This is a genomic window from Meiothermus sp. (assembly GCF_037443965.1).
Classification (GTDB): domain Bacteria; phylum Deinococcota; class Deinococci; order Deinococcales; family Thermaceae; genus Meiothermus.
The window spans coordinates 1-115,343 of sequence record NZ_JBBINI010000007.1 but is presented as its reverse complement, the minus strand read 5'-3'; the positions used below and the strand labels follow the sequence as shown (position 1 = coordinate 115,343).

The 115,343-nt window shown below is 61.3% G+C and carries 93 protein-coding genes, 2 tRNA genes and 1 pseudogene (1 of these 96 running past the window's edge); 33 read left to right on the top strand and 63 right to left on the bottom strand.

The window, feature by feature from the left end; genetic code table 11:
* The 5 genes from WKI89_RS05995 to WKI89_RS05975 form a co-directional block, all read right to left on the bottom strand.
* Positions 1-638 carry the 5' end (the start) of a hypothetical protein gene (locus WKI89_RS05995; RefSeq protein WP_337868264.1) on the bottom strand. The gene continues 709 nt to the left of window position 1, outside the view, so the window shows 638 of its 1,347 coding nt (coding positions 1-638); its start codon is at positions 636-638; its stop codon lies off the left edge, out of view.
* 25 nt (positions 639-663) lie between these two features.
* Positions 664-1,434: an ATP-binding cassette domain-containing protein gene (locus WKI89_RS05990; RefSeq protein ID WP_337868263.1), complete on the bottom strand. Its 771-nt coding sequence runs from the start codon at positions 1,432-1,434 to the stop codon at positions 664-666.
* Positions 1,435-1,436: 2 nt separating this feature from the next.
* Entirely contained in the window at positions 1,437-2,657 is a 1,221-nt protein-coding gene (locus WKI89_RS05985) for a sugar ABC transporter permease (RefSeq protein WP_337868262.1), read from the bottom strand.
* 111 nt (positions 2,658-2,768) lie between these two features.
* Positions 2,769-3,806, bottom strand: a complete 1,038-nt coding sequence (gene xylF / locus WKI89_RS05980) for a D-xylose ABC transporter substrate-binding protein (protein WP_337868261.1) — start codon at positions 3,804-3,806, stop codon at positions 2,769-2,771.
* Positions 3,807-3,904: 98 nt separating this feature from the next.
* Positions 3,905-5,494 carry a CRTAC1 family protein gene (locus WKI89_RS05975; RefSeq protein ID WP_337868260.1) on the bottom strand — a complete coding sequence of 530 codons (1,590 nt, stop codon included), beginning with the start codon at positions 5,492-5,494 and terminating at the stop codon, positions 3,905-3,907.
* Between the two features lie 108 nt (positions 5,495-5,602).
* On the opposite strand from WKI89_RS05975, the gene WKI89_RS05970 reads away from it, so the two are divergent.
* The 5 genes and pseudogenes from WKI89_RS05970 (at position 5,603) to WKI89_RS05950 (ending at position 9,641) form a co-directional block, all read left to right on the top strand.
* The gene (locus tag WKI89_RS05970; protein WP_337868259.1) at positions 5,603-6,814 is read left to right on the top strand and encodes a vanadium-dependent haloperoxidase; all 1,212 of its coding nucleotides are present in this window, start codon (positions 5,603-5,605) and stop codon (positions 6,812-6,814) included.
* 24 nt (positions 6,815-6,838) lie between these two features.
* Positions 6,839-7,879: an oxidoreductase gene (locus tag WKI89_RS05965; protein ID WP_337868258.1), complete on the top strand. Its 1,041-nt coding sequence runs from the start codon at positions 6,839-6,841 to the stop codon at positions 7,877-7,879.
* A pseudogene (locus WKI89_RS05960) lies at positions 7,876-8,163 on the top strand (heme-binding protein); the annotation flags it as partial. The gene WKI89_RS05965 and the pseudogene WKI89_RS05960, both read left to right, overlap by 4 nt.
* Before the next feature lie 71 nt (positions 8,164-8,234).
* On the top strand, positions 8,235-8,366 hold the full coding sequence (locus WKI89_RS05955; RefSeq protein ID WP_245392519.1) for a heme-binding protein: 132 nt from the start codon (positions 8,235-8,237) through the stop codon (positions 8,364-8,366).
* Positions 8,367-8,417: 51 nt separating this feature from the next.
* Positions 8,418-9,641: an aminotransferase class V-fold PLP-dependent enzyme gene (locus WKI89_RS05950; protein WP_337868257.1), complete on the top strand. Its 1,224-nt coding sequence runs from the start codon at positions 8,418-8,420 to the stop codon at positions 9,639-9,641.
* A gap of 28 nt (positions 9,642-9,669) precedes the next feature.
* On the opposite strand, the gene WKI89_RS05945 is transcribed toward WKI89_RS05950, so the two are convergent.
* A tRNA-Ser gene (locus tag WKI89_RS05945) sits at positions 9,670-9,760 on the bottom strand.
* A gap of 83 nt (positions 9,761-9,843) precedes the next feature.
* Between WKI89_RS05945 and WKI89_RS05940 the strand changes: the two genes are divergently transcribed.
* Positions 9,844-10,509, top strand: coding sequence for a PIG-L family deacetylase (locus WKI89_RS05940; protein ID WP_337868256.1), 666 nt, complete (start codon positions 9,844-9,846; stop codon positions 10,507-10,509).
* Here WKI89_RS05940 and WKI89_RS05935 read toward each other — a convergent pair.
* The 5 genes from WKI89_RS05935 to WKI89_RS05915 form a co-directional block, all read right to left on the bottom strand.
* Positions 10,412-11,770: a chloride channel protein gene (locus WKI89_RS05935; protein ID WP_337868255.1), complete on the bottom strand. Its 1,359-nt coding sequence runs from the start codon at positions 11,768-11,770 to the stop codon at positions 10,412-10,414. The two genes, WKI89_RS05940 and WKI89_RS05935, sit on opposite strands and share 98 nt — an antisense overlap.
* On the bottom strand, positions 11,770-12,819 hold the full coding sequence (locus WKI89_RS05930; protein WP_337868270.1) for an amidohydrolase family protein: 1,050 nt from the start codon (positions 12,817-12,819) through the stop codon (positions 11,770-11,772). Before WKI89_RS05930 ends, WKI89_RS05935 begins: the two co-directional genes overlap by 1 nt.
* 118 nt (positions 12,820-12,937) lie before the next feature.
* Positions 12,938-13,738, bottom strand: coding sequence for a GNAT family N-acetyltransferase (locus WKI89_RS05925; protein WP_337868254.1), 801 nt, complete (start codon positions 13,736-13,738; stop codon positions 12,938-12,940).
* Between the two features lie 11 nt (positions 13,739-13,749).
* Positions 13,750-14,862: an o-succinylbenzoate synthase gene (gene menC, locus WKI89_RS05920; protein ID WP_337868253.1), complete on the bottom strand. Its 1,113-nt coding sequence runs from the start codon at positions 14,860-14,862 to the stop codon at positions 13,750-13,752.
* Between the two features lie 99 nt (positions 14,863-14,961).
* On the bottom strand, positions 14,962-15,192 hold the full coding sequence (locus WKI89_RS05915) for a hypothetical protein (RefSeq protein WP_337868252.1): 231 nt from the start codon (positions 15,190-15,192) through the stop codon (positions 14,962-14,964).
* Positions 15,193-15,391: 199 nt separating this feature from the next.
* Here WKI89_RS05915 and WKI89_RS05910 point away from each other — a divergent pair, with 199 nt between their 5' ends.
* Positions 15,392-15,943, top strand: coding sequence for a Uma2 family endonuclease (locus tag WKI89_RS05910; RefSeq protein WP_337868251.1), 552 nt, complete (start codon positions 15,392-15,394; stop codon positions 15,941-15,943).
* 1 nt (position 15,944) lies between these two features.
* Here WKI89_RS05910 and serS read toward each other — a convergent pair whose 3' ends face one another.
* Together serS and gatC are read right to left on the bottom strand one after the other, a co-directional pair.
* Complete coding sequence (gene serS / locus WKI89_RS05905) at positions 15,945-17,216, bottom strand: serine--tRNA ligase (protein WP_337868250.1); 1,272 nt, start codon at positions 17,214-17,216, stop codon at positions 15,945-15,947.
* A 220-nt stretch (positions 17,217-17,436) separates the two neighbouring features.
* A complete protein-coding gene (gatC, locus tag WKI89_RS05900) occupies positions 17,437-17,724 on the bottom strand; it encodes an Asp-tRNA(Asn)/Glu-tRNA(Gln) amidotransferase subunit GatC (protein WP_337868249.1) in 288 nt (95 codons plus the stop codon).
* 39 nt (positions 17,725-17,763) lie between these two features.
* Here gatC and WKI89_RS05895 point away from each other — a divergent pair, with 39 nt between their 5' ends.
* Entirely contained in the window at positions 17,764-19,188 is a 1,425-nt protein-coding gene (locus tag WKI89_RS05895) for a pyridoxal-dependent decarboxylase (protein ID WP_337868248.1), read from the top strand.
* Positions 19,178-19,855: a tRNA (5-methylaminomethyl-2-thiouridine)(34)-methyltransferase MnmD gene (gene mnmD / locus WKI89_RS05890; protein ID WP_337868247.1), complete on the top strand. Its 678-nt coding sequence runs from the start codon at positions 19,178-19,180 to the stop codon at positions 19,853-19,855. Before WKI89_RS05895 ends, mnmD begins: the two co-directional genes overlap by 11 nt.
* A gap of 414 nt (positions 19,856-20,269) precedes the next feature.
* On the opposite strand, the gene WKI89_RS05885 is transcribed toward mnmD, so the two are convergent.
* Both WKI89_RS05885 and WKI89_RS05880 read right to left on the bottom strand, forming a co-directional pair.
* The gene (locus WKI89_RS05885; RefSeq protein ID WP_337868246.1) at positions 20,270-20,719 is read right to left on the bottom strand and encodes a hypothetical protein; all 450 of its coding nucleotides are present in this window, start codon (positions 20,717-20,719) and stop codon (positions 20,270-20,272) included.
* A 279-nt stretch (positions 20,720-20,998) separates the two neighbouring features.
* A complete protein-coding gene (locus WKI89_RS05880; protein ID WP_337868245.1) occupies positions 20,999-22,000 on the bottom strand; it encodes an aspartate-semialdehyde dehydrogenase in 1,002 nt (333 codons plus the stop codon).
* A gap of 460 nt (positions 22,001-22,460) precedes the next feature.
* On the opposite strand from WKI89_RS05880, the gene WKI89_RS05875 reads away from it, so the two are divergent.
* From WKI89_RS05875 to WKI89_RS05855, 5 genes are all read left to right on the top strand, one after another.
* Positions 22,461-25,583 (top strand): AAA family ATPase, encoded by a 3,123-nt coding sequence (locus WKI89_RS05875; RefSeq protein WP_337868244.1) that lies wholly within the window; start codon positions 22,461-22,463, stop codon positions 25,581-25,583.
* A 262-nt stretch (positions 25,584-25,845) separates the two neighbouring features.
* Entirely contained in the window at positions 25,846-27,648 is a 1,803-nt protein-coding gene (gene dnaG / locus WKI89_RS05870) for a DNA primase (RefSeq protein ID WP_337868243.1), read from the top strand.
* A gap of 213 nt (positions 27,649-27,861) precedes the next feature.
* Positions 27,862-29,319 carry a hypothetical protein gene (locus WKI89_RS05865; RefSeq protein ID WP_337868242.1) on the top strand — a complete coding sequence of 486 codons (1,458 nt, stop codon included), beginning with the start codon at positions 27,862-27,864 and terminating at the stop codon, positions 29,317-29,319.
* 96 nt (positions 29,320-29,415) lie between these two features.
* Complete coding sequence (locus tag WKI89_RS05860; RefSeq protein ID WP_337868241.1) at positions 29,416-31,080, top strand: Ig-like domain-containing protein; 1,665 nt, start codon at positions 29,416-29,418, stop codon at positions 31,078-31,080.
* 15 nt (positions 31,081-31,095) lie between these two features.
* Positions 31,096-33,540 carry a S8 family serine peptidase gene (locus WKI89_RS05855; protein ID WP_337868240.1) on the top strand — a complete coding sequence of 815 codons (2,445 nt, stop codon included), beginning with the start codon at positions 31,096-31,098 and terminating at the stop codon, positions 33,538-33,540.
* A gap of 32 nt (positions 33,541-33,572) precedes the next feature.
* Here WKI89_RS05855 and WKI89_RS05850 read toward each other — a convergent pair whose 3' ends face one another.
* The 12 genes from WKI89_RS05850 to nifJ all read right to left on the bottom strand — a co-directional run bounded on the left by WKI89_RS05850 (position 33,573) and on the right by nifJ (position 47,528).
* Positions 33,573-34,331 (bottom strand): 3-hydroxybutyrate dehydrogenase, encoded by a 759-nt coding sequence (locus WKI89_RS05850; RefSeq protein ID WP_337868239.1) that lies wholly within the window; start codon positions 34,329-34,331, stop codon positions 33,573-33,575.
* Positions 34,332-34,356: 25 nt separating this feature from the next.
* On the bottom strand, positions 34,357-35,061 hold the full coding sequence (locus WKI89_RS05845; protein WP_337868238.1) for an ABC transporter ATP-binding protein: 705 nt from the start codon (positions 35,059-35,061) through the stop codon (positions 34,357-34,359).
* A gap of 58 nt (positions 35,062-35,119) precedes the next feature.
* A complete protein-coding gene (locus WKI89_RS05840) occupies positions 35,120-35,836 on the bottom strand; it encodes an ABC transporter ATP-binding protein (protein WP_337868237.1) in 717 nt (238 codons plus the stop codon).
* A complete protein-coding gene (locus tag WKI89_RS05835; protein WP_337868236.1) occupies positions 35,829-36,740 on the bottom strand; it encodes a branched-chain amino acid ABC transporter permease in 912 nt (303 codons plus the stop codon). The genes WKI89_RS05840 and WKI89_RS05835 overlap by 8 nt, the downstream gene beginning before the upstream one ends.
* Positions 36,737-37,594, bottom strand: a complete 858-nt coding sequence (locus WKI89_RS05830) for a branched-chain amino acid ABC transporter permease (protein ID WP_337868235.1) — start codon at positions 37,592-37,594, stop codon at positions 36,737-36,739. The genes WKI89_RS05835 and WKI89_RS05830 overlap by 4 nt, the downstream gene beginning before the upstream one ends.
* 167 nt (positions 37,595-37,761) lie before the next feature.
* Entirely contained in the window at positions 37,762-38,925 is a 1,164-nt protein-coding gene (locus WKI89_RS05825) for an ABC transporter substrate-binding protein (protein WP_337868234.1), read from the bottom strand.
* A gap of 94 nt (positions 38,926-39,019) precedes the next feature.
* On the bottom strand, positions 39,020-39,424 hold the full coding sequence (locus WKI89_RS05820) for a MaoC family dehydratase (RefSeq protein ID WP_337868233.1): 405 nt from the start codon (positions 39,422-39,424) through the stop codon (positions 39,020-39,022).
* Positions 39,421-40,233 carry an alpha/beta hydrolase gene (locus WKI89_RS05815; RefSeq protein WP_337868232.1) on the bottom strand — a complete coding sequence of 271 codons (813 nt, stop codon included), beginning with the start codon at positions 40,231-40,233 and terminating at the stop codon, positions 39,421-39,423. The genes WKI89_RS05820 and WKI89_RS05815 overlap by 4 nt, the downstream gene beginning before the upstream one ends.
* Complete coding sequence (locus WKI89_RS05810; RefSeq protein ID WP_337868231.1) at positions 40,226-41,698, bottom strand: AMP-binding protein; 1,473 nt, start codon at positions 41,696-41,698, stop codon at positions 40,226-40,228. The genes WKI89_RS05815 and WKI89_RS05810 overlap by 8 nt, the downstream gene beginning before the upstream one ends.
* A complete protein-coding gene (locus WKI89_RS05805; RefSeq protein WP_337868230.1) occupies positions 41,689-42,711 on the bottom strand; it encodes a 3-oxoacyl-ACP synthase in 1,023 nt (340 codons plus the stop codon). Before WKI89_RS05805 ends, WKI89_RS05810 begins: the two co-directional genes overlap by 10 nt.
* A 198-nt stretch (positions 42,712-42,909) precedes the next feature.
* The gene (locus WKI89_RS05800) at positions 42,910-43,935 is read right to left on the bottom strand and encodes a dihydroorotate dehydrogenase-like protein (RefSeq protein ID WP_337868229.1); all 1,026 of its coding nucleotides are present in this window, start codon (positions 43,933-43,935) and stop codon (positions 42,910-42,912) included.
* Positions 43,932-47,528, bottom strand: a complete 3,597-nt coding sequence (gene nifJ / locus WKI89_RS05795; protein WP_337868228.1) for a pyruvate:ferredoxin (flavodoxin) oxidoreductase — start codon at positions 47,526-47,528, stop codon at positions 43,932-43,934. The genes WKI89_RS05800 and nifJ overlap by 4 nt, the downstream gene beginning before the upstream one ends.
* Before the next feature lie 132 nt (positions 47,529-47,660).
* Here nifJ and WKI89_RS05790 point away from each other — a divergent pair, with 132 nt between their 5' ends.
* On the top strand, positions 47,661-50,273 hold the full coding sequence (locus tag WKI89_RS05790; protein WP_337868227.1) for a hypothetical protein: 2,613 nt from the start codon (positions 47,661-47,663) through the stop codon (positions 50,271-50,273).
* Here the strand turns inward: WKI89_RS05790 and WKI89_RS05785 are convergent.
* From WKI89_RS05785 to WKI89_RS05765, 5 genes are all read right to left on the bottom strand, one after another.
* Positions 50,262-51,401, bottom strand: a complete 1,140-nt coding sequence (locus WKI89_RS05785; RefSeq protein WP_337868226.1) for a DUF1343 domain-containing protein — start codon at positions 51,399-51,401, stop codon at positions 50,262-50,264. The genes WKI89_RS05790 and WKI89_RS05785 overlap by 12 nt on opposite strands.
* Before the next feature lie 408 nt (positions 51,402-51,809).
* Entirely contained in the window at positions 51,810-53,579 is a 1,770-nt protein-coding gene (locus WKI89_RS05780) for an ABC transporter substrate-binding protein (protein WP_337868225.1), read from the bottom strand.
* A 12-nt stretch (positions 53,580-53,591) separates the two neighbouring features.
* Positions 53,592-54,674, bottom strand: coding sequence for an ABC transporter permease (locus tag WKI89_RS05775; protein WP_337868224.1), 1,083 nt, complete (start codon positions 54,672-54,674; stop codon positions 53,592-53,594).
* A gap of 4 nt (positions 54,675-54,678) precedes the next feature.
* Complete coding sequence (locus tag WKI89_RS05770) at positions 54,679-55,647, bottom strand: ABC transporter permease (RefSeq protein WP_337868223.1); 969 nt, start codon at positions 55,645-55,647, stop codon at positions 54,679-54,681.
* A 75-nt stretch (positions 55,648-55,722) separates the two neighbouring features.
* Positions 55,723-57,459: an ABC transporter substrate-binding protein gene (locus tag WKI89_RS05765; protein ID WP_337868222.1), complete on the bottom strand. Its 1,737-nt coding sequence runs from the start codon at positions 57,457-57,459 to the stop codon at positions 55,723-55,725.
* Positions 57,460-57,558: 99 nt separating this feature from the next.
* Between WKI89_RS05765 and WKI89_RS05760 the strand changes: the two genes are divergently transcribed.
* Positions 57,559-58,281 (top strand): GntR family transcriptional regulator, encoded by a 723-nt coding sequence (locus tag WKI89_RS05760; protein WP_337868221.1) that lies wholly within the window; start codon positions 57,559-57,561, stop codon positions 58,279-58,281.
* Positions 58,282-58,296: 15 nt separating this feature from the next.
* On the opposite strand, the gene WKI89_RS05755 is transcribed toward WKI89_RS05760, so the two are convergent.
* The 10 genes from WKI89_RS05755 to WKI89_RS05710 all read right to left on the bottom strand — a co-directional run bounded on the left by WKI89_RS05755 (position 58,297) and on the right by WKI89_RS05710 (position 72,062).
* Positions 58,297-59,142, bottom strand: coding sequence for an ABC transporter permease (locus WKI89_RS05755; protein WP_337868220.1), 846 nt, complete (start codon positions 59,140-59,142; stop codon positions 58,297-58,299).
* Positions 59,139-60,092 (bottom strand): ABC transporter permease, encoded by a 954-nt coding sequence (locus WKI89_RS05750; RefSeq protein ID WP_337868219.1) that lies wholly within the window; start codon positions 60,090-60,092, stop codon positions 59,139-59,141. The genes WKI89_RS05755 and WKI89_RS05750 overlap by 4 nt, the downstream gene beginning before the upstream one ends.
* A gap of 298 nt (positions 60,093-60,390) precedes the next feature.
* The gene (locus tag WKI89_RS05745; protein ID WP_337868218.1) at positions 60,391-61,899 is read right to left on the bottom strand and encodes an ABC transporter substrate-binding protein; all 1,509 of its coding nucleotides are present in this window, start codon (positions 61,897-61,899) and stop codon (positions 60,391-60,393) included.
* A gap of 102 nt (positions 61,900-62,001) precedes the next feature.
* Positions 62,002-62,604, bottom strand: coding sequence for a 3'-5' exonuclease (locus WKI89_RS05740; protein WP_337868217.1), 603 nt, complete (start codon positions 62,602-62,604; stop codon positions 62,002-62,004).
* Between the two features lie 10 nt (positions 62,605-62,614).
* Positions 62,615-64,420, bottom strand: a complete 1,806-nt coding sequence (locus WKI89_RS05735) for a putative nucleotidyltransferase substrate binding domain-containing protein (protein ID WP_337868216.1) — start codon at positions 64,418-64,420, stop codon at positions 62,615-62,617.
* A 4-nt stretch (positions 64,421-64,424) separates the two neighbouring features.
* Positions 64,425-64,865 (bottom strand): hypothetical protein, encoded by a 441-nt coding sequence (locus WKI89_RS05730; RefSeq protein ID WP_337868215.1) that lies wholly within the window; start codon positions 64,863-64,865, stop codon positions 64,425-64,427.
* Positions 64,866-64,931: 66 nt separating this feature from the next.
* The gene (locus tag WKI89_RS05725; protein WP_337868214.1) at positions 64,932-66,659 is read right to left on the bottom strand and encodes a sodium:solute symporter family protein; all 1,728 of its coding nucleotides are present in this window, start codon (positions 66,657-66,659) and stop codon (positions 64,932-64,934) included.
* 11 nt (positions 66,660-66,670) lie between these two features.
* Positions 66,671-66,925 carry a DUF4212 domain-containing protein gene (locus WKI89_RS05720; protein ID WP_337868213.1) on the bottom strand — a complete coding sequence of 85 codons (255 nt, stop codon included), beginning with the start codon at positions 66,923-66,925 and terminating at the stop codon, positions 66,671-66,673.
* 440 nt (positions 66,926-67,365) lie between these two features.
* Entirely contained in the window at positions 67,366-69,249 is a 1,884-nt protein-coding gene (locus tag WKI89_RS05715; protein ID WP_337868212.1) for an acetate--CoA ligase, read from the bottom strand.
* A gap of 170 nt (positions 69,250-69,419) precedes the next feature.
* The gene (locus WKI89_RS05710; protein WP_337868211.1) at positions 69,420-72,062 is read right to left on the bottom strand and encodes an AMP-binding protein; all 2,643 of its coding nucleotides are present in this window, start codon (positions 72,060-72,062) and stop codon (positions 69,420-69,422) included.
* A 321-nt stretch (positions 72,063-72,383) separates the two neighbouring features.
* On the opposite strand from WKI89_RS05710, the gene acs reads away from it, so the two are divergent.
* Positions 72,384-74,330 (top strand): acetate--CoA ligase, encoded by a 1,947-nt coding sequence (gene acs, locus WKI89_RS05705; protein ID WP_337868210.1) that lies wholly within the window; start codon positions 72,384-72,386, stop codon positions 74,328-74,330.
* 385 nt (positions 74,331-74,715) lie between these two features.
* On the opposite strand, the gene prfB is transcribed toward acs, so the two are convergent.
* Together prfB and murA are read right to left on the bottom strand one after the other, a co-directional pair.
* Positions 74,716-75,814 (bottom strand): peptide chain release factor 2 gene (gene prfB, locus WKI89_RS05700; protein WP_337868209.1). Its coding sequence is split into 2 segments (ribosomal slippage): positions 74,716-75,762 and positions 75,764-75,814, totalling 1,098 coding nucleotides; the frame shifts between segments, so codons are not numbered across the junction.
* A 133-nt stretch (positions 75,815-75,947) separates the two neighbouring features.
* The gene (gene murA, locus WKI89_RS05695; RefSeq protein WP_337868208.1) at positions 75,948-77,243 is read right to left on the bottom strand and encodes a UDP-N-acetylglucosamine 1-carboxyvinyltransferase; all 1,296 of its coding nucleotides are present in this window, start codon (positions 77,241-77,243) and stop codon (positions 75,948-75,950) included.
* Between the two features lie 178 nt (positions 77,244-77,421).
* On the opposite strand from murA, the gene WKI89_RS05690 reads away from it, so the two are divergent.
* The gene (locus WKI89_RS05690) at positions 77,422-77,643 is read left to right on the top strand and encodes a transcriptional regulator (RefSeq protein WP_337868207.1); all 222 of its coding nucleotides are present in this window, start codon (positions 77,422-77,424) and stop codon (positions 77,641-77,643) included.
* A 47-nt stretch (positions 77,644-77,690) separates the two neighbouring features.
* Here the strand turns inward: WKI89_RS05690 and rsmF are convergent, their stop codons facing one another.
* The gene (gene rsmF / locus WKI89_RS05685; protein WP_337868206.1) at positions 77,691-79,064 is read right to left on the bottom strand and encodes a 16S rRNA (cytosine(1407)-C(5))-methyltransferase RsmF; all 1,374 of its coding nucleotides are present in this window, start codon (positions 79,062-79,064) and stop codon (positions 77,691-77,693) included.
* A 20-nt stretch (positions 79,065-79,084) separates the two neighbouring features.
* Between rsmF and acpS the strand changes: the two genes are divergently transcribed.
* Positions 79,085-79,456, top strand: a complete 372-nt coding sequence (gene acpS / locus WKI89_RS05680; protein ID WP_337868205.1) for a holo-ACP synthase — start codon at positions 79,085-79,087, stop codon at positions 79,454-79,456.
* On the top strand, positions 79,453-80,295 hold the full coding sequence (locus WKI89_RS05675) for an SDR family oxidoreductase (RefSeq protein ID WP_337868204.1): 843 nt from the start codon (positions 79,453-79,455) through the stop codon (positions 80,293-80,295). The genes acpS and WKI89_RS05675 overlap by 4 nt, the downstream gene beginning before the upstream one ends.
* Positions 80,296-80,365: 70 nt before the next feature.
* Here the strand turns inward: WKI89_RS05675 and WKI89_RS05670 are convergent, their stop codons facing one another.
* The 6 genes from WKI89_RS05670 to WKI89_RS05645 form a co-directional block, all read right to left on the bottom strand.
* The gene (locus WKI89_RS05670; RefSeq protein WP_337868203.1) at positions 80,366-81,109 is read right to left on the bottom strand and encodes an alpha/beta hydrolase; all 744 of its coding nucleotides are present in this window, start codon (positions 81,107-81,109) and stop codon (positions 80,366-80,368) included.
* Positions 81,110-81,264: 155 nt separating this feature from the next.
* Entirely contained in the window at positions 81,265-84,621 is a 3,357-nt protein-coding gene (locus WKI89_RS05665) for an efflux RND transporter permease subunit (RefSeq protein WP_337868202.1), read from the bottom strand.
* An 82-nt stretch (positions 84,622-84,703) separates the two neighbouring features.
* Complete coding sequence (locus WKI89_RS05660; RefSeq protein ID WP_337868201.1) at positions 84,704-85,942, bottom strand: HlyD family efflux transporter periplasmic adaptor subunit; 1,239 nt, start codon at positions 85,940-85,942, stop codon at positions 84,704-84,706.
* Positions 85,942-86,922: a TolC family protein gene (locus WKI89_RS05655; RefSeq protein ID WP_337868200.1), complete on the bottom strand. Its 981-nt coding sequence runs from the start codon at positions 86,920-86,922 to the stop codon at positions 85,942-85,944. Before WKI89_RS05655 ends, WKI89_RS05660 begins: the two co-directional genes overlap by 1 nt.
* Positions 86,919-88,256 carry a TolC family protein gene (locus tag WKI89_RS05650; RefSeq protein WP_337868199.1) on the bottom strand — a complete coding sequence of 446 codons (1,338 nt, stop codon included), beginning with the start codon at positions 88,254-88,256 and terminating at the stop codon, positions 86,919-86,921. Before WKI89_RS05650 ends, WKI89_RS05655 begins: the two co-directional genes overlap by 4 nt.
* Positions 88,249-88,725 carry a MarR family transcriptional regulator gene (locus WKI89_RS05645; RefSeq protein ID WP_337868198.1) on the bottom strand — a complete coding sequence of 159 codons (477 nt, stop codon included), beginning with the start codon at positions 88,723-88,725 and terminating at the stop codon, positions 88,249-88,251. Before WKI89_RS05645 ends, WKI89_RS05650 begins: the two co-directional genes overlap by 8 nt.
* 135 nt (positions 88,726-88,860) lie before the next feature.
* Between WKI89_RS05645 and WKI89_RS05640 the strand changes: the two genes are divergently transcribed.
* The 3 genes from WKI89_RS05640 (at position 88,861) to lysS (ending at position 91,661) form a co-directional block, all read left to right on the top strand.
* Positions 88,861-89,226: a hypothetical protein gene (locus WKI89_RS05640; RefSeq protein WP_337868197.1), complete on the top strand. Its 366-nt coding sequence runs from the start codon at positions 88,861-88,863 to the stop codon at positions 89,224-89,226.
* Positions 89,227-89,429: 203 nt separating this feature from the next.
* Positions 89,430-89,903 (top strand): GreA/GreB family elongation factor, encoded by a 474-nt coding sequence (locus WKI89_RS05635; RefSeq protein ID WP_337868196.1) that lies wholly within the window; start codon positions 89,430-89,432, stop codon positions 89,901-89,903.
* Between the two features lie 252 nt (positions 89,904-90,155).
* On the top strand, positions 90,156-91,661 hold the full coding sequence (gene lysS / locus WKI89_RS05630) for a lysine--tRNA ligase (protein ID WP_337868195.1): 1,506 nt from the start codon (positions 90,156-90,158) through the stop codon (positions 91,659-91,661).
* Positions 91,662-91,973: 312 nt separating this feature from the next.
* Here the strand turns inward: lysS and hypF are convergent, their stop codons facing one another.
* From hypF to hypA, 3 genes are all read right to left on the bottom strand, one after another.
* On the bottom strand, positions 91,974-94,259 hold the full coding sequence (gene hypF, locus WKI89_RS05625; RefSeq protein WP_337868194.1) for a carbamoyltransferase HypF: 2,286 nt from the start codon (positions 94,257-94,259) through the stop codon (positions 91,974-91,976).
* A gap of 210 nt (positions 94,260-94,469) precedes the next feature.
* Positions 94,470-95,192, bottom strand: a complete 723-nt coding sequence (gene hypB, locus WKI89_RS05620) for a hydrogenase nickel incorporation protein HypB (RefSeq protein ID WP_337868193.1) — start codon at positions 95,190-95,192, stop codon at positions 94,470-94,472.
* 10 nt (positions 95,193-95,202) lie between these two features.
* Positions 95,203-95,550, bottom strand: a complete 348-nt coding sequence (gene hypA, locus WKI89_RS05615; RefSeq protein WP_337868192.1) for a hydrogenase maturation nickel metallochaperone HypA — start codon at positions 95,548-95,550, stop codon at positions 95,203-95,205.
* Between the two features lie 524 nt (positions 95,551-96,074).
* On the opposite strand from hypA, the gene WKI89_RS05610 reads away from it, so the two are divergent.
* A tRNA-Leu gene (locus tag WKI89_RS05610) sits at positions 96,075-96,160 on the top strand.
* Between the two features lie 9 nt (positions 96,161-96,169).
* Here WKI89_RS05610 and WKI89_RS05605 read toward each other — a convergent pair.
* The gene (locus WKI89_RS05605; protein WP_337868191.1) at positions 96,170-97,399 is read right to left on the bottom strand and encodes an aminopeptidase; all 1,230 of its coding nucleotides are present in this window, start codon (positions 97,397-97,399) and stop codon (positions 96,170-96,172) included.
* A 250-nt stretch (positions 97,400-97,649) separates the two neighbouring features.
* On the opposite strand from WKI89_RS05605, the gene trpB reads away from it, so the two are divergent.
* The 4 genes from trpB to WKI89_RS05585 are packed head-to-tail and all read left to right on the top strand — an operon-like array spanning position 97,650 to position 101,352.
* Positions 97,650-98,870: a tryptophan synthase subunit beta gene (trpB, locus tag WKI89_RS05600; protein WP_337868190.1), complete on the top strand. Its 1,221-nt coding sequence runs from the start codon at positions 97,650-97,652 to the stop codon at positions 98,868-98,870.
* On the top strand, positions 98,867-99,658 hold the full coding sequence (trpA, locus tag WKI89_RS05595; RefSeq protein WP_337868189.1) for a tryptophan synthase subunit alpha: 792 nt from the start codon (positions 98,867-98,869) through the stop codon (positions 99,656-99,658). The genes trpB and trpA overlap by 4 nt, the downstream gene beginning before the upstream one ends.
* A gap of 10 nt (positions 99,659-99,668) precedes the next feature.
* Entirely contained in the window at positions 99,669-100,529 is an 861-nt protein-coding gene (locus WKI89_RS05590) for a site-specific DNA-methyltransferase (protein WP_337868188.1), read from the top strand.
* Positions 100,498-101,352 carry an MBL fold metallo-hydrolase gene (locus tag WKI89_RS05585; RefSeq protein ID WP_337868187.1) on the top strand — a complete coding sequence of 285 codons (855 nt, stop codon included), beginning with the start codon at positions 100,498-100,500 and terminating at the stop codon, positions 101,350-101,352. The genes WKI89_RS05590 and WKI89_RS05585 overlap by 32 nt, the downstream gene beginning before the upstream one ends.
* A 217-nt stretch (positions 101,353-101,569) precedes the next feature.
* Here WKI89_RS05585 and paaZ read toward each other — a convergent pair whose 3' ends face one another.
* The 7 genes from paaZ to WKI89_RS05550 all read right to left on the bottom strand — a co-directional run bounded on the left by paaZ (position 101,570) and on the right by WKI89_RS05550 (position 108,820).
* A complete protein-coding gene (paaZ, locus tag WKI89_RS05580; RefSeq protein ID WP_337868186.1) occupies positions 101,570-103,624 on the bottom strand; it encodes a phenylacetic acid degradation bifunctional protein PaaZ in 2,055 nt (684 codons plus the stop codon).
* A gap of 84 nt (positions 103,625-103,708) precedes the next feature.
* Positions 103,709-104,707 (bottom strand): alpha-ketoacid dehydrogenase subunit beta, encoded by a 999-nt coding sequence (locus WKI89_RS05575; protein ID WP_337868185.1) that lies wholly within the window; start codon positions 104,705-104,707, stop codon positions 103,709-103,711.
* Positions 104,704-105,738, bottom strand: a complete 1,035-nt coding sequence (gene pdhA / locus WKI89_RS05570; protein ID WP_337868184.1) for a pyruvate dehydrogenase (acetyl-transferring) E1 component subunit alpha — start codon at positions 105,736-105,738, stop codon at positions 104,704-104,706. The genes WKI89_RS05575 and pdhA overlap by 4 nt, the downstream gene beginning before the upstream one ends.
* Positions 105,739-105,882: 144 nt before the next feature.
* Entirely contained in the window at positions 105,883-107,010 is a 1,128-nt protein-coding gene (locus tag WKI89_RS05565; protein WP_337868269.1) for an aminotransferase class I/II-fold pyridoxal phosphate-dependent enzyme, read from the bottom strand.
* A 33-nt stretch (positions 107,011-107,043) separates the two neighbouring features.
* Positions 107,044-107,358 (bottom strand): MliC family protein, encoded by a 315-nt coding sequence (locus WKI89_RS05560; protein WP_337868183.1) that lies wholly within the window; start codon positions 107,356-107,358, stop codon positions 107,044-107,046.
* Positions 107,359-107,370: 12 nt separating this feature from the next.
* Positions 107,371-108,117: a triose-phosphate isomerase gene (tpiA, locus tag WKI89_RS05555; RefSeq protein ID WP_337868182.1), complete on the bottom strand. Its 747-nt coding sequence runs from the start codon at positions 108,115-108,117 to the stop codon at positions 107,371-107,373.
* A gap of 187 nt (positions 108,118-108,304) precedes the next feature.
* A complete protein-coding gene (locus tag WKI89_RS05550; protein ID WP_337868181.1) occupies positions 108,305-108,820 on the bottom strand; it encodes a hypothetical protein in 516 nt (171 codons plus the stop codon).
* Positions 108,821-109,051: 231 nt separating this feature from the next.
* Here WKI89_RS05550 and WKI89_RS05545 point away from each other — a divergent pair, with 231 nt between their 5' ends.
* From WKI89_RS05545 to WKI89_RS05525, 5 genes are all read left to right on the top strand, one after another.
* Positions 109,052-109,744, top strand: a complete 693-nt coding sequence (locus WKI89_RS05545) for a DUF4405 domain-containing protein (RefSeq protein ID WP_337868180.1) — start codon at positions 109,052-109,054, stop codon at positions 109,742-109,744.
* A 338-nt stretch (positions 109,745-110,082) separates the two neighbouring features.
* Entirely contained in the window at positions 110,083-110,799 is a 717-nt protein-coding gene (locus WKI89_RS05540) for a hypothetical protein (protein WP_337868179.1), read from the top strand.
* A 180-nt stretch (positions 110,800-110,979) separates the two neighbouring features.
* Positions 110,980-111,666, top strand: coding sequence for a response regulator transcription factor (locus tag WKI89_RS05535; protein ID WP_337868178.1), 687 nt, complete (start codon positions 110,980-110,982; stop codon positions 111,664-111,666).
* Positions 111,667-111,703: 37 nt separating this feature from the next.
* Positions 111,704-112,822, top strand: coding sequence for an ATP-binding protein (locus tag WKI89_RS05530; RefSeq protein ID WP_337868177.1), 1,119 nt, complete (start codon positions 111,704-111,706; stop codon positions 112,820-112,822).
* A gap of 166 nt (positions 112,823-112,988) precedes the next feature.
* Positions 112,989-114,650: an acyl-CoA carboxylase subunit beta gene (locus WKI89_RS05525; protein ID WP_337868176.1), complete on the top strand. Its 1,662-nt coding sequence runs from the start codon at positions 112,989-112,991 to the stop codon at positions 114,648-114,650.
* Between the two features lie 6 nt (positions 114,651-114,656).
* Here WKI89_RS05525 and WKI89_RS05520 read toward each other — a convergent pair whose 3' ends face one another.
* Positions 114,657-114,956: a muconolactone Delta-isomerase family protein gene (locus WKI89_RS05520; protein ID WP_337868175.1), complete on the bottom strand. Its 300-nt coding sequence runs from the start codon at positions 114,954-114,956 to the stop codon at positions 114,657-114,659.
* Between the last annotated feature and the right edge of the window lie 387 nt (positions 114,957-115,343).

The window sequence follows — 115,343 nt, the reverse complement described above, 5'->3', positions numbered from 1 at the left end:
TCATAGAGGCCAAAAACCCAGTGCTTGATACCCTCGCTGGTGAGGGTGGCGGCATACTCGGCCAGCCGGATTTGCTCGGGCTCGAGGCGAACCCGCAGACCGCTTGCCGGGTGCATCAAGAGGTCGGCGGCGTTCTGGGGCGTCTGGGCGGTTACCTCCTGGACGGCCTCGACAATCCAGTGCGGCACGTCCAGGGCCTGCAGGGGCTTCCAGCCGATCAGGCCCACCCGCAGGCCCCGGCCCAGCCCGGCCTTGCGCAGCAGGCCCACCAGGTCGGTGCTGAGGCTCCGATCCTGGCCGGGCAGGCTGAACTCCTGGTAGAGCTCGAGGCGGGCCTTAATCTTGCAGGCGGCGCGGGCCAGGCCAAAACACTCGTTGCCCACCAGCAGGGTGGGGGTCTGTCCGCCCACCTGCACCCAGAGGGCCTCCTCGAAACGCGGGGTAAAGTCGGTGAGCCAGCCGAGGTTGGCGGCGTGTTCCCGGTCGGCGTAAATCACCAGGGCGTCGTAGCCCGATTGCTGCCGCCGGGCCTCGAGGTTCTGGTAGCGCTCGGCAAAGACTCGAGGCGGTATTTCCGGAACCCCATTGGGAACCTCGATGGCACGCAGCTTATGCGGTGCAAACGACACCCTGGGCATGGGCTCACCTCCGCGGTCGGGTTTCTCAGGCGTGCGAGACGGGCTGGTCGGCGGGCCGGGCGTTTTTGGGCATCACCCCGCCAATAATCATGCCCAGCACGTCGTCGTGGCTCACATCCTGGGTGTAGACCGTGCCCACCACCCGCCCGTTTTTCATCACCGTGAGGCGGTCGGCCAGGTCGAAGACGTCGTGCAGGTCGTGGCTAATCAAGAAGATGCCCACACCCTCGGCCTTGAGGGCTTTGATCAGCTCACCCACCTTGGCGGTTTCCTCCGGCCCCAGGGCGGCGGTGGGCTCGTCCATAATCAGGCAGCGGGCCTTGAAGTAGATGGCCCGGCCAATGGCCACGGTCTGGCGCTGGCCCCCGGACATCTGGGCTACCGGCAGCCGCAAGGAAGGAATCTTGACCTTGAGCCGATCCAGGGTCTTGCGGGCCTCGAGCTCCATGAAGTCTTCGTCCAGCACCACGCCCCGTACTTTTTCGCGCCCCAGAAAAACATTGGCCACGGCGTCGAGGTTGTCGGCCAGGGCCAGGGTCTGGTAGATGGTCTCGATGCCCAGGGCCTGGGCGTCCTGGGGGGTGCGGATGGTGACCTCCTGCCCGTTCACGAAAATCTGCCCTGCGTCGGCCTGGTAGGCCCCGGAGAGCACCTTAATCAGGGTGGACTTGCCCGCCCCGTTGTGGCCCAGCAGGCCCACCACCTCGCCGGGGTATAGGTTGACCGACACGTTGTCCAGCGCCTGGTTGCCGCCAAAGCGCAGGCTGATGTTGCGCATTTCAACAAGGGGGGTCATGCTTACCTCCGGTTCCTCAGGTAGACCGTGTTCCAGATGACCGCGGCCAGCAGCACCAGACCCAGCACCACGTTCTGCCACTCGGTCGGGAGGCCCATCAGCACCATCCCGCTGCGCAGGGAGGACATCAGCAGAGCCCCCAAAGCCGCCCCCACGATGGTGCCGCTGCCACCGGAGAGGGCGGTGCCACCGATGACCGCTGCGGCGATCACGTCGAGCTCGAGCAGGTTGCCCATGCTGTTGGTCACAAAGTTGAGCCGGGCCGCCTGCACCGCGCCGGCCAGGGCCGCCAGCATGCCCATCAGAGCAAAAACCGCCACCAGCATGCGCTTGACGTTGATGCCGGCCAGCAGGGCGGCCTCGGGGTTGCCCCCAATGGCAAACACGTAGCGGCCAAAGCGGGTGTTGAGGGCCACCCAGTTGAGCACAAACAGCACCACCAGGGTAATCAACACCGGTACCGGCATGCCTCGAGGGATGTTGGTGCCGGGGTAGGGGAAGGCGTTCATGACCAGCACGAAGGCCAGCACCAAGGCCAGCAGGGTGCCGGTGACCAGCCCCTCGGCCCAGACCGGGCGTACCGGCAGGCCGTTTTTGAGGCGGCGGCTGCGGTTGGAGAGGGCCTGATAGATGATGAGGGCCATCACCACCAGGCCCACCACCCAGGTCCAGAACTCGCCGATGGAGCCGTTGAGCCCCCCACCCAGCACCTTGAAGTTGTCATCCAGCGGCCCGATGGTGCGCCCGCTGGCCACGATGAAGGTGGCGTTGCGAAAGATGAGCAATCCAGCCAGGGTGACCACGAAGGCCGGCACCCCCCAGTAGGCCACCCAGTAGCCCTGAAAGGCCCCAATCAGCGCGCCCAGCACCAGCCCGGCCAGCAGCGCCAGGAGCCAGTGGCCGCCCCAGCCCAACGGTGGAACGGTCTGGATGAGGGCCATGATCATCCCGGTAAAGCCCAGAATCGAGCCCACCGAAAGATCGATCTGGCGGGTCACGATCACCATCACCATACCCCCCACCATGATGCCCACCACCGCGGTCTGCACCGAGAGGTTCCAGAGGTTTTGCGGACTCAAAAACTGGCCCGGCTGCTGCATGGTGAGAAGCTGGAAGACCGTCCAGACCACCGCCAACACAATCAGCATGGTCAGGATGCGGCCATCCACCCCCAGGCTTTGCACCAGGCTTGTGCGGGCCCTCGCTGCGCTTTGCATCTGCATCAAAAGTCCTCCGCTCTTTTTTTGTTGAACCCGATTATACCGTGCGATTCGCGGTTTGTTTGGCTTATAAAAAGGGTGGGCAACACGCCCACCCTTAGCAGATAGCTCATCCTACCGGCAGGCCGCCGGGGCGTTGGCCCCGCTCACCCCCTGGCAGAGGGCCTGCTTGGTGATCCAGCCGGCCCGCAGCACCACATCCAGGTTCTGGCGGGTGATCGGGATGGGCTTGAGCAGCAGGGCGTTCATGCGGACTTTGTTGGGCCCGTCGGCAAAGATGGTGCGGCCCGGCAGCTTGTCCATGGGTGTGCCACGGGCCAGCAGCACCGCAGCCTCGGCAGCGCGGCGGCCCAGCTCGCGGGCATCCTTCCAGACGCTGACGGTTTGCAGCCCCCGCGCCACCCGGTTGAGGGCGGCCTGGTCACCGTCCTGGCCTGAGACCGGCACCTTACCGGCCAGACCCACCGCAGCCAGCGCGGCCACCACACCCCCGGCGGTGCCGTCGTTGGAGGCCACCACCGCGTCCACTTTGTTGCCGTTGGCGGTGAGGATCTGCTCCATGTTGCGCTGGGCTACCTCGGGCTTCCAGCCTTCGGTGTACTGTTTGCCCACCACCTTGATGTCGCCCCGCTTGATGGCAGCATCGAGTACCTCGAGCTGCCCCTTATGCAGGAAGTCGGCGTTGGGGTCGGTGTTGGCCCCCAGGATGAAGGCGTAGTTACCTTTGGGCCGGGCCTTGAAAACTTCGCGGGCCTGCATACGGCCTACTTCCACGTTGTCGAAGGTGATGTAATAGGCGTAGTCGTTTTCGATGAGGCGGTCGTAGGCCACCACCGGAATGCCCGCGGCCTTGGCCTTGTCAATGGCGGGCAGGATGGCGTCTTTGTCCCAGGCCAGGATGATCAGGGCCTTGGCCCCGCGGGCGATGAGGGCATCAATGTCGTTGAGCTGCTTCTCGGATGAGCTTTGGGCGTCGGCGCTGATGTAGGTCGCGCCCATGCGGCCTAGCTGGTCGCGGATGGCCCGCTCGTCAATCTTCCAGCGCTCTTCCTGGAAGTTGGCCCAGCTAACCCCCACAATAATCTGCTGGGCAAAAGCCGGCACGGCCAGTGCAAACCACAACAACACCATCACTTTGGTGAATGGCTTCATGTTCCCTCCTCCTAAAATGAGCCGATGCGACCAATGGAGTACGGAATGGTCTTGGTTTTTTCGACTCGGAAAAAAAGTACCACCGAGTAAGAGGCATGTCAATAACTGCTGCCCGGTGTGTAGCTGCGGAGTTCCTGGTTTCGGGTCAGCACCACAAACTGGTTGCTGGGGGCCTCGAGCCAGTCCCCCTGCTGGCCGTCGGGCCAGCGCACCCGCAGGCGCACCCGCTCGGCCTGGCCCAGCCCAAAGTGCACGAAGCCCAGGCTGCCGCTCAGATGGCCGCCGCCCACCGTCAGCTCGCGCCGCAGGATGCGGCCGGGTAGCTCGACCTCGAGCCAGGCCCCCACGGCATCGGGGTTGGGGCCTGGCTGCTGCAACTTGACCTGTAGCCAGTTGCCCAGGGGTTGGCCGTTGGCCCCTCCCAGGTTGCGCCAGACCTGGGCCTGGTCGAGCCGGTTGACCACCACGATGTCCAGCCGGCCATCGGCGTTCAAGTCCACCACCTGGGCCCCCCGGCCCCGCAAAAAGCTGGCCACCCCGGCTTTGTCCCCCACCTCAACAAAGGTGCCGTCCGGCCTGCCCAGCATCAGGTTGTTGGGGTCGCGGGCTGCGGCCTCGCGCATATAGCCCACGTTGCCCTTGCTGACAAACAGATCAATTAGGCCGTCGTTGTTGACGTCCTCGAACTGGGCGTGCCAGGCGGTGGACATGTGCACGTCCCCACCGGTATAGGGGCGGTGGGCGGTGGCGTTGCGGCGGAAGGCGATGTCCACGTAGCTGGGCTTGTCGGGCGACTCGAGCATCTGCAGCTTGTTGTCGCCCATGCTGGTCAGGTAGTAGACCGGGTAGCCCGAGCCGGTGAGGTCGTAGCTGGCGATGCCCATGCCCCAGATTTGCAGCCGTTTCCAGCCCTCGGCCTCGGTATAGAGCCGCGGGGGCTGGCCGGGGCTCAGTTGCCAGAGCTGCTCCTGGCCTTTGCCCTGGTAGTACTCGCGGTCGTTGGAGACCCGCAGGGCCGGGATGCCGGAGCGGTTCCAGTCGGAAAACAACATGGACAGCGCGCAGTAGCTGGGCTCGAGCGGCCAGGGGGGTGTGAAACCCCCTCCCCCTGGGGCAGGCCGGTACAGCGCGTTGCCCCGGCAGGTGCCCCAGGGAAAGGTGGTGTTGCGCTTGACGTAAGCGCCGGTGGCCAGGGTGGGCCAGGTCTGGCCCTGCTCCCAGGTGGCCGAAAAAGCGGTCGTCCAAGTGTTCCCCCCCTGGAAGCCCCACCGGCGGTTGGCGTTTTCAAAGCGGCAGTTGCCCAGCCCGCGCAGCAAAACGTCCTCGCCGTCGCGCAGCAGGGTCAGGTCGGTGAGGCCGTCGCTATCCATGTCGAGGGGATAAGCCCCCATGACCCCCTCGAGCTCCACCCCCCCAGCCTGCTCCCGGAAGCGCAGCGGCCCCCCCACGGGGCTTTGGTTCAGATAGAGCTTGGCTCGCTGGGTGCCGCCGGCCAGCACCAGTTCGGGCAGGCCATCGCTGTTGCAGTCGAAGGCGGCCAACCCGCCCCCCACCACGTAGTCGCCCTCGAAGCGGCTTTGCAGGCCAGCGCTCCAGGTCTCCTCAACAAAAATGGGCGTTACCTGGGCCAGCGCCCACGGGCCCAGCCAGATACCCAGCAAAGCCCAAACCCAATAGATCCAGGGCATGAATTGCAGTATAGGGTGCTTTTGCTGAAAAGAAACCAGACCGCTTTGCAGTCCGAAGGGATTGGGCTTGCCTCGATAAATTGATGCACACAGCGATAGACTGGGATTGTGCGTGTATTGATGTTGTTGCTTGTGCTGCTGGGCTGTTGGGGCCTGGGTCAGTCCAGAACCTGGATTGCCACCCCGACCCCGGCCCTGCGTGGGCTGCTGGAGCAGCTTAAACCGGTGGAGGGCTCGCTGGAGCGTTCACTGAGCTGGGAGACTTTGAGCGAGTTTGAGCGCCTCGAGCTTCTGGGCATCCAGACCCAGATGTTCTCCCCCCTGCGCACGGCCCGGGCGCTGGCCTTGCTGACCTTAGCCCTCCACGATGCGCTTCATCTAACCCAGGGTCGGCCGGTCGAGGCCAACGTGCTGGCCGCTTATGCCGCCCAGGAGGTGATGCTCTACCTGCACCCCACTTTTCCCAACCTCAAGGATGCTGTGCGCCAGACCGCCCAGGCCATCTACCGCCAGGCCCAGATTCAGGGCTGGCCGGAGCCCAACCTCCGGTTGAGCCAGGCCCTGGGCCGCCAGGTAGGGTTGCAGGTGGTGGCCTGGGGCCGCCAGGATGGGGCCGCCCGCCAGATTATCCCCACCTACCCGGCCCCGGCCCCTGGGGTCTGGGTGCTGCCCCTGGGCCGGCCTGCGGTGGAGCCAGGCTGGGGTGCGGTGCGGCCCATCGGGGTGGCTCTCGAGGCCCTGGCCAAAGCCCCGCCGCCCCCGGCCTGGGACTCGCCCACGTTCGCCCGCGAGCGGGCTTTGTTCTGGACCGAGCAGGCCAAATTAGACGAGGCTGGGCGGCAGATTGCCGATAAGTGGGCCGGCGACCCCGGCACCGTGACCCCGGCGGGCCTCTGGCAGGAGGCAGCCCTGGAGATCCTGCGCCAGCGCCGGCTCGAGGCCACCCGGGCTGTGGGGATTCTGGCCGTGCTCAACATCGCCATGCACAACGCCAATATCGCCTGCTGGCGCGATAAGTTCACCCACTACGTGGCCCGGCCTGAGCAGTGGGTACGGAGCTTCGACCGGCGCTGGCAGCCTTACCTGCGCACCCCCAAGCACCCTTCCTACCCCTCGGGCCACTCGGCCATCAGCGGGGCGGCGGCGACAGTACTGACGCACTTCTTCCCCGAGGAAGCCCAGACCTGGGAGGCCCTGGCCAAGGAAGCCTCGTACTCGAGGGTCGTCGCCGGGATTCACTGGTTTGTGGATGGTAGCGGCGGGCTCGAGCAGGGCCGTCAGGTCGCCCGTCAGGTACTGGAAGCGCTGCAAAAACCCTAGACTATTGGCATTCCAGGAGGTTTTGTGACCCTACCCATTCACGTTGCACTGATCGGCTATGGCATGGCCGGAAAAGTCTTTCACGCCCCTGTTATTCAGGCGGTGCCGGGCCTGCGTCTGGTCACCATCCAGAGCAGCCAGCCCCAGAAGGTGCATTCAGACTGGCCCGAGGTCTGGGTGAGCACCACCTTCGAGGAGGTAATCGAGAGCCCCCAGATTGACCTGGTGGTGATCGCCACCCCCAACAATACCCATTACCAGCTGGCCCGGCGGGCCCTGGAAGCCGGCAAGCACGTGGTGGTGGACAAACCCTTCACGCTTTTTGCCCACGAAGCCCGGGCGCTGCAGGCGCTGGCCCAGGCCCAGGGGCGGGTGCTCGCGGTCTTCCAGAACCGGCGCTGGGATGGCGACTTCATGACCCTGCAAAAAATTGTGGAGGCCGGCACCCTGGGGGAGGTGGTCTACTTTGAGTCGCACTTCGACCGCTACCGCCCGGTGGTGCAGAACCGCTGGCGCGAGCAGCCCGGCCCCGGCAGCGGTCTGTGGTACGACCTAGGCCCCCACCTGGCCGACCAGGCCCTGCTGCTGTTTGGCTGGCCCCAGGCCCTCTACGCCGATATCGGGATGCAGCGCTATGGGGCCCAAGCCGACGACTACTTTCACGTGCTGCTGCGCTACCCCCGGCTCCGGGTGGTGCTGCACGCCAGCACCCTGGTGCCGGGGGGCAGCCCGCGTTTTGTGGTGCATGGCACCCAGGCCAGCCTGGTGCACTACGGCCTGGACACCCAGGAAAAGGCCCTAAGGACGGGCTTACGCCCAGGTGAGCCAGCCTGGAAGCTGGACGCTTGCGAAGCCTGGCTGCGCCGGCCCGAGCAGGCCCCCGAGCCCGTGCTGGTGGAGCCGGGCGACTACCGGCGCTTTTACGAAGGGGTGCGGGATGCCATCCAGGGCAAGGGGCCCAACCCGGTGCCGCCCGAGCAGGCGGTGTGGCTGATGGAGCTGCTCGAGGCCGCCCAGCAGAGCGCGCTCGAGCGCCGCGAGATTGCTTTAGGGGGTGAGACATGAACACCGAACAAGACCTAAGGGTGATTGCCGAACAGGAAGCCCGCCTGCGCTTTGAGCGCTTCGATGCCGCCGTGGCCTGGGAGTTAGGCGCCCGGCTCAAAGAGGCTGCCGAGGGCTTACACAGCGCCATTGCCATGGACATCAGCCTCTTTGGGCAGCCGCTCTTCTTCTATGCCATGCCCGGTGCCACCCCCGACAACGCCGACTGGATCCGCCGCAAGCGCAACGTGGTGCAGCGCTTTCACCGCAGCTCTTATTCGGTGGGCCTGGTGCTCAAGCAAAAGGAGAGCAGCCTGGAGGCGCGGGGCCTGAACCCCCAGGACTACGCAGCCCACGGGGGGGTTTCCCCATCTTCGTGCAGGGCGTGGGGTGCATTGGGGCCATCACGGTCTCGGGGCTGCCCCAGCGCGAAGACCACGAGCTGGTGGTGGAGGTGCTGGCGGGCTACCTGGGCCTGCCTTACGAGGAGCTGGCCCTGGATCCCTGATAGGATCGCGCCGCCTTGCCTTGCGGAACGGGAAAGGACGATCAGCCCGAGATGGATTCAACACAAAACACCCAAGCGCTCGAGCCGGGCGCCAATCAAACCCCCTTTGGCTGGGCCATGCGCGCCCACTGGCTCCTCGACCCCGCCATCATCTACCTGAACCACGGGACGGTTGGCGCTACCCCAAAGCAGGTGCTGGCCGTACAACAAGCGCTCCGCGAGGAGCTGGAACGCCAGCCAGCCCGCTTTTTGCTGCGGGAGCTTTCGGCCCTCTCAGGCCCCTCCGAGCGCGCCCGGCCCCGGCTGCGGGAGGCGGCCCAGGCGGTGGCCCGGTTTATGGGGGCCGAAGGGCGGGATCTGGTTTTTGTGGACAACGCCACCACCGGGATTAATGCGGTGCTGGGCTCGCTCGAGCTGCAACCAGGCGACGAAATTCTGATCACCAACCTGGCCTACGGCGCGGTGCGCAACGCCGCAGCCTTTGTGGCCGAACACTGGGGGGCCCGCCTGGTCACCCTCGAGCTGCCCTTTCCGGTGTTCAATCCGGCGGATTACCTGAACCGGCTGGCCCTAGCCCTCACCCCCCGCACCCGGCTGGCCATCCTCGACCACATCACTTCCGAGACCGCGCTGGTGCTGCCCCTGGCCGAGATGGCGGCCTGCTGCCGGGCGGCGGGGGTGCCGGTGCTGGTGGATGGGGCCCACGCCCCGGGGGCCATCCCCCTGGACATTCCCAGCCTGGGGGTGGACTACTACACCGGCAACCTGCACAAGTGGGCCCTGGCCCCCAAAGGTTGCGGTTTTTTGTGGGCGGCCCCTGAGCGGCAGCAAAGCCTGCACCCGCCGGTGATCTCCTGGGGCCTGGGGCAGGGCTTTGTGCAGGAGTTTGACTGGGTGGGTACCAAAGACCCCACCCCCTTTCTGGCCGCTCCGGCAGCGCTGGAGCTTATGCAGGCCTGGGGCCTGGACGCCATGCAGGCCTACAACCACCACCTGGCCTGGCAGGCCGCAGTTTGGCTGACCGCGCGGTGGGGCTTTGAGCTGCCTGCCCCCGAGGCCATGCTGGGCTGTATGGCGACCCTGCCCCTGCCGGCCTCGCTGGGCCGCACCCGCGAAGACGCCGTGCGTCTGCAGTATGCCTTGTTGTACGAACACCGCATCGAAGCCCCCATCCTCTGCCTGGGCGGGCGTTTGTGGGTGCGCATCTCGGCCCAGGTCTATAACACCCTGGAGGATGTGGAGGCCCTGGCCCAGGCCATTGAGGCCTGGAAATAAAAAAACCGCCCGTCGTCGGGCGGCTTGCTGGCGGAGTGGGAGGGATTCGAACCCTCGATACAGGAAACCCGTATACACGCTCTCCAGGCGTGCCCCTTCAACCACTCGGGCACCACTCCAGCTTTGGCCTGCTCATGCAGGCAAGGTTGAGTGTACTAAGGCGGCCTGAGGAGCGTCAAGCTGTTAGCGTATACTTTTGAACGTGCGCTTACTGGCAGTCTTTCCTCATCCCGACGACGAGATAGGGGTTTCCGGCACGCTGGCAAAGCACGTTTTGCGGGGCGACGCGGCCAAGATTCTCTGGCTTACCAGGGGCGAGCTGGCCAGCCAGTTTGGCCAGACGTCCCCGGACGAGGTGGCCCGCATCCGCGAAGAGCACGGGCACACCGTGGCCCAGATGATCGGTGCGGAGGCGCAGTTCCTGGACTTTGCCGACTCGAGCCTCACCGGCGGGCGCGACGAAGCCCTGGCCATCGCCCGGGTGGTGGCGGCCTGGAAACCGAATGTGGTGATCACCTGGAACCCCCAGGATGTACACCCCGATCACCGGGCGGCCTACTGGGCCACCCTCTCGGCGCTCAAGTTCTGCCGGATTCCCAAGCTGGTAGGGGAGCCCCACCGCCAGCCGGTGCGGCTTTTGCACTACTACCGCAGCGATATTCCCCGCCCGGCGGTGCTGGTGGATGTGGGCGAGGAGGGGCAGGCGGTGGCCGAGAAGGTCTTCAGCTTCTACCGCGATTTTTACAAGTGGGAGTATAGCCTCGAGGCCTTCAGGGCGAATCGCTCGAGGCTGGGGGGCGAGGCTGGAGTGAAGTTTGCGGAGCGGTTTCAAGCCGAGGCTCCTCTGGCCCATTCTTTTCTGGGCTGATCTCCCCAACCTCGAAGCTGCCGCGCGGGCTGGTGAAGGTGTAGGCCGCAAAAGCCCCAATCAGGGTGAGGGGCAGCAGGCTATACCCGCCAATTTCGCCTGCTAGCACCACGGCCGCAAAGGGAGCACGGGCGATACCGGCCAGCAACGAGGCCATGCCCACCAGGGCCGCGCTCTGGGGCGAGGGGGCGATGGAAGGCCACACCCCATCCAAAAGCTGGGCCAGAATCAGTCCGCTCAGGCCGCCCAGGGCTAGGGCCGGGGTGAGCTGCCCGCCGTAGGCCCGCACCCCGCCGCCCAAAATCAGCAAGGCCAACTGCACCAGGAACAGGGTTCCCAGGAACGGCAGGGTCAGGATGGGGGAGGTGCCGAGCTGTACCCACGAGAGCCCGCTGCCCACTGCCTCCGGGAGCAGCAACAGCACCAGGGCCAGCACCAGACCAAACAGGGCGTGGCGAACCCCAAAAGCCAGCCGACGTAAAAAACGCCGCAAAAGCCGCTCGGCCTCGAGCCAGAGCGTACCCACCCCGGCGCACACCAGCCCGATGGCCAGGCCGAAGAAGAGCTGCGGCCATTCCAGCGGCCCTGGAGGGAGCTCGAGCAAGGGCCCGTACCCGTGGAAAAGGCCGTAAACGGTAAAACCAGCCAGGGCTCCAATCAAAGCGGGGGCCAGCGCACCGACCTCGAGGGCCAGCCCCCGGTAGACGATCTCGCTGGCTAAAAGCGCACCGGCCATGGGTGCGTGAAAGGCCGAGGCAAAGCCGGCGGCCATCCCGGCGAATGGCAGAAACCGGCTCGACTCCCCCAGGGGGATGCGCCGCCCCAGGGCGCTTCCCACCCACAGGCCCAGGGCGGCCATGGGCCCCTCGCGGCCCAGCGGAGAACCCGCCCCAAGCTGCACCAGGGAGCCGATGATGCCCCGAAAATACTCGCTGGCCCGCACCGGCTGGCCCGCGCGGTATGCGGCCAGGAGCCAGCCCAGCCCCCGGCCTGAGCCCAGGTAGCTCGAGGCCGCGAACAAAAGCGGCAACAGCAGGACCAGCCACCAGTAGCTAGGCCCACGAAAAACCTGGGACAACCCCCCCTCGCCGGGTAGGCCGGGCGGCAGGTAGCCCAGGGTTTCGCCCAGCAGATAGCGCTCAATTAGCCGTAGGATCAAAACAAAACCGGCTGCAAAGACGCCGGTCAGGGCCCCGACGAATGCGCTGTACAGGATGAGCGAGCCTATCTGCATAGAGTATTGGGCTGCTACCAGGCCCACTACCAGGATTGTACTTGGGAAACCGGCGTTCCGCGCGTGATGCGGGGCACCTCGAGCCCCAGCACCCGGTAGCCGTTGCGGGTGGCTGCCCGCACCAGCACCCTGGGGTCTACCTGGTTCCACAGGAAAAGGGCCTCGTTGCGCACGTCCAAATCGGGGCTGCTGCCGCGCGAGTCGGTGCCCAGGGCGGGCTCGAGCCGGTGCTTCAGGTACAGTTCCCAGGGCATCTGGCCGCACGCCAGCCCCTGGTTGCTGCGCGGACAGGCGACGATGCGGGTGCCCGACTGGGCCAGCATCTGCACCTCTTCCTCATCCACCTGCACGCCATGCACAATCGTCAGGTGCGGCCCCAGCACCCCCAGTTCGGCCAGATAGCGCACAGGGGTCAGGCCGGGAACGTCCTTATAGGCAGGAAACCCATACTGCAACAGGATTTCCTGTAGCGCCCCACCGCCCTGCGTCATCAAAACCGTTTCCTCGGGGCTTTCGGCCACGTGCATTTGCATGGGAAAGCCCTCGAGCTTGGCAATCTCGACCAGCTTCTTGAGCAGGCCAGCGCTCACGTTGTAGGGCGTGTGGGGTGAGATGCCCACCCGGATCAGGCTGTTTCGCTCGCGCCAGCTCGACAACTGCACAGCTATTTTGCGCGCCACCGAATCGGCCTGATCAGGGTTGCGGTTGATCACCTCCAGATACACCACCCCCGGTAGAGGGCTGTGCGCTACCAGCCACTCCACCATCTCCGGCCTGTAGGCGATATCCCCAAAGCCGCCCACCCCCAGCGCTTGTAACTCACGCAGGCCCTGTGCAACCGCCTCCATGTTGCGCTTGAGGCCATGCTCAATTACGTGCTTGATAAACTCGGGGTAGGCTCCGCGAAAATAAGGAGCGGTGGACAGATCCAGGTGGGTGTGGGCGTTGACCACCGGGGGCGTGAGGGCCTTGCCTTTGTGTACAAGCGGCGCACCTGGGTGGCTTTGTCGCAGTTCGGACAAGGGGCCTACGGCGGTCACCTGGCCGCCCACCACCAGCAGGCCCCCCTCGAGCATGGGGGTGCCAAAACCCACATACACCACATCAGCTGTCCAGATTTCCGGTTCAAGGGTCAGGGTTGCCTCCCAGTAACGCACCCGGCGGGCTGCTGCGGGGTCTTTCCGTCGCGTTGGGTCATTGGCCCTCCACCCGCTCCAGCACATAGCGGTTGGGGCTGCGCACAAAGTCTACGGCGCGGTAGCCCTGGGCAAAGTAATGCCCGAAAACTTCACGGCTGTGCATCCGCCAGGCCTGGGCCAGCGTGGGGTCGGTTTGCAGAATCTGGCCCCAGTCTTCGGGGATCTGCACCAGGATTCTTGGGTCGCGCAGGCCCAGGTAGGCCTCCACGGGCACCTGCTGCTCGAGGCGGTTGGCGAGTGGAAGGCCCGCTACCTCCGGGGTGGGGGCAGGGGCATAGATCCGCTGAAACACCCTGGGGGCGCGCAACTCCCACACCGCATAGGCCCGGTCGGAGGGGGCCCCGGCGTTGATGCCGCCCATGGGGCCGTAGCAGTTGAGGATGTAGCGATTGAAGGTGGCCCCCAGTTTGCGCAGGTTGAAATGGGCGTTGAGGCCCCGCAGCGGGTCGAAGGTCCAGACCACCCGCTCGTAGCCTTTGCTGAGGGCCCAGTCGCGCTGATACCGCTTTAGCAGCAGCCCAATCTGGCTGCCCTGCAATTCCGGCAAAACCCCGGCCATGTGCGAGTGGTGGTCGGTGGGGCGGTCGGTGGGAAAGCCGAAGATAAAGCCCACCAGCCGCTCGGAGGCGCTGGGCTCCTGGAGATAGGCCCCCGCCAGCAAGGCCCCCTCGTGCACCAGGGCCATCAGGGTGCCGCTGCGGACTGTGTCGTTGGGGTCGTTCCAGATGGCCTGCTCGAGCCGGGGAATTTGCATGATTTCCTCGGGTTCGTGCAGCTCACGGATCACAACGTTCATACGGCGCAAACTTAACTGCTCTTACCAATGTAAGCCGACTTCTCGGTGAGGCTTTGCAGCAGGTCGCGCTTGAGGGTCACGCCCAGACCGGGCCCCTGCGGTACGGGCATCAGGCCGCCGGTGGCCTCGAGCGGCTGCTCGATAATGTCCTCCTGCCAGTAGCGGCTGGCGCTGCTGGTGTCGCCGGGCTTGATAAACATGGGCAGGGTGGCTACGTGAATGTTGGCGGCCCGGCCAATGCCGGCCTCCAGCATCCCGCCCATCCAGACCGGCAGGCCGTAGCTCTGGGTGATGTCGTGAATTTTGCGGCTGGCCAGAATGCCCCCCACCCGCCCCGGCTTGAGGTTGATCACCCGCCCGGCCCCAATCTCCAGGGCTTTGCGGGCGTCCTCGGGCGAGGTGATGGACTCGTCCAGGCAGATGGAGGTGGAGATGGCCGCCTGCAGCTTGGCGTGGTCGAGGATATCGTCGAAGGCCAGGGGCTGTTCGATGTAGTCGAGCCGGGCAGCGTCCAGGGCCTTGAAGGTGGCGATGTCGTTGAGGCTGTAGGCCGAGTTGGCGTCCACGGTGAGGTTGGCCTCGGGGTAGGCCTCGCGCACCGCCAGGGCCAGCTTGACGTCCCAACCGGGCTTAATCTTGAGCTTGATGCGTCTGTAGCCATCGGCCAGCCCCTTGCCCACCTTCTCGAGGGTGGCCTCGAGGCTGGGCTCGATGCCCAGGCTGATCCCCACCGGAATCTCGGTGCGCACCCCACCCAGCACCTTCCAGAGGGGCTGCCCCAGGCTTTTGCACCACAGATCCCAGAAGGCCATCTCGAGGGCGGCCTTGGTCATCTTGTTGCCCCTGAAGCCGGCAATCTCGCCCCAGAGCTGCTCGGGGTTGGCGAAGTCTTTACCCAGCACCTTGGGGATCAAAAGCTCCTCCAAAAGCGCCCAGGCCCCCGGGATGGTCTCCTCCCGGTAGTGGGGGGTGTACTCCATCACGGTCTCGGCGTAGCCCTCGAGGCCTTCCCCATACAGTGTCAGAACGACAATGTGGCGCTGGGTCTGCTCCCCAAAGGAGGTCTCGAAGCGAAACTTGAGCGGCAAGGAGATATGGCGGAGCTCGGCGGCTTCAATTTTCATGCCCGTATGCTAACGCCCTAGAAGTCAAAAGCCCAGTGCGTCCCCAATCTATCAAAGAAGGTATTCACAAATGGTGTATCGTGAAAAATAGTACATAGATCACATCTTCCATGCCTCGAGCACAAACACTGGGCTCTCGGGGGTCAGGGGTTCTTTGTGAAAGCTGCCAAACAACCGGTAATCGAACCCAAAAGCCCGTAGCCAGCGCTCGAGCTCGTAGCGGGTGTAGTAGCGCTGGGTCAGGGTGTGGCGCTCGCGGCGAAGGGTGCCGCGGGGCGATACGGTATCCACCAGGTAATGGGTCATACGCATTTCGGCAGTATCGTTCACTTCGGCAAGCCTAAACGATACTACCGAAATGCTTTTCTACTCCCTTCGGTCGGCTTGAATCCTTCACCTCTGACTCCGTCCAACGGTGAAGGATTCAAGCGGAAATGGTATCAGTCCATAGGCGGGTATTGTACCGGCCACACAACGTTTGCCGGCGAACCCGAATCTGGAGAATATGGGTTTGCGCTAAACTAAGCTCATGATCAAACCCGGTGCCCAGCTCATGAGCATTGAGGAGTATTTTCGCACCGAACCGGGGCGTGAAGTTCGGCACGAGTACGTACACGGACATATTTATGCGATGGCTGGGGGCAGCAGTACCCACAACCGTATATGTGCCAACGTGGTGCACCTTTTGGTGGGACTTAACCTAGCCCATAACAAGTGCCGTGTTTACCCCAGCGACATGAAATTGCGCATCAGGGACGAAAAGGTCTACTACCCCGACGCAATGGTGGTGTGTCAGGGCCAGCTTCCCAACGAGTTTTACGAAACCGAACCGTGCTTGCTGGTGGAGGTGCTATCTCCCAGCACCAAAGATATTGACCAACGTGAAAAGGCCGATGTATACCGCAGCTTGCCCAGCCTACAAACCTACCTGATTGTGGATTCCGTGTCGCGCAGTGTCCGCCGCTACTGGCGCGAAGGTGAGGAATGGAGGGTGATGGACTACGTTCAGGACGGGGTAATTCCGTTGCCCTGTTTGCAAGGGGAGGTGAGCCTCGAGCAGATCTACCGGGGCATCTTGTAGCTCAGGGGGTCGGCCCCAGCCGCTCTTTGCCGAAATAGGGCTGTACTGCCTTGGGTACGTTGACCGTGCCATCTTCGTTCTGGTGGTTCTCCAGCAGCATCACCAGGATGCGGGGGGTGGCCAGGGCAGTGTTGTTGAGGGTGTAGGCATAGCGCACCTTGCCATCGGCGTCGCGGTAGCGCAGGTTGGCCCGGCGGGCCTGCCAGTCGAGCAAGGCCGAGCAGGAGTGGGTCTCGCGGTAGCGGTTTTCGCTGGGAACCCAGGTTTCCAGGTCTACCTGGCGGTATTTGCCCAGACCCATATCGCCGGTGGAGACTTCCAAGACCCGGTAGGGCAGCTCGAGCGCCTGCAAAATGCTCTCGGAGATGCTCAGCATGGTGTCGAACCACTTATTCGACTCCTCCAGGCTGGCCGTGCACAGCACGTACTGCTCAACCTTGTTGAACTGGTGTACGCGCATCAGGCCGCGCACATCCTTACCTGCCGAGCCGGCCTCGCTGCGGAAGCAGGGGGATAGGGCGCAGTAGGTTTTGGGGAGTTCGTCTTCGGACAGGATCTCCCCGGCGTGCAGGTAGTTGAGCAGCACCTCGGCAGTACCGGCCAGAAAGGCGTCCTCGCCGTCCACTGAGTACACCTGGTCGCGGGCGGTGGGAAACTGGCCGTGGCCAAAAAGCACCTCTTCTTTGGTAAGGCTGGGGACGCTCAGGGGCGCGAAACCCGCCCGCACCATCTGGTCGAGGGCGAAGCGCAGCAGGGCTTGCTCGTAGATCATCAGGTCGCCCCGCAGGATGTACGAGCGCGAACCCGAGACCTTGGCGGCGCGCTCGAGGTCGGCCCAGCCGTTTTTCTCCATCAGGGTTACATGGTCCAAGGGCTCAAAAAGGAAGATGCGGGGGTTGCCGTGGACTCGAGTCTCCACATTGAACGAGTCGTCGGGCCCCACCGGCGCACCCTCCCAGGGGATGGTGGGGGTGAGGTACAGCAGGTTCTTGAGCTGGCCCTCCAACTCCCGCAACTGTGGCTCGAGCTGGGCCAACTGCTGGCCAATCTCCTTGCCCTTTTCGATCAGGGCGGCGCGTTCTTCGGGCCGGGCCTTGCTAACGGCCTTGGCGTTGGCGTTGCGTTCGGCCTGTAGCTGCTCGGTTTTTCGCCGGAGTTCGGAAACCTGAGCGTCCAGGGCGAGCAAAGCGTCGAGGTCGAGTGTCCCCCCCTTCTGCTCGAGGGCCCTGCGGACGATTTCGGGGTTTTCGCGGATGAATTTGATGTCGAGCATAACGATATCCAGGAGCGAGGGTTGGGGGTCAGAAATTAGCGCCTGACCCTATACCCTCGAGTGTTATACCAACTCTGCGCGTGAATGGCGCATAAAGTGCCCCTCACTTGCCGCGCCAGATAGGTTCCGGCTTGGCCGGAATCGCGTAAGCGACTATGCCTCTGGCGCGTCCGAGGTTCTCTTTCCCGATCTTTTGGGTCCTTCATAAACAGGTTTGTAATTACTCTATGACCCTTGGTACTTTGAACTGGCCGTCTTCCTGCTCGATGGCCACCGATAAGGCTTCTTGCTGGCTCAGCGAGGGGCGGGTTTCGTCGGGCCGTAGGCGGTTGGTGATCTCTACCGGGCGGGCCATCTCGCTCAGCCCTTCGGTGTCGAGGTCGCCCAACTTCTCGAAGAACGCCACCACCGAGCGCAACTCGCCCTCGAGCTTGGCCTCTTCCTCCGGGGTGAGGGCCAGCCGCGAAAGCTTGCCAAGGTTTTTGATTAGTTCTGGAGTAATCTCCATAGACTTCATTCTAACCCTGGCATGGGTTAGTCTACCGGCATGTCGCCGGAAGAGTTCAAGCGTTTGGGCTATCAACTAATAGACTTTATCGCCGAGTACCGCGCCGGAATCGAATCTATGCCGGTAATGTCGCAGGTTCAGCCGGGAGACATCAAATCGCTGTTTCCGCCAAACCCGCCGCAACAGGGGAGGGGGTTCTCTGGCCTGCAAGACGACCTTCGGGCTTTGTTGCCGGGCCTGACCCACTGGCAAAGCCCCAACTTTTTTGCTTGGTTTCCCTCCAATGCCCCCCTGTCCTCGGTTCTGGCCGATATCGTAGCGACCGGCCTCGGCCAGACCGGCATCACCTGGCAGGCCAGCCCAGCCCTGACCGAAGTGGAAGAGGTCATGAACGACTGGCTGCGCCAGATGTTTGGCTTGCCCGAAACATTCAAGGGTGTGATTCAGGATACCGCTTCAACCGGCACTTTTGTGGCGCTTCTGACCGCCCGGGAGTGGGCTACCCAACAGTGCCAGGACCGAGGGGGGCTCCAGGCCGAGGCACAGCCGCTCACGGTTTATGTTTCCGATCAGGCCCATAGCTCGGTTCCCAAGGCTGCGCTGCTGGCCGGGTTTGGACGCGACAACCTGCGCCTGATTGAAACCGACGATGCCCATGCCATGCGCCTGGATAGGCTAGCGGCTGCTATAGAGCATGACCTTGCCCAGGGGCGTAAGCCCTGCGCGGTGGTGGCTGCTATCGGAACTACCGGCACCACCGCCATTGACCCCCTGCGCGGCATCGTGGAGCTGTGCCAGCAGCATGGCATCTGGCTGCATGTGGATGCAGCCATGGCCGGTTCGGCCATGATTTTGCCGGAGTGCCGCTGGATGTGGGAGGGGGTGGAGTATGCCGACTCCATCGCCATCAACCCGCACAAGTGGCTGGGGGTGGCCTTTGACTGTTCGCTTTACTACGTGCGTGAGCCGCAACACCTGATCCGAGCCATGTCTACCAATCCCTCCTACTTGCACTCCGCTGCCGATGGCCAGGTCAAAAACTACAAAGACTGGGGCATCCCACTGGGGCGGCGCTTCCGGGCTCTCAAGATTTGGTTTACCCTGCTCGACCAGGGTGTGGAGGGTTTGCAGGCCCGGTTGCGGCGGGACCTTGCCAATGCGAAGTGGCTCGAGGCCCAGGTCAAGCAAATGCCCGGCTGGGAATTGCTCGCACCGGTACCCCTCCAGACCGTTTGTGTGCGCTACAATCCGGGCGGCCTGAGCCCCGAGCAACTGGACCGGCATACCCTGGACTGGGTGGCTCGAGTCAACCGCACAGGCCGGGCCTTCGTGACGCCTGCCATGCTCAAGGGGCGCTGGATGATACGGGTCTCGATTGGAGCCGAAACGACCGAGCACAGCCATGTTGAAGCCCTGTGGACCCTGATGCAGCAAGAAGCGCAGAAGGTTGAAGTTGACCGATAAAACTTCCAATTTTGAGCCGCTGGTGACTGAAGACGGCTCCCTCACGCTGGTGCATCCGGTTTTTGGGGAGGCTTATAGCTCCAAGTATGGGGCCTGGATGCAGGCCAACGAACTCTATTTGAAGCTCACCCAGACCCACCGGCACCCTTCGCCCAGGGTGCTGGAAATCGGCTTTGGGCTGGGCTTTAATTTTCGGGCTACGCTGGAAAACTGTCTTAGCCGCGGGGTGGCTTTCGAATATTTGAGCTACGAGGCATTTCCGGTTGATCGGAAAACGTTGGCGTTGTTGAGGACGCCCATCTCACCACCTGCACAGGCGATTTGGAAGGCGCTCCTAGCACGCTGGCCGGCCCAGGCGGTGCCGTCGGTGGTTTTGGCTGGGGAATGGGGACGCCTGGAAATCCGCTTTGAGGACGTAACCCACGCCGAGTATCCCCTGGCCTGGGCGAGTGCCATCTACCTCGACCCTTTCAGTCCGGAAGTAAACCCAGCGCCCTGGGGGCTTGATAATTTACGGAGGCTATACGCTTCTGCACGGCAAGGCGCTTACCTAGCCACCTATTCGGTGGCAGGGCAGTTCCGTCGCGCTTTGGGCGAAGCTGGTTTTGCGGTGCAAAAGGTACCCGGCATCGGCAAGAAACACTGGTCGCAGGCGCAGCGACTTTGATACCGGTTCCGCTTGAACCCTGCACCTTTGGATGTAATCAAAGTTGAGCGGTTCAAGCTGACCGAAGGGAGTAGGAATGCATATGAAGCGTCAGTTCGGAAATAGAAAAGCAGAATAAACCTGTGAGGAACGGCAGACTCACGCTAAGGCGTAGTGGAGGTACTGGCTGTCCTTCGGCCAGCTAGGAGGGGTGGGTTCCGAGGTTGTTCATGCGTTCTGTGATTGCATGGACTGGTGCAGAACAAACCCCACCCTACCCACCCCTAGGCGGTAGGGGTGGACTTTACGATGCCGCCCGGCTGATTGACGGGTTTTTAACCTTCGGCTCAGCTTTTTCAGCTTGTTGGATAACTTCGAACTGACGTTATGAAGGAAAAGAGGGGTGGCTCTTGGCCAGCCCTCTTCTTCCATGTCCTAAAAACCGATATTCACTCCAAATGCCCCGCCCAGACCAAAGGTGCTGGGCCCTGAGAAGAATAACATCGGGTGTACCTCAACAAAGAAACCGATGAGCGGCAGGCCCACGTTGAGATACGTTCCGATCACTCCCCTGGCACCCAAACCCCCGGCGGTGGAACCCTGGCTGAGCAGCGAAACCGTGGTACCCGTCGCGTAAAACAGACCCGCTCCAGCATACAGGTCGGTGAGGGGTACGCTAAAGAGCACATCGGCGCCCCCACCCAGCGAGGCCGGGCCACCAGTGAAGAAGTTTGCCCCGGCATAGACCCGTCCATCCAACAGCAAAGGCACCAGGGGCAGGCGAACCCCAGCATTAATCCCAAAAGGGCTTCCGGCGGTTACCTGTACGCTCTGGGCAAAAGCAGGGGCTAGGAGTAAAACCAACAGAACCAGCAGTCTACGCATGTCCAAACCTCCGCGCTGAGTATACGGGTCATTTCTGGCAAGTTGCTGTGATGAATGGCCACCACCGTTGATATCTCAGCATAATTCGCTCCAGCACTCCCAACGACCACAGACTACTTTGGGGTTGGTATATGCGTTTTTCCCGAAACACTTCCGGCGATAGCCAAAGGGCAGACCATATCGCCCACGGCGAATCCAAAATCTGGTGCTTGCCAGGTGCGCTGGGGTCTGGCGGGATGGACGAGCTGGGATTTAACGTCTACGAGTTTGGTGCGCGAGTTACGAGCGGGCCACGGGTTTCTGTAAAAGCTCTGCAATCTGTACTGCGTTCAGGGCTGCCCCCTTGAGCAACTGATCGCCAGCCACAAAAAAGTCCAGGCCGTTGTCAAACACCAGGTTTTTGCGGATTCGACCGACTTCCACATTAAATTTGCCGGTAGCGGTAAGGGGCAGCGGATAGCGCTTGTTGGTCGGATCGTCCACCAGGTCCACACCGGGGGCACTGGAGAGCACTTCCCGTGCCGCTTCCGGACTGACCGGACGCTCAAATTCCACCGTTACGGCTTCGGAGTGAACCCGAAGCGTGGGAACCCGCACGGCCGTGCAGGAAACCTTGATTTGCGGGTCGCCCATGATTTTCTGGGTCTCCCACAGTACCTTCATCTCTTCTTTGGTGTAGCCATTCTCCTGAAAGGCATCTATGTGTGGAATAACGTTGAAGGGCAGCGGGTGGGCAAAGGTTTTGTGTTCGACCGGCAGTCCGGCCAGGAACTGCCGGGTTCCGTGCAGTAGCTCTTCCATGCCGCTGGCACCTGCTCCCGATGAGCTCTGGTAGGTGCTGACTATGACACGTTTGGCACCAAAGGCCTTGTGAAGCGGGTAGAGGGCCATTACCAGGATGGCAGTGGTGCAGTTGGGGTTGGCGATGATGTTTTTGTGGCCCTGGATGGCGTGTGCATTGACCTCTGGAACAATCAGCGGTACCTCGGGGTCGTAGCGGAAAGCCGAGGAGTTGTCTACCACCACCGATTGCCGGGCCCAGATGGGGGCGTATTGCTTGGAGACACTACCCCCCGCGCTCGCCAGTACGATCTCCACCGGCAAGGGGGTCTCGGGCAGCGCTTCGATGGGGATTTCCCTGCCCCGAAACTTCTGGCTCTTGCCCGCCGAACGAGCCGAAGCATAAAGCCGCAGCTCTGAAACCGGAAAATTGCGCTTTTCCAAGACGTTTAGCAGTTCTTGCCCAACCGCTCCGGTAGCCCCTACGATTCCAATCTTCATGGCATGCTCCTTAGGGAAACAAAAAACCCGCCCGGGTAGGCAGGTAGAGGCGACAACTCCGTTGAGCTGCCGCCTAAGTGGTAGTGGTGGTATACCAAGCCATCTAGATAAATATAGCCCTATACCAACTGGAAGTCAAACCTAACTGCGATTTCGAAAGAAGGCCGCTGGTTTTACGCAGCAGCGTACTGTGGCTCCGCTGGCTCTTGTTTTTAGGGCGATTAATGGAGACTGTTTTCCCAAACTCAACACGAGTGGGGTTGCCGTGCAAACTAGGGATTCTGGCTGGGTTGCACCTGCTATCTGAACCGGGATAGGACAGATGGCACACGGGATTGTGAATAGTTGTGAGCAGCAGCTATACTAGGTTCTGTTGAGCAAAACGTCCTGTTGAGCAAAAGCGGGCTGTTTCGCAAAGCATACCTATCGTACCTTTGGTTGAGTCGGGAAACATTTAGCTGTGGCTGTTTCACCTATGATTTGCCCCCGCTGTGGTCATACCAATGCTGCCGGTGAGGAGAGCTGTGCTCGCTGCGGGAATACTTTGTTGCCGGGTGGAACCTTTGTACAAGAACGGCGCTGGGTAAGCGCGGTGTTCTTCGATCTGTCTCGCTTTACCGAGTATGCGCTGGCCCACCCGCTCGAGGATACCTGGCAGGCGGCCAATACCGCACTACAGACGGCGGCCAACCATGTGCGGCTGTATGGTGGACACATAGATAAGTTCTTTGGGGATGGCTTCTTGGCGGTGTTTGGGGTTCCGCGCAGCCAGGAGTCGGACGCGCGTGCGGCACTGGAAGCTGCCCAGGCCATGGTGGCCTCGAGCACCCTGCCGGGACGGGCGGGCGTTGCCAGCGGGCTGGTTCTGCGCACCCCTCTGGGCGGGGGGTTGGCGGGAGATCAAACCGTACTGGGGCCTGCGGTCAATCTTTCCCAGCGTTTGTCACAGGCAGCGCCGCCCGGCGAAGTCTGGTGTGATGCCACTACCATGCGCTTGATTCCGGGTGTGCTTACCGAAGCGCTTTCCCCCCAGCCACTCAAGGGCTATGCGGAACCGCTGGTGCCTTTTCGTTATGTGGGTTTGCGCTCCGATCCACCCGATGCGCTTGGGCGTGACCGCGAGGTGCGTATTTTGCAACACGCTTTGGAGAAGGTTCGCAGCGGGGCCGGGCGGCGGGTGATTTTGTACGGGCCAATGGGGGTGGGCAAATCGCACCTGGCGCAGCATTTTGTCGAGACCTTGCCCGAAGGTGTGCGGGGTGTGATAGCACCGCGCCTTACCACGGGTGTGGCCCTGCGCTATGCCCTGCGCCAGGGATTACAAAAGCTGCTGGTGGATGGCCTCTCCCGGCTAAGACAGCTCGAGCTGCCCGAGCATCTGCGCACCATCCTGGATTTTAGTATCGGCATCGAGGAGCACCCCGGCCTGCCCTCCGATGAACTGGACAGCCTGCTGGTGCAAACCTGGTGGTCGCTGCTGGCACGGATTGGCCAGGATAGCCCCATCGTGGTGGTGTTGGAGGATTTGCACAATGCCGACCCCACCGTGCTCGAGTTCACCCGGAAACCGGCTCCGCCGGGGGTTCTGTTGCTCTTGGTTGCCCGACAAAACCGCTGGGAAGCCCACGAGGACCTAATACCCCTTCCCCTGGAGCCCTTGTCGCTGGAGGATACCCAGCGCCTGATTTTGCGTGCTCGGCCCGATCTTGGCCCGGCCACCAGTCTGCATCTGGCCGAGGCCAGTGGCGGGTATCCGCTGGCTATACAGGCCCTGAGCCTGACCAGCAGCGGCGAGCCCGAGCCCATCCCGCTCTATCAGCCCCGGCTGGATAGTTTGCCCAGGCTGGCCCGGGTGGCCCTGCAAGCGGCGGCAGTCCTGGGTTCCGCGGCCCCGCCGGAGTTGGTACGTCACCTGGTAGGGGAGGAAGCCGACCTGACCCGCCTGGTGGGGGAGGGTTTCCTCGAGGCCGATGAGAACGGGCAGTTGCGTTTCGCCATACCCTGGCTGCGCGAGGCCACCTTGGGCCAGGTAGGAGGTCAGCAGGTGCAGAACTGGCACCAGCAGGCGGCCCGCTGGTACCAGCGCCAGGGTCGCCTGGCCGAGGCCGCCACCCACCTCGAGGCCGCCGGTGATACAACCACGGCTTACCGTATGTGGCGGGTGGTCGCACAACAAGCCTGGAACGAGGAACGCTACTCGGGGGCCATACTGGGCTACCTGGAGGCGCTGCGCCTGGCCGAGGGCAACGTGCGCTGGCAGGCGGCGCTCGAGGCTGCCGAAGCCCACCTGGCCCTGGGCCGCTATGCGGAAGCCCTCGAGCTGGCCAGCTTTCCGTTGGAGAGCCCAGATTTGCCGGTCTCGGTACGTCAACGGGTCTGGGCTATTCGCCTGGAGGCCAGCCTGGCCCTGGGTCAAGCCGACTTGATCGAACCCCCGACGCCCGAGGAGATTACCGAGCCGCGTCTGGCCCTGGCCTTGGCCCGTACCGTACCCATCGAGCGGGCTCGGGCTTTGCTGGAAGGACTGCCCGCCAACCTCGAGGGAACCGCCGCGCTAGTGCGTGCAAGGGCCTGGCTGCGGTCTGGGGAGGTTGAACGGGCTCAGGCGGAATGCGAAGCCTACCTTCGGGAGTATGCCAGCAGTCCCGCTGAGTGCTTTGAAGCCCGCCAGATTTTATCGGAAACCCTCTGGCGGCAGTTCAAACTGGGGGAAGCGCTAAAAGCCCTGGGTCAGCCGCCCAGCGACGTATTGCCCGCCTGGTTTAGCAGCCTGTACAACGGTAGCCTGGCGGCCTTTCAACTGGATTTGGGAGCGCTCGAGGTAGCGGCAGCGTTGATAGAAGAGAGCCTGTTGTTGCTCGAGGGCGCACCGACCTGGGTCATCGAACGGGTGAGTCGTGTTCGCCTGCGCTTCCTGATCGAGTCGGGCCAGCTCGATGATGCCATTTACTTTGGTGAATCGGCAGTGGCCCGGGTTCCTTCACCCGGTCTCTTGTCGCTTCTGGCGCTGGCTTATGCCCTGGCCCCCGGCCAGCAGAACTGGCTGATGCTGCAAAGGCTGGTTCGCGGTCTGGAAGATTTAGATAACCTGGAAGTGGATGCTGTATGTCAACTGGCCTTGGGGCTTCGCATGTGGTACCTGGGCCAGGATGGGTTTGCCCATCTACGCCGGGCAGTGCTCCTGGCGCGTCGGAGCCACAACCCTGGATTTTATTTTCACGCACTTTTGGCCCTGGCCCTGAGCCAGCAGAACCATAGCCCTAAAAAAGCCCTTGCCCTCTCGCAATACCTGCTAAGCCAAACGGCAGGTTGGGGCTTCGAATTACAGCACGGATACTCTCGCCTTCTTCGGGCCCAGCTCCTTCTGGCCGAAGGCCGCGAACCTACTGGCCTTCTGGAATTCGAGGCCAAAACCCCCTTGGCCCAGCTTTGGAAAACCTTGCTACTGGGGGTTGTTCAGGGGAAAAAGCCAGTTCTCAAAGCCCACCATTTCAGGGGACTGGGGATCCTGGGCATATGGGCTAGGTGGTTTTTCTGCGAGCGGGTCCCCTACCTGGAAGTGCGCTCTAAACTGTCAGAGTGATACCGATTCTCCTGGCAGTGGGTGCAAATACGTGGGTTGCTGTGAAGGCCAAAGGGCGAGGCTTCCCAAGGGGGCGTTGACTATGCTGAGTAAAGACGGCTGAGCCCGTCGAAGCCAGTTCTACGCCAGGAATCGCTGTGAGCTCGAGTTTAGAGAGGTTCAGTGGCAGGCAAACCAGGCCGGGAACTAAAGTCAGTGGTTGTTGACCTTTAGTTTTGGCTTGCCTTTCTCGCCGACGCGTTAGAATGAAGCTCTAACTTTTATGGATGACCAAAGCGCCCATGTCATCGAGCTAATTCGCTCCCGAATGCCCATTCAGGAGCTGGTGGGGCGCTATGTGGCCCTCAAGCCGAGTGGCAAGGGCACCTGGAAGGGTTTGTGCCCATTCCATCAGGAAAAAACGCCCTCTTTTACAGTTCATGAGGCCAAGGGGCTGTGCTATTGCTTTGGCTGCAAAAATGGCGGTGACATTTTTGCTTTTCTACAGAAGATCGAGGGCATTGAGTTCCGGGAGGCTCTGGAGCGCCTCGCCCAGGAAACCGGCGTCGAGTTGCCGCAGTACAGGGGCCGAACCTCGGCTCGCAAAGAGGCCCTGCAAGTCTTGGAGCTAGCCCAGGCTTACTTCCGCTCCCACCTAGGGGGCCAAGCCCTGCAATACCTGCAAGCACGCGGCTTGACGCCCGAGTCCATCGAGCGGTTTGGTCTGGGTTATGCGCCGCAAAGCTGGGATAGCCTCATCAAGTATCTCCACAGCCAGGGAGTGAGCCCGCAGGAGGGGCTGGAAGCTGGGGTGCTGATGGAGCGCGAGGGACGTTTTTTTGACCGCTTCCGACACCGGGTTACGTTTCCCATCCTCGATCCTTTGGGCCGCATTGTGGCCTTCACGGCCCGAGCCCTTTCCAAGGACGACAACCCCAAATACCTCAACTCGCCCGAGACCGTCCTGTTCAAGAAAAACCAGCTCCTTTATGGCTATCCCCAAGCCCGCGCCTCGATTCGGGAGCGGCAGCGGGCAGTGGTGGTGGAGGGGCTTTTCGACGTGATTGCACTGCATCAGATGGGCTTTACGGAGGCCGTGGCGGTGCTGGGTTCTTCGCTATCTGCCGAGCAGGCCCACCTCCTGAAGCGGGCAGATGCCGCCGAGCTATACTTTTCCTTCGATGCCGATGAGGCAGGGCGCAAGGCCACTTTGCAGAGCCTGAACCTAGAGATTGCCAAGAGCTTTGTGGTTCATGCGGTGCTGCTCGAGGGGGGCAAGGATCCCGGCGATTTGCTGTTGCAGCCCGACGGCAAGAATCGCTATGAGGAGGCCCTGCGGTCGGCACTGCCCGAGGTGGAGTACCGCTTTGAAGAAGCCGCACGAGGATTGGATCTGCGCCGTGCCGAGCACAAGCAAAAAGTTCTCGAGGCGCTGATGCCGCGCCTGGTCTCGAGCGAACCCTTCGACCGGGTGGTGGAGAAATTGAAAGCCAAGGTGATCGGCGCGCTGGAGCTTTCGCCCCGTGCGCTGGAAGACTACCTGGCTCGCAGCCGGGAGCCCCGCCGTGGACGGTCTGAAGCCCGTGCACCAGGAGGCTTACCACGGCCCGATATGGCGGCCAGCATCGGGCTGAACCGCCCCGACCTCACCGAAAAGCGCCTTTTGCGCGAGCTGGATGTGATTGCCCTGTTGTACTCGGTGCCCGAGGAAGAGTTTGTGCAGTGGTCGCTTTATGTCGAAGACCATACCTGGCCCCCCGAGGGCAGTCTGTTGGCCGACTTCATGCAAGCGGCCCGTCTCGAACAAGGTAAAAACCGCATCCTTAAACATTTTGAGCAGCGCGGTGAAGGGGCTCGGCTGATAGATGTGCTGATGAAAAGCCCTAGCTTTGAGCGCATAAACCTAGAAGCCCACCTGACCGTCGCGATGGCAAGGGTGCGCGAGGTGTACTACGAAATGCGTCTGGACAAGCTCAAAACCCAACTTAAATCCACCAGCGACCTAGATGAGGTGCGTGCCTTGACCAAAGACATCCAAGAAGTATTGCAGGCCATCGAGGCCGAGCGACGGGTCTACAAGCGCTAGTTCGGCGCAAATTCTACTGGCAGGCTACTGGGGAAATTGCGCCAAAAAAGGGGTCGCAACGCCGGACAGTTTTGCAGATGCATCGCGGGGCAACCAAGTGAGTTTGCACGGGTGTATCCGTGATGCAAAAAGCCTCATAAGAGCGTACTTTCTTAGCAGGCTCGGCCTGGGAGTCTTTCTGATAAAATTTAGCAAAGTTTTAGGCCTTTGGTTATGAGTACCCTCGAGCGCCTCTCCTCGCCGCACCAGTGGGATGCGCTGAGTGCTGAGCCGAGCCTGGATCTGCTGGCATTATTGCAGGCTTTGCCTACCTCACCCTTAAGAGAGGCACGACAGGCCTATGTGCTGCTGATGCTGGGCCGCTTGAACGAGGCACAAAAACTTTTGGATGGGGCAGGGCAGCACCCGCTGCTACAGGCCGTGCAGATGGCAATCTGGGTGGAGCAGCACCGCTTTACTCAGGTGCTCGAGGCTGCTCCCTTAAGCTTGGTCAGCTTGCCTGAGATGCTAGGACACGAGGCCCAGACCCGGGTCTGGCTCGAGCAGTCCAAAGCGCAGTTTCATCTTTGTCAGTACCGCGAGGCCTGGAAACTTTCACGACAAGCGGCGGTTCAGGCGCGGAAGCTGGGAATGTCTTCGCTCGCGCTGGTCTGCGATCTGCACGCTGATGAATGCTTCACCGCACTGGACGAGTCGGGGCTCGATCTCTCCCTCTACGAACAGACCTTGCGCCTACAGGTAGAAACCGCACCTTCGCAGGAGTCGCGGGTGATGGCCTATATGGCACTGGTGCGGCTCTTGTCCCGGCAGGGTATGTACGACAAAGCTATGCGCTTTACCCTCGAGGTGCCAAAACCGCTCAATGGCAAGCACTTTGTGGAGCTAATGCTGGTGCTTAACCGGCTCGACGATGAAAGCGATTGGCGCGAGTTAGAGCCTCGTTACCAGGGCCGCCTACACGCCATCGAGGGCTTATTGAGTCTGGATGCAGCATTTATCCTAAGCGGCCCACCGCCCGATCCCAGCTTTCACCCCCGACCAAGAGCCGAGTGGAACATTGCCTTTGGCTGGGCTAAGTTGAACCGAGGTGAGTACAGGGCCGCGCTGGATTACTTCCAGACGGCTTTTATCCCACGCTGCGAGTGGGACATTCGATTTGTGCGCGACATGGGCTTGTTGGAGCTTTATGTGTCGGCCCCAGAGATCATGGTCGAGTACGATCTCGAGCTTTTGATCCAGGAGACCCAAGCCTTATTAGTCGAGCGTATCAGTCCGCAGTCCCTCATCTTGCGCTTGATTCCACGGGCGATGCCCCACGCCACGACCTTATTGCTGGCGTTGCCCAATTCATGTCTAGCGCTACATGCATCGGCCCAGAATCAGCTCTTGCTGGTGAATCCAGCGGGTCTGAGTATTGCTGGCGTCACCCACGCCAACACTTCGGCGCTGGTGAAGCTGCTCGAGGGCGACACCGAAGGTATGACCCCAGGTGCCCTACGTACCAACCGTCACCGCCTCAACCTGTTCCTCCAGCAGTTTGGGCAGCCTACCGTGGTGCGAGGCCGGCTGGTTTGGACAGCAATCCAACACCTCGCCAGCAGTGCCGAGGATGCCGCGCTATGGCAGGAGGTGCGCGCACGGTATGCTCGAGCGTTTTCGTATGCTCCATAACTTTAAGTTTTATAGCTCCCTGTAACGCGACTGGGTTGCTGTAACGCAACCATAACACCCCTGTCACCAAGATGAGCGGATGACAGGAGGTAAGGAATGGTAAAGATAGTCCTGGGTGCGGGCAGGATTGGGCGCCATGCGGTCTTGCTGGCGCTGGTTTTGGTTGGATGGGGCTGCAAGGGTGGTGATACCCACCCACCCACCATTGTGAGCAGCGTACCGGCTAACGGTGCTACCGATGTCGCCTTGAGTGCTAAACTCTCTATCACTTTCTCCAAAGAGATGAACCAGGGTACGGTAGTGGTGAGCGTTAGCCCTGCGCTTAGCCTGGGCACACCGGTATGGAACAACCCTAGCTCGGTGGTCTACGACCCTTCCGATCTGGCGCCCGGCACCAGCTACACAGTGAGTGTAGAAGGTAAGGATCAAGCAGGTAACAACCTCTCCGGAAACAAAACCATCACCTTTCAGACCATCCCCCCACCCGACAACACCCCGCCCGCCACCCCCAGCGGGGTCAAGGCCACCGCGGGCGACGGTGAGTTCTTTGTGGACTGGAACCCCGGTACTGAGCCGGATCTAGCTGGCTATACGGTCTATGTGGGTTCTGCTGCCGATGCTCTGGTTCCCATCTTGTTTGTGGAGAAACCCGCTGCACTGGCCAGGGTGACTGGCCTCGAGAACGGCAAGACCTACTTCTATGCGGTGGACGCTCAGGACACCAGCGGAAACCGCTCGGCACGATCTGCCACCGCCAGTGTGACCACCAAGGACATGGTAGCCCCCACCCTGGCCTCCTCCGAACCTGCGAACGGGGCGCAAGACCTGATGCTGGTGCCTGCGTTGCGCTTCACCTTCTCCGAGCCTATGGACACTGCCTCAGTGGAGATCGGGATGTGCGTTAGCACCAACCCCCCCGCCACCGCCACCTGCGCCACCCCCACCGCGGTGAACTTCGGTGCACCTACCTGGAGTGAGGGCGACACGGTGGCCCGGTTTACCCCCACCGACCAGCTCCAAAGCGGCAAGACCCACGTGCTGGTAATCTCGGCCCGGGATAAAAGCGGCAACCTGCTTTCGGGACCCAATACCGTGGCCTTCTCGATGCGGGCCACCCCCGACACCACCCCGCCCATCGTAGTCTCGCGCAACACCGGCAGCACCCCCACCACTGGCCAGGGCTTTGTAGAGCTCACCTTTAACGAGGCCATGGACCAGCAGTCGGTGCAGGCGGCCTTCCTAAGCCAGCCGGCTATGGCTTGTAGCTGGGTCTGGACTGGCAACACCGCCCGTTGCAACGGTGCGCTCGTGCAGCTCTCCAACTACACCGTTACCCTCGGTATCGGGGCCAGGGACTCGGCGGGCAACGCCATGCTGGCCCCCTACCAGTTCGGCTTTACCACCCCCAACTTCAACCCCCGGGTGCTGAGCTTCACCCCCTCGAGCCGCTTCGGACCGCCGATTAATGTCTCGCCCACCTCACCCATCGTGCTCAATTTCTCCGAGCCGATGGAACAGCCCAGTACCCAGGCGGCCTTCGAGGTCAGGGTGGGTACCACCCTCATACCCGGTGCTTTCACCTGGAATACCGAGGGCACCCAGATGACCTATACCCCCAGCAGCTCTTACGGCTTTGGGGCCACCGTGAGCTGGAAGCTCGGTACCGGGGCAATGGAACTCGGCAGCGGGCGCGAGGTTCGCCTGCATATCCCCGCCGAAGTGAGTGGCTCGTTTACCACTCGATCTGTTATTGGCCCCTAGGCCCAGGAGAGAGCTATGCGCAAACTGTTTTTGGTTATCTTTATGGCTGCGCTGGCAGCCTGCCAGACCTCACAGCCACAACAACTTCCTTTGCCCACGGTAAGTGAAGATACCAGCCTCAAGCCCGCCAAACCATCGCTGCCACCCCTAGAAGACGGCCAACCCCGTCCCCTGGCCACCGTCCGCGATGCCAAGGGCAACCAAGCCGACTTTGTGGAGAACGAACTGATCGTCTCAACCGACGACACTGCTGCCTTAAACGCCTTCTTGGGGCGCTGGCAGGGTGTGGTGCTCAAAACCTTCGACCCCGCCCCAGCGGGCCTCACCGGCATGAGCAAGCAGCACCTGGTGCGGGTCAAGGCCGATGCCGCCGACACCGCCAAGCTCTCCGCCGACCTGCGCACCCTGGACAAGGACAGCCGGGGGGCGCTGGCCGTGTCTAGTGGGGCGGGCCACAAGCTGCTGGCCGCTGCCGCCCGCGAGGGGGCCAGCGGCCTGAGCGTGGGGGTCAACTGGGTCAGTCAAGGAAGTGTGTTCTCCGACCGGGCTACTGCCGAGGCCCCCAGCGGCGACACCCTGAGCGGGGTGGCCTACACCGTTAATGCCTTCAACTGGCCGCACATGAACAGCGGCGGGGTGAGTGTGCAGGACATCGGGGTGGCCGAGGCCTGGCGGGCCTTGGAGGCCGCGGGGAAAATCTCCAACCGGGTCAAGATCGGCATCCTGGACATGGGCTTCCAGCCCGACGCCGACTTCCCCCCCGGCTGGTTCGCCATCTCCAACGTGCCGCTGCGATCCGCTATCGGTACCCCCAACCTGCTGTCCTGCTCGGGCGGCAACGACTGCCCCTGGCACGGCACGGCGGTGGCCCATGCAGCAGCCGGGGTAGCCGACAACAACCACGGGGCGGCGGGCTCGGCGGGGCCGGTGGCCGACTTGGTGCTGGTCTATACCTCCTACGACCACTTCAGCGCCATCACCGCGCTCTCCGAGGCCCGCATCGCCGGGGCCAAGGTGATCAACATGAGCTACAGCGTGCCCATCCCGGCGGCGCTGGCCTGGAGCGCGATCCCGCTGGAGGTGGCCACCCGGGCCATCCGATTCAGCGGGGCCTTGATCTTTGCCTCGGCGGGCAACGACGGCAAGAACGTCGAGGCCGAGGACTGCTTCGTCGTTTGTTGGGAGGAGACCTGGCACGTGCCCTGTGAGAGCGGTGGGGTGATCTGCGTGGGCGGGCTGGCAGTCAACTCTAAGAACCGCGCCTCCGGCTCCAACTTTAGTTCCGATGACGGCGGCGACGACGACGGCGACGTGGAAATCTTTGCGCCCTACAGGCTTTGGGTCGGCCCCGACCCCGACAACCCGGCCAACCACGCCCGGCCCATCAGCGGCACCAGTTTTTCCAGCCCCTTCGCCGCCGGGGTAGCGGCCCTAATCTGGGCGGCCAAGCCCTCCTTGAGCGCGGGCGAGGTGGAGGACATTCTGAAGGAAACCGCCCACTCCAGCCCCGACCCCAAGGTGAAGAAGTACGTCAACGCCCTGGCGGCAGTACGCCGGGTGCTGGGCAACATCCCTCCCACCATCCAGATCAACACCAGCGGCACCGTCCAGATCGGGCAGGCAGGGACGCTCGAGGCCAGCGTCACCGACTTCGAGGATCCCTTCCCCTGCTGCACCATCACCTGGACCTCGAGCGTTGAGGGCAGCCTGGGCAGCGGGCGCAGCGTGGCCTTCAACCCCGCCACCTTGGGCCCCCGCACCATCACCGTCACCGCGACCGATAGCGGCGGGGCCAGTTCCACCGCCAGCCGCACGGTCAACGTAGTCAACACCGCCCCCACCGTGGCTATTAACTCGCCTTTCGGCGGCCAGCAGCTCTTCCGCGGGGTGAGCTACACCCTGCGCGGGGTCAGCTTCGACCCCAATGAACCCAACTTCCAGCTCACCTGCGACAAGCTGAGCTGGACCAGCAGCGCCGGGGGCGACGCCTTCCCCAAAACCGGCTGCGACGTAGCGGCCAGCTTTGGCTCCAACGGCCCGCGTACCCTCACCCTCACCGGCACCGACTCGCACGGCGGTAGCACCAGTGTCACCGTAAGCATCACGGTAGTGGATCCGCCCAGCAACCTGCCCCCGGTGGTGAACCTCACCAGCCCGCAGAACGGCATCAGCATCGGGCCGGATACGGTGGTCAAGCTCGCGGGCACCGCCACCGACCCCGAGGGTGGGGCGGTCACACTCTCCTGGGATGTGACCACCGGCTACAACCCCGCTACTGGCACCGGGTTCCAAACTTTGCCGGTCAACCCGGCCCCCAACGGCGACTGGAAGCCCTCCGACAGCATCAACTACACCAGTTGCGAGGTTAGCGACACCCTACGTCTGCGGCTCAAGGCCAGGGATCTGCAGAACAACGAGGGTTTCGACTTTATCGTGATAAAGGTCAGCCGCATCTGCTAGCAAAGAGGAAAGGGGTAAAGAGAGTTTGGTATTTACCGCGCGGTCCAGCCTAAATCTATCACTTGTGCTGAACCGGTAATGGCCCCGGCTTTGTCAGAGGCCAGAAAAAGTGCGTACTCCGCGACTTCCTCCGGCTCAATCAGGCGCTTGATGGCCGCCGGCGCCAGCATCACTTTCTCGATCGCTTCGGCCTCGGAGATGTGCAGGGTACGGGCCTGATCGGCAATCTGGGCCTCCACGATGCCGGTCTTGACATAAGCCGGGCAGATAGCGTTGCAGGTGATGCCATACTCTGCTACCTCCAGGGCCACGGTTTTGGTGAGCCCCATCAGCCCGTGTTTGGCCGAGATGTAGGCCGATTTATAAGGACTGGCCACCAGCCCGTGCAGCGAGGAGATGTTGAGGATGCGCCCCCATTTGCGCGCTTTCATGCCGGGCAGGGTGTACTTGATGAGCTGGAAGGGTGCGGTGAGCAATACCTGGAGCATCATGTTCCAGGTGTCTTCGGGGTATTCATCCACCGGGTTGATGCGCTGAAGACCGGCGTTGTTGACCAGGATATCAATGGGGCCATGCTCGAGCGCCCGCTGGGCCAGGTCTTTCACCGCGGCCTGACTGGAGAGATCGGCTTGAATGAAGATGCCTCCCACGGCCTCGGCGACCCTACTGGCCGAAGGGGAGAGGTCGTTTAGGATGACTCTGGCGCCCTCGCGGGCAAACACCTCTGCGATGGCTTTGCCAATGCCGCTGCCGGCGCCGGTGATGAGGGCCGTTTTTCCCTTGAGTTGCATGGCTTAATGCTATCTTGTCGGGGCCTCACAAAGCCAGATAGGCTTTCTGTACCCCTTGGTTGCTCAAAAGTTCCTGAGCACTGCCGCTCAAGACCACCTTGCCATGCTCTACCACATAGCCGCGGTCGGCCACTTCCAGCGAAAGCGCCACATTTTGTTCGACCAGCAGCACGCCCACGCCCTCGGCCTTGACCTGCGCGAGGGTGGAGAGCACCTCCTCGGCCAGCTTGGGCGAAAGCCCCAGGCTGGGTTCGTCCACCATCAGGATGCGGGGCCTGCCCATGAGGGCCCGTCCGATGGCCAGCATCTGCTGTTCGCCCCCGGATAGGGTTCCGGCTATCTGCCAGCGGCGCTCGGCCAGACGGGGAAACAGCTTGTAGATGCGCGCCAGCCCTTGGGTTCTGCCCGGCCAGGCCAGAAAGGCCGCTCCCAGCAGCAGGTTTTCCTCCACGCTCATCAAGGGAAAAAGCTGGCGGCCCTCGGGAACATGTCCCAGGCCCATCTGGGCACGCTTTGCGGCTGAAACACCCAGCAAGCTCTGCCCATCCAGCGCAATATGGCCTGCCCAGGGTTTGAGCAGGCCCGAGATGGTGCGCAGGGCTGTGGTTTTGCCCGCACCGTTGGCCCCCAGTAGGGCAACCAGTTCGCCCTGGGCCACCTCGAGGCCGAGCCCAAACAACACCTGGGCTTTACCGTAGCCGGCGGTAAGGTCGGTGACCGATAGTTTCACCTTGACCTCCTGGTGGCCGCCGGTGTCTGTTTTTGGGCAGTCTGGCCCGCGACCCCGATCATGCGCTCCTCCCCAGATAGGCCTCGCGTACTCGAGCATTGGCGGCCACCGCGTCGTAGGGGCCTTCGGCGATCACCTGACCGTAGTCCATCACCACCACCCGGTCGGCCAGCGCCCGTACCACCGGCATCAGGTGCTCAATAAACAGCACCGTCACCCCGCTGGCCCGGATGCGCTTGACCAGCTCGACCGCTTCCATGGCCTCGGCGGGGCGTAGCCCGGCCATCACTTCGTCCAGGAGCAGCAGTTTGGGCTGGGTAGAGAGGGCCCGGGCGAGCTCGAGGCGCTTGTCCTCCAAAAGCGTCAGCTCCCCTGCTTCGGTATCGGCTTTGGCCGAGAGCCCGGTTAGCTCGAGCACCTGTTGCACCACTTTCTGGGCCGTAGCCAGGGAAGTACCGGGTTTGCCGTAGAGGGCTCCCACCATCAAGTTTTCCCGCACCGTCATCTCGTGAAAGGGCTGCACAATCTGAAAGGCCCTTCCCAGCCCTCTCCAGGTTCGCACCTCGGGCACGCTGTGGGTAATCTCCAGCCCCAGAAACTCGATCCGTCCCGCATCCGGGCGGGTCAGTCCCGAAAGCAAGTTGAGCAGGGTGCTCTTGCCTGCCCCGTTGGGGCCAATGACGGCCAGGATTTCGCCCCCACGAACCTCCAGGTTCACCTCGTTGGCCGCTACCACCCCTCCAAAGCGTTTGGTCAGTCCGGAAACCTTAAGCATGGCGGGCTCCCCTGCGGCGGGCCAAAAGACCCATCAGGCCCTTGGGTAAAAACAGGATGGTCAGCACCAGAATCACCCCATACACCACCAGGTAGCCCTCGCCAATGCGCAAGCGTAGCCAGGTCTCGAGGCTCACAATAATCAAGCCGCCCAATAGCGGCCCGGTGGTGGTATAGAGCCCCCCAAAAATTGGTATCACCAGGGCTTCAACGGCCCGGCCCAGACCAAAGGCATCGTAGGGGGAGAGGAATAGCGTCTTCATGGCATAGACGCCTCCCGCCAGCCCAGCCAGGCAAGCCGAGATCATGAAAGCAACCAGCTTGACCCGCACCACCGAGACCCCCAGCACACGGGCCACCGCTTCCCCCTGGCGCGTAGCGGCCATCGCATAGTTAAGGCGGCTGCGGCTCATTAGCAGGCTCACCAGCGTACAGATGATCAAGACGGCTACTGCCAGATAGTAACCCCCCAGTGGGTATGCGCCGGCAAAAGCGGGCTGTACCGGCAGACCAATTGAGCCGCCCGTAAACTGCGCTTTGAGTACCAGGGTGCGCATAACCTCGCTAAAAGCCAGGGTTGCAATGGCGAAATACATGCCCTGTAGCCGCAGGGTTGCCAGCCCCAACAACAGGCTGGACAGTGCGGCAATGCCCCCTCCTACCAGCAAGGCCGGGATGGTGCCCAGGGCCGGTATGGAAAGTGCTGTGGCATAGGCCCCTAGGCCAAAAAAAGCGCCGTGGGCCAGCGATAGTTGCCCGGTGCGGGCCAGCAGATCCCAGGCCAGCGCCAGGCCACTAACCAAAAAGGCAAACTGGGCAGCATCCAGCAGGAAGGCCCGCCACGAACCCAGGGGAAGCCCCGGCAAAACCAGGGCCAGCAGGAGTAGAGCCCCCGCCAGCATCATGCCAACCTCCAGCTACGCCAGGTCAGCGCTATAAAGATAACCAAAAAGAACACCGCCTCCACCCAGCCACCCCCACCGGGCACATAGGTACTTACAACCGCCTCGGCTAAAGCCAGAACGATGGCGGCAGGAACCACCCCCCGCAAGTTGCCCAAACCCGCCATCACGATAATGGCGAAGGCCTTGAGGGTGTAGGCAAAACCCACCGTGGGGGAGGCGTACAACATCACCGATAGCATCACCCCAGCCACCCCGGCCAGCGCAGCGGAAAGACCAAAAGCCAGCAGATAAATCTGTTGGGTCTCGATACCCAACAGACCCGGAGCCAGACGATTCTGCGCCACGGCTCGCACCGCAAACCCCAGCCGGGTTCGGCCCAAGAACCAGTACAACCCACCCAAAAGCCCCACCGACAACACAAAAGCTGCAAAAGGCGGAACGCCAAAGGAAACGCCCCCCAACGCTATGGTAGCGCCCTGATAGGCCGTCGAGACCACGCGGGTATCGGCCCCAAACAAGAGCAGGGCGATGTTTTGTAGGGCCACCGAGATGCCAAAGGTGAGCAGCATCTGATTGAGCTCAGGTGCTGCCAGCACCGGGCGTATCAGGCCATAGTAGGTGATGGCGCCCACCAGAAAAAGCACGATGGCGGCCAGGCCCAAGGAGATCATTGGATCGATGCCTGCCGAGACAAAAAGCAGGTAGGAGACGAAAGCCCCAATCATGGAGAACTCGCCGTGGGCGAAGTTGACGATACCTACAACGCCCACCGCCAGGGCCAGCCCGCTGGCCACCAGGGCGTAGATGCCGGCAGCCAGAATGCCGTTAATAAGCGTCTGCAAAAGAAGTTCCATAGTCTGGGTTGAAGGTTTGGAGTTGAGGGCAGAGCGTCGGAAGCCTGAACGGCTGCTCTACGCCAGCCCCCTGCCCTCTACTCGTTACTGCCACGGATTTTCCCTCATCCTGGGGCCCTGCAGGAAGCGCAAATACGCTGTTTTCCGTGACGGGCTTCCCGTGGGGTCTAGTAGTTGCCGGGGAAGCGCAAGGGACGGGCCGCGCGATTGGCCGGGAAGACCGGGCGGCGTGAACCTTCCAGGTATTGGAACTGTAGCCAGATGCTCTGGTTGAAGCCCTGGAACCTGGTTCTGCCGGTATCGGATGGCTTGAAGGAAAGCGGGCCGAAAGGCGTGTCCATCTGTACCTTGGCCAGTTCAGCCGCAATGCGATCCTTATCGGCTGAGTTAGCTGCCTCAACGGCGCGGCCCAGACTGAGCGCTATCACATAGCCCATCGGCGCCATGTACTCGTCGGTAACCTCGTTATACTTCCGGCGGTAAAGGGTTACGAATCGGCGGCTTTCATTGTTGGCCACAGAGGGCAGCCAGGCCGTCATTCCGGCGATATCGTTGGAGAGGTTGTTCTTTTCAAAACCCAAAGGCCAGGCGGGCGGAGCACCGTAAATCAGCTTGGGTTCTAGCCCCACTTGCCGGGTCTGGGCGGCGATGGGGAGGGCATCCACGTCGTAGCCAATCCAGTACAGAATGTCCGGACGGAACGACTTGAACCGGGTCAGAATGGCCGTGAAGCTGCCGGAGCCCGACTTAAAGGGCTCGGCTTGCACGGTGTAGCCCTGGTTTTGCAACTGCTGGCGGTAGGTTTGAATGCCGGCCGAGCCAAACGGCCCATCCTCGTACAGGATGGCTACCCGGCGGGCCCCGTTGTCGTAGAGCGATTTGAAAAAGTCCAGCGCGGCCGCCACGTTGTGGTAGTCCCAGGGGTGGTAGTGGAAGAAGCGCCCATAATCGCTAAAAGCCTGCTCAACCACACTGCTGGCCGCACCGATGCACAAAAACAGCGGATTGTATTGCTTGACCGGGCCGGAAAGGGCAAAGGTTACGCCTGAGGCCAGCCCGCCAATCACGATGTCTACTTTGTCTACGGTCATCAGCTTGGTGAGGGCCGGAACTGCGGCAGCGGGCGCGTTGCCGTCGTCCACCACTACCAGCTCTATCTTGACTTTCCCCCCTGCATTCACCTGATCCACGCCAAGCTGCACACCGTTGAGCGCAGCCTTACCTGCCACCGTCGAGATAGGCAACAGCACGCCTACCCGCACCGTGGTTTGGGCCAGCGCAAGACTGGCCATGCCTAAGACGACCCACAGAACCACCAAAACTTTTTTCATGCCTTCCTCCTAAGAGCGAAACCTTGACTTATCCCTTTCCCTACGGATTCAGGAAAGGGGGAGTGGGATAAAAGGTTGACCAAAAGACCAGCCATCAGATGACCTCCTCATACAGAACGGTAGCCTCTCCGGTGATGACCTGTTCTCCATGCTGGTTGGTACAGATGGTTTCCAGCGTCAGAATAGGTTTGTCCTCGCGGATGGTTTTGACCGTGATGGTGGCGGTGATGGTGTCGCCGATGTAGGTAGGCCGCAAAAACCTCAGGTTCTGGCCCAAATACACAGCACCTACCCCAGGAAGTTTGGTGCCGATGGCGGTCGAGATCAGTCCGGCTACCAGGATTCCCTGGGCGATGCGCTGACCGAAGCGACTTTTCTTGGCAAACTCAGCATCTACGTGCAAAGGATTGGTATCCCCCACCGCACCGATAAAGTGCGCGATATGGGCTTCGCCGATGGTCTGGCTATAGCTGGCGCTGTCGCCCACCTTGAACTTCATGCTCTGACCTCCAGGAAGGATAAGATTTCTTGTGCGAGAAGCGCTGTGTTTTCCAGGGCCGCAACGTGCCCCACGCTGGGAAGCACGTGGTGTACGGTCTGGGGAATCGCATTGGCAATTTCCTGGCTGTAAAAAGGCGTAAACAGCAGGTCTTCTTCCCCTGAGAGTACCAGGGTAGGCACCCGGATACCACGCAGTTGAGGCCGCAAATCTTCCAGGGTGAGGAAGCCGGCCAGCAGGTTTTTTTGGGCCTCCAAGGTAGGGGCCTGCTCGGACATTTGTTCCAGGGCTTGAGGGGTGTTGATTTCGGGGTGGCTTTCTAAAAAGGTTCTTCCCCAGATCCAGGGCAGGGCGATTTGCAGGCGTCCCCTGGTTCCACCGTGTTCCAAGGCCCACTGCCAACTTTCGACCTTGGCCCGAGTAAGCGGATCGAGCCGCGGTGTGGTGCAGAGCAGGATGAGCTTTTGCAGGCCCCTGGGCTGCCGGATGGCGTGAATTTGAGCGACAATACCCCCGTTGGAAAGCCCCAGCAGGTAGTAGTTGTCAATCCCCAGGGTTTGCAAGAGCACTTCTAGGTCGTCGGCATGGAGTGCCGGGGTGTAGGGCCCTTCGGGCACCGCGCTCTGGCCTTGGCCGCGCATGTCATAGCGCAGGACGGTAAAACCTTGCAGGTGCGGCATGAGTGGCTCCCAGGCCTCGGTACGCTGAAAGATGCCGTTGGCAAGCACCAACACCGGGTTTTGCATGGGCTCGGCAGGGCCGTCTAGTTGGTAGTACAGCTCGGTTGTGCGGATGGCAAGCCTAGGCATGCTGCCTCCTAAAACGTGCTACCAGCTCCGTTTTGAGGATTTTGCCCGGCCCACTTTTGGGTAGTTCTGAGGTGAAGTAAAAGTATTTGGGTACCTTGTATCCAGCCAGCCTGCTTTTCAAAAAGTGGCGCAGGTCTTCCTCGCTGACGGGGCTTTTGAGCACTACCGCGGCCAGGCCGACCTCGCCCCACCGAGCATCGGGAACCCCGACCAAGGCGCACTCGAGCACCGCCGGATGGTCGTAGAGGGCACGTTCGATCTCGATGGGATAGACATTCTCCCCACCGGAGATAAACATCTCCTTGGCCCGCCCCACGATGTAGTAGCGTCCGGCTTCGTCGCGCTGGGCCAGATCGCCGGTGCGCAGCCAGATGCGACCCTCGTGCTCAACCAGGGCCTCGGTGGTTTGTTCTGCTTGCCCATAGTAGCCCGACATGACCACCGGCCCTCCCAGCCATAGCTCGCCTTCTTGCCTTACGTCTTTTCCCTCGGCATCCGCCAGCCGGGCCCAGAGATGCGGCATGGGGTAGCCGACCGATTCGGGGAACTGCTCCGCCTCGTCTGTGTCCAGGGTGAAGCAGTTGACACCGCACTCGGTAAGGCCATAGCCCTGTTTGAAGCGAACCTGCTTGGTCTTGAAAGCCTGCCGCACCGGAGCCGGGCAGGGGGCTCCGCCCGAGATGGCCCAGCGCACACTTTGCAGATTGGCCGAGGCGAAATCGGCATGCTGGGCCAGCATTTGGTACATGGTGGGCACCAGAAACAACAGGCTCACCTGATGCTCCGCGACCCAGCGGAGGTACTCGGCGGGGTCGAATTTCTCCTGAATGATCACGCTGGCCCCGAGGTAGAGCAGCGGGGTACACAAAGCATTGAGGGCGGCATGGAACATGGGCGTCGAGACAATGTAACGGTCCTCGTGTCGCAAACCCCAGCTCATGCAGGTCTGGAAGGCGTTGGTCAGTAGTTGCCGGTAGGGAATCTGGGCTCCTTTGGGTAGCCCGGTGGTACCGCCGGTGAACAGGATGAGGGCGGTGTCCTCGAGCCCGGCCTGGTAGGGGCTGAGTGGTCCAGCCGGAAGGGTGTGCAGGGCCTCGAGGGCGTAGGAAGACGGGTGCAGTTTTTGGGCCTGCTCGGTGAAGTCCGCTCCATAGAAGAGCGCCTTGGGTTTGATGTATTCGACCAGGCCTTTCAGCTCCGCCTCGCTCAAGCGGTAGTTGAACAAGGTGGGGATGAAACCCAGCAGCGGCGCGGCGAAGAAGAGCTCGAGGTAACCGATATGGTTCAGGCTCAAGACCCCTACCCGGTCTCCCTTCTGCACCCCCAGCCCCGCCAGCGACCGGGCCGCCCGAACAGCCCGCCCGTATAGCTCGGCATAGCTCACCCAGCGCCCCCGCCAGAACACTGCGGGACGGTCTGGGTGGTACTCGGCTAGGCGGGCCAGCCAGTTGGCATTTAGCTCCATGCGCCCTCCGTTTCGGCCTCTTCCCAACGTAAGACGGCTGCGCCCCAGTGATACCCCACCCCTGCCGCGGCCAGCGCCAGAAGGCTGCCCGGGCCAATCTGGCCGGTCTGTTTGGCCAACCGAATGGAAAGAATGGGGTCTATCTGGCCCAGGTGCCCATAGTCGGATAGATAAATCGAGCGCTCCTCGAGCAGTCCGAGACCATCCAGAACCGCTTTGTGGGCCGAGGGCTTCATGTGCAAGAGGGCCAGATAATCCAGGTCGGCAGCGGTATAGCCCGCCTGCCGTAAAGCCCCGTGGATCACCTCCATAAAACCGGGTATCGAGACCTCTTGCAGCCGGGACTTCATCAGCTCGGGTTCGGCCACGCGCAGCTTGTACTGGTCGGTGTTGGTGTGGTTGAGAGGGGCTACGGTGCCCCCCACCGGAACCCGCACGGCATTGGCCAGCATGGAGTCGGTCTTGAGCTGGCTGGAGAGCAGTTTGAGGCCGGGCCCCTTGCGGCTCAAAACCGCGGCGCCGCCCCCTGCGGCCAGGTCGTACATAAAGCGCACTGCTTCGTCGCGGAAATCAATCAGGTCGCCGTTGCGATAGCCCCCGGCAATCAGAATCGTTTGTACCTCCGGGCGGCTGGCAAAGAGGCCCTCTGCCACGGCCAGGGCGGTTACGAAGGTGGCGCATTTCTGGTTCAGGTCGAAACACCAGGCCCGGTGGGCCTGTACCATCTGGGCAATGAGCGGCGCACTGGTCCAGACGGGGTAATCTTTATGCTCGTCGGTAATGCTGATCACCACGTCTATGGCCGACGCCTCCACCTGAGCTTCGGCCAGGGCCTGTTCGGCAGCCCAGTCGCCCATGCGGGCGGGATGGTCGTCGGGGCCCGGAACGGGCTTTTGATTAATACCCAGCTTGTCCCGCACAACCCACTCCGGCAGGCCGCTGGCAGCGGCAATCTCGCTGCTGGTCATGCGTGGAACAGGTAGGTAAACCCCTAGGCCCCGTAGATATGCCATCTCAAACCCCAAGACTTGATTGAGGTGAATTTACCCAGGGGTTGTTACAAACTTGTTACACGCCTGATACCGGTCCGCTTTTTTCGCCGAACAGAGCTAGGGGGTGCTCTACTTCGGTAAGCTTGGCAACCGTGCGTCGGCAGGCTCAGCAAACGTAGGATTCGACAGGATGGCCGCTCGAGGTTTTTTGTTGGCAGGCTATTTGACGAGCCTGCCGGTAGGGTCGGGCCGCCAGGAGCGGAGTACCTTCATGTAGTTGCCCCGCTCGAAAGCGTCGGGGTTGGCGACATGCTTCTGGCTCATGCTACCCTGCATCTGCCGGATGGATTCGTATTCGTGCTCCTGCATCCAGGTTTGCAGGTCTTGCAGAATGGCTCCTACCCGCTCCACGCCATTTTTCAGCAACTCCGAGGCCATCATGACCACCTTAGCCCCCGCCATCATGCCCTTGAGCACCTCGAGGTGCGAGTGTACCCCACTGGTAATGGCAAAGTCGGCCTGGATACGCCCGTACAGAATAGCGATCCAGGTCAGCGGCAGGCGCAACTCATCGGCACGGCTCAGTACCAGGTTGGGGGTTACCTCCAGATGCTCCAGGTCAAAATCCGGCTGGTAAAAGCGGTTGAAGAGCACCAGTCCCGAGGCGCCGGCCTGCACAAAACGAGCGGCCATGTGGGTAAAGTTGCTGAAGTAAGGCCCCACCTTTACCGCGATCGGGATGGTAACGCTCTGGCTGACGTCCCGCACCACATCCAGATACATTTCTTCCACCTCGAGGCCGGTCAGGGTGGGGTCGGTAGGAAGGTAATACAGGTTCAGTTCGATGGCATCGGCTCCGGCTTCTTGCATCATTCGGGCATACTCGATCCAGCCCCCCGACGAGACCCCATTCAGGCTGCCCATGATGGGAATTTGGGTGGCCTCCTTGGCCTTGCGAAGAAGCTCCAAATACTCGTGTGGCCCCACATTGAACTGGTCTGGCTGGGGAAAGTAGTCCAGCGCTTCGGCGTAGCTATGGGTGCCATATTCCAGATAGTGATGCAGCGCATGGCTTTCCTGCTCGATCTGCTCCTCGAAAAGCGAGTACATCACCACCGCTGCGACACCTGCGTCCTCGAGCCTGCGAATTCCATCCAAGGTATAAGAGAGGGGCGAGGCCGAGGCGACCACTGGATGGGCCAGCTTAATCCCCAGGTAGCTAGTGCTCAGGTCGGGCTTGCTCATACTTCCTCCCTTGCCGTAGCCGGTGATGCAGTGGAAGGGCTTGGTTGAGGGGTTCCTTCTTCTGCCGCAACCCCGGCCATTTGTTCATAGTCCCTCCAGCGGGCCAAGATGGCCTCCTGGGCAGCCTGGAACATCTGCTCGGCCGCTTGTGGGTTGATCTGCCGCAGCATGCGGTAGCGGTTTTCGTGCAGCGCGTAGTCCTTGAAGCCAATCTTGGGCGGCCTAGAGTCGAGTTGGAAGGGGTTCCTGCCCTGGGCTTTCAGGCGGGGGTCGTAGCGAAAGAGCGGCCAGTAGGCCGATTCGGCGGCCAGTTTTTGTTGTTCCATGCCTTTGGCCATATCAATGCCGTGGGCGATGCAGTGGCTATAGGCAATAATCAGGGCCGGGCCGGGGTAACTCTCGGCTTCCAAAAAAGCTTTCACGGTCTGGGCATCGTTGGCGCCCATGGCCACCTGGGCTACATAGACATAGCCATAGCTCATGGCGATGCGCCCCAGGTCTTTCTTGGGGGTGGATTTACCACCGGAAGCAAACTTCGCCACCGCTCCCAGCGAGGTGGCCTTGGAGGACTGACCACCGGTATTGGAGTACACCTCGGTGTCGAGCACCAGGAGCTTAACGTTGCGTCCGCTGGCCAGGACGTGATCCAGCCCCCCAAAGCCAATGTCGTAAGCCCAGCCATCGCCTCCTACAATCCATACCGACTTGCGTACCAGGACATCCGCCAGGCTCAGCAGGTCCTTGGCCTTTGCGTCTTCCTGGCCCTCCAGTCTGGATTTCAAGAGCGCAACGCGCTCACGCTGGGCATCTATGCCGGCCTCGTCGGACTGATCGGCCTGCAGCAGCGCATCCACCAGTTCAGCGCCCAGCTTTTCCCGCATCTGGCCCAGTAGTTCTCTTGCATACTGGTTTTGTTTATCCAGGGTAAGGCGCATTCCCAGACCAAACTCAGCGTTGTCTTCAAACAGGGAGTTGCTCCAGGCGGGGCCGCGCCCCGCGCGGTTTTTGGTCCAGGGGGTGGTGGGGAGGTTTCCCCCGTAGATGCTCGAGCAGCCGGTGGCGTTGGCAATTAGACAGCGATCGCCGAAGAGCTGGCTCAAAAGTTTCAAGTAGGGGGTCTCGCCACAGCCTGCACAGGCCCCCGAGAACTCGAACAACGGTTGCAGCAGTTGTACGTTTTTGACCGTGCTGAAGCTCAGGCTGTCGTGACGTGGGTAATCGGGCAGGTTCAGGAAGAACTCCCAGTGTTCGCGGCCCTGGGCCCGCAGGGGTAGTTGGGGTTCCATGTTGATGGCTTTGCGACCGACCTGGCTTTTGTTCTTGGCCGGGCAAACCTCCACACACAGCGAGCAACCCGTGCAGTCCTCTACCGCAACTTGTAGGGTGTAGCGCTGGTCTTCCAATCCCTTCCACATCGCTTTAGCCGTCTGGAAGCCTGCCGGTGCTTGAGCAAAGGCTTCGGGTGGGGCTACCTTGGCCCGAATAACCGCGTGGGGGCAGACCAGCACGCACTTACCACACTGAATGCAGACCGCGGGATCCCAGACCGGCACCTCCTGGGCGATGTTGCGCTTTTCCCACTGGCTGGTACCTGTTGGATAGGTGCCATCTGCGGGAAGGGCGCTTACCGGAAGGTTATCGCCTTTACCGGCCAGCATGGGTGCGGTGACGGTCTGCACGAAGGCGGGGGCTTGGGGCGAGACCACTGGGGGCATCCGAAGGGTGCTGGTGGGGGCAGCGGGTACCTCGATGGGGTACAGGTGGGCCAGGGCAGCGTCTACGGCGGCAAAGTTCTTGCGAACCACTGCTTCTCCGCGTTTTCCATAGGTTTTGCGGATGGCCTCCTTGATTTTCCCAATGGCCTCTTCGCGCGGCAGTACGCCAGAGAGGGCAAAGAAACAGACCTGCATCACCGTATTCATCAGGTTGCCCAGCCCCACATCCCTGGCGACCTTATAGGCGTTGATGGTGTAGACGGTCAGCTTCTTCTCGATGATTCGGGCCTGCACTTCGTAGGGCAGGTGGTTCCAGGTCTCGGCTGGGTCGTGGGGGCTGTTGATGAGCAGGGTAGCCCCCTCCCGTGCAGTTTCCAGCACGTTGTAGCGCTCGAGGAAACCGAACTGGTGCACCGCTATGAAATCGGCCTCCTGAATCAGGTAGGTGCTGCGGATGGGTTTGGGACCAAAACGCAGGTGGCTGATGGTGCGTGCCCCCGACTTTTTGGAGTCGTAGACGAAATAGCCTTGAGCGTAGAAATCGGTCTCCTCGCCGATAATTTTGATGGAGTTTTTGTTGGCCCCCACCGTCCCATCCGACCCCAGGCCCCAGAACACCGAACGCTTAACTTCGGGGGGTTCGATGCACAGGTTGGGGTCGTAGGGCAGACTGGCATGGGATACGTCGTCGTGGATGCCCAGGGTGAAATGGTTTTTGGGGGAGGGCTTTTTCATTTCCTCGAATAGGCCGATGAGCATGGCGGGTGTAAACTCTTTTGAAGAAAGCCCGTACCGACCCCCAATAACCAGCGGACGGTTTTGGGAAAGGCCCTCGGCCACGGCGGTGACCACGTCTTGATAAAGCGGTTCGCCGGCGCTGCCGGGCTCTTTGGTGCGGTCGAGTACGGCAATAACCCGTACGCTGGACGGAAGGGCCCCGATAAAAGCCTCAACGCTGAAAGGGCGGTAGAGCCGCACCTTCACGAGCCCAACCTTTTCATCCTGGGCTTGCAGGTACTCGATTGTTTCCTGGGCGGTCTCGGCCCCCGAGCCCATCAGTACCACAACCCGTTCGGCATCGGGTGCGCCATAGTAGTCGAATAGCCTGTACTGCCGCCCGGTGCGCTCGGCAAAGCGGTTCATGTAATCTTGCACGATGCCTGGAACCCTCTGGTAATAGGGATTGACGGTCTCTCGAGCCTGAAAATACACATCCGGGTTTTGGGCGGTTCCGCGCAGCACAGGGCGGTCGGGGGAAAGGGCCCTGGCCCGGTGCGCCCGGATCAACTCTTCGTTGACCAGTGCGCGGAGGTCTTCGTCGTCGAGTGCTTCAATCTTCATCACCTCGTGGGAGGTGCGGAATCCATCCATGATGTGCAGAAAGGGAATGCGGCTCTCGAGGGTGCTGGCCTGGGCAATCAGCGCGAAGTCTTGAGCTTCCTGTACCGAACCTGCAAACAGCATGGCCCAGCCGGTAGCCCGCGTGGCCATCACATCCGAGTGGTCGCCAAAGATGGAAAGCCCCTGGGCAGCGATCGAGCGAGCAGCGATGTGAAAGACCGTGCTGGTCAGCTCTCCCGCAATTTTATACATATTGGGGATCATGAGCAGCAGGCCCTGGCTGGCGGTGAAGGTGGTGGTGAGGGCTCCGGTTTGCAGGGCCCCGTGTACAGCCCCGGCAGCCCCTCCCTCGGACTGCATTTCCTGAACCAGAGGTACCGTACCCCAAAGGTTGGGGCTGCCCTGGGCGCTCCACTGGTCGGCAAACTCGCCCATGGGCGAGGAAGGGGTGATGGGGTAGATGGCAATAACTTCGTTGAGCTTATGGGCGACTCTGGCAACCGCCTCATTCCCATCTACGGTGATTACCTGGCGCATGGTGGCCTCCTGAAAAGAACCTAGTCTTAATCTAGTCTTTTCCCCAGGGACACATTGCCCTTCGATTGCTTTGGGTCAGGCTCAGAACATTTCAATGCCGGGCCCTGCCAAGGCGAGATAAACTATGTCTTAATGCCCTACCGAGTGCCCAAAAGTCGGTTGCTTCCTCCCCGCACCGCGCGGGAGGTGGAGCGGCAACGCCTGAGCGAGCTACTGCATCGGGGCTTTACCAAAAGCCCGCTGATGGTGCTGGCGGCAGGGGCTGGGTATGGCAAGTCCACGCTGCTCTCGGCCCGCCCCGCGGTCTGGCTTACCCTGGGGGAGGACTGCTCAGATCCGGTGGTGCTGGGCTGGCACCTGCTGGAGGCGTATAGGCCGCGGTGGGGCCAGGGCTTGGACGGGGTTTCTTCGGCCCTCGAGCGCGGGGCCTGGGCCAGCGCCGGCGAGGCCATGCTCGAGGCCCTGAGCGCGGGGCCTCCCCACCTGCTGGTACTGGATGAGGCCCAGCGGGCCGCCAGCCGGGAGAATGTGGCCCTGCTGCGAATGCTGATGCAGATTCCGGGTTTACACATTGCTGTACTAACCCGTCGGGCCGCCCCCTGGGAGGTGTTGGGGCGGGTGCTGGGCGAGGGCGAGCTGGCCTTCGACGCGGCGGAGGCTTTGCAGTTGGCCGAGGCCATTGCCCCCGAGCTGCCGGTTTTCGAGGTCGAGCAGGCCCATAGCCTGGTGCGGGGCTGGCCTCTGGGGTTGCGCTTGTTGTTGCGGGCCATGCAGCGGGGGGCCAAGCCAGAACAAGCCTTTTATGCCCATCCCGACCCCGCGGGCCTGCTGGCCTACCTGGTGCCGGCACTGCCGGACGAGGTGCAACAACTGGCTGCCAGGGCCAGCGTGCTGGGGGAGCTGGGGCCGGAGGAGACGGCCTGGGTAGGCGACCTGGGGTTGCTCGAGCGCTACGCAGCAGACTTACTGCTGGAAAGTGTGGGCAGCCGCATTCGCTTTCATCCTTTGGTACGCCAGGCGCTCATGACCCTGCTTCAGCCCGAGGAGGTGCGGAACCTGCTTTCCAGGGCCGCCGATGCTGTTTTGCAGCGGGGCGAGGATGTGCGGGCGGCGGGGTATTTGCTCGAGGCCGGACGCATGGGCCATGCCGCAGACCTGGTGCTGAGCAAAGGCCAGGCCTGGCTCTCCGAAGGGCTTACCTACACCGTGCTGGCGATGCTCGAGCGGCTACCAGAGGATATGCTGCGAACCCGTCCAGGACTGCGCTACTTGCATGCCGAGGCCCTTCGCCAGGCCGGGCGCTACGCCGAAGCCGAGCAGGTGTATCAGTTGGCCCTGCAGGAGGGCTTCCAGCGGGCCTTGCTGGGCTTGTCTCGGCTCTATCTCGATACCGTCGAGCCGGCCAAAGCCCAGGGGTATCTGCAGGCTGCGCGGGTCAGCTATCCCAAGGAGGCTGCACAGCTCTGGGCAGAAAACCTTCTCAACAGCGGCAGGGTAGAGGAGGCCAGGGCCCTGGGGCTGGATGGCCCTAGGGTTTGGCTGCGCAGCGGGCGGCCCGAACAGGCCCTGGCCGAACTGCGGCAGCTAAAGTCCAGCGCCACGGGCCGCGCACCACAAAACCACCGTGAAGGCACCCTTCTGCTGGCTTTGCTGGAGGCAGTGGCTGGAAATGCCCCAAGTGCCGAGGAGGCAGCGCAGAAAGGCCGACGTGAAGGAGAGACCCTGGGCAGCCCCTTTGTGGTGGCGCTGGCAGAGGCTCGGCTGGGGCATGCTTTACTGGCCCAAAACCGCTGGCAGGAAGCCAGAGAGGCCTACCAGCGTTCCCTTTCGCTCTCGCAAGGAGGCCCCTCTCGCCTCAGGGTAGAACCCTTGGGAGGGCTTGCGGCACTGGGTGAGCGTAAAGCCTTTGGCGAGATGGTACGGTATGCCCGCGAGTCGGGGGATGCCTGGGTGGAAGCCTTCATGACCCTGGTGGCGGCACAGGCGCACCTGCGCCGCGGCGAACCCTTTGCTTTGCCGGTACTGGCCGGGGTGGATGACCCATTCTTGCTGGCCCTGGCCAGAAACGCGCAATGGAAATCGGATCCAGAAGGGTTATTGGGGCGCTATCCCTTTCTGCAAAACGCCACGCTTTTTGCTCCACCAGTCCACCTTAGCCGCAGGCTCCTGTGGGAGGCTGGAAAGCTGGATGTGGCCTATCATCCCGGCGTGAGCGTTGAAATTCGCGCTCGAGGCCCGTTTCAGGTCTGGGTCAATCACCAGGAAGTGCGCCTTAAGCGCGAGAAAACCCGCACCCTGCTGGCCTTGCTGCTCATCCGCGACTGGAGCAAGGAAGCCCTGATGGAGGCCCTCGAGGTCTCCGACGGCGAGTTCAGGGTGCTGTGGTCGGAGCTGCTGGGCGCCCTCGAGCCCGGACGCCCGCCCCGCGCGCCTGGTTATTTCCTCAGGCCCTACGCCCTGTGTAGGGTTCCCGAGCTTCGGGTGGATTTATGGGAAGACGCTCGAGGCAAAGAAGGCCCCTTCGAGGGACTGGATCACCCGGTGCTCGAGCGCTACCGCGCGGCCTGGCTGCAGGATGTTCTGCGGGCCTGCCGCCAGAGCGATGCGCCGGAGGATTGGCTCTTTGGGCTTCGCCTCGACCCGCTGGACGAGGAGTTGCTGGCCCGCCTCGAGCACACCGAGCTGGCCGCCCTGGCCCGGCGCATTCACCGGGAGGCCTTAGAGGAGCTCGAGTTAGACAGCTAAAGCAGGGCGCGGATACAGCCAGCAGGTTTGCATATGGGATTGGGCATAGGCCCGCGCCTCGGCAGCCCAGTGGTGGGTATGGGCCAGGGCCTGTTCGGGCTCGAGCAAATCCGGGGTGAAGGGAATGCCAAGCAGCTTCTGGAGCCAGCCCGGGTTAATCGCCACCCCCTGCTCGGCCAGCGCCCCCAGGAGGGCCAGGCCCACGGCCAGCAGGTCAGCGGGCGGGCCCGCCCGGTGCACCTGCACCCCCGCGCAGCGTTGCCCCTGGTGTTTGGAGAAGTAAGGGGTGAAAAAGGTGGGCCTGAAGCGCACCCCCGGCAGCCCCAGTTCGTTCAGCCGCCGGGCCAGCCGGGCTGCGTCCAGCCCCGGTGCCCCCACCAGCCCAAACGGCAGCGCGGTGCCCCGCCCTTCCGAGGCTGCCGAGGCTTCCACCAGGGCTACGCCGGTATAGAGCCAGACGCTCTCGAGGTTGGGCAGGTTGGGCGAGGGCGGAACCCAGGGCAGGGCCTCGGGGCCAAAGGCAGCCTGGGGGTCGCAGGGGATGACCTCCACATCCGGGTCTACATAGCGGGCGCACTCTCCCAGGGTGAGGCCGTGGCGCAGGGGTAGCTCGAGCATCCCCACAAACGAGCGGTAGGCCGGTTGCAGGATGGGCCCCGAAACTGCAAAGCCCAGGGGGTTGGGCCGGTCGAGCACCACCACCCGCACCCCCCTCTGCCGGGCCGCCCCCAGCACCTGCACCAGGGTGGAAACATAGGTGTAGTAGCGCAGCCCCACGTCCTGCAAGTCCACCAGCAGGGTATCCACCTGGGCGATGAGGGCCGCCAGCTCGTCCGGCTTTTTTTCGTAGAGGCTGTGCGCGGGCAGGCCGGTAAGGGGGTCGGCGGCCATCTCGGGGGCCTGGCCGGCCTGCCCCGAGCCATCCACCCCGTGCTCGGGCCCAAACAGGCGCTCGAGTCGGATTCCTTTTTGCAGCAAGGCCACCGCAGCGGGAACCAGGTCGCGGGTCACCCCTGCCGGATGGCTCAACAGTCCAACGCGCCCTGTTTTTCCTAGAAGGCCAGGTTCATCGAGAAGCCGCTCGAGGCCGGTAGGCGCGAGCCCTGGGTTAACTGACGGCAAACTCATAGTTCGTTGAAATGCCTCGTCTATCGCTCGAGGCCCGTAGGGCGCGAGCTATGGGAAGTTGGTAGGCCTTCATTCATAAGCTGAGTGTGCCTCGTCTATCGCTCGAGGCCGGTAGGGCGCGAGCTTATGGAATTCTTGGAGCCTTCTTTCATAAGCTGCGTACGCCTCGTCTATGGCTCGAGACGCTCACTTCGGGGCGCACCGTTCTTACGCATTCAGAGTGATGCCCGAGCCTTGGCAAGTGTGCAAGATGAGCGCCCCGTGGCCGGTAGCCGCGAGCCCTTGGGTTAGCTGACGGCAAGCTCATGGCGTGTTGAGATACCTCGTCTATCGCTCGGGAAGATTTATTTGGGTGCACCTCGCAGGATGCACCCAAAGAGGTCTTTGGGCCAATAAGCATCGAGCCACTCAGGCTTTCTCAAACATGCTGAAGTTGGTGAAGATGATGCGGTTGTCGCGGGCGAAGAAATTGCCCAACCGGGCATGTCCGGCCGCCACCGCGGTGGGTTTGGCAATCATAATCACCGGCAGGTTTTGGGCGGAAAGCAGTTGCCAGCGGTCATAGAGGCGTTTGCGCTCGTTCTGGTCACCAAGCTGCTCGGCCTGGCGGAAGATCTCCCAGATGTTTTTCTCCCAGGGGAACATCTGGTCAAACTTGGGCTCCGTGCTCCCCCGGTCGGGCCAGACCGAGCGGTGCCAGTAGTTGAGCTGGCCACCGGGCTGCCAGATGTCCTTGCGCAACTGCGGGTCGGGCTGGTCGCCGTAGGCCATCAGGATGCTCTCGAAGTTGCCGCCGGTGGCGGTTGCCAGCAAGGTGCCCTGCTGGATGCCTTGCAGGTTGAGCTTGACCCCAATCTGGCGCAGGTCGTTTTGCAGGATGGCCGCAATGGCCGCAAAAGGGGCCGAGTCGGAGGCATAGGTGAAAGCGAACTCGAGGACCCTTCCGCTGGGCAGCCGCCGTTGCCCGTCGCTACCGCGCCGCAGCCCCAGCGAGTCCAGCAGGCCCGCCGCACGCTCGAGGCTAAACTCCCCCAGGTAGCTGCGGGTATCGTAGTACCAGAAGGTACCCGGTGCCACCCCATGCCCCGGCAAGACCGCCAGGCCGTTGTACACATCCTCGATGATGCGCTTGCGGTTGACGGCAAACTGCATGGCCTTGCGGAAGGTCAGGTTGCGGAAAAGCTCGCGCAGCTCGGGGTTGGGCACGTCGAAGTTGAAGCCCCAGTGGGGGGGTGAGGTGTAGATGGTACTGCCGCTCAGCACGCGGATTTTGGCCCCCCCGACCTCGAGGCGCTTGAGCTCGGGAAACTGGGCCCCGGTGATGGGCACCTGGTCGAGGTTGCCGGCCCGGAACTGGGCGATCTGCACGTTGGGATCGCGGATAATCAGGTACTCGAGGCGGTCGAAGTAGGGCAGTTGGTTGCCCTGGGGATCGCGCCGCCAGGAGTTGGGGTTGCGCACCAGGGTTACTTTTTGGTCGGGCACGTAACTCTGCAGGATAAAAGGCCCGGTGCCCACAATCTCCTTGGGGTCGGTGTTGGTGGCCCAGACCCGGCTAAAGCCGCCGGGGTCTTCCTTGGGCTTGAACTGGGCCAGCTTGTGCCGCGGCAGGATGGGCGAGAAGGTCAGGGCCTGTAGCACCGCCCCGTAGGGCTTGCTCGAGATCACCCGGAAGGTGAGGTCATCTACCTTCTCGAAGCGCAGTGGCACCCCAGCCACCGTGAGGGTGGCGGCCTGGTTGGCCCGCAGGTTGGTGTTGGAAGCCACCTCGGTAAAGGTGAAGAGCACGTCGTCGGCGGTAAAGGGGGTGCCGTCCGACCACTTGATGCCGCTGCGCAGCTTGACAGTGGTGGTGCGGGCGTCCTTGGAGATGCTCCAGGACTCGGCCAGCACGCCCACCAGCTCAAAGCTGATCTGGTCGAGCTGCATCAGGCGATCGAATACGTTGTTGAGCACGGTGTAGGCGAAGTTATCAATCACCGCAAAGTAGTTCCAGCTCTGCGGGGTCGAACCCAGGGGCAGGGTCAGGGTGCCTCCACGCCGGCCAATCTCCTGGAACAGGTTAGCCGGAACGTTGGCGGCCCCGCCCTGGGCCAGCCCGCGTGCCCAGAGGCCGGGGGCCAGAATGCCTGCGCCCAGCCCTAGCGCAGCTTGCTGTAAAAACCCTCTTCTATTCATGCGTACCTCCTCTCAATCCCTCGAGCGCACGTCCGCGGCGTCCCGCAGCGCATCGCCGAAAAAGTTGTAGGCCAGCACCGAGATAAATATCAGGATGCCGGGGGTCAGCAGCCAGGGGTAGAGGCTCAGCGACTGGAAGTTTTGTGCATCCTTCAAGAGCAGACCCCAACTGGCCATGGGTTCTTTGATGCCCAGCCCCAAAAACGACAGCGCCGACTCGCCGATGATGTAGCCGGGCAGGGCCAGGGTCGCGGTCACAATCAGGTAGCTGCTCAGGTTGGGCACGATGTGCCGCAGAATGATGCGCAGGTTGGAGGCCCCCTGGGCCACCGCGGCGGTCACATAGTCCACCTCACGCAGGGCCAGCACCTGCCCGCGCACCACCCGGGCCAGCCCCGCCCAGCCGATAAACGAGAGCACCGCGATAATGCCCAGGTACACATAGGTGCTGGGCCAACTGGCCGGAATCACCGTGGAAAGGGCCATCAGGATGGGCAGCCGGGGAATCGAGAGCAGCACCTCGGTGATGCGCTGGATGAGGGTATCCACCCAGCCACCAAAGTAGCCCGAGATGCCCCCCAACAAAATCCCAATTAAAAAGGAGATCAGCACCCCGATCACCCCCACCGTGAGCGAAACCTGCGACCCCACCAGGATGCGCGAGAAGAGGCAGCGGCCAAACTGGTCGGTGCCCAAAGGGAAAAAGTACCCCTCGCGCTCGGCCACCCCAAACAGGTGCCAGTTGGTTTTGAACCCCAAAAAGCGGTAGGGCTCGCCCTGGGCAATGAAGAAGCGGATGGGGGTGGGCTGGGAGCGCTCTTCCCTGTAGGTGCTGATAAAGGTAACCGGGTCGCGCTCGCGCTTGAGCTGGTACACGTAGGGCCGCACGGGCCGGCCATCGCGGAAGAAATACACCCGCTGGGGCGGCTGATAGATGGCATCGGGGTGCTGCACGGTGAGATTGTTGGGGGCCAGGAAGCCGGCCAGGAAGGCCACCAGGTACAGCACCAGCAGAACTATGCCGCTGATGATCCCCGGCTTGGAGCGCAAAAAGCGCCGCCAGGCCAGGTAGAGGGGGTTATTGCGCTTGTCCATGGGCCTACTCGTAACGGATGCGGGGGTCTACCCAGGCCAGCAACACGTCGGCCAGCAGGTTGCCCACCATCAGCAGTACCGCCGAAAGCATCAAGAGGGCCATCACCACGTACTGGTCTTTGTTCAAGAGGGAGTCGTACAGGAAGGGCCCAATGGTGGGCAGGCTCAGCACGATGGAGGCGATGATGGTGCTCGAAATCAGGGTGGGTAGCTGGAGTCCGGCCAGGCTAATGAGCGGGTTGATGGCGTTACGCACCGCGTGCTTCCAGAGCACCACCCGCTCGGCCAGCCCTTTAGCCCGGGCGGTGCGGATGTAGTCCTGCGAGAGCACGTCCAGCAGGTTGGCCCGCATCTGCCGCATGATGGTCGCGGTTCCGTCCAGACCAATCACAATCAGGGGAATCCAGAGGTGGGCCAGCATGTCTTGGAACCTGGCCCAGCTCCAGGGTGCATCAATGTACTGCGGGCTGAAAAGGCCCCCCACGGCAGTCCCACCGCTTTGCAAAACCAAGAAGATGAGCAGAAGGGCCACCAGGAAGTCTGGGGTGGCCAGCCCAAAATAGCCCACAAAGTTGAGTGCCGTGGACGAGGGGCCGTAGCGGTTAAGGGCGGTGTAGATGCCCAGGGGAATGGCGATTACCCAAGTAGCCAAAATGGTCAGGGCGGCCAGGAAAACCGTCCAGCCCATGCGCTCCCAGATCAGCTCCGAGACGGGGCGGCTATTGAGGAAGGAGTAGCCAAAATCTCCGCGGACGATGCCGCCCAGCCAGTGCAGGTACTGCACCCAGACCGGCTGGTCAAGCAGGTACTGCCGCCGGATGTTCTCTATGGTCTCGCGGCTGACGCGGGGGTCTTCCAGCAGGTTCTCCAGGAAGCCCCCTGGCTGGAGCTGGATGATGGCAAACACCAGCACCGAGATCAGCAGCAGGGTGGGGATGGCCACCAGAATGCGGCGCAGAAGATAGCTGCCCATTCTTTCCTCCAAGCAACGTGTGGAACTCCCTGCCGGTTTCCGGTTATGGCCACCCCCAGGGGAAGCTGCTGACCCTTACCGCTGGAACATCAGCGGCATGGGGTTGAAGCCGGGGATCACGCCCAGGCTGTAAATGTAGTTGCCGTAGCGGTTGGAAACCGCGCCGACCGCATACTCTTTGGCAATCATGATGACCTGGGCTTCACGGGCAGCGATGGCCTGCCAGCGGTCGTAGAGGGCTTTGCGCTGGGTGAAGTTGGTGGTGCTGGCCGCCCGCTCCCACAGGTCGTAAATCTCACGCTCCCAGGGCAGGAAATTGTTGAACTGGGGCTGGCCGGTGGGGGTGGTGGGCTGGGTGGCCTGGTGCCAGTAGTACAGGGCTCCGCCCGGCTTCCAGATGGGGGTGCGCAGCTCGGGGTCGGGCTGGTCGCCCAGCGCCAGCAGGATGGCCTCCCAATCGGCGCCCCGGCCTGTACCCAGCAGGTTGGCGGCCAGGATGCCTTGCAGGTTGACCTTGACCCCTACCCGCTGGAAGTCGCTTTGCAGAATGGTGGCGATGGCGGTAAAGACCGCGGAGTTGGAGCCATAGGTGAGGGTGAACTCGAGCGGCCTTCCACTGGGCAAGCGCCGGATACCGTCTGGGCCCCGTCGTAGCCCCAGTCGATCCAAAGCGGCGTTGGCCGCAGCCAGGTCAAAGCGCCCTTGTAGGCGGGCCACCTCCGGGTAGTACCATTCCGAGAGCGGCGCCACCCCGTAGCTGGCCCGTTCGGCCAGACCGTTGTATACGTCCTCGATGATGCGCTCGCGGTTAACAGCGAACTGTAGCGCACGGCGGAAGTCGCTGTTTTTGAAAAGGTTCGCCAGCTCGGCGTTCTTGGCGTTGTAGTTGAAGCCGATGTGCGGCGGCGAGCCGAACAGCGCGCGGAACTGCACCACCCGGAACGGGGCCCCCTGGGTTTCGCGGCGCTTAAGGTCGGGGAACTCGGCCCCGGTAATGTTGAGCTGACCAATGTTACCTGCTAAAAACTGGGCCACCCGGGCCTGGGAGTCGGTGATGATCAGGTATTGCAACTGCTCGAGGTAAGGCAGGGGGTTGCCAGCGGCATCGCGCTTCCAGTAGTTGGGGTTCTTGACCAGGGTAATCTGCTGCCCGGCGGTGTAGCTGCGCAGGCGGAAGGGGCCGGTGCCCACCACTTCCTCGGGGTTGACGTTGGTGGGCCAGGCCGTGTTGATTTCGGCGCGGGGCTTGCCCCCTTCCTGGCTAAAGGGCAGCAGTTTGTGCTTGGGCATGATGGGCAGACGCATGTAGTGAATAAAAGCAGGTGCCGGTTTGGGCAGGGTAAAGCGCACCCGGAAATCACCCAGCTTTTCAATTTTCACGCCCTCAAAGTTGGCCGCGTCGCCGCCGCGGGCCTCGGGGTTGGCCACAATCTGGGTGTAGGTAAAAACCACATCGTCGGCGGTGAAGGGGCGGCCATCGTGCCAGCGCACATCCCGGCGCAGGTCGAAAGTGTAGACCCGGCTATCGGTGATCGTCCAGCGCGTGGCCAGGGCCGGTTCGATCTGATAGTTGGCCAGGTTGTACTCGATCAGGCCGTCGAACATCTGGTTGGCCAGGTTCTGGATGGCGGAATCAATGGCGCCGTAGTAGAAAAAGGTCTGCGGGGCGCTGGCCAGCGACAGGGTCAGGCTACCCCCAGCTTTGCCCGTTGTAACACCCAGGTTGGCGTAGGCCGGCATGGTTTTGGGTTGTGCCAAAGCGATGCCTGCCGTCAATAGACCGGCGGCTAAGAGCCACAAGTGCCTTTTCATGAACTCCTCCGTTACTTTCCCTGAACCTAAGTTCTCGAGGTTCTGCGGAAGTATACGGCAAGCAGGATTGGTATTCAAGTGGTATAATCTCAGTAAGCTATGCAAGCCAAACTTAATACCCATTCCGCCACCCCCCTGTACCTTCAGCTCGAGGCTGTTTTGCGTGAGGCGCTGGCGTCCGATACCTGGAGGGCCGGTGAGGCCCTGCCCCCAGAACGTGCACTGGCAGAGCAGTTTGGGGTCTCGAGGCTCACGCTCCGCAAGGCCCTCGAGCGCCTCGAAGCCCAGGGCCTGGTGCAGCGCCGCCAGGGGTCGGGCACCTATGTGGCCCCCCGCCTCGAGCAGCCCCTCTCGACCCTCACGGGTTTTAGCGAGGATATGCGGGCCCGCGGCCTCGAGCCCACGGCCCGCTGGCTCAAACGGGGATTGTTTGTGGCCTCCCCCGAAGAGGTGCTGGCTTTATCGCTTTCGCCCGGGGAGAAAGTGGCCCGGCTCGAGCGCGTTCGAAGCGCCCAGGGCGAACCCATGGCCGTGGAACGGGCCGCTTTGCCTGCGCACCTGCTGCCCAATCCGGAAGAAGTCAAGGAGTCACTTTACACCTACCTAGAAAATAAAGGTCTGCGGCCCGTCAGAGCCCTTCAGCGCTTGCGTTCGGTGGCTGCCAGCCGCCAAGAAGCAGAACTCCTGGGCATCCGTACCGATGCGCCCGTGCTCTACATCGAACGCCTGAGCTTCCTGGCCGACGGCAGCGTACTGGAGTTCACCCGCAGCCACTACCGCGGTGACCGCTACGATTTTGTAGCGGAGTTGCGTAGCAAGTAACAGTGATGGATACCATCAATGGCCACGCAGCCGAGGGTCTAACGTGTCGCGCAGTGTATCGCCGAGCAGGTTGAATCCGAGCGATGCCACCAGAATAGCCAGGCCCGAAAACACCGACGTCCAGGGCGAAATCGTCAGATAGGCCCTGCCTTCGGAAAGCATCTGACCCAGCGAGGGATTGGGGGGTTGGGTTCCCAGCCCCAGAAAAGCCAACGAAGACTCCACCAAAATGGCTGTGGAGAGTGCCAGGGTGGTTTGCACCAGGATTACCGAGGCCAGGTTGGGCAGAATGTGGCGCCAGATGATGCGCCGGTTGCCAGCGCCAATCGCAACAGCGGCCTGCACGTAGTCGGTGTTGCGAACCACCAGCGCAGGGCCACGGGTCAGGCGGGCAAAGGTGGGGATGTAGACGATACCAATGGCCAGGGCGGCATTCCACTGGCTCGGCCCCAGCATGGCGATGATGCCGATGGCCAGCAGGATGATGGGGAAAGCCAGCAACACATCCATCAAGCGCATGACCACCCGGTCATACCAACCACCCACATACGCCGCCGAAACACCAAAAAGGGTGCCCAGAAACACCGCGATGAATACCGAGCTGAAGGCTACCATGAGGGAGTTGCGAAAACCGAACAGGATGCGAGACAGGAGGTCGCGCCCGAACTGGTCGGTGCCTAGCCAGTGGGTGCTGGTAGGCCCGGAGAGTCGGGCCAGGATATTTTGCTCGACCGGGCTGTAAGGAGCCAGGAGCGGGGCCAGCAAGGCACTCAGCAAAACCAACAAGGTCAGTAGCAGTCCCAACAAGCCCAGTGGATTGCGTAAAAGAGGCCAGAGGGTTCTTTGCCAGGCAAGGGTCATGCGTATTCCACCCTCGGGTCGAGTTTGGCGTAGATCAGGTCTACCAGCAGGTTGATTAGCACGAAAGCCATGGTGACGAGCAGGATGGCTCCTTGGATTAGGGGGTAATTGCGCTCGTTGATGGCACCCAGAATCAGACGACCCATCCCTGGGATGGCAAATACCTGCTCGACCACAATAGCCCCACCGAACAAGTAGCCCACCTGGATGCCAATAACGGTAACTAGGGGAATCATGGCATTGCGAAGGGCATGTTTGTAGAGCACCACCCGCTCTGAGAGGCCTTTGGAACGGGCGGTGCGGATGTAATCCTGGTTTAGCACGTCCAGCAGCGAGGAGCGCAGTACCCGGCTCAGCCCTGCCAGCATGGGCAGGGAAAGCGTGACGACGGGCAGGATGAGCCTCGAGAGATGGCCCCAGGGGTCCTGGTTGAAAGGCACGTAGCCCAGGCTTTGCCAGCCTGGGGCCAGCTTGAACACCAGAAAGATCAGCAAAGTGCCGAGCCAGAACGAGGGTAACGTGACCCCCGTAATCGAGAAGAATCGGATGATGTATTCCGCGCTCGAGTTCCGCCAGTAGGCCGTCAAAACCCCTACGGGAATGGCCAATCCAATGGCGATGATGAGCGAGAGAATGGTCAACTCGAGGGTGATGGGCAGACGCTGTAAGATCTCTTCGCTGGTAGGTTTACCCGTCCAGATGCTTTGCCCCAGATCCCCGCGCAAAGCTGCACTCAGCCAGTCCCAGTACTGTACGACGATGGGCTTGTTCAATCCCAGTTTTTCCCGCAGGGCTGCAAGCCCTTCGGGGGTGATCTCGGTGTTGGCCCCCAGCATGATCTGAACCGCATCGCCGGGGATGAGCCGGATCATCAGGAATACCACCACCGAGACCCCAAACAACACAAACAGGAGGTCTAGGGAGCGTTTAGCAAGGAAGGAAAGCATCATGGGTTGAAATTTGAATCCAGATTACCCTTTTTATCTGCCCGGGGCTTTCCAGATAATCTGGCCCGAAAGCCTGGTCTAACCTTTGGTAACCGTAGAACCTGCGGTTATTCAAAACCGTGTGCGAGATGGAACTTCGTGCAAAGAGCACTTGTCATTCCGAGGTGTATGGGATGCGGTCAGGACCATCGCCTGTGCCCGTGCAGTATGAGATACCTCCTTGGTCTGAACGACAGGCATCAAGTGATTGGAGTCCAAAGGTTCACGCATGGGCTTCTGAGGTGCAAGCTCTGAGTAACCCTCACCGGGCCAGCCAGGTGTCCCGCAGGTAGATGAGGGAACGGGTGGGAATGGGCTTGAATCCCTGCACATTTTCGCGGGCTGCCGAGAACAGGGTGCCGTATACCAGGTGGGCAATGGGGCCTTGGCAGGCCAGCTCGACCTGCAAACGGGCATAGATGGGGCGGCGGGCTTCTTCACTTACAGTCGTGCGGCCCTGGTTGAGCAGGCGGTCTACGGTGGCGTTGGAATACTTGAAGACGTTGGTCGAACCGCCGGTGGAGAAGGTACGGAACAGGTAGCCGTCGGGGTCGGCGTTGCCCCCGTTGATGGAAGCAAAGGTATCGAAGTTGGAGTTGCGCCATTCCTGAATAAACTTGCCCTGCTCGAGCACCTCCACTTTGGCGCGGAAGCCGGCCTGGGCAAGTTGTTGCTGCACTACCTGGGCGGCATCTACCACAGTTTTGTTGGAGCCGATGACAATCATGCTGAATTCCACACCGTTGGGATAGCCTGCTTGGGCCAGCAGTTCTTTGGCCCGGCTGGGGTTGGTGTTGTAGCAAGGGAAGGCGCTTTGCGGCGAGGCCCAAGAGCGCAGTCCCAGTGGCCCGGCGGGAACCCCATTGCCAAAATAGACCGCCTGGACGATCTGCTGGCGGTTGATGGCATAGTTGAGGGCCTCGCGCACCTTGGGGTTGTCGAAAGGTTTGCGTGAAGCATTCATGCCAATCAGGCTGTAGGCCAGGTCTTGAGTGGTGATGAGTTTTACATTGGGGGTGGTGCGTAGCGTGACGGCCAATGAGGGATCAATGTTGGGTAGAAACTGGTAGGTACCGCTGGCCAGACCAACCTGACGGGTGGCGGCGTCGGGGACGATGTTATAGCGCAGTGCATCCAGGTAGGGCCGCCCTTGCCGCCAGTAGCGGGGATGACGCTCGAGCAAAATGTAAGTATCGGGCACCCATTCCTTGAAGGCAAAAGGCCCCGTGCCCATCGGCTTACGCTGCATGTCGTTGCCGGCTTTTACATAATCCTCCGACATCACCGCAATGTTCGCCAGCTCGATGAGCATGGGAGCAAACGGTTGGGAAAGCTCCACGACGAGTTGGGTGGGGGAGGTGGCCCGCACATCCTTGATCAGGTTGATGCGGCTGGCGATGGGTGAGCCGGTTTTTGGGTCGCGAACGCGGTTGATGGAGAAAGCGATATCCGCCGCTGTCAGTGGCTTACCATCGTGGAAGGTGACCCCCGAGCGAATCTTGAAGGTGTAGGTAAGACCATCCTGGCTTACTGTCCAAGACTCGGCTAAGGCTGGACGTGGGCGCAAGCGTTCGTCAATCTCGGTGAGCCCCTCATAGATTTGACCCGTAACGATAAACGAAGCAAAGGCGGTTGCCACATGGGGATCGAGCCCCGAGGGCGAGGCGTCCGCGCCTATTTGTAGCGTGCCTCCTCGTACCGGGGTTTGGGCAAAAGACCATCCCATTGCCAATAGCAATGCGGTCAGTAAAACAACCAAGCGACCTGTCATAGCGCCTCCTTATGAGCTTTCGACTGCTCGAAAGTATTCTATGCGGCAAGACTTTGGTATTCAAGTGGTACAGGTGTCCTGCCGAGGCGGTTCTTCCAGTTTTCAGACAAGTTGCCGAAGGGTGCGTGCACTAAGTTTGTTGCGAAGAACCAGAAAGAGTTCGGCTGTCGCCAGCGCGTCCCAAAGGGCGTGGTGCTCGAGGTGGCCGGGCAGCCCAAAAATAGCCCTGGCGGCTCCCAGTGCGCCGGGGTAGGGTTGGCTGTAGGGCTCGAGCCGCCTTCTTCGCTCGTTCAGCCGGGCCAGCAGCACCGCCGTGTCTGCGACCAGGGGCTTTGTCCAGGGCCGGCCCAGGGCCTTGCAGCTTTGCCCAAGAAACCCCAAATCAATCGAACTAAAGTGCAACACCAGCACATCCCGGCCTATTCGCTGCTGCACTTCGTCGAGCACCTGTGCCAGGGGTGGCGCCGTCTCTAGTTCGCCGGGCAGGATATGGTGAGCCTTGATGCCCTCGACCGAGAGGGTCTCGGGCCGGGCCGGGCGCACCAGGCTGTAGTAGTGCGCGCCAAACTCGATCACCCCGCTGCGGATGGGCACCATCCCCACCGACAGAATCTGATCGGATGGCTCCAGGCCGCTGGTTTCCAGATCCAAAGCCCAGTAGTTGACCTCGTTCCAGGCAGGGCTTTTGCGAAAAGGCCACAGCATGAGCGGTATGCTAACCCAAGCGGTCGGTGTGGAAGCGCTGGCTCATGGCTTCCTGCATTTCGCGGATTTGCAGGAAGGCCTCCTTGAGATGGCGGCGCTCGAGCGAAGACAGATAATCCAGTTGAATCTTGTTGCTAGGGGGAAGTCCCTGCCGCATGCTGGCGAGTTGCTGACGTAGCCGGAGGCGCATCAGAAAACCGAAGGCTTCGATCAGGGTCTCGGCCCCCTCCTGGCTTAGCTTGTTCTCGCGGGCAGCAGCCCGCAAGCGCTCGACCGTGCCCTTGGTCAGGCTGCCGGCTTCCAGGGCATGCACGCGGGCCAGGCTTACGATGGGGGCAATGCCCCCCTTTTTGATATCCACCCCGCCGTCTTCCTCCCGAATTTTCCGGAAAAACCCGATGGGAGGCCGAAACTGCACCGAAGCCTTGGCCAGGTGCGCCAGAAAGATGGCGTGCTCGCCACTGGAAGCCACAATTTTTTCCAGCGGTTCCAGTGAAAGCGCACCATAGACCTTGCGAAAATCGAAGAAAATCTGGGCCTCGAGCAGCTCCTGGGGGGTGGGGGTCTCGATCCAGTGCTGGAAGAGCTTTTGCCACTCTGCAAGGGGTTTGTGCCAATGGGTGGCCATGTAGCCGCCGGGACAGGGTGGGAAGCCTGCCTCAATAAGGCCCCCTACCACATACTCTGCCAGTTCGGCGAAATACCGCTGGGCATCGGGGGAGGCTTCGGAGTAGACCAGGGCGTTGTCCTGGTCGGTGAGCAAGGCCTGCTCCATGCGCCCTTCGGAGCCAAAGACCATCCAGGCATAGGGTGTGGGGGCTGGGCCCAGGCGCTCTTCGGCCTGGCGCAGCAGAATGCGAATGAGCTGGTCGTTGAGGGAGCTGACGCTGCGGCCAATCTCGCTGGCCCCCAGGCCCCCCGCCAGTAGGGACTCGGCGATGCCGCTCAGCTCTTTGGCATAGCCTTTCAGGTCATCCAGGCTGCGGGTGCGCTCGAGCCGCCGCAACAGGTGCAGGGGGCTGCGGGTCTGCTGGCGCATGAAGACCGTGTCGGTTACCACCCCCACAATCTGGCCGTCTTGCTCCAGAGGCAGGTGGTGAATGCCCTGTTCCACCATAAAGGCCAGGGCCTCGAACAGGGGTGTACTGGCGGGCAGGGTTTTGGCCGGGGCGCTCATCACTTCCACCAAAGGGGTTTCGGGGCCTTTCCCCTCGGTCAGCACCCGGTTGCGCAGGTCGCGGTCGGTCAGGATGCCCAGCGGGCTGCCTTCGACCAATACCGAACTGATCTGGTACTTTCGCATGACCTGCGCCGCTTCCTGCACCGTGGCGTCGCGGGCCACAAAGACCGGGGGCCGCGTCACCAGCTCACCTACCGCCAGGCTCAGGTCAATGTTGACAATTCTGGGCTCCTGGCTTGGCGCTACCAGACGCAGGCGCTCGGCCAAGCCTTTGGTAAAAAACACGGCGAACGGCGGATGTTCCAAAAGCCTACGAAAAACCGTTTCAGGCCAGCGATAAACCAGCAGGTCGTCCTCGGCCACGACGTCGAAGGCGGGCGCATCCTGCGAGATAAGGGAGGGATAACCGAAGATATCCCCCTCTTCCAGGTGGATTACCACCTGACCGTCGCGCTCGAGGCGGGCCGTGCCTTTGCGAATCATGTAGAGGTGCTGGCTTTTGGGGCCGTTGCGCTCCAGAACCTTGCTGTCCTTTGGGAAAAATGTAATTTCCAAACCCCGCTCTACCTGGCCTAGGGTCTCGCTGGGTAGCAGGTTAAACGGGGCGTGCGCGCAAATGAACTCGAGCGGGTTCACGGTTCTATTTTGCTGACTTTGCCAGGGAGTTTTGCCCCTCTTCCGGTAGCCGGACAATCAGGCCCGAACTGAGCCATGCCGATAACGGCAGGATGATGCTCAAGGCCTGGTTGGCCCCGGAAAAAACCTGTAAGGCGTAACCAAACAGCAGGGCGGGGAGCAACATGAAAAAGATGCGGAAAATGCGCTCGAGGCCAGGTTTGGGCGGTAGGGGCCAGAAGCGCGAAAACACCAACCCCAGCAACCCCCCAAGCATTACCGCTGTGGCAATTCGTAAAAGGTCGAGCGGGGTTGGGAAGGGCCAGCCGGTCAGGTAGTGCCCGACCACATAAAACAAAAATAAAAAGGCCGATATTCCGACCAGCAACCGCAGTAAACGCAGCGTTAAATCGGCGGGTATATAGACGTTGCCCTTTCTGGGTTCAAGCTTTTTGTTTTTGCTCATGACCGCAAGCTGAGCTTATCACAACAAAAAAGAACGGGGGTGGGGCATTCCCACCCCCAACTGGCTTTAGTGATAATGGGCCTCTTTGGCACCGCGCGGAATCCGCACCGATTCCACCAGATCCTGTACCTCTTTGGGAGGCTCGGGGGTCATGCGCGAGACAAAGTAGGTGATTACAAAGTTGAGCAGCATACCTATTGTGCCGATACCTTCGGGGCTCACGCCTAGGAACCAGCGGGGCATACCAAAGTAACTGGTGCCGATGATGTAGGATGCTGTAAAAACCAGCCCCACAACCATCCCGGCGATGGCCCCCTCGCGGGTGGTGCGCTTATCGAAGATGCCCAGCAGGATGGCCGGAAAGAAGCTGCTGGCCGCCAGCCCGAAGGCAAACGCCACCAACTGCGCGATAAAGCCCGGTGGGTTTTGCCCGAAATACCCGGCAATCAGCACGGCCAGCAAGATACCTACACGGGCCACCAGCAGACGCTGCCCCTCGGAGGCCCTTGGGTTGATGATGCGGTAGTACAGGTCGTGTGAGAGCGCCGAGGAGATCACAATCAGCAGTCCCGATGCCGTGGAAAGCGCCGCGGCCAGACCACCTGCTGCCACCAGGGCGATGATCAGCGGGGCCAGCTTGGCCACCTCGGGCGTGGAGAGCACGATGATGTCGTTGTTGATGAACACCTCATTGGCGCTGGTGGTGTCGGGGTTGTTTACGTCGGGACGGGTGGTACCGGGTACAAACTTGAAGGCATTGCCCTTGGCGATGGTAATGGTGCCGTTGTTATCCTTGTCGACAAAGCGCAACAACCCGGTTTTTTCCCACTTGGCTACCCAGTCAATTTGCCGCACTTCCTCGAAGCTTTTACCGTTCAAGGTGTTAATCAAGTTGTAACGGGCAAACACCGAGATGGCCGGAGCGGTGGTGTAGAGCAGGGCGATGAAGAGCAGGGCCCAGCCGGCGGAGGCACGTGCGTCCTTGACCGTGGGTACGGTGTAGAAGCGAATGATGACGTGGGGCAACCCAGCCGTACCAAACATCAAACATGCGGTGATCAGCAAAATGTTCAGCATGTCGAAGCGCTGGAACGGTTGGGTGTACTGGGTAAAGCCCAGATCTACCTGTAGCTGGTTGAGCCGGGTGGTGATGTCGCTAAAGGTCAGGGCCAGTTGCGGGATGGGATTGCCGGTGAGGATGCTAGCGATGGCCACGCCGGGAATCAGGTAGGCGATAATCAGCACCGTGTACTGGGCCACCTGTGTCCAGGTGATGCCTTTCATACCGCCCAGCACGGCAAACAGTGCGGTAACGACCACCCCAATCCACAATCCGGTGGTGCTCGGCACTCCCAGATAGCGAGCGAAAACCGTGCCTACCCCCACGAGTTGCGGGATCACGTAGGTGAACGAGACAAACACCGCAGCCACCACCGCCACAACGCGTGCGGTTTGTGAGTAGTAGCGGTCACCTACGAAATCCGGCACCGTAAACTTGCCAAACTTACGCAAATAGGGGGCCAACAGTAGCGCCAGCAAGACATAACCGCCGGTCCAGCCCATCAGGTAGATGGTGCCGTCGTAGCCCAGGGTAGAGATCAGGCCCGCCATCGAGATAAAGCTGGCCGCGCTCATCCAGTCGGCAGCAGTGGCCATACCGTTGGCAATGGGGGGAACCCCACGTCCGGCCACATAAAAGCCCTCGGTTTCACGCACACGGGCCCAGATGCCGATACCCACGTACAAGCCGAAGGTCAGGAGCACAACAATCCAGGTCCAAAGTTCTACACTCACTGATAACCCCCTTATTCGTGTACGTCGAACTGCTGGTCAATCTTGTTCATCTGGGAAACATAGATGAAGATCAAGATGACGAAGATGATGATGGAGCCTTGCTGAGCAAACCAGAAGCCCAGTGGAACCGCTCCGAGCTTTATGTTGTTCAGCGGCTGAACCAACAAAATGCCAAAGCCGTATGAAACCACTGCCCAGACGATGAGCAGGTTACGGATCAGGCTGATGTTGGCCTTCCAGTACGCCTCGGCCTTCGCTTTGTCCATGCCTAACCTCCCTATAACACAAGTCGTGCCACCATCGTAGTTTGGGGTGGTCATTATCGTGCGTTTCAGACTTGCGCCATGAATCTAACATCGAGATTGTGTCCTGGCAAGTTATTTGCAGTTTTTGTATATCTGCGAAAATCAGCGCATTTATTTGTATTATGAGAACGAGGGATTCTAGTGGTTTGGTAAGTTAGGGATTGATATACAGTGAAGTTCCCAAAATGAAGCGCTCATAGCAACTCCCAGATATTAAGGGAGCCAAACCCATCGCAGGTATTAAGTTACCGGAGCACTAGAACGGCAGCCATGAACAAGCGGTCATGTTTGATCCCGAGAATACTGTTCTGGGCAGGTCAAACAATTCTGCCGTAAAGTCTTGCTAATGCAAAAAACCTGAAAATGACAGGTCCTTCTCCTCGAGGATATACTGGTACAAATTATTCCTCTAGCGTACTCAAATCGCCAGGGTCGCGCCCCATCTCCTGGGCCTTGAGCAGGCGGCGCAGAATTTTCCCGCTGCGGGTTTTAGGGAGTTTGTCGAGATAGACCAACTCGCCGGGGGTGGCGATGGGGCCCAGCTCGAGGCGCACGTGCTGAATGATCTCGGTTTTGAGGGCTTCGGTCTTTTCGCGCCCAATACGCAGAACCACAAAAGCTTTGATATTTTCGCCTTTGATGGGGTCGGGTACACCAATTACTGCAGCTTCTGCAACCGCAGGATGCGACACCAGGGCACTCTCTACATCAGCAGTTCCAATGCGGTGGCCGGCCACATTCAGCACATCATCGGCCCGGCCCAGCACCGTGTAGTAACCCTCGGCAGTTTTGCTGGCAACATCTCCGGCAGCGTATAGGTTGCCGGGGATTTCTGTCCAGTATTGGGTATAGCGGGCATGGTTGCCCCAGACCGTGCGCATCATATGTGGAAAAGGACGCTTGAGGGCTAACAAGCCACCCATTCCGGGCAAAACCTCATTGCCATCGGCATCCACTACGGCTGCTTCTACGCCCGGGAGGGGAACCCCTACAAAACCGGGTTTGCCTTCTAGTGCCAAGGGCGTGCCAAGGGTTGGGCCAGCCAGCTCGGTCTGCCACCAGTTGTCGGCTACAAAGCCACGCCGTCCCCCGTCCATCAAGTGCTCGACTGCCCACTGCCAGGCCTCGGGGTTAAGGGGTTCTCCTGCCACACCGATAAACCGAAGCGAGGAGAGGTCGTGCCGGTTGGACCACTCAGGCCCAAACTTCATGAACATGCGGACGGCGGTAGGGGCGGTGAACATCACGTTGACCCGGTAACGCTCGACTGCCTGCCAGATGGCCGCTGGGTTGGGAAAATCGGGTGCACCCTCCCGCAGTACGCTGGTGAGGCCCTCGAGCAAAGGGGCATACACGATGTAGCTGTGTCCCACAATCCAACCGATGTCCGAGGTGGCCCAGAAGATATCGGTATCCTTCACATCGAAAAACGCCCGCAGATGGTAGGCCGTGCCCACCATGTAGCCCCCGTGCACGTGTACCACGCCCTTGGGTTTGCCGGTAGAGCCGGAGGTGTAGAGGATGAACAGCGGGTGCTCGCTCTCGAGTGGGACGGCCTCGGCTTGGGGTGGGTGCGACCAAACCAACTGGTTGAAATCGTGGAAGTGGGGTCCTTCCGGAACGGCTTTGCTGCGGCAGAACCAGATTGTGCGCACATCCAGGTCTTCGATGGCCTGGAGCACGATGGACTCGAGGTCTACCGGTTTGCCCCGGCGATAACTCACGTCCCCCGCAATCACCAGCCTGGCCCCGGCGTCCACGATGCGCTCCCGCAGCGCCGGAACCCCCAGCCCGGCGTACACCACCGAGTGTATGGCGCCAATGCGGGCACAGGCCAGCATAGCAATCACCCCTTCCAAAGTCAGGGGCATGTAGACGATGACCCGATCCCCTTTCTCTACCCCCAGGCTCCTGAGCCCGGTAGCGAAGCGGGCCACCCGTTCCAGAAGTTCGCCGTAGGTGAGCTTTTGTTCGCTGCCGTCCTCGGCTAGGAACATCAGGGCCACCTGGTTGCGCTTGGGGCCTTTGGCATGGCGATCGAGGGCGTTGTAGGTGATGTTGGTGGTGCCTCCCAGGAACCACTGGTGGTCGGGAAAGTTCCACTGAAGCACTTTATCGAAAGACTTGAACCAGTGAAATTTCTGGGCCTGTTCACCCCAAAACCCCTCAGGGTCTTGCAGGCTACGGGTGTACTCGGCTATGAAATCAGGGATATTTGCGTTTTGTTTTTGTGTGGCGGGGGCTTGATATCTAACCTTGGATTTTAGCAGTTGCTCGAGTTCCATCTGGGCCTCCACTGGGTTTATCTTTTCAGAGGTGACGCGGGACAAATGCCGTTGTTGGCTTTACGCCATCATCCGACTTTTACAGTTCCTAGGTCAATTCCTCTAACCTCCTACTCGACTTGAAAATTCTCAATTTGGGCAGGGGGCATTGAAACATCAAATCGCGAATCTCAAGGTTCCAGGGTCGAAAGGTCACCCGGGTCGGCCCCTTGTTCTTGTGCCTTGAGGAGGCGGCGCATAATTTTGCCACTCTTGGTGCGGGGTAGATGGTCTATAAACTCCACTTCGGTACGCACACTAGCGTTGCCCAACTGGCGGCGCAGATGGGCCGCAAGTTTGGCTGCCAGGATTTCACGCACCTCGAGACTGGTCTCGCGGGTTTTGAGCACCACATAGACCTTTATAATCTCGCCCAGTTCAGGGTTGGCAACCCCTACTGCAGCGGCCTCGGCGACCGCTGGATGAGAAAGCATGGCTCCCTCAATTTCTGCAGTTCCGATTCGCAATTCGCCAGCTTTGATGACATCATCCGAGCGGCCCAACAGGGCAATATAGCCCTCGCTGTCGCGCACCGCGATATCGCCAGTGGTATAGCAACCTGGAATGCGGTTCCACTGTTCTGCGTAGCGATCACCGTTGTTCCAAAAGGTACGCATGAAGTGCGGGAAGGGCTTGCATATTACTAGATGTCCCTTCTGTCCAGGAGGCAGTTCTCGGCCCAACGAGTCTACGACCCGCATCTCAACACCTGGCAAGGGGAACCCGGCTTTCCCTGGTTTGGCGGGCATGCAAACGGGTGTGGAGAGGCAAGGGCCGCCGGTCTCGGTCTGCCACCAGTTGTCTACCACGTGGGCTAGGTGATCGGCGGCCCAGTGCCAGACCTCTGGAGCCAGGTATTCGCCCACACTGGCTACCAGGCGTAAATCGGATAGATGGGCTTTTTTTGCCCACTCATCGCCGTGCTTACGGAGGGTGCGAAGCCAAGTAGGGCTAATGATGACAACATTTACACCACATTCTTCCAGCGTCTCGTAGAATCCACTGGGATCGGGGTAATCCAGCCGTTCGGCCCGTAGTACCGTGGTCAGGCCCTCTAGTAAGGGGGCGTATAGGCCGTAGCTGTGGCCCACAATCCAGGAGAGGTCGGCAGTGGCCCAGGAAATCTCGCCATCCTTGAGGTCGAAGAGGGTGCACAGATGGTAGGTAATGCCGACCATATAGCCACCGTGTACGTGTACAACCCCCTTGGGTTTGCCGGTAGAGCCCGAGGTGTAAAGAATGAAAAGGGGATGCTCACTATCAACCGGCAGGGCCGGTGTGGTGGGTTGTTGGGCCTCAATTAGATCCCAAAATTCCAGCGGCCTTGGCGTACCCCCACGGCTAAACCAGAGCACCGGCAAATCCAGACCTTGAGTGGCCTCTTCGATTAGGTTGGTAAAGGGAATGGTGCGTCCACCTTGGTACATCCGGTCAGCGGCTACCAGTAACCGAGCCCCGGTATCTTCCAGGCGCTCGCGCAAGGCCCGACTGCCCAGGCCTGCTGGAATCGCCATGTGCACTGCACCGATTCGGGCACAAGCCAAAAAGGTCAGGGCCATCTCCAATCCAGTGGGCATATAAACCGCCACTCGGTCGCCCGGCTGAATACCCAGCGAAAGCAACCCCCCCGCCAAACGCGAAGTCAGATCGCGTAGCTCGCGGTAGGTTAGTTTGTGCACCGCTCCATCGCCTGCCAACGCAATCAAGGCCAGTTGGTTGCGTCTGGGGCTGTCGGCGTATCGGTCCAGGGCGTTGTAGGTGATGTTGGTGGTGGCTTCGCAGAACCAGCGGTGATGAGGCAGTTCCAGTTCCCGTACCTTTTTCCAGGGAGTAAACCAGTGAAAGCGCTGGGCCCAGTCAGCCCAGAAAGCCTCGGGATGCTCGAGGCTTCGACGATACTCGCTGGAGTAGTCTTTCAGGTTGGCATGGGCCCGGAGTTGCGCAGGAGGCCAAATGGCTTGCTCTTCACTGGAAAACCCCAAGTAGGTGGGTTCACTGGCCTGCAGGGTGTGGGTTTCGTCGGTGGAGGTCGGCTCGACCCGTGCGTGACTGGAAGCCGCTTTGGCTACGTCTTGCACCGCTTGTGCCAGGCGTGTAAAAGCGTAGGGAAACCGTCTCGAGGGTACCACCACCCCAAAAGCCCCCATGACCTGGCCATCCTTGCCAAAAATGGGGGCAGCCAGCCCAGAGATGCCCTCGACGTGTTCTTCAATTTCGACCGCAAAGCCCATCTGGCGTACCTTGGCAAGTTCTTCCTCAAGGGTCAGTGGGTCGGTGATGGTGAGTCGGGTAAAAGCCCGCAGGTTCTGGAAGTGGGATGCTTGTGCTTCTGCATCGAGAAAAGCCAGCACGGCTTTGCCGATTGCCAAGGCATGGAAACCATCGGCGATCTGCTCTTCCAAGCCCGCTAGCTTGGGCAAGCCCTGGCGTCCACGGGTGGATAGGCGCAGCTTGCCTTCGCGGCTCAGCAGCGCCAGGTAGGTACGCTCCCGCGTACGCAAGTAAAGTTCTTCCAGCGCATCGGATAGTTTCTCGGGCTCGGCCAGGTGGGCAGGGGCTGGAGCCAAAGCTGTCTTGGAAAGGCGGTAGGTGCTGCCTTCACGCTCAGCAAATCCTTCCGAGACCAAGCTGGCCAGCAAGGCATACGCGGTAGACAGGCTCTTACCCAGAAAAGCCGCCAGGCGAGCTGCCTCCACCCCTTCCGGGTGTTCGGCCAGGTAAGCCAAGACCCGCAAAGCGGCCTGAACGGTGGTAAGTTTGCGGCTTTGTGCCATAGGGGGTTTCCAGGGTCGGAGTCCGAGGGCTTTGGAGCAAGCTCTTCGGAGCAAGCTCTAGAGCTAAGAGCCTACAGCAATCGCTATTGGGGAGCCTTCAAGGCTTTACTCCAGTTCTGGCTCTTGCCAAGTTGGCGTTATCATTGCTTTGCTGCAAGCGACTGTCAAGTAACTGACAAATTCCTACAATCGCCAAACCTAGCTCTTTCTTGACTGTCCAGCCTATTCTGCCTATGCTCACCTCAAAAAGGGTTGCTTTGGGCCTGAAGTGTTTGCTGCTGTGGTTTTCTCAGCAGGCATCATGAACCAGAAAGGAATGCGATGGAAAAAATCGAAGCTGTCTTGAAAGAAGATCGCGTGTTTCAACCATCTGAAGGGTTCAAGCAGTCAGCCAGGATCAGCCAATGGGAAGACTACGATGCCCTCTATCGCGAAAGCCTCGATAACCCCGATCAGTTCTGGAGCCGTGTGGCTGCCGAACTGCACTGGTTCAAACCCTGGGAAAAGGTTTTGGAATGGAATACCCCCAATGCCAAATGGTTTGTGGGGGGGCAGACCAACCTCTCGTACAACTGCCTGGATCGTCACCTGGCTACCAGGGGTAACAAAGCAGCCCTCATCGTTGAAGGGGAGCCAGGGGATTCGCGCGTCTTGACCTACCAGCAATTGCACCGCGAGGTGAGTAAGTTTGCCAACGTACTCAAGGGGCTAGGGGTTCAGAAGGGAGACCGTGTCACCATCTATTTGCCCATGATCGCAGAGGCAGCCATTGCTATGCTGGCCTGTGCGCGCATCGGGGCGGTACATTCGGTGGTGTTTGGTGGTTTCTCGGCTTCGGCGCTGGCCGACCGTATCAATGATGCCCAGGCCAAAGTGCTCGTGACGGCCGATGGGGGTTGGCGGCGTGGCAGCGTGGTGCCTCTCAAAGGCAACAGCGATGAGGCTCTTGCGGATACTAAGAGCATCCAGAACGTGGTGGTGGTCAAGCGCTGTGGCAACGAGGTTCACATGGAGCCGGGCCGCGACCACTGGTTTCACGAGTTGATGATCAACGCCTCGCCTGACTGCCCGCCCGAGCCCATGGATGCCGAAGACCCCCTGTTTATCCTCTATACTTCGGGTTCAACCGGTAAACCCAAAGGGGTCATGCATACCACCGGGGGCTACTCGGTTTATACCTATCTGACGGCCCAGTACATTTTCGATCTGAAGGAATCGGACACCTATTTTTGCACTGCCGATGTGGGTTGGATTACCGGCCACAGCTACGTGGTCTATGGCTTGCTGCAAAATGGGGCTACCAGTCTGATGTACGAAGGTGCACCCAACGCGCCCGATGAGGGCCGGATCTGGAGCATCGTCGAGAAATATGGCGTGAGCATTCTCTACACTGCGCCCACTGCCATCCGTGCTTTTATGAAGTGGGGTGAACAATGGCCCCTTAAGTACAACCTCTCGAGCCTGCGCTTGTTGGGTTCTGTAGGCGAACCCATCAACCCCGAAGCCTGGCTGTGGTACTACAAAGTGATTGGCAAGGAGCGTTGCCCGATTGTGGATACCTGGTGGCAGACCGAGACCGGCGGGATCATGATCACTACCTTGCCTGGTGTCCACGACATGAAGCCTGGGCATGCGGGGAAGCCCTTTTTTGGCGTGCAGCCCGAAATCGTGGATACCTCGGGCCAGCCTGTCGGCAACCCCGATGAGGGCGGCCATCTGATTATTCAAAAACCCTGGCCCTCCATGCTGCGCACGGTCTGGGGCGACCCTGACCGCTTTGAGCGGCAGTATTTTGCCCAGTATCCGGGCAACTACTTTACCGGGGATGGGGCCCGGCGCGATGCCGATGGTTACTATCTGATTCTGGGCCGGGTGGACGATGTGCTCAACGTCTCGGGCCATCGCCTAGGTACTATGGAAGTTGAAAGTGCCCTGGTCTCGCACCCCGCGGTAGCCGAGGCCGCAGTGGTGGGCCGCCCCGACCCCATCAAGGGCGAAGGAATCGTGGCTTTTGTGACCCTCAAAACCGGTCAGACCGCCAGCGCCGAACTGGCCAAAGAGCTCAAAGCCCACGTGGTCAAGGCTATTGGTGCGATTGCCCGCCCCGACGAGATTCGACTGACTGATGCGCTACCCAAGACCCGCTCAGGCAAGATTATGCGGCGCTTACTGCGGCAAGTGGCTTCGGGCGAGGAAATCAAGGGGGATACCAGTACCCTCGAGGATCGGGGGGTGGTGGAGCGGCTGAAGTCCACCCCCGCGCAGTAGCCTACAAAGCATCCCTGAAGGGGTCGGTTGGGTTTGTTGAAGCCGACCTCGAGCTGCTCACTAACGCAATAAGATACATTCCTTGGTTCACACCAATGTGGAAGGGTTCTGGCGGAGCCAGTTTCAAATCTCTGTGCGGATGCCGTTTTGAACTCCGGGGCACTCCCAGTTTTTTTTAACCTTGGGGCATTCCCTTTTGATCGGGTTGGTTTGCGACCATACGACGGTGGACGATTCGAAGGGCGAAGGGAGATGCGCCCCGAGCTTCTCGATGCGTTGCGCCACACCGAAGCCTGGCGGGTCCCCTTACAAGTAAGAATATTGTTCGCTGCTGCGCGGATGGCTGGGTTCGGGGCCAAACGCACCAAGGCTCCACAGACCCGGCCTACTCCTCGTCGGCGCTGGCCACGGTTTCCCGCCGCCCGGCCTTCCATTCCAGTCCAGCCCAGATCAGATTTTCCAGGTCGCCATCCAGTACGTTTTCGGGGTCGTGGCGCATTTCCCCGGTGCGATGGTCTTTGATGTATTGCTTGTCCAGCACATAGCTCCTGATCTGGCTTCCCCACTCGATGGGGCGGGCCTCTCCGCGCAGCCGGGCCAGCTCTTCTTGCTTCTTCTTGTATTCGATCTCGAAGAGCTTGGAGCGCAGGATATTCATGGCTATCTCTTTGTTTTTCTGCTGGCTGCGGGTGACCTGGCACTTGACGATGATGCCTGTGGGCATGTGCACTACTCGCACTGCCGAGTCGGTGGTATTGACTCCCTGGCCTCCTTTGCCCTGGGAGCGCATCACATCAATGCGCAAATCCTCGGGGGCAATCTGGATGTCCACCGATTCGTCTACTTCTGGCATCACTTCCAAAGCTGCAAAGCTGGTCTGGCGCTTGCCTTGGGCATTGAATGGGGAGGGCCGTACCAGGCGGTGTACACCCGCTTCGGGGGAGATCAGCCCGAAGGCGTTTTCACCCCGAACGATGAACTGCGCATAATCAATACCTGCTTCGGCGCCGGGCTCGAGGTCAATCAGCTCCAGAGTAAAGCCGTGGCGCTCGGCAAAGCGGGTATACATGCGGTAGAGCATGTTGGCCCAGTCGCAGGCTTCGGTACCGCCCGCGCCGGGCTTGATGGTCACAATGGCGGCGTTCTCGGCGTAGGGGAAGGAGAGTAGGGTCTGGTGGTAGAGCTCTTCGAGCTCCCGTCCAGCTGCCTCAAGTTCGGGCTGCATCTGCTCCCGCTCGAGGGCGCTCATCTCCGGCCAAAGCTCCAAAAGCCCCTGAAGATCGGACTCCAAGCGCTTATAGCTCTCCACTACCTTGCGCAATCGGGCCGATTCTTGCGAAATCTTGCGGGCATTGGCTGGATCGTTCCAGAGCGTGGGGTCGCCGATTTGTTGCTCGAGTTCGCTTAGGCGGGCTTCCTTGCCGGCGATGTCAAAGATACCCCCGAAGGGCCTCGAGCCGATGTTTTAGGGTGTCTAAATCCATAGCACCTGAGTGTAGGCTTTCCGAAGCCAAACGTCAAACGTCCAAACCGCTAAACCTTTGCCGGTTTGATCCTTTATCCGGGCCATACTCAGATGGGCAACAGCACCCGGGGCCGCATATGCCTTTAGGCCAGCTAGCGTGCAGACCAGTCTGCAGCCAAAGCCAGCTCGGGTAGCTGCACGCCGACCTGAGCCCCCAGGCTTCGCAGGCGGTTTTCGATATCGTCGTAACCACGCTCGATGTACTGCATACCCGCAATGTGGCTCTCGCCTTCGGCAGCCAGGGCAGCGATAATCAAGCCCCCCCCTGCGCGAATATCGCGAGCCTCCACTGCTGCGCCGGTCAGTTGGCGGCCCTGAATCATCAGGGTGCGCTCTTTCAGGGTCACTTCGGCCCCCATACGGGCCAGCTCACTGGCATGGGTGAAGCGGTCGGGGTAGATACGATCCGAGACCAGCGAGGTACCATGCACGGTAGTCAGATAGGCTGCAGCGGGGGGCTGCAAATCGGTAATGAAGCCGGGATACTCGCGGGCTTCGATGTTGAAAGGCTGTGGGGTAGGGGTGGCTTCCAGGCGAACCCAATCCTTGCCGGTGGTAATGGTGTGGCCCGACTGGATCAACTTGTCCAAGACCGCATCCATGTGGAAGGGTTCGACGTTGCTCAAGGTAATCGAGCCCCTGGTGGCGGCCACAGCAAACAGATAGGTTCCGGCCTCGATGCGGTCGGGTATGACGCTATAGCGCCCTCCGCGCAGGCTGGGCTTGCCCTTGATGTGCAGGATGCTGCTGCCGATACCTTTGATCTCGGCCCCCATCATGGTGAGGAAATTGCACAAGTCCACAATTTCGGGTTCCTGAGGGGTATTCACCAGAACGGCTTCGCCACCCAGGGCCGCGGCCATCAGGGCTTGCTCGGTGCCCCCCAGGGTGGGAAGGTCGTAGACCACCCGGCCCGAGGCGGGCTTATGCCGGCGGGCGGTGTAGGCCACACCGAGGTCGGTAATCTCGGTGGTAACCTCAAAACCCAGGCCCCGCAGGGCCTTGATGTGCTGGTCTACCGGTCGCTCGGCGAAATTGCAGCCGCCCGGCAGGGGTACGGTGCCTTCGCCGGCCCGTGCAGCCAAAGCCCCCAGCACGTTGAAGCTGGCCCGCATCTTGCTGACCAGTTCGAAAGGGGCGTGGGTGGAGAGGATTTCAGGGGTGTGGAGGTGGAGGGTGCGGCCTTCCCAGGCGTGGCGGGTGCCGATGTGACCCAGGAGTTCTAACAAAACGTCAATATCGCGCAGGCGGGGCACTTCGGTCAGGGTTATGGGTTCCGCCGTAAGGATGCTGGCGGTCATGAGCTTGAGCGCCGAATTTTTGGCTGGGAAAATACGAAGCTCACCGCTTAACGGGATTCCACCACGAATAGTTAGGGTTCGATCCATACTAGAAGTCATCTCCTGGTTCCTGGCGGGTATCTTTGCACAAGTTACACACAATACTCACCATGAGCATAGTAAGTTAGAACCATATTGTCAAGCGCAGATGTAACATGCTAAAGTTTAGTCAGAAACACATACGAGTATTACTTCCTCACCATACTCGTGCAGCCGCAAAGTATCTATGCCCAAAAAGGAGAAAAAGCGTTTGCAGGTGGTTATCAGCGACGATCAGGATGCGCTCCTGACCAAGCTGGCCTACGAGCTTTCCAGCCCCGAGCAACTGGTCTCCAAGTCGGAGGTAGTTCGCTTGGCTATCGAAAAACTGGCCGATGGGTTGGAGGAAGGCCAGCAGAAGACCCAGCTCAAGGAACTTCTGAAGAAGCTCGAGGCCGAAGAAGAGTAAGCGCAGGGGTGAGGAATAGGCGGAGGATTGACGGCTCCCCCTGGCATTTACAACCCTATTCTGCCTGGGCGCAAAACCCCACCCTTGAGCCTGCCCCAGCCCAGGCTATACTCCCCTATGGCAGTCTGGAGCCCAACCAGTACCCAGCCCTCCGGGCCCTCGGTCTGAACGGGCTGACCCAGGGCAAATGACATTGTCCTGGGGTCGTCTGTTGGCAAAGCCAGCTTGTTGCTGACCTGGTTGGGTTTCAGGTAGTGTGCCAGGGGCTTTGCCGGCAAGAAACGTCCCGAGTCCTTACGCTGGCTTACCCGCACTTCGCCCAGATAGAGCCCAGGTGCTGGCGCTTTGATGCCTGCGAGGCTGGGCAGCCCAGAGGGGAGTAGGTAGAGGTGGCCGGAACGCTCGAGGATTTCACCCTCTATCGCCGCCTGTAAATGCGCCTCGCTCCAGGCCTGCCACAGTGCGCGAACCTCACGGGACAGGGGGGGCACACGCTCCTGAGAGGGATGGTTTTCCTCGCCCTCGAGTTTGCGCAGCCTCGCCAGAAAATGCCCTTCTCCGCGTAGTTTGTGTGGCCACAGGCGGGCCGTTCGGGTTAGGGCGGGGTTGCCGTCGCCCCAGGCCGGAACTCCAGGGGCGAAAAGGGGGGAGATGCGGGCCTCCTCGAGCTCCCAACCAGGATTGCGCAAGAACTCAGCAATAATCTGCTCATTCTCCTCCGGTGCAAAGGTACAAGTGGAATAGACCAGAATACCACCTGGGCGCACCAGATCGCCTGCAGCCCGGATCAGGCCCTTTTGTACGTGAGCAGCGCGAGCCGGTGCTCCAGGCCCCCAGTGGCGCACCACCTCAGGATCTTTGCGAAACATCCCCTCGCCCGAGCAGGGCGCATCCAGCACCACCCGATCAAAGTAAGCGCCCCACTGACGGGCCAGTTTCTCGATGGAAGCTGAAACCACCGCCAGATTGGCTCCCCAACGCTCAATGTTTTCCAGCAGGCCGCGAATCCGCCCACCATCAATCTCGTTGGAAATCAGCAGTCCTTGGCCCTGCATCCGTGCCGCCAGGTGGGTGGTTTTACCCCCAGGTGAGGCAGCCAAATCCAAGACCCTCTCCCCCGGCCTGGGGTCGGCCAGCACTGCAACAGCCTGGGCCGAGGGTTCCTGGATGTAGTACAAGCCAGCATAGTAGTACGGATGCGGCCCGGGTCGGGCCTCGGCAGGGTAATAAAAACCCTCGGGCGACCAGGGAATGGGCTCCAAAGCCCAAGGGCTAATTTGCTGAAGTTGTTCTGGACTCAACTTAAGCGTGTTCACCCGCAGGCCATAGCTGCGGTCGGCAGAGGTGAGGGCTTGTAAAAACAGAGGGAATTCCGCCCCCAGCAGTTGCGACATACGGTTTAGAAAGGCCTTAGGTAGCACAGCGCTTACAATGCTAACCGATGGCTATTGTGGCAATTGGAACCGACCTTGTCGAGTTGAAGCGCCTTCGGGCGGTCTGGGAGAAGCATCCTGCGCGTTTTTTGCAGCGGCACTTTAGCCCGGCAGAGATCGAATACTGCCTGGGCAAGGCTGACCCGTTGCCCTCGCTGGCGGTTCGTTTTGCCGCCAAGGAAGCCTTTCAGAAGTGCTGGCCGGAGTCTTTTGGCTGGCTCGAGGTCTGGGTGGAGATGCAAGACCGCAAACCCCTGCTGCGCTTTGCACCCCGCATCGCGGCAGAGATGCAAGCGGGTCACCTCAAAACCCACCTCGCGCTGTCGCATGAGAAGAGCCATGCCTTGGCAATGGTGGTGCTGGAAAGGATGGAGCCTTGAAAACTGTTCTGATCACCGGCGCATCTACCGGCATTGGCGAAGCCTGTGCCTTGTGGTTGCAGGACAAAGGTTACCGGGTATTTGCCGGCGTTCGCAAAGATTCAGATGCAGAGTCCCTCCGGGAAAAGTCGAAAGGCCGTCTCACGCCGGTTTTGCTGGATGTGGTTGATGAGGTCTCTATCCGCGAAGCTGCCCAGTTTATCCTCACCCAGACGCCCCAACTGGACGGCCTGGTGAACAACGCGGGGATTGCGGTAGCCGGGCCGCTGGAGTTCCTTCCCCTGGAGGAGCTGAGGCGGGTGCTCGAGGTCAATGTGATTGGACAGGTCGCCGTCACCCAGGCTTTTCTGCCCTTGCTTCGCCCGGCCAAAGGCCGGGTGGTCTTGATGAGTTCCATCAGCGGGCGGGTAGCGGCTCCCATGATGGGCCCCTATGCCGCATCGAAATTCGCTCTGGAAGCCATCGGAGATGCATTACGACGTGAGTTGAAACCGTGGGCCATTGAAGTTTCGATCCTCGAGCCCGGCAACATCCAGACGCCCATCTGGAGCAAAGGGGTGGCTTGGGGCGAGGAACTCAAAGCGCGCCTTTCGCCGGAAGCCACCCGGTTCTATGGCCGCGCCATCGAGGGAATCCTGAACTATATTCGGGGTCAGGAGGGCCGAGGTTTGCACCCCGACGAGGTGGCCAGGGTCGTGGAGCAAGCCCTGTCGGCAACCCGCCCTAAAACCCGCTATTTGATCGGACGGGATGCAAAGGCGGGAGCCCTATTGGCCCGCTTTTTGCCCGACCAATGGGTGGATCGCTTTATCGCCGGGCGCAGGTTTGGACAGCAATAGAGCGGTTCCCACGAATACGCTGTACAGCTTTTTTTGCGATGCGCCGTAATGGGGGGAAACGCGATAGCGCTCAAGGCCTGGTCAGTGCTTGATCCAGGAAGGCCAGGGTTCTGCGGGCGATCTCGTCCCAGCCTGCTTCGGGGGAGATGGTGGCAAGGTTGTCACCGCGCTGCGGGCCATAAGCTCCAAAACCGGCGTGGTTGAGACCGGCGATGGTCTGGCGGGAGGTTCCTTGGGGGAACTTGCCCTGACTAGCTGCAAGTTGCTCCTGCCGAATCACCCCATCCTTTTCGCCGTACAGGGCCAGGGTGGGCAGGTTCTTGGCCGAGAGGTCGTTCTGGGGATACGCGGCCCACATAACCAGCGCCCTGACCTCCGGGTTGCTCTGGGCAAAGTTGGAGGCCACCACTCCGCCCAAGCTATGCCCCCCCACTGCCCACGGGAGCGTGGGGGCCTCGGCGATGGCCTGTCGGGCTTTACCCTGCTCGGTAACGGCCAGGTTGAAGCGTACCCGCAGCAGGGCTACACGGTAGCCGCTGGCCGCGATTTGCCGCAATACTGGGGCGTAGGCTTGGGGCTCCACCAACCCCCCTGGATAAAAAGCTAACCCGCCCTTGACCGCTCCCTGAGGGATAAAAACCCAGCCATAGGCAGTGGCTCGAACCTCGAGGTCGGTGCTCGATTCCAATGCCCGCAGTGCTGCTTGGCTGGGTGGGTAGGGAGTGAGTGCTCGCTGGGTATACCAGACCATGGCTCCGGCAAAGAGCAGCAATCCACCGAAGAAAATCAGCCAGAAGACTCTGTACTTATTCATAGAACGGTCGTAAGGAGTAGGGGAAGGGGGTTAGCTGCGCCATAGTGAGTTCTTTAAATTGCATCCTCACAAGGCGCAATACCCCCATGTATACCGGGCTGGTTACAGTGATAAACATTTCTTCATTATTTGCTGACCTCTCCACGCCGACTGCCCTAGTCGCCCACCGCCGGGGCTGCGCTGACCTGGCCTTGTCTTTGCTGCCGCATTTTCTCGTAGCGCCGGCGTTCAAACTGATAGAAAGCGGCGGGTACCACGAACAAAGTCAGCAACATCGAGACCGAGACCCCGCCCAGAATGATGATGCCCAGTGGGCGGCGGAACTCCGAGCCCTCGCCGCTGGCGGTGATGAGGGGTATCGAGATCATCAGCACCGTGAGGGTGGTCATCAGGATGGGGCGCAAGCGCAGCCGAGCCGCCTCGACCAAGGCGTCGTAGAGGGGTTTTTCCTGAGCTTGGCGAACCGCGAAGTCTAGGAGTAGAATGGCATTCTTGGTGACCAGCCCAATTAGAATCACCACCCCCAATACGGAAATCACATCCAAGCCACTGCGGAAGAAAAACAGGAACCAGAAAGCCCCCACCAGCGCCAAAGGCACCGGAAGGAGTAAGTAAAGGGGGTAACGGAAGGTATTGAACTGGCTGGCAATTACCAAAAAGTTGAGCAGCAAGGCCAGTCCAAAAGCGATCGGTGCGCTACGGGCCAGGTCACCCACAAAGGCGGTGGAACCCTGGGTTTCGAAGCGTACCCCATCGGTAAAGACCCCAGCTTTCTCGAGTTCCTGCCGCACCAGGTTGGAAAGCTGGAAGGTGCCAATCTCCGAGCCTGGAGCCCGGTTGGCGGTGATTCCGGTGGAAAAAGCCTGATTGGTGCGGGCCAATTGGGCAGGGGTCTGGCGGTTCTCGAACTGCCCCAGCGAGCCGATGGGCAGTGAGCTTCGCAGAGCCGGTGCAGCCACCGGTAGCGAGAGCAGGCTGGTCTGGTCGGAGACAAAGCGGGGGTCGGCCTTGACCACGATGGGGATGTCGTCACCACCGCTGCGCATGTTGCCGGCCTCAACCCCCGCGTTGTAGATGCGCAGGGTTTGGGCCAGATCGCCTGGGGTCAGGCCGGTACCCTGGAGCTTGGCGGCACTGGGCACCAGCACCCGCTCACTGGCGGTCTCTTCCAGACTGCTTCGGACATCAATCAAGTAGGGCAAGTTGCGCATGACTTGCAAGGCCAGTTGGTTCTTCTCGGCCAGCAACTGCGGGGTCGGGGCGGTCATGGTGAACTGAAGGTCGGCAGCACCCCCCGGCCCACCCTCCGGTACGGTGACCCGCAGGTCGGCCTCAGGTCTGTCGGCCACCAGCTTTTGCAGGGCTTCACGGTAGATGGGTAGTAGATCATAGACGTTTTCGCGTTCGTCCTTGGGCACCAGCTCCACCACGATCCGTGCTCGCTCGGGGTTGCCTGCCCCCAAGGCGTTTTGCGAGCTTCCAACAGTATTGAATACAGCCTCTACTTCGGGGCGGCTGTCCAGCCAGATTTCCAGCCGGCGGCTGAGGGCATCGGTCTGGGAAAGCGCCGTCCCTTTGGGCAGGGTGAGGTCAATATCAATCTGGCCGTTGTCGTTTTCGGCGGTGAAGTTGAAGGGGATACGCGGAGCTACAAAACCGATGCTCAGGAAGAAACCCAGCCCCACCAGCAGCACCAGCCAACTGCGCTTGAGGGCTGCTGATAGGGTGCGGGCATAGGTTTCTCGCAAGGCCAAAAAGATACCCTCCGAGATGTTATGCAGGCTGCCGGTGATGGCACCGGCCAGCCCCACCAATACCGAAGCCAGCCAGCGCAGGGGAGCCAGCGCCAGGGTTAGGGGGGTGATGAGGATGTTGAAAATACGCCGCCCCAGGCTGAGGCCTGGTTGCTGGTAGATGTGCAGCCGCAGACCCCAGCGAAAATCCTGACCGATACCCGCAGCCCGCCGACCCAGCTGAGGCCAGGTAGGGGGTTCGGGGTCGGGGAAGTAGGTCAAACGAACCGTCAGGAAGAACAAAGCTTCCAGCCAGCTCACGGCAATGGCGGCAGCGAGCACGATGCCAAACTGGCGGAAAAACTCCCCGATAATGCCGGGCAGAAAGCTGATGGGCAAAAAGACCGCCATCAGAGACAGTGTGGCTGCCGAGACCGCAGAAAGTACCTCGGTGGAACCTTTGAGCACGGCTTCCTTGGTGGGGTAGCCCATACGGCGGAAGCGCTCGATGTTCTCTGACAACACAATCGAGTCGTCTACCACGATGCCCACTGCCACAATGATAGCCAGCAAGCTGATGATGTTGAAGGTGAAGCCAAGCAACCCGAATACGATCAGTGCACCGGCCAAGGTGATGGGAATTGCCACCACCACGCTGAAGACCGAGTTGAGCTTGCCCAGGAAGATCAGGGTGATGAAGGAGACGATGGCGGCTACCAACAACACCTCGCGGAAAGTATCGTTGACGGTGTTTTCGATAAAAGTGGTGTTGTCACCCACGATGCGGGTTTGGTAGCCCTGGGGTAGCCGGGCATTGGCCAGGGTGCGCTTGACGCCTTGAGCCACCGCAACCGAGTTGGAGTCGGGGGTTTTACGGATCGCAATGGGGATTACAGCTTCGCCGTCGAGCCGGGTCAGGCGGGTGGGGTTAGCTTGGCCATCGCGCACGATGGCCACATCACGCACCTCGATACCCCGTGAAGGGTCTACCAGGATGCTGGCGATCTGCTCGGGGGTGGTGGGGGTGTTGCGCAGGGTAAAGAGCAAGCGCTGCCCATCGGTGGACTGGGTTCCTGCTGGAACCGCCAGAGCCGAAGCCTGGATGGCCCCGACCACCTGTCCAGGCGAGAGGTTGTAAGAAGCCAACCGGTAGGGCTCGAGCAAAACCTGCACCTCTCGGCTGGGGGCCCCTTGAATCTGCACATCCGCGACCCCCGAAACCAGTTGAAGCTGGGGTTTGAGCACATCCTCGGCGTAGCGGGCAACCTCGCGCAGATCGCGTCCATCAGCTGACAGTGCGATAAACAGAATCGGCGCGGCTGCGGGGTCGAAACGTTGAACGACTGGAGCCTGGGCGTCGCGGGGAAGCTGCCCGCGCACCGCGGCGACCCGCTGCGATACATCGGTGGCCACACGGTTGATATCCTCGCCAAAGTCGAACGAGACGATGACCTGCGAAAAACCCTCGCCCGAGATCGAAGCGATCTGATCAATGCCCGAGAGGGTCGAAACCGAATCTTCGATGCGGCGGCTGATCTGGGTCTCGACCTCTTCGGGGCCAGCGCCTGGGTAGGCGGTGGTGACAGCCACCACCGGAATCTCGAAGCGGGGCAGCAGATCTACCCCCACCCGGCTGCCAGCAATCAGGCCAAAGAGTACCAGGGCCAGAAAAGCGGCGGTCGAGAAGACGAAGCGCTCGACAAAGAACTTGATGGCGGGGTTCTCGGGTTTGCGGGGGTCGAGTTGTGGCGGGCTGCTAGGACGATCTGGGTTGCTCATACCCCCTCCTGACCAAGGCTAAATAGGGCAGACCGGAGCTGCATGCTAATTCCGACCCTCCAACCCCTTGCGCGAAACCAGCTCACTGCACCACCTCGAGGGCATCGCCATTGTTGAGGCTTGCCGGCACGGGGAATACTACCTGGACACCCGCCGGGAGGCCCTCGACGGCAGCGCGGGCGCCGGTGTCGGCCAGCACCTGCACCGGTGTGCGAACGGCTTTGCCATCCTGTACCGCATACACATAAGTGGTGCGGCCTTCGGTTTGCAAGGCGCCAGACGTGATCAGGGTGCCCCGGGCCAGAGTCAGGGTGTAGCTGACCTGAGCGCTTGCGCCCGGTGGTAGGGTGCCTTCAACCTGGGCCGTCAGTTCGACCAGGCGGTCGGTACCGGGAACCTTGGTACTGCGGGTGATGGTGGCCGGGTAGTTCTGCCCCCCGTAGAGCAGGGTAATCCGGCTGCCCAGCGGCAAGGCGGCAGCATCTTCTGGCGGCAGTCGGAAGTCCGCCTCGAGGCGGGTGGTATCGGCCAAGCGGAAGGCCCGTTGTCCGGCAGCCACAAACTCGCCCGGGTTGAGGAAGACCTCTGCGACCACGCCCGCAAAGGGTGCCTTAACTTCGGTATCGGCCACTGCCCGCTGGGCCTGGGCCAGTTGGTTTTGGGCTTGTTGTACCTGTAAGCGCAGCAGGGCTAGGTCTTCGGTGGAAGCGCGCTGGTTGCGGGCCAGGTTTTCGCGGGCGTTGTCGGCGGCAGCCTTGGCCTGGTCGTAGGCGGCCTCGAGGCTGGTCAACTCCACCTGCGCGATGGCCCCGGCCTGGAACAGTTGCTTTCCTTCGCGGTAGCGCCGCTCGGCCACCTGGAGGTTGGCCTGGGCCGACTCGAGGCTGGACTGCAAGGGCGCGAGTGAACCCGAGGTGGAGCGCTGGGCTCGAGCGAGGTTTACCTGGGCTTGTTGCAGAGCCAGTTGGGCGTTGCTCAGGGCCGAGCGAGCATTCACCGGGTCGAGCCGCAAGACCACCTGGCCCTGGGCCACCCGGCTGCCTTCGCGCACCAATACTTCCAACACCTTACCCGAAGCGGTAGCCCCCACCTGGCTTTCGCGGGTCGGAGAGAGGGTTGCGCCGGTGGTGCGGGTGGTGGTCAGGGCACCGCTCTGGGTCTGAACCACCCGTACCTTGATGCTGCGGGCCGCAGCGGCTTCTGCCGCCGAGGGGGCCGGGGTTTCGCTCTGGGCGGGCCGACGGGGGCCACACCCTGCCAGCACCAGAGCGATCAGACCCAGCCAGACCCAGGTTTTATAAGAGAACCAGGCACCCTGCATCAACGACCTCCTGCCAATAGGCTGTAGTAGGCCCGCCAGTAGTTGCCCTGGGCTTGTTGGGCAGCTAGCTCGGCTTGAATAAAAGAAAGCTCGGTTTGCAGATAGGCCACTGCGCTAATCAAACCGGCATCCAGCCGCTTCTTGTCGTTGGCTAAGGTTTCGCGGGCATTGGCGAGGGCGGCTTGCTGAATACCCAGCGCACGGGAGGCGGCCTGGAGGTTTTGATACAGCGAATCATATTGCAGGCCTAGGCCCCGTTCGATTTCCCTGGCTCCTGCGCTGGCTTGATCGGCCCTCGAGCGGGCCGCGTCAATATCGGCCCGGGCCGCATAGCTGGGGTCGAGCAACTCGACCTGGAGGCTGGCCAGTTCGCCGCGTTGCCGGGCCTGGAGCACATCGGGGTTCTTGCCCAGCAGTTCACGCACCGTGCTGGCTTCGGGCAGGGCTGGAGGGTTGGGTAGAGCGGCTACCGCACTGAACGCACCCACTAGGCTGCGCAATGAGGCCAGGGCCAGGGCCAGGCCGTTTTCGGCCCGGGTGGCGTTGCTGCGGGCGTCGTCTAGGCGGTTCTGGGCGTTGCGAACGTCCAGGGCGGTGCCGGAGCCGTTGCGCTGGCGAATCTGGGCGATTTCCAGGCCGCGGGTAGCGATCTCGAGGGCCTTTTGGGCCAGGCGCACCTGAACCTGGGCCTCGAGCACCTGGGTATAGGCTCCCACGATGCTGTTCTGGGCCTGGATTACGGCCCGGTCGAAGTTGGCCTGCGCAAGGGCCGCTCTTTGCTCGGCCTGAACCTGGGTGGGACGGGTCAGCAGGGGATCGGCCAGCACCCGTGTGAGGTTGGCCTTGGCATCGTCGAGCTCGGCTTTGGCTGCCACTACCGGGGCTTGTTCCGAGGCCTTGGCAAGGGCTGCTTCTAGGTTTAAGTTTTGTGCTTGAGCCAGGGTCAGCAGGGTCAGAAATATGGGTACAGCCAGTCTCATGGGTTCACCTCACTGAGGGGTAGGGCAAAGAAGCGGTATAGGTCTAACAGGCGTTGGGTTCGGCTCAGCTCTGCCTGAAGCAGACCCAGGCGGGCCTGGGCTAGGCTCAACTCGGCTTGCAGGGTGGCGAGGGGGCTCACCAGACCCAGCCGTTCGCGTTCGCGGGCTTCGCCAAGGGCGCGCTCGGCATCGCTTTGTACCTTCTGAGCATTGGCCAAACTCTGTTCGGCGGTTTGCAACGAGGCGCGCAACAGATCCTCTTGCAGCTTGCTGCTGCGACGGGCCGCCTCTACGGCTTGACGGGCCGCATCCACTTGTTTTTGGGCGGCCTCAAGCGCATCCACCACCCCAAAGGCGATGTTGGCCGAGAGGCCAATGGTGAGCGTTCCGACGATGCGATCCTGGGGCGCACTGCGGCCCTGGGACTGGTTGGTGTAGCTGAGGCTGGGCTGCAGGGTACGGGAGTTGATCGAGAGGGTCAGCGAATCGTTGTCGGAGGTGTTGCGGGTGTAGCTGCCTTGCACCACCGGCAAGACCCCTCGCAGGGTTCGGTCGAAGCCAATCTGGGCGCCCGCAAGCTGGAGTTCGGCCTGCCGTACCGGTGGGGGGGTGCCCTGCGCTGGGATTGTTAGGCGGGGCGGGATCGCGCTGCTGGACCCAACCAGATCGGCCAGACTCTGCCGCGCCAGCACCAAGTTGCGCTCGGCATCGGTCTGCTGAAGGGCAGCCTGCCGCAGGCTGGCCTCGGCCTGGCGCACCTCGCTGGGGCTGGCGGCACCTCGGCCCTCTCGAACCTTGGTGGCCTCGAGGTTGGCCTGGGCCAGCCGCTGGCCCAGGCGGGCTACTTCCAGCCCCGACTCGGCCAAGCGTACCCGCAAGGCGGCCTCTACCGCCTGGGCCTCGAGCTGGGTGCGGGCCTGGCGCAAGCCCAGGGCAGCCTGTTCGACCGCCAGGGCAGCCTGGTTGGCCGCGTCCGATACATCGCCAAAGGGGAACGGGGTAAAGGTGAGGCCCAGGCTGACCTGCCGCCCATCAGAGGGTAGGTTAATGCACTGCGGGTTGAGGGGGTTGGGGCAGGTAGGTGCGCCGGGGGGCGGCGTAACCTCGAAAAAAGAAAGCCCTCCTTGCGCTTGCAGGCTCACCGGGCTCAGAGTAGCCCGCAGCTGAGCCTGGGCTGCTTCCAGACCCAGGCGGGCCTGTACCAGTGAGGGATGGTTCTCCAGCGGTGCAAAAAAGCCCTGGGCCAATCCCAGACCATGCAATCCGAGGAGCATTGTCCAGACAATCCACTTGGCCGCGAGCGCCCTGTGCTTTACGCCCGGGCCCTTATTCATGGTTCACCGCCTGTTCGGAAGGCTGTGGGTCTTTTTCCAGGGGGGTCGGCTCGGTGAGCTTGCGATAGCTCTGGGTCAACATGGTGATCTCCTCGGGGCTGAGCCGGGCATAGCGTTCACGCGAAACTTCCCTCCAGTTCTTGCGCATCTGCACCAAAAAATGCTTCCCTTCTTCGGTTAGCAGAATACGCACCTTGCGCTTGTTGTTGGCGTCCAGTTCGCGCCGAACCAGCCCCCGCTCCTCGAGGCCCGCCAGAAGCTGCGAAACCCCCGGTGGCGAGGCATCCATCACGAAGGCTAGACCCGACGGCTGGTCAATCCCCTCCGAGACGCACATCAGCGCGAAGGCTTGCATGGGCGAGACGCCCAGACCGGCGAAGGCTCTTTGCTGGTCGAGCCGCATCTGCCACACCAAATGGGTGGACAACTGCCACAACTCGTCCAACGTTTCGTCCAATGCAAACTTCATACGTGTGAAATATTAGGCCGGGCAAAGAAGAGGAAAAGAAGGTCTCGCTACAGTTTTCACATGCGGGCCTGCCAAACGAGAGAATAAAGTGCGCCGAGCACTTCGGTTTGGGTATCGTGGTAAGCTACTACCAACATGAGGGAGAAAGTCTTCGAAGAGCGGGAACTGATCTTAGAGCTGTTCCCTGGCACTTCCCCGGAGCTGTTGCCTCCGGGGGAAGTGCTTTATTACCGGGATCATCTGGGGCGGGTGCATATAGAAGAAAGCCCACTCCATCTTGTCTTAGAGCCGCTGGAACGCTCCTCGAGCACCACCCCCATCATCTGCGAGGCATGTTTGCGCCATGTTTCCCGCACGGCGGCACAGTTCTTCCGCTTTGGCGTGGGTGAAAACGAGCGTCACTTTCGCTATGTGGCCCTGTGCCGTGACACCAACAGTTGTTCGGGGGCGGCCCGGCCGGGGCGTTTGAGGGAAATCCTCTTAAGGGGTATACTGCCCTGAGCAGTTGGCTGGTGGAGGCACGACGGCGAAGCCGCTGTCCCGAAGGGGATCTCTAGGGGATGGTCGAAACCAGGCTCGGCAGAGGGTGCGCCGGGCCTCTTCCTTGAGCCGGCAACTGGTCTCATATGAATCTCAGAACAATGGCGCAGCATCGTTAGCGTTTAGCGCCGCAAGAAAATAGGTTTTAGGTTTCAGGAGGCTGGATGGCACGCGAAGTTAAACTCACCAAATCGGGATATGAACGTCTGGTGGCCGAGCTCGAGCAAGAACGAGCCCGGCTACAGGATGCCACGCGTATTTTACAAGAGCTTATGGAGTCCTCCGACGACTACGACGACTCCGGCCTAGAAGACGCCAAGCGCGAGAAGGCCCGCATCGAGGCCCGCATAGACTCCCTCACCGACACCCTTTCCCGTGCCGAGATCATGGAAGAGGAGGGCAACAAGGTGAACGTGGTCAGCCTGGGGGCCATTGTGAGCCTGAAATCCAAGGAAGGCGACCATATGGAGGTGCAGGTGGTGGCCCCGGCCGAGGCCAGCGTCCTGGAGCGCCCCATGAAAATCTCCGACGAGAGCCCCTTGGGCAAGGCCCTGTTGGGTCAGAAAGTGGGGGCCAAGGTGATGCTCGAGACCCCCAAGGGCAAAAAAGAGTTCAAAGTTGAGACAGTGAAGCACTAGCCTATCAGGTGGTCGAACCTCGAGCGCCGTCCGCTTTCGGCGCTCTTTTTATAATCCACGAATGCAAACTCAACGTAAAGCACTGCACTGCAATCCAGTTCCCGGACCGACACCGGATCGCTGAAAGCGGCGAGTCAAAACGTTCTTTTGCTCACCGGCCCTGGCCTGCTACCCTTGCATCAAGCCGCCCTCGCCCCTAGACTCTAGACGCTAGCTGGGAACGTCGTAAGGCGCTCGGCTCTGGACACACCTATGCCTGAATACAGCGAACAGACCCAACAACGCCTAGCCAACCGCGAAGCCCTGGTCGAGGCTGGATTCGAGCGGTTCCCCTACCGCTACCCCAAGACCCACGACGCAGCAGAGATTTTGCAGGCCCATGCCAGTGCCGGGCCGCAAGAAGAATGGCCCCATGAAACGGTGCGGATCGCGGGCCGCATCATGACCTTCCGCCACATGGGCAAGGCCAGCTTTGCCCATGTACAAGACGCTTCGGGCCGGATTCAGCTCTACTTAGCCCGCGACCTTACCGAGCACTACGACCTGATCAAGAAGCTCGACATTGGCGACATTGTGGGCATCGAGGGCACGGTTTTCACCACCAAGACCGGCGAAATTACCGTTAAGGTCAAGGAGTTCGTGCCCCTGGTCAAGTCACTGCACCCTTTGCCCGACAAGTGGCACGGTATCAAGGACATCGAGACCCGCTACCGCCAACGCTACCTCGACCTGATCCAAAACCCCGAGGTACGCGAAGTTTTCCGCACCCGCAGCCGCCTGGTGCGCTACATCCGCGACTACTTCGACCGCCAGGGGTTCCTGGAGGTTGAAGGCCCCACCCTCCAGGCCATTGCCGGCGGCACCGAGGCTAAGCCCTTCAAAACCTTCCACAACGCCCTCGACCACGAGTTCAACCTGCGTATCGCCCTCGAGCTGCACCTCAAGCGCCTGCTCGTAGGCGGCTTCGAGAAGGTCTTCGAGATTGGCCGTAACTACCGCAACGAGGGCATCTCGGTCAAGCACAACCCCGAGTTCACCATGCTGGAAGCCTACTGGGCCTATGCCGACTACAACGACATGATGGCCCTGATCGAAGACCTGCTCTCGGGGCTGGTGCTGCACCTGCACGGTAGCACCCAGGTGCAGTACGGTGAACACCTGATAGACTTTGCCAAGCCCTTCAAGCGCATAGATTTTGTCACCACCCTCAAAGAGCGAGCCGGGCTGGACTTCGACCCCACCGACTTAGAACGCCTGCGGGCCTGGGCCGACGCGCATCATCCCGAGCTGCGGGCGGTGCCCAGCTACAAGCTCCTGGACAAACTCTTTGGCCATTATGTGGAACACACCCTGATCAACCCCACCTACGTGGTAGACGTTCCACTGGCCATTAGCCCACTGGTCAAGCGCCACCGCGACCCCAGTAAGGCCAACCTCACCGAGCGCGCCGACCTGTTTGTGGCCGGTTTCGAGATTTCCCCCATCTACTCCGAACTCAACGACGCCCTCGACCAGCGCGCCCGCTTCGAGGAGCAGGCGGCCCGCCGCGAGGCCGGCGACGACGAGGAACCCGAAATTGACGAAGACTTCTTGCTGGCCCTCGAGTACGGTATGCCCCCCGCCGCCGGTATGGGCCTGGGCATAGACCGGCTGACCATGATTCTGACCAACCAGGAAAGCATCCGCGATGTGATTCTGTTTCCCCTGCTCAAGCCGCGCAAAGAGGCAGAACCCGAGGAGTCCAGCGACGAAGAGTAGGCTGGGTTTAATCCTCACTCGAGCCGAAGCTCGAGTGATACGCATTTCGGCAGTATCGTTCACTTCGGCAAGCCTAAACGATACTACCGAAATGCTTTTCTACTCCCTTCGGTCGGCTTGAATCCTTCACCTTTGACTCCGTCCAACGGTGAAGGATTCAAGCGGAAACGGTATGAGGATTGAAACGTGAGCATGAATAAACGCTTGTGGGTTAGGGAGGGGAACCCACAAGCGTTATGGGGATGCCCACATGAGTGGGTTGGAGTATTTGTATCACTGGCGAATGCCTTTTGGTAGGGAATAAAGTCCTCCTCAGGCGTAATCCAGGGCCAGCGCCAACTGCCCCAGGGCAATTCCACCGTCGCCGGGGGGTACAGTCTTGTTCCAGTACACCTCAAAGCCCAAAGCGCGCAATGCGGAAAGGGTTAGGTTGTGCAGAAAACGGTTTTGCCACACCCCACCCGAGAGGGCTACAGCTTGTGGGCCGTGTTGCTCGCGGATGTGCAGGGCCATTTGGGCCACTCCTGTAGCCAGTGCAAGGTGAAAGTGCCAGGCTATTTGTTCTTTGGGTAGCCCGGCTCGAAGATCGGCCAGAACGGCCTCGAGCAGCGGGCGGTAGTCCCACTCGAGGAGCTTAGCGGGGCGGATTTCCAGCGAATAACGCGCTTGGGACTCGTGCCTAACCCTGCGGGCGAGGCGCTCGAGCCACATGGCGGCCTGCCCCTCGAAGTCTTGGTGCGTGTGGAAGCCCAGCAGTGCGGCTACGGTGTCGAACAAGCGGCCCATGCTGCTGGTGGAGGCGATGGGTAGCTTGGATTCCAGCATCTTGCGCCCAAGCTCAACCGTGCGCTGGGGCAGATAAACCTCCCAGTGGCAGAGCTCCCGCAGAAATCCGATTGCGGCCTGGGCCGGCAGCCCTGCGGCGGCGTCTCCGCCCAGCAGTGGTGCATAGCGCAGATGGGCCACACGCTGTAGCCCGCCTCGAAGCGAGCCGAGCATGACCTCACCCCCCCAGATGGCCCCATCCTCACCGAGTCCGGCCCCGTCGAAGGCAAAACCCAGCACCTCCTTGTGCCATAGCTGGTGCTCGGCCAGCACCGAGGCAATGTGGGCCCGGTGGTGCTGTACTGCCAGCTTTGGGCCGGGTAGTTCGGCGGCATAAAGGCTCGAGGGGTAGTTGGGGTGTAGGTCGTGGACAATCAGGGTTTCATCCAGGTTCACCTGGTACATCTGGGTTAGGTCGTGGATGGTCTCCTGAAAGGCCAGGCGGGCTTCCAGTTCTTCCAGATCGCCAAGGTGCTGACTGACCAAGACCAGGCCGCCAGTTGAGAGGGCAATGCTGTTTTTGAGCATGGCCCCAAGGGCCAGAACCGGATTTGTAAAGTGCTCGGACTGCAGGACCGGGGCGGGTGCAAAGCCTCGAGCGCGCCGCAACAGGAAGGGCTTTTCGTCGGCCAGGGCAGCAATCGAGTCGTCTACCCGGCGGGCGATGGGACGCTCGCCTACCAGGTAATAGTCGGCCAGCCCGGACAGCCTGCCGAGGTCCTCGTCGCGGTAGACCATCGGCTCACCCGAGCGGTTGGCGCTGGTCATGACCAGGAGGGGCGGGGCGCCCTCGGCAAAAAGCAGGTGTTGCAGGGGTGTGTAGGGTAGCATCACCCCCAGGTCGGGGCTGCCGGGCGCCAGCGATTCGGGGAGCGGCACGGGGCCTTTGGGCAGCAGCACGATGGGGCGCTCGAGGCTCTGCAATAGTTGCTGAGCAGCACCGTCTAGCTCCACGTAACCCTGAAGGGCCTCGAGGTCGCGGGCCATCAGAGCCAGCGGCTTGAAGCGGCGCTTCTTGCGGGTGCGCAAGCGCTCTACGGCCCCGGCGTGGGTGGCATCGCAGGCCAAATGATAGCCACCCAGCCCCTTGATGGCCAGAATCTGGCCCTCCCGCAAAAGCAGGGCTGCTTGCACGATGGCCGGGTATTGTGAAGCAACGGGTTGTAACTGCGCATCCCAAAGGTGAACCACAGGGCCACACACCGGGCAGGCGATGGGCTGGGCGTGAAAGCGCCGGTCGAGGGGGTCGTGGTACTCGCGGGCGCAGTCGGCGCACATCGCAAAGGCCCGCATGGTGGTGTGGGGGCGGTCGTAGGGGAGTTGCTCGATGATGGAGTAGCGCGGGCCGCAGTGGGTGCAGTTGATGAAGGGGTAGCGGTAGCGGCGGTTGCTGGGGTCGAACAACTCGCGCAAGCAGTCGGGGCAGAGGGTCAGGTCGGGGGAGATCAGGGTGGTGATAGAACCGCTGGCCTCGCTCTCCAGAATGGCGAAACCTTCGGGCAAGCTTCCGGTGCGCTGCTGCAATACCTCGATGTGCTCGATCCTGGCGGCGGGAGGGGCTTCCTCGCGGATGGCCCGGACAAACTGGGCCAGCACCTCGGGCGGGCCCGCGGCCTCGATCAGTACGCCCTCGAGGTCGTTGCGCACCCAACCCGATAACCCCAACTGTTGGGCCAGCCGAAAAATAAACGGGCGAAACCCCACGCCCTGCACCACGCCGCGCACCCGCAAGCGCAGGGTCTCCGGCTGGAGAGGGCTGGTTGAATGGTTCATATCGTTGGTCGGGCTCGGGCTTGCAGGTATCCGGAAATGCGTAAAAGATGCAACGTCAGGCGAGTAACCCCGGCATTTCGCGTAGTTTGCCGGGAAGCCGGGTTGGGCACGGTTGGGGAGTTCGCCTCCATCGCGGGAAGGACAGGTGTTGAGCAACTGGGGCTCGAGGGTTTATGCAGGGTTTTCTGCTGTCCTAGCGTGGCTGACGGGCTATGGCACACCCCGCCCCAACAGCTCGAACAGATACCGATACCAGTCTTGCATGCCCGCCCCACTTTTGGCCGAGACCTCCAGCACCCTGGCCTGGGGTGTTACCAGGCGCAGGTTCTCCAGGGCCAGGCTGCGGTCGAAGCCCAGCACCTCGGCCACGTCGCACTTGGTGACGAGAACCAGGCTGGCTTCCTTGAAGATGCGGGGGTATTTGAGCGGTTTATCCTCGCCCTCGGTCGTGGAGAAGAGCACCACTTTGGCGTTCTCGCCCAGGTCGTAGGCGGCTGGGCAGACCAGGTTCCCCACGTTTTCGATGAAGAGCAGGTCCAGTGCTTCGAGATTCAGGGCCTCGAGGGCCCGCGCGACCATGACGGCCTCGAGGTGGCAGAAGGTTCCGGTCTGAATCTGCACCGCCGTGGCCCCGCCCACTCGCAAGCGCTGGGCATCGTTATCGGTGGCGAGGTCGCCCACGATCACTGCCATCTTCAGTTCGTCTCCTAGTTCCAGCAGCGTGCGCGAGAGCAGCGTGGTCTTGCCCGACCCTGGTGAAGAAAGCACGTTCAGGGCCTTGACCTTGGCGGCCCCTAGGCGCTTGCGGTTGTCAGCGGCGTACTGGTTATTGAGGTCCATCAGGCCTTTTTCAACGTGGATGCGCCGCCCGCGTTCCTCGGCATTCTCAGCCAGCACCGATAATCCGATTGCGATTTCCTTGACCTCGGCCATGCTGCCTCCCTCAGACCACTTCCAGGTATTCCACTTCCAACTCCTGCCCCTGCCGCAGCGTGGCGCTGGGTTCGTTGCAGAGCGGGCACAGGGCGATGCCAAATGGGTTATCTACCTCAAATTCTACATTGCACCCTTTGCAAAACGACACCGGCGGCACCCAGTTCACCGCCAGACGGGCCTTTTCGGCCAGCGTGCCTTGTTTGGCGGCCTCGAAAACGAACTCGAGGGCCGATTTCTCCACCCCGCTCAGAGCGCCCACTTTGAGACCAATCAGGCGGATGGCGCGGGCCCCTTCACGACGGGCATACGCCTCGGCGATCTCGAGGATGCGCTGCACCAAACCCAGTTCATGCACGGTTGACCCCCGGTGTGGCCGATAAAACGCGGCGTAAAGCAAACCTAGCTCTAAGGTAGTTTTACGCCGGGAAGAAGAGCGTTGTCAGTGCCAATTGTCCCACACCACAGCAAACGGCGCGAAGCCGTACTGATACCGTTTCCGCTTGAATCCTTCACCGCCATGCGTAGTCAAAGGTGAAGGATTCAAGCCGACCGAAGGGAGTAGAAAAGCATTTCGGCAGTATCGTTTAGACTTTCAAAAGTGAACGATACTGCCGGAATGCGTATGACTGGCTGCCCTCGAGCGCGGGAACATCTGGTGGCAGTTCCGCAACCTAATGGGCTCGGCCGCCTATACGCTCGATAAAACCAGGAAGCGATTTGGGTTAGGAAGATTGGCCGTAAGCCGCTGGGGGTCTCCTTGAAAAGCGGCATAGCCACCGCCAGGAGACTAGCCGCGGTTCTGGCGTGCACGGGTTCCTGACTCGACCAAAACCCCAGTTGGTCAAAACGCGCTTAGGAGATAAACTAGAGCTTGTGCCTGCCGGGATGGCGGAATGGTAGACGCTACGGACTTAAAATCCGTTGCCCGCAAGGGCGTGTGGGTTCGAGTCCCATTCCCGGCACCAACCCGCAATTCAAACCCATTCCCCGCCGCGCATGAGCGGCTCGGCCTGCCCCGAGGCGGTAATGCCGTCCACGTCCATCTCGCTCGAGCCGATCATCCAGTCAATGTGAATGAGGCTGCGGTTGGCCCCTTTGGCCTCGAGCTCTTCGGGGCTTAGCTGGCTGCCGCCCTGGATGCACTCGCTGTAGGCCTGGCCCAGGGCGATGTGGCTGGCGGCGTTCTCGTCGAAGAGGGTGTTGTAAAACAGCAGACCGCTTTGCGAGATGGGGGAGGCGTGCGGCACCAGGGCCACCTCACCCAGGCTGCGGGCTCCTTCGTCGGTTTGCAGCACCCGGTTCAGCACGTCGGCCCCGCTTTTGGCGGTGGCCTCCACCACGCGGCCCTTTTCAAAGCGCACCTCGATCTCCTCGAGCAGACTCCCCAGATAAGAAAGCGGCTTGGTGCTGCGCACCACACCCTCGATGCGGTCTTTGTGGGGTGCGGTGAAGACCTCCTCGGTGGGGATGTTGGGGTTGCAGACCACGCCGTTTTTGGCCTGAACAGCCCCACCGGCCCAGAGGTGATCCTCGGCCAGACCCACCAACAGGTCGGTGCCGGGGCCTTTGAAGTGCAGGGCGTGGTAGCGCTTCTGGTTCAGGTAGGCCACGCGCTCGGCCAGGCGTTGGTTGTGGGCTTTCCAGGCGGCCACGGGGTCGGGTGTATCGAGCCTCGAGGCCTTGAAAATAGCCTCCCATAACTGTCGGACGGCCTCTTGTTCGGGCAGTCCGGGAAACACCGCGCGGGCCCAGGCCGGTTGCGGGTAGGCCACAATGCTCCAGTTGATGTGGTGGGTGGTGATGAGCTCCATGACCCGCCGGTAGGCCAGGGAGCGGGCCCGGTTGGCCCGGGCCACCTTCTCGGGGGGCTGGCCCCCCAGCAGGTTGGGGTCGCTGCCAGCGATGTGCAGGCGGGCTGCTCCAGCCTGAAAGGCCTCGGCCATGCCGTTATAGAGCCACCGGGGTGCTTTGTCGAAGGAGGCCTCGGGGGCGTGCTGGAAGCGCAGCAGGTGGGCGTCGTCGTCGTCGTAGAGCACGCTGACCAGGGGGCTCCCGGCCTTGTAGGCATACTCGGTGATTTTCCGCACCAGCGGTACGGCCTCGATGGGGGCGGTAATCAGCAGCTCCTGGCCCTCCTGGAGGCCCAGCCCCACGTGCACGGCCACTTTGGCGAGTGAATCGAGATAGTGTTCGTAAAGTTCCATCGCGCACCTACTCTAACACCCAGACCTGCTTGCAGAAAGCGCTCTTTGCAACCTTGACGGAAGCCCCCGGGCTTGCTACCCTTTGGGCAGATGCGACCCCGCACCCCCCGCAGCTACAAGTGGCACCACCAGCGCTGGTGGCGTCGCCCGGCCTGAGCGCGGCGGGCCTTTCCCACGCGTTTGGGCTTACCTCGAGGTCACGGCCTCGAGCTTTTCTTTTGACACCCACCCAAATTTTTGCGAGGAACCTATGCAGCTACCCAGCTACCCTTTACCCGACCCCCGGGGCCGCTACGGTGAGTTTGGCGGGCGCTACGTGCCCGAGACCCTGATCCCGGCCCTGGAAGAACTCACCGAGGCCTACCTCCACTACAAACAAGACCCCGAGTTCCTGGCCGAGTACGCCTACTACCTGCGCGAGTACGTGGGCCGGCCCAGCCCCCTCTACTTCGCCGAGAACCTGACCCGGCACCTGGGCGGGGCCAAGATCTACCTCAAACGCGAAGACCTGAACCACACCGGGGCCCACAAAATCAACAACACCCTGGGCCAGGCCCTGCTGTGCAAGCGCATGGGCAAGAAGCGGGTGATCGCCGAGACCGGCGCGGGCCAGCACGGCGTCTCGGTGGCCACGGTGGCGGCCCTGATGGGCCTGGAGTGCGTGGTGTACCAGGGGGCCGAGGACGTGCGGCGGCAGGCCCTGAACGTCTTTCGCATGAAGCTCCTGGGGGCCGAGGTGCGCCCCGTGGAGAGCGGCACCCGCACCCTCAAGGACGCCACCAACGAGGCCATCCGTGACTGGGTGACCAACGTGTGCGACAGCTTTTACATCATCGGTTCGGTGGTGGGGCCGCACCCCTACCCGGCCATGGCCCGCGACTTCCAGAGCGTGGTGGGCGAGGAGATTAAGGCCCAGCTCCTGGAGAAAGAGGGCCGCGAGAACCCGGATGTAATCCTGGCCTGCGTGGGTGGAGGCTCCAACGCCATTGGGGTGTTTGCGCCGTTTGCCTACCAGGAGAACCGGCCCCGGCTGATTGGCGTGGAGGCCGCCGGCCACGGCCAAGCCTCGGGCCTGCACAGCCTGAGCATCGGGGCGGGCCGGAAGGGGGTGCTGCACGGGGCCAAGATGTACCTGCTCTACGACGACGACGGCCAGATTCTGCCGGCCCACTCGGTCTCGGCGGGCCTCGATTACCCCGGTGTGGGCCCCGAACACAGCTACTACGCCGAGCAGGGCCTGGCCGAGTACGTGGGCATCAGCGACGAGGAGGCCCTCGAGGGCTTCCAGTTGCTGTGCCGCCTGGAAGGGATTATCCCGGCCCTGGAGTCGGCCCATGCCATCGCCTACGCGGCCAAGCTGGCCCCGGAGATGGAGCCCGAGCAGATCGTGGTCATCAACCTCTCGGGCCGGGGTGACAAGGACGTGGTGGAGGTGATGCGGCTGATGGAGGCCAAAGGAGGTGCGGCATGACCACCCGCGAAGCCTTCGCCAGGGCCAAAGCCGAGGGACGGGCGGCCCTGATTCCTTACGTGATGGCCGGTTACCCCAGCCGCGGGCGCGACCTGGAAATCGTGGAGCAGGTGCTGCCCTATGCCGATCTGCTCGAGGTGGGCCTGCCCTACTCCGACCCCCTAGGCGACGGGCCGGTGATCCAGCGGGCCTCCGAGCAAGCCCTGCGGCAGGGGCTGCGGGTGGCCGAGGTGGCCAGGTTCGTGCGGGAGATCCGGGCCCGAACCGACAAGCCCCTCTTTCTGATGACCTACATCAACCCGGTGCTGGCGGTGGGCCCGGCGGCCTTCTTTCAGATGTTCAAGGAGGCCGGGGCCAGCGGCCTGATTCTGCCCGACCTGCCCCCCGACGAAGACCCCAGGCTGGTGTCGCTGGCCCAGCGGGCGGGCCTCGAGACCACCTTCCTGCTGGCCCCCACATCCACCGAGGCCCGCATCCAGGCTGTCACCCCTCACTGCACCGGCTTTGTCTACACCGTCTCGGTGGCCGGGGTGACCGGCGCGCGGGATCGGCTGCCGGAGGGCCTGCCCGAGCTGGTGCAGCGCATCAAGCGCTTCACCGACGTACCGGTGGCGATTGGCTTTGGCATCTCCAACCGGGCCACTGCCCAACAAGCGGCCCAGGCCGCCGATGGGGCGGTGATTGCCAGCGCCCTGATCCGGGCGCTGGAGGAGGGGCGGGGCCTGGCGGAGGTGCTGAGCGAGGTGCGGGCGGGCCTGCAGGGTGCGGTCGGCCAGTTCATGGGCTAGAATCGGGCCGATGCGGCGCATTGTGCAGGCGGAGTGTCTGGATTACATCCGCACCTTACCCGAGGCCTCGTTCCCGCTCATCTACCTCGACCCACCCTTCAACACCCGCAAAACCCAGCAACGGCGCCGCATACGTGCAGTGGCCGACGAACAGGGTTTGCGTCGCGGCTTTGGGGGTAAGCGCTACCGCACCAAGGCCCTCGAGGCCCCCGTCTACCCCGACCGGTACGACGACTTCGTGGAGTTCCTGCGCCCCCGGCTCGAGCAAGCCCATCGGCTGCTCACCCCGAACGGTTCGCTATTTGTGCACCTGGACTACCGCGAGGTGCACTACGTGAAGGTGCTCCTGGATCAGATCTTTGGCCGCAAGAGCTTCATCAACGAGATCATCTGGGCCTACGACTACGGCGGCCGCTCCAAGAACCGCTGGCCGGCCAAGCACGACACCCTCCTCTGGTACGCCAAGCACCCGCAAAAGTACACCTTTAACTACGAGGCCATTGACCGCATCCCCTACCTGGCCCCCAAGATGGCCGGGCCGGAGAAGGCCTCGAGGGGTAAAACCCCCACCGACGTCTGGTGGATGACCATCGTACCCACCTCCTCCAAGGAGAAGACCGGCTACCCCACTCAAAAACCCCTCAAACTGCTGGAGCGCATCGTGCGGGTGCATTCCAACCCCGGCGAGGTGGTGCTGGATTTCTTCGCTGGCTCCGGCACCACCGGCGAGGCGGCGGCCCGCCATGGACGGGGGTTTTTGCTGGTGGATCAGAGCCCGGATGCAGTCGCTGTCATGCAGCGTAGACTGGCGGCCTTCGAACCTGAGATAATCATCTCCAATGCGCCCCATCCTGTACCACAAGCTCGGTAACTTCGACCTCTGGATTCTGAGCGACGGCGAGCTGTGGCTGGATGGCGGCTCAATGTTTGGCATCGTGCCCAGGAGCCTGTGGTTGAAGCTGGTGACCCCAGACGAACAGAACCGCATCCGCCTGGGCCTGAACCCTTTGCTGGTGCGTGCGGGTGGGCACTGGGTGCTCATCGAGACTGGTATTGATCGCAAACCCGGCGAGAAGTTCCGTCGCCTCTACGGCCTGAGCGAGACCAACCCGCTGCTGGATCAGCTGGCGCTGCTGGGTGTGCAGCCGCAGGACATCTCGCTGGTGGTGCACACCCACCTGCACTTCGACCACGCCGGGCTCAACACCCGTCTGGTGGAGGGGCGGCTCCTGCCCACCTTTCCCAAGGCCCGTCACATCGTGCAAAAGCAGGAGCTGGAGAACGCTTTGCACCCCCACGAGCGCAGCCAGGCCAGCTACCGCATAGAAAACGTGGAGCCCCTGGCCGAGCAGGGGCGTTTTGAGGTGGTGGAGGGCGAGGCTGAGCTGCTGCCCGGCCTGTGGGTGCTGCCGGCGCCGGGCCACACCCTGGGGATGCAGGTGGTGGAGCTGGCCTCGGAGGGGCAGCGGCTGGCCTACACCGGCGACCTGGTGGCCCTGCGGGTGCAGACGCCGCTCCTCTACATCCCGGCCTTCGACCTCTATCCCATGACCACCCTCGAGACCCGCAAAAAGCTCTACGCGCGCTGGCTCGAGGGCGGCTACCTGCTCTGCTTCACCCACGAGCCGGGGCCGCCCCTGGGCCGGCTGGTGCGGGGCGAGAAGGGCTATCAGGCCGAGGTTGTGGAATTGTAAAGCAGTTCTGTTTGTGGGTGATCCAAAAAGCAGCGGGTGATACCGTTTCCGCTTGAATCCTTCACCGTTGGACGTGATTCAAGCCGACCGAAGGGAGTAGAAAAGCATTTCGGTGGTATCGTTTAGGCTTGTCAAAGTGAGCGATACTACCGAAATGCGTATGAGACCCTCGGACGCGCCTCGTGGCGCGGCAAGTGAAGGGCGTGTTTAGCGCCCTTCAAGCGCAGGGATTGGTATAAGCTGCGGGCTTGCGCGCTACCAGGGTCAGGATGTCGTAGAGGGCTACGGTCTTGCCCTCCTGGTTGAAGATCTCCACCGCCCAGGTCACCACCCCAGTGGGCCGCTCGCCGGGTTTGGGGTCTTTGGCGCTTTTCGACTTGACCGTGAGGCGGGCCTGGATGGTATCGCCGATGCCCACCGGCTCGATAAACCGCAGGTGCTCGAGGCCGTAGTTGGCCAGCACCGGCCCCGGCGCCGGGCTCACAAACAAACCCGCCGCCGCCGAGATCAGGAAGTAGCCGTGGGCCACCCGCTTCCCAAAGATCGAGTCTCTGGCCCCAATCTCGTCCACGTGGGCATAGAAGTAGTCGCCGGTGAGGTTGGCGAAGTTCACAATGTCGGCCTCGGTCACGGTGCGGCGGTGGGTGAGCAGGCTCTCGCCGATCTCCAGGTCTTCAAAGTACTTGCGGAAGGGGTGCACCACATCCTCGCGCACCGCGGCCCCGCGCACGTACTCGTTGCTCAGGGCCATCAGGGTGGTGGGGTCGGCCTGCACCGCGCAGCGCTGGAGGTAGTGCTTGATGCCGCGCACCCCGCCTAACTCCTCGCCGGCCCCGGCCCGGCCCGGCCCGCCGTGCACCAGCAGCGGCAGGGGAGAGCCGTGGCCGGTGGACTCCTGGGCGTTTTCGCGGTTGAGGATGAGCATGCGCCCGTGATGGGTGGCGCAGCCGAAGAAGAGGGTGCGAGCCTCCTGCCGGTTGTAGCTCACGATGCTGCCCACCAGGCTGCCTTTGCCCCGGCGGGCCAGGGCGATGGCCTCGTCCAGGCCCTTGTAGGGCATCAGGGTGGCTACCGGGCCGAAAGGCTCGAGGTCGTGCGCCCCGCTCTCCCAGGGTTTGGGGCTGTAGAGCAGGGTGGGGGCCATAAAGCCGCCTTTTTCCCAGTCGCCGCCCAAAAGCTCGGGTGAACCCTGGAAGGCCACCTCGCAGCCTTCTCGCAGTTTCGCTACCACCGCCGCTACATCGTCGCGCTGGCTTGCCCCCACCAAGGGCCCCATGCCTACTTCCTCGCGGCTGGGATCGCCCAGCACTACTTTGGAAAGACGGTTGCTGAGTGCCTCCGCAACAGCCTCGACCTTGTCTGTGGGCACAATCACCCGGCGAATGGCGGTGCATTTTTGCCCCGCTTTTACGGTCATTTCGTTGGCAACTTCTTTTATAAATAGCTCAAACTCCTCGTCGCCTGGCGCCACGCTTTGCCCCAGAATCGAGCAGTTCAGGCTGTCGGCCTCCATGTTGAAGGGTACGGCGTTGGCTACCAGGCTGGGGTGTACCTTCAGCTTGCGCCCGGTGGCAGCCGAGCCGGTAAAGGTGACGCTGTCCTGCTCGTTAAGGTGCTCGAACAGGTCGCCGATGCCGCCGCAGATGAGTTGGATGGCCCCCTCCGGCAGAATTCCCGACTCGATCATGGCCCGGAAGACCGCCTCGGTCAGGTAGGCCGTCTGGGTGGCCGGCTTGACGATGGCCGGAACCCCGGCAATAAGGCCCGGGGCCAGCTTCTCCAGCATTCCCCAGACCGGGAAATTAAAAGCGTTGATGTGCACCGCCACGCCTTCTTTGGGTACCAGGATATGCCGCCCTAGGAAGGTGCCCTGCTTGGAAAGCGTCAGGGGGTCGTCCTCGGCTAGGAAGCGCTCGTTGGGTAGCTCGCGCCGGACCAGTGAGGAATAGCTAAAAAATGTGCCGATGCCGCCGTCAATGTCCACCCAAGCATCGCGGCGGGTGGTGCCGGTTTTGAAGGAGAGCTGGTAGAAATCCTCCTTACGTTCGGTGAGGTACTGGGCCAGGGCCCGCAGCATGGCGGCCCGCTCGTGGAAAGTGTAGCGCTGTAGATTGGGGCTGCCAACCCGGCGTGCGTGTTCGACCATAGCCGCAAAATCCAGCCCTTTACTGCTCACCAGAGCCACTGGCTGTCCATAGACCGCGTCAGCTACCAGGGTTCCATCATCCAAGCCCGGATGCCAAGCTCCGACCGCATAACTGCTGAGTTTCATGGCGGTTATTCTAACAAACGCTTGTTTGGACAGATACAGAAGAACACAGGTAATTGTCGCTCAGTTGGCTATGTGTTGCTTGTGTCAGTGCGTTAATACCCTGCGAACTGCGTCCAAGACCCGCTTGGCATCCGGGCGGTAGAAGTTCTCCACCGCGCTGAAGGGCGGATAGGGGGCGTCCCAGCCAGCGACGCGCAATATGGGGGCTTGCAGGTAGTCCAGGGCTTCCCCTGCGATGCGGGCGGCAACTTCTGCGCCAAAACCTCCGGTGCGCATGGCCTCGTAGACTACCACCGCCCGACCGGTTTTTTGCACTGAGGCCAGGATGGTTGGGGTATCGAGGGGTACCAGGGTCTCGATATCCACCACCTCGAGCTCCACCCCCTCCCGCGCGGCCACCTCGGCAGCCTTGAGGCAGACCTCCACCATGCCGCCGTAGCAAAGCAAGCTGGCAGCACTGCCTTCCCGTACCACCCGGGCTTTGCCAATGGGCAGGGTGTAGTAGCCCTCCGGTACCTCGGCCTTTACACCCCGGTAGAGCTTGATGGCTTCCAGGAAAAACACCGGGTCGGGGTCTTCGATGGCCGCCAGCAGCAGTCCTTTGGCCCGCTCGGGCGAGGAGGGGATCACCACCTTGACCCCCGGTACGTGGGCCAGGATGGCTTCCGGGCTGTCAGCGTGCTGCTCGGGGGTCTTGACGCCGCCGCCGTAGGGGGCGCGGATGACCATGGGAATGGTAAAGCGCCCACGGGTGCGGTGGCGCATACGCCCCACATGCGAGAGGATTTGATCCAGGGCTGGATACAAAAACCCGGCAAACTGAATTTCGGCTACAGGACGCAATCCAGCCATCGCCAGGCCGATGCCAAACCCCACGATGCCGCTCTCGGCCAAAGGCGTATCGAAAACTCGTTTCTCCCCGTACTTTTGCATCAGGCCATCCGAGGCCCGGAACACCCCCCCCATGGTGCCCACGTCCTCGCCAAAGAGCACCACCCGGGGGTCTTTGGCCAGGGCCAGATCCAGGGCTTCGTTGATGGCCTGTACGTTGTTGAGAACGCGGGTTTCGCGCTCGGCAATCATGGCTCACCTCGCAGGTAGTTCCAGGCGGCTTGCTGATCGGGGTGCATCTCGGCGTAGACTTGCTCCACAATTTCCCAGGGCTTGGGCTCGGGAGCCTGGTCGGCTTCGTCCACCGCAGCCAGAAATTCACCCTCGAGTTCCTCGGTCAGCTCGGCCTCCTTCGCTTGGTTCCACAGCCCTAGATGCTCCAGGTAGCCTTTCATCCGCGCAATTGGGTCGCGGCCCAGCCAACGTGCGGTTTCTTCCTCGGTGCGGTAACGTCCGGGGTCGTCGGAGGAGGTATGCGGGGCCACTCGGTAGGTCACTGCCTCGATCAGCGTGGGGCCTTCGCCACGGCGGGCGCGCTCGACGGCCTGCTTGGCCACGCTCCACACCGCCACCAGATCGTTGCCATCTACTACCACCCCCGGTATTCCATATCCCTGCGCTTTGAGGGCGATGCGCTGCACTTTCATTTGTTTTTGGGTGGGAACGCTGATGGCCCAACCGTTGTTTTGCACCACCACCAGCAAGGGTGCATCAAACACCGAGGCAAAGTTCAGCCCCTCGTGGAAATCCCCTTCAGAAGTGCCACCGTCTCCGATGAAGACCGCTGCCACCGCGTCACTGCCCTTGAGGCGTTCGGCATAGGCCAGCCCAGCCGCCTGGGGCATCTGGGTCGCGATGGGGATATAAAACTGAATCATGTTCACATCGTCTGGGATACACCACCCGGCCGGGTCGGCCCGCCAGCTCAAAATAAGCCTAGAAAGCGGCATACCGAAGGTGATGGCCGCCGCCGTCTCGCGGTAGCTGGGGCAGAGCCAGTCTTTGCGGGCCTCCAAGCAAAGTGCGACTCCCACCTGGGCCGCCTCCTGCCCACGAAAAGGCGGGTAGACCCCCAGCCGGCCCTGCCGCTGCAACACCAAGGCCCGCTCATCGAAGTGCCTGGCTCGGCGCAAGGCCCGATAACCCCTGAGCAACTCCTCGTTGCTAAAAGGGACTTCCCGCAACGGTTTGCCCGTATCGTCGAGGTATTGAACTGTCTCCACGCAATTCAGTCTAGCCGAACATAGGTTAGCCGTATGGGTTATGCGTTTGATGTTATACAGACATTTTTCACGAGCGGCATATCGTGAACGATGGTACGAACTTAACAAATTTGCGCAATCCCGAGGCAGGCTGGGCGAAATATTCTATCGTAGGGCTAGACGTTTTAGATAGGCCTCGAGGCGCTCGAGGGCCTGTTCGATTTCGCTGGCGGTTTTACAAAAAGCAAAACGAAATAATCCATCGGGGGCCGGGTTGTGCAAATAAAAAGCCGAGCCAGGAATGATAGCTACTTTGCACTCTTGCACCAGGGTCTCGGCCTCGAGCTCGGGCAAAATTGCGGTCAAAAAGTAGGTTCCGGCAGGGGAGAAGGTATTTAGCCCAAGGGATTGGAGCCCTTGTTCCAGCAAATCCTTGCGCTTGCTGTAGCTTTCGCGCAGGTGCTGGTAGAAGCCCTCCTTACGGGCTATTGGCAGCGCCTCGGCCACGGCAGCTTGCAGGGGGGCCGCCGAGCAAAAACTGCTCCACTGGCGCATACCTGCCACCTGCGGAGCCAAGGCATGGGGTGTGATAATCCAGCCGATGCGCCAGCCGGTGGCTTCTAGGCGCTTGCCCGCCGAGCCCACCGTAAAGACCCGTTCGGGTGCGAGTTCACGTAGCTTGACGGGTGGAGTGGCGAAGTATAGTTCGTCGTAAACTTCGTCGCTGATAATCCACAGGTCGTGCTTACGGGCCAGAGTCACAATCTGTTCGGCCTCGGTACGCGAGAGAACCGAGCCGGTAGGGTTGTAAGGGTTGGTGAGCAGGATGGCCTGGGTACGTACCGAAATGGCCCGCTCCAATGCCGGTAGATCTACCTCCCAGCGGTCGGTGAGACGCATCGGCACCATCACAGGTTCTGCGCCGGCCATGCGGGTCTGAGGTATATACACGTCAAAATAAGGCTCAAACATGACGACTTCATCGCCTTGGCCGTAGAGTGATTCGGCCAGCGCATGCAATGCCTCGGTGCCCCCAGCCGTCACCACCACGTTTTCCGGGGCTACGCCCAGGTCTTCTGCGATGGCCTCACGCAGTTTGGCTAGGCCAATCGGTGGGGTGTACTGGTCTACGGTTCCGATAGCCCGCCGGGCGGCCTCGAGCAAAAAAGCCGGTGGGGGGTTGGACGGGAAGCCCTGCCCTAGATTAATGGCCCCATGTTGTGCGGCCAGGCGGCTCATATGGGAGAAGACACTTTCTTTGGAAAGCTGGGTACGGGGGTGGAGGGTTGCCATCATCTACCTCGAGCCTGCCAATGTAAACCGGCATCAGCGAACAGGTCGACAACCTTGCGCCAGCATCTTCCCGGTGCGCTCACTCATCAAAAAGGCTTCCTCAGTGCTTCCTGAGCCCTTGGTCCACCAGGAAGCTCGTCCATCGGAATATTTCACCCCAGAGGCTGCCACCACTTGAAACAGCGGCCCATAGGTCTGGTTATTGAACACCACGCCTACCCGGTCGAAGTTGTTTTGGTAGACGGCCCGAATCTGCACACCCCCGGCACAGCGGTAGGTGCGTTGCACCACATCGGCTGTCTGGGCTAGGGCATTGAGCGAAAAAAACAACATGATCCAAGCACGCATAGTTTCTCCTGGTCAGGCCGTGAGCAGTTTCAAGTAGTCCTCGAGCTTCAAACTAGCGCCCCCCACCAACCCACCATCAATGTTGGGCTGGGCAAAGAGTGCAGCGGCGTTGTCGGGCTTGACCGAACCGCCGTAGAGTATGCGCATCTCGTCGGCGAAGCCCGCGCCATAGCGGGCCATCAGCCAGCCGCGAATTGCGCGGTGCATGGCTTCGGCATCCTCGGGGGTAGCGGTCTTGCCGGTGCCGATGGCCCAAACGGGCTCATAGGCAATGACCAATTGTGCTGCCGAAGAGGGATTTATACCCTCTAGACTTCCTTCTAGCTGCTTTAAGGTGTGTTCAACATGGCTGCCCACTTCACGGATTTCAAGTGGCTCGCCCACGCACAGGATGGGGGTGATACCTTGCTCCAGAAGGCGCTTGGCTTTTTCGGCTACCAGCGCGTCCGTTTCGGCGTGGTAGCTGCGTCGTTCGGAGTGCCCCACGATGGTGTATTTGCAGGCTAGGTCAGCCAGCATTTTTGCTGAAACCTCGCCAGTGTAGGCCCCTTCGCTATGGGCCGAGGTATCCTGCGCGCCCCAGTACACCCCGTGCCCCTCGAGGACTTCCGCGGCATAGGGTAGATGGGTGAAGGATACCAGCAGGGCCGGTTCGGCCTGGGTCTGGGGTAGTTTGGCGATTAGGTCGCGGAACCACATCCGGGCTTCGGAGGGGGTTTTGTACATTTTCCAGTTGCCAGCTACGAGTCGCTTGCGCATAGATGCCTCAATCATACGGCACAAACGGTACAATCAACCCTTCCAGAATCCCTGGGTTTTCTGGCATTCATGCACCCGCGCAGCCCGCTAAAGGTCGTCCTTTCTCCTCCCAATGCCCTCTACACCCCATAGGTGCTAGCTTGAAACTCCCATAACCAGTAATGGCCATTCGGGTAGCGCATCAATCTTAGCGGATGCGCTTCTCAATCGAGGCAAAGAGTTTGGCAAAATCCTTTCCCAGCTCTGTTTTGGAGTTGGTCATTGGGTTGAATGGCCCGCCTTCGGCGTAGCTCAGAAACTGCGCACGGTTGGCCCCAGGCGAACCACCCTCACTACCAGGGACGCGCTGGGCAGCAATTTGCACGAGTTGTTTGCGCTGTTCTAGGTTTAGAACAGCCTGTACCCGGGATAGGATTTTTTGGGCGATATCGTTGGTAAGCCGTTTAGCCGCTTTTATCTCCTGCAGGATGGGGAAGAGTTGTTTGGCTTGTTCTTTGCTCAAGGCCAGCTTGGGGTATTTTTCCTCGAGGGTCAGAATATCGCTCAGATAACGTCCTAGGTCGAAAACAGACTCGGTGGCGGCTCGAGCCGCCTGGATTTTGCTGGCCTCGTCGGTCTGGGCCTGCCCCAAATTGAAGAATGCCAGGAGCACAAAGAGCATTGGGATGAAGCTCTTACCCAAGAAAAACTGAGCTTTGCGCATATATACCTCCAGTTGTTGGCCGGATCAGGGCTTGCCTGCTCCAGAGGGCCACAAACAAGTTCAGATTTCGACAAAAAAGGTGAAGCGAGGAGAAATAAATGATGAATGTTTGGTATACGCGCCGCTGGGATATGTCCTGGTGAGGGCAAACAATACGTATACCGAAAATTTACCAAAGCTTTGCCCTGGCTTTACTGCGGTGGATGCATAGTAAGCCTCGAGGTGGTCAAGATGACTAGCGCAAACAGCAACCCAAAGGTTCGGCAAGGGAAGTTTTACTTCCGGAACTTCATCTCCCTGTTTTTGGTTAGCTCGGTGCTATTGGAGTTTATTTCGGGGTTGACTCTTTACTTCGCCCCATCGGGTCGGGTGGCCCAGACCATGAGTTGGGAGTTGTTGTGGCTCAACAAAACCCAGTGGGAGGCCATTCACACGGTGTTTGGTTTGCTTTGGATTCCCATCCTGGCTACCCACATCGTGTTCAACTGGCGGCCCATTCTTTCGTACCTGAAAAACCGCTCGACCAAAACCTTTGCCTTCAAGCGTGAACTGCTGGTAGCCCTGCTTTTGACCGTATTCTTCGCCCTGGGCTCACTTTATAACTGGCCGCCCGTGAAACAGGTGATGGATCTGAGCGAGAGCATGTCGAGTTTCTGGGAGAACCGGGGCCGCAGCGCGGGTTACTTCATTCCTGAAGAGACCGAGGTGCATCCCGAAACCGCTGCCGCAGCGCCATCCACATCCCAAACTGGGTCTGTGGTCAACCCGCCTGCGGAAGCAGCTACATCCTCTGAAGTTAGCACCAAGCGGGGCTTTGGCAAGTACACGGTGAAATCCTGGGCCGACGAGAACAAGGTTGAGTTACAGACAGCGCTAAAACGATTGGCGGATCAAGGGATTGTTACCAGCCCCGATGAGAGCTAGCTGGCCCTGTCGGGTCGCAGCGGCAAACTGCCCAGCGAGCTGGCCGCAATCATCATGGGTGAGTTCCCAACCCCTGCCCACTAAAGCCTGTCTGACTGTCTGAAAGCCCACGCTCGAGGTGGGCTTTCTGCTTGATGGAACACTGGCCGCGCGAGTGTGAGGTCGAAAACCGCTTTGCAGCAAACCGACCGCACTTTAAGTCCGATAAGACGCTGAAGTTTGAGTGATTTTTCTTCCGGTACGCTTGCTTGCAGCTATATCAAATATTCACCAAACCTTTGCTCTGTTTATATCTGCTGCGCGCTATGGTATGGGCGGAAAGAAAGGAGAGGAGCTTTATGTCCAAGAGAGTAGTTCTGATGACCTTGCTGACGGGGGTTTTGGCTTTGGGTTTTGCCCAATGGGGACTGGGTCCTAGGGTCAATACTGCCAACCTTTCGGCCCTTCTAAGCCCGCAAGCCAAAGAGGCCTTGCTGGAAGCTTTGACCGGGCCTGTAGGTGAGTATGCAGCCTACGCGACCTATGATGCCGTGATTCAAAAATACGGAGCCATTGAGCCTTACGTGAGCATCCGCGACTCCAAGGCCCAGCACATTGCGGCTTTGCAACGGCAGCTCGAGAAGTACGGCGTGGCGTATCCCACCACCAACCCTTACCTGGGGAAAATCAGCCTGCCCTCGAACCTCAAGGCGATTGCTGAAGCAGAGGCCAATACCGAGGTTGAGAATGCTGCCATGTACGACAAGCTGTTGGCGGCTGTAAGCGGTTACCCCGACCTCACTCGAGTATTCGAAAATCTTAAGCGGGCCTCGTTGGTGGCGCATCTTAACTTCTTCAAGGCGGCCGCCGAGCAGGGTGGTAGCCTGAGCGCCGAGCAGATGCAGACAGTGCGCTTGCAGGTCGAGTCACAGATGTGGGTGCAGGGTGCAGGCCGTGGACTGGGTGGCCCTAACTTCCAAAATACCCCGATGCAGGGGCGGTTTGGCGGAGCCGGCCCTGGTCAGTTTGGCAACAATCCGATGGGTGGCTGGCGGCAAGGCCCCAGATGGCGATAGGTGCGATTGACCCACCTCGAGCGGAGGCCCCTTACGAGGGGCTTCCGCCCATGTTATGGCGGTTTTGCTGCCAGAGCCAACAGCCAAATGAATGGCGAAGTACCCAGAAATGCGTCGGGCTGATGCTGTGACAAACATACTTTGGAAACGCTTAGTGACTGCAATACCATAAACATATCTATGGCCGGAGAACTGGTGTTGATTGTGGAGGATGAGCCTCGCATTGCCGATGTCCTCGAGCGCTACCTTCGGGCCGAGGGTTTCCGTACCGAGCGGGCAGCCAGCGGAAAGCGCGCGCTCGAGCTGTGGCGAGCGGCCCAGCCCGACCTGATCCTGATGGACCTGATGATTCCTGAGATGGATGGCTTGGAAGTTAGCAAGCGTATCCGCCGCGAATCGGAAGTACCCATCCTGATGGTCACTGCGCGGGCCGAGGATGTGGATCGGCTACTGGGACTGGAACTGGGGGCCGATGACTATATCGTCAAGCCCTTCAATCCCCGTGAGGTTGTCGCACGGGTCAGGGCGGTATTGCGTCGCAGCAAAGGCCAGATCAAACCACCCCAGCATTACCAGGTGGGGGGTTTGGAACTGAATCTCGAAGCCTTCCAGGCCCGATGCCAGGGGGAAACCTTGGCCCTTACGGCCACTCAGTTTCGCTTGCTGGCGGTTTTGGCCGCTCACCCAAACAAGGTTTTCACGCGGCTGGAGTTAATGGATGCGCTGGGCGATTCGGTTGCCGACGAACGCACGATCAATGTGCATATCAAGAACCTGCGCGAGCGGTTGGGTTCCTGCGGTGAGCAGCTCGAGACCGTGCGCGGGGTCGGCTATCGGCTTAGCGTCAGCGGCACGGGTGGGGTGTAGAGGGGTCCGGTGTGATTGATTGGGCTCGGAGACAACGATGAAACTGGTGGTTCGGCTGTCGCTGGCGTTCGCCTTGGTGGCTGGGGCCGCTGCTGGGCTCACAGGTTGGCTAGGGTATCAGCAGGCTCGAGACCATTTTCAACAATTTGTCGCGGGTAGCGAGACGGTTCGTAGCGGAACCCAGTTTCCAGGTGCAGTTCCCGGCCGTGGGCGACAGCTACTGCTGGCCCAACTACAGGAATCCAGCCTGCGTTCCACCCTAATTGCCTTGGTGGTGGCGCTGGGCGTGGGTACTTACTTGGCTTTTCGATTGGTACAGCCGGTCCAGGCGCTCACAGTGGCAACCCGTCGCTTTGGCCGGGGTGAGCGGAATGTTCGGGTAGCAGTTAAGGGCAAAGACGAGTTAGTGGAGCTGGGCAGGGCTTTCAACGATGTTGCTACCGAGCTGGCGGCTAAAGAGGAGCGCGAGCGGCAGATGGTGGCCGACATTGCCCACGAACTGCGCACCCCGCTCACGGTGCTTAAGGGCGACCTCGAGTCCATGTCGGACGGTTTGTTGGAAGCCTCGCCAGAGAACCTCCGCCGCCTGGTTGCGGAGGTGGATTTGCTAACCCGACTGGTGCAGGATTTGCGCACCCTCTCGCTCTCGGACCACGGCCAATTGGTACTTCGAACCAAGATGATTTCTCTAAACGATCTCGTGGAGGACGTACTGGCTAATTTTCAGGTCAGGGCCGAGACCCACGGGGTGCGGTTGGAAGCCAGCCTCGAGCCTGTGGCGCTCTCAGCCGACCCCGAGCGGTTGCAGCAGGTGCTGCACAACCTGCTGGACAATGCCCTGCGCCACACCCCATCTGAAGGGCGGGTTTCGGTACGGCTTGGTCGGAAGGGACACCTGGCGGTGCTCGAGGTTTGCGACAGCGGCGCTGGCATTGCCCCCGAGCACCTTCCCCACCTTTTTGAGCGGTTTTACCGGGTGGAGAGCTCGAGAATCCGTGAAGGCGGTGGGTCTGGTCTAGGACTGGCCATTGTTAAGGCACTGGTCGAAGCCCACGGAGGAAGCGTGGGCGTAGAAAACCGCGCAGAAGGTGGCGCCCGCTTCTGGATTTATCTCCCAGTTGATGTGCAGAAAAATAACAGCCAGCCAGCGCCCTAGTGTACCGTTGGCTAGCAGTGCTCATAACGACTTTACCAACAACTTTGGATTTCCAGCATTGCGCTGTGAAATCCAGGGCGCTTGAACCGAATTATGAACCATATGGCCCAGCCACCACACCTGACGGAATTACAGCCTACCGACAAAAAAACGGTAGACTTTGACTATGATTCAAAGCCACATCAGCCCCAAAGAGCGTGAATCAAGTGCTTTCAAGCAAAACAAAGATGCCTGGGTGCGGCTAATTGCCGATTTTCGCACCTCGCTGGAACAGGTGCGGCAGGGTGGGGGCCCCAAAGCGGTGGAGCGCCAGCACGCCAAGGGGCGCCTCACGGCCCGTGAGCGCATCGCGCGCCTGATTGACCCGGGAAGCGAGCTCGAGGAAATCCTGGGCTATGCAGGCTGGCAGATGTACCCCGACTGGGGGGGGGCGCCGGGCGGCGGGGTGGTGACCGCCATCGGCAAAATCGCCGGTCGGGACTGGATGATCATCGCCAACGATGCCACCGTGAAGGCCGGGGCCTTCTTCCCCATCACCGCCAAAAAGGTGATAAGGGCCCAGACCATCGCCCTCGAGAACCGCCTGCCCACGGTGTACCTGGTGGACTCGGCGGGGGTCTTTCTGCCCTTACAAGACGAAGTATTTCCCGACCAGGACGACTTTGGCCGCATTTTTTACCTCAACGCCCGCATGAGCGGGCTGGGCATCCCGCAAATTTCGGCCATTATGGGCAACTGCGTGGCCGGCGGGGCCTACCTGCCGCTCATGACCGACGTGCTGATCATGACCGAGGGCTCGGGGCTGTACCTGGCCGGGCCGGCCCTGGTCAAGGCGGCCATCGGGCAGGAGGTGGACTCGGAGGCGCTGGGCGGTGCGCGCATGCACGCCGAGGTCTCGGGCACGGTGGACTTCTACGAACCTGACGACGAAGCGGCCATCACTCGCATACGCGCCCTGGCCGCGCTGTACGCCCAGCCCACCCTGGCCCCCTGGGCGGCGGAGCGCAAAAGCGAGGTAGAGCCCTTTCACCCGCCCGAGGATCTGTACGGGCTGGTATCGCCCGACGGCAGCAAGCCCTACGACATCAACGAGCTGATCGCCCGGCTGGTGGATGGTTCGGAGTTCCACGAGTACAAGGCCAGTTACGGCCAGACTTTGGTGTGCGGGTATGCCCGGCTGGGCGGCTTCCCGGTAGGGATTGTGGCCAACCAGCGCCTCATCATTAAGAAGCCCGGCAAGATCGAGGTGGGGGGGGTGATTTATGCCGAGGCCGCTGATAAGGCAGCGCGCTTTATCCTCGAGGTCAACCAACGCTTCATCCCCCTGCTGTTTTTGATGGACGTGAGCGGATTTATGGTGGGCAAGGAGTCGGAGCAGCAGGGCATCATCCGGCGCGGGGCCAAGCTGGTGAATGCGGTCTCCAACTCGGTGGTGCCCAAGATTACCCTCATCACCGGGGGTTCGTTTGGCGCGGGCAACTACGCCATGGCTGGCAAAGCCTATGCCCCCCGCTTCATCTACGCCTGGCCCTCGGCCAAGTACGCGGTGATGAGCGGTAACGCCGCGGCCAAGACCCTGATGGAAATTGAACTCGCCAAGCTCGAGCGCGAAGGGCGCAAACCCAGCGAGGAAGACCTGGTTGAACTCTACGAGCGCATCAAGGCCCGCTACGAGGAGACCCTCGACCCGCGTTATGCCGCGGCCCGGCTCTGGGTGGACGAGGTCATCTTCCCCCACGAGACCCGCGAGCGCCTGATCCGGAGCCTCGAGGTCTGCGCCCTGAACCCCCATCGTGAGCAGATGCACGCAGGGGTGTTTCAGGTTTAGAGCGGATCAGCTTTCCTCAGGCTTGAATACGTGCGTGGGGGTGTCCATTTCGGCCAGGGGCAGCACCCCGTACTTTGCAAAGTTGTAGACGGGTGCCATGGCCAGCAGGCGCTCGAGTTCTTCGTTGGAGTCCACATCGTAGATCCAGGCTCCACCATGCTTGCCCACGATATGGTAGCGCCCGACCAGCTTGCCCTGATCGCGGATTTTTTGAGCGTACTCGGGCATTCGCATAATCACAGTGGCGAAATCGCCGCGCACTCTCGACAAGTCCAACTCCCACAACACCAGAAACTTCATTCCCATAGTGCCTCCAGATGCATCGTGGTTTTGGCCGTTCTAGCTCGCCGTTTGCCAGGAAAACCAAACCTTCTACTCCGGGAGTACAAGGTTCTTTCTGAAAACCGCTCCAACACCGTGATTACATTGTGCCGCTCTATGGAGCAGAGACCCTCGAGTGGGTAGGCATTAGCATTTCTTAATCTAGGTAGTTTTGGGTTTAGGATTGCTCCGGGTTTCCGCATTTATTGAGGTATACTTCCCGCGGGTAAAAGACCCAAAATATACCTTCGTGTGCTACCTGCAGTCTACCCTTCCACCCCCGCCATCCTGAGCAGAAGACGGCTGCGGATGAGGTTGTGCACCAGCAGAATCAGGTTCACCCGCGCCAGGAAACCTGCAAACGACCGGGCC

Bases quoted from the DNA above. Each gene is read 5' to 3' on its own strand.
- WKI89_RS05990 (WP_337868263.1), bottom strand. From the start codon at position 1,434: ATGACCCCCCTTGTTGAAATGCGCAACATCAGCCTGCGCTTTGGCGGC.
- WKI89_RS05985 (WP_337868262.1), bottom strand. From the start codon at position 2,657: ATGCAGATGCAAAGCGCAGCGAGGGCCCGCACAAGCCTGGTGCAAAGC.
- xylF (WP_337868261.1), bottom strand. From the start codon at position 3,806: ATGAAGCCATTCACCAAAGTGATGGTGTTGTTGTGGTTTGCACTGGCC.
- WKI89_RS05975 (WP_337868260.1), bottom strand. From the start codon at position 5,494: ATGCCCTGGATCTATTGGGTTTGGGCTTTGCTGGGTATCTGGCTGGGC.
- WKI89_RS05950 (WP_337868257.1), top strand. From the start codon at position 8,418: ATGGATTCAACACAAAACACCCAAGCGCTCGAGCCGGGCGCCAATCAA.
- WKI89_RS05930 (WP_337868270.1), bottom strand. From the start codon at position 12,819: ATGCTCGAGGGGGGCCTGCTGGTGGTGGGCGGCCAGGTGACCGCCGTA.
- WKI89_RS05925 (WP_337868254.1), bottom strand. From the start codon at position 13,738: ATGAACGTTGTGATCCGTGAGCTGCACGAACCCGAGGAAATCATGCAA.
- menC (WP_337868253.1), bottom strand. From the start codon at position 14,862: ATGAAAATTGAAGCCGCCGAGCTCCGCCATATCTCCTTGCCGCTCAAG.
- WKI89_RS05910 (WP_337868251.1), top strand. From the start codon at position 15,392: ATGATCAAACCCGGTGCCCAGCTCATGAGCATTGAGGAGTATTTTCGC.
- serS (WP_337868250.1), bottom strand. From the start codon at position 17,216: ATGCTCGACATCAAATTCATCCGCGAAAACCCCGAAATCGTCCGCAGG.
- gatC (WP_337868249.1), bottom strand. From the start codon at position 17,724: ATGGAGATTACTCCAGAACTAATCAAAAACCTTGGCAAGCTTTCGCGG.
- WKI89_RS05895 (WP_337868248.1), top strand. From the start codon at position 17,764: ATGTCGCCGGAAGAGTTCAAGCGTTTGGGCTATCAACTAATAGACTTT.
- WKI89_RS05885 (WP_337868246.1), bottom strand. From the start codon at position 20,719: ATGCGTAGACTGCTGGTTCTGTTGGTTTTACTCCTAGCCCCTGCTTTT.
- WKI89_RS05880 (WP_337868245.1), bottom strand. From the start codon at position 22,000: ATGAAGATTGGAATCGTAGGGGCTACCGGAGCGGTTGGGCAAGAACTG.
- dnaG (WP_337868243.1), top strand. From the start codon at position 25,846: ATGGATGACCAAAGCGCCCATGTCATCGAGCTAATTCGCTCCCGAATG.
- WKI89_RS05865 (WP_337868242.1), top strand. From the start codon at position 27,862: ATGAGTACCCTCGAGCGCCTCTCCTCGCCGCACCAGTGGGATGCGCTG.
- WKI89_RS05860 (WP_337868241.1), top strand. From the start codon at position 29,416: ATGGTAAAGATAGTCCTGGGTGCGGGCAGGATTGGGCGCCATGCGGTC.
- WKI89_RS05855 (WP_337868240.1), top strand. From the start codon at position 31,096: ATGCGCAAACTGTTTTTGGTTATCTTTATGGCTGCGCTGGCAGCCTGC.
- WKI89_RS05850 (WP_337868239.1), bottom strand. From the start codon at position 34,331: ATGCAACTCAAGGGAAAAACGGCCCTCATCACCGGCGCCGGCAGCGGC.
- WKI89_RS05840 (WP_337868237.1), bottom strand. From the start codon at position 35,836: ATGCTTAAGGTTTCCGGACTGACCAAACGCTTTGGAGGGGTGGTAGCG.
- WKI89_RS05835 (WP_337868236.1), bottom strand. From the start codon at position 36,740: ATGATGCTGGCGGGGGCTCTACTCCTGCTGGCCCTGGTTTTGCCGGGG.
- WKI89_RS05830 (WP_337868235.1), bottom strand. From the start codon at position 37,594: ATGGAACTTCTTTTGCAGACGCTTATTAACGGCATTCTGGCTGCCGGC.
- WKI89_RS05825 (WP_337868234.1), bottom strand. From the start codon at position 38,925: ATGAAAAAAGTTTTGGTGGTTCTGTGGGTCGTCTTAGGCATGGCCAGT.
- WKI89_RS05820 (WP_337868233.1), bottom strand. From the start codon at position 39,424: ATGAAGTTCAAGGTGGGCGACAGCGCCAGCTATAGCCAGACCATCGGC.
- WKI89_RS05815 (WP_337868232.1), bottom strand. From the start codon at position 40,233: ATGCCTAGGCTTGCCATCCGCACAACCGAGCTGTACTACCAACTAGAC.
- WKI89_RS05810 (WP_337868231.1), bottom strand. From the start codon at position 41,698: ATGGAGCTAAATGCCAACTGGCTGGCCCGCCTAGCCGAGTACCACCCA.
- WKI89_RS05805 (WP_337868230.1), bottom strand. From the start codon at position 42,711: ATGGCATATCTACGGGGCCTAGGGGTTTACCTACCTGTTCCACGCATG.
- WKI89_RS05800 (WP_337868229.1), bottom strand. From the start codon at position 43,935: ATGAGCAAGCCCGACCTGAGCACTAGCTACCTGGGGATTAAGCTGGCC.
- nifJ (WP_337868228.1), bottom strand. From the start codon at position 47,528: ATGCGCCAGGTAATCACCGTAGATGGGAATGAGGCGGTTGCCAGAGTC.
- WKI89_RS05790 (WP_337868227.1), top strand. From the start codon at position 47,661: ATGCCCTACCGAGTGCCCAAAAGTCGGTTGCTTCCTCCCCGCACCGCG.
- WKI89_RS05785 (WP_337868226.1), bottom strand. From the start codon at position 51,401: ATGAGTTTGCCGTCAGTTAACCCAGGGCTCGCGCCTACCGGCCTCGAG.
- WKI89_RS05780 (WP_337868225.1), bottom strand. From the start codon at position 53,579: ATGAATAGAAGAGGGTTTTTACAGCAAGCTGCGCTAGGGCTGGGCGCA.
- WKI89_RS05775 (WP_337868224.1), bottom strand. From the start codon at position 54,674: ATGGACAAGCGCAATAACCCCCTCTACCTGGCCTGGCGGCGCTTTTTG.
- WKI89_RS05770 (WP_337868223.1), bottom strand. From the start codon at position 55,647: ATGGGCAGCTATCTTCTGCGCCGCATTCTGGTGGCCATCCCCACCCTG.
- WKI89_RS05765 (WP_337868222.1), bottom strand. From the start codon at position 57,459: ATGAAAAGGCACTTGTGGCTCTTAGCCGCCGGTCTATTGACGGCAGGC.
- WKI89_RS05760 (WP_337868221.1), top strand. From the start codon at position 57,559: ATGCAAGCCAAACTTAATACCCATTCCGCCACCCCCCTGTACCTTCAG.
- WKI89_RS05755 (WP_337868220.1), bottom strand. From the start codon at position 59,142: ATGACCCTTGCCTGGCAAAGAACCCTCTGGCCTCTTTTACGCAATCCA.
- WKI89_RS05750 (WP_337868219.1), bottom strand. From the start codon at position 60,092: ATGATGCTTTCCTTCCTTGCTAAACGCTCCCTAGACCTCCTGTTTGTG.
- WKI89_RS05745 (WP_337868218.1), bottom strand. From the start codon at position 61,899: ATGACAGGTCGCTTGGTTGTTTTACTGACCGCATTGCTATTGGCAATG.
- WKI89_RS05740 (WP_337868217.1), bottom strand. From the start codon at position 62,604: ATGCTGTGGCCTTTTCGCAAAAGCCCTGCCTGGAACGAGGTCAACTAC.
- WKI89_RS05730 (WP_337868215.1), bottom strand. From the start codon at position 64,865: ATGAGCAAAAACAAAAAGCTTGAACCCAGAAAGGGCAACGTCTATATA.
- WKI89_RS05720 (WP_337868213.1), bottom strand. From the start codon at position 66,925: ATGGACAAAGCGAAGGCCGAGGCGTACTGGAAGGCCAACATCAGCCTG.
- WKI89_RS05715 (WP_337868212.1), bottom strand. From the start codon at position 69,249: ATGGAACTCGAGCAACTGCTAAAATCCAAGGTTAGATATCAAGCCCCC.
- WKI89_RS05710 (WP_337868211.1), bottom strand. From the start codon at position 72,062: ATGGCACAAAGCCGCAAACTTACCACCGTTCAGGCCGCTTTGCGGGTC.
- acs (WP_337868210.1), top strand. From the start codon at position 72,384: ATGGAAAAAATCGAAGCTGTCTTGAAAGAAGATCGCGTGTTTCAACCA.
- murA (WP_337868208.1), bottom strand. From the start codon at position 77,243: ATGGATCGAACCCTAACTATTCGTGGTGGAATCCCGTTAAGCGGTGAG.
- WKI89_RS05690 (WP_337868207.1), top strand. From the start codon at position 77,422: ATGCCCAAAAAGGAGAAAAAGCGTTTGCAGGTGGTTATCAGCGACGAT.
- acpS (WP_337868205.1), top strand. From the start codon at position 79,085: ATGGCTATTGTGGCAATTGGAACCGACCTTGTCGAGTTGAAGCGCCTT.
- WKI89_RS05670 (WP_337868203.1), bottom strand. From the start codon at position 81,109: ATGAATAAGTACAGAGTCTTCTGGCTGATTTTCTTCGGTGGATTGCTG.
- WKI89_RS05665 (WP_337868202.1), bottom strand. From the start codon at position 84,621: ATGAGCAACCCAGATCGTCCTAGCAGCCCGCCACAACTCGACCCCCGC.
- WKI89_RS05660 (WP_337868201.1), bottom strand. From the start codon at position 85,942: ATGCAGGGTGCCTGGTTCTCTTATAAAACCTGGGTCTGGCTGGGTCTG.
- WKI89_RS05655 (WP_337868200.1), bottom strand. From the start codon at position 86,922: ATGAGACTGGCTGTACCCATATTTCTGACCCTGCTGACCCTGGCTCAA.
- WKI89_RS05650 (WP_337868199.1), bottom strand. From the start codon at position 88,256: ATGAATAAGGGCCCGGGCGTAAAGCACAGGGCGCTCGCGGCCAAGTGG.
- WKI89_RS05645 (WP_337868198.1), bottom strand. From the start codon at position 88,725: ATGAAGTTTGCATTGGACGAAACGTTGGACGAGTTGTGGCAGTTGTCC.
- WKI89_RS05640 (WP_337868197.1), top strand. From the start codon at position 88,861: ATGAGGGAGAAAGTCTTCGAAGAGCGGGAACTGATCTTAGAGCTGTTC.
- WKI89_RS05635 (WP_337868196.1), top strand. From the start codon at position 89,430: ATGGCACGCGAAGTTAAACTCACCAAATCGGGATATGAACGTCTGGTG.
- lysS (WP_337868195.1), top strand. From the start codon at position 90,156: ATGCCTGAATACAGCGAACAGACCCAACAACGCCTAGCCAACCGCGAA.
- hypF (WP_337868194.1), bottom strand. From the start codon at position 94,259: ATGAACCATTCAACCAGCCCTCTCCAGCCGGAGACCCTGCGCTTGCGG.
- hypB (WP_337868193.1), bottom strand. From the start codon at position 95,192: ATGGCCGAGGTCAAGGAAATCGCAATCGGATTATCGGTGCTGGCTGAG.
- WKI89_RS05605 (WP_337868191.1), bottom strand. From the start codon at position 97,399: ATGGAACTTTACGAACACTATCTCGATTCACTCGCCAAAGTGGCCGTG.
- trpB (WP_337868190.1), top strand. From the start codon at position 97,650: ATGCAGCTACCCAGCTACCCTTTACCCGACCCCCGGGGCCGCTACGGT.
- trpA (WP_337868189.1), top strand. From the start codon at position 98,867: ATGACCACCCGCGAAGCCTTCGCCAGGGCCAAAGCCGAGGGACGGGCG.
- WKI89_RS05590 (WP_337868188.1), top strand. From the start codon at position 99,669: ATGCGGCGCATTGTGCAGGCGGAGTGTCTGGATTACATCCGCACCTTA.
- WKI89_RS05585 (WP_337868187.1), top strand. From the start codon at position 100,498: ATGCGCCCCATCCTGTACCACAAGCTCGGTAACTTCGACCTCTGGATT.
- paaZ (WP_337868186.1), bottom strand. From the start codon at position 103,624: ATGAAACTCAGCAGTTATGCGGTCGGAGCTTGGCATCCGGGCTTGGAT.
- WKI89_RS05575 (WP_337868185.1), bottom strand. From the start codon at position 104,707: ATGATTGCCGAGCGCGAAACCCGCGTTCTCAACAACGTACAGGCCATC.
- WKI89_RS05565 (WP_337868269.1), bottom strand. From the start codon at position 107,010: ATGGCAACCCTCCACCCCCGTACCCAGCTTTCCAAAGAAAGTGTCTTC.
- WKI89_RS05560 (WP_337868183.1), bottom strand. From the start codon at position 107,358: ATGCGTGCTTGGATCATGTTGTTTTTTTCGCTCAATGCCCTAGCCCAG.
- tpiA (WP_337868182.1), bottom strand. From the start codon at position 108,117: ATGCGCAAGCGACTCGTAGCTGGCAACTGGAAAATGTACAAAACCCCC.
- WKI89_RS05550 (WP_337868181.1), bottom strand. From the start codon at position 108,820: ATGCGCAAAGCTCAGTTTTTCTTGGGTAAGAGCTTCATCCCAATGCTC.
- WKI89_RS05545 (WP_337868180.1), top strand. From the start codon at position 109,052: ATGACTAGCGCAAACAGCAACCCAAAGGTTCGGCAAGGGAAGTTTTAC.
- WKI89_RS05540 (WP_337868179.1), top strand. From the start codon at position 110,083: ATGTCCAAGAGAGTAGTTCTGATGACCTTGCTGACGGGGGTTTTGGCT.
- WKI89_RS05535 (WP_337868178.1), top strand. From the start codon at position 110,980: ATGGCCGGAGAACTGGTGTTGATTGTGGAGGATGAGCCTCGCATTGCC.
- WKI89_RS05530 (WP_337868177.1), top strand. From the start codon at position 111,704: ATGAAACTGGTGGTTCGGCTGTCGCTGGCGTTCGCCTTGGTGGCTGGG.
- WKI89_RS05525 (WP_337868176.1), top strand. From the start codon at position 112,989: ATGATTCAAAGCCACATCAGCCCCAAAGAGCGTGAATCAAGTGCTTTC.
- WKI89_RS05520 (WP_337868175.1), bottom strand. From the start codon at position 114,956: ATGGGAATGAAGTTTCTGGTGTTGTGGGAGTTGGACTTGTCGAGAGTG.